The organism is Ruminococcoides bili, assembly GCF_040093295.1.
Lineage (GTDB): Bacteria > Bacillota > Clostridia > Oscillospirales > Acutalibacteraceae > Ruminococcoides > Ruminococcoides intestinale_A.
In genome coordinates, this window is record NZ_JBBNJY010000008.1 from 1 (window position 1) to 91804 (window position 91804).

The window sequence follows — 91804 nt, forward strand, 5'->3', positions numbered from 1 at the left end:
AAGCGACCAAGATCTCTCTTAGTCGCTTTGCATAATTATTTCTTTATAACTTTGTCTAACTTTTTGGGGTCAGTTCATTTAAACTGTCGCTTGTTTTGCTTTTCTTTTTTGACACTCTCCCCCATAAACCGACATATCCAATCAATTTGTTTTTATAGAAAGCATTTTTTAAATCATTTTCCATTCAGGAACGGCAGTTATGTTCGCACTCACTGAATAGGTATTTACTATTTTAATAAGCATTTCCACAGACGGCTGAATATTGTCGTTTTCCCAATTACTGATAGTCTGCTTTGTTACATTAAGCGCCTGTCCGCATTGCAGATTTATATTTCAAACAACAACCAAAAAACAATTAATACAAGAAAGGCTATCGCAAGGTTAAAATGCGATAGCCTTGTTTTATTTATAAGGAGTTATCCAAATATTTGTTGTAATATTTAATTATGATTCAGCAAATTGCTTGATAAATCATTCCGCTAAACCATAATTTACCCCCAACTATTGAAAAATAATCAAAAAACAAAACAAGCGACCGAACACTTAAAATGCTCGGTCGCTTTTGTCAGCAATAATTATTTATGGTTGTTAGAGTGGCATTTACCTGCCATTGCACAGGATGCACATCCGCAGCCACAGCTGCCACAAGAAGATTTGCCCTTTTTCTTTGCTCTGAAATGGCTGATAATAATTGCAGCAACTACAGCAACAACTATAAGCAAAACAACTATTGTACCAATATTATCAAGTAAAAAAGTAAGCATATACATCCTCCTCTATCAAAATCTAAATTATTTTACCTTTACAGAAGTTTTTAATGTATTAGCCTCTTTGTATGGTCTTACGAGCATATAAATCATAAATGCAAGTACCAATACAGCGAAAATAAGACCGATAACATTTACATTACCTGTAAAGAGTCCGCCAAACTGATTAATCATAAGAGCGATTGCATAAGCAAATACACACTGGTAAGCTACTGCAAAACAGGTCCACTTAGCATTATTCATTTCTCTCTTCATAGCACCGATAGCTGCGAAGCAAGGAGCACAAAGGAGGTTGAATACGAGGAATGAGAAACCGCTGATTGCTGTGAAAGCACCGCCGATTTCTGACCATCCGCCCGGATAAAGAATACCCATTGTACCAACGATATTCTCTTTAGCAACAAGGCCTGTAACCGATGCAACGGCTGCCTGCCAATTGCCCCAACCAAGCGGAGTAAAGATCCAAGCAATGCAGTTACCGATAGCGGCAAGAATTGAATTGCTGATCTGATCCTCTGAAAGCATCTGGAACTGACCGTCAACAAATCCGAAGTATGTTGTAAACCAAACAATGATTGTTGAAAGAAGAATGATTGTACCGGCCTTTTTGATAAATGACCAGCCACGCTCCCACATTGAACGGAGAAGGTTGCTTACTGTCGGGAGATGGTAAGCGGGAAGTTCCATAACGAACGGAGCAGGATCGCCTGAGAAGATCTTTGTCTTCTTAAGCATAATACCCGAAACTACGATTGCAGCCATACCGATGAAGTAAGCTGATGTAGCAATCCACGGTGAACCACCGAAAATAGCACCTGCGATCATAGAGATAAATGGCATCTTAGCACCACAAGGAATAAATGTTGTTGTCATAATTGTCATACGACGGTCACGCTCGTTTTCGATTGTACGAGAAGCCATGATACCCGGAACGCCGCAGCCTGTACCGACAAGCATTGGAATAAATGATTTACCTGAAAGGCCGAACTTACGGAATACACGGTCAAGTACGAAAGCGATACGAGCCATATAACCGCAGCTTTCAAGGAAAGCAAGGAGTAAGAAAAGTACAAGCATCTGTGGAACGAAGCCAAGAACCGCACCAACACCGGCTACGATACCGTCAAGAATAAGTCCGTTAAGCCAATCTGCACAGTTGATAGCGTCAAGGCCGTCACCGATAAGAACAGGAATACCCGGAACCCATACACCGTATGTGCTTGCATCAGGAGCGCCATAGCCTTCCTTATAATTTGTATCAAGATAATTGTCAACAGCTTCCTGTAACTGAGCCTTAGTTGTATCAGGAGTTTCTGTTACTTCAAGTGTTTCTTCGTCTTCTACAGAATAAGTAACGCTTGCATCTGCAGGAGTTAAAGTAACGAGCTGTGAAAGAGCAGCTTTAGCAGCATCTTCAGAATAATTTTCATCTTCAAGATCAATTGCAGCTGCAATATCGTCATTACCGTATTCTTCATTGAAAGCTTCAATGATTGCATCTGAATCGCCGTAAGTTTCTTCTGCCTCTTCTGCCTGTGAAGTACCTATACCGAACAAATGCCAACCGTCACCGAACAATCCGTCATTTGCCCAGTCTGTTGCCATTGAACCTACAGTCTGCATTGAAATGAAGTAAACAAGGAACATAATTACGGCAAAAATCGGAAGGCCAAGCCAACGGTTTGTAACAACCTTATCAATCTTATCTGATGTTGAAAGGTTGCCCTTGCTCTTCTTTTTATAGCAAGTCTTAATAATAGTAGCTATGTAAATATATCTTTCGTTTGTAATAATGCTTTCGCTGTCATCGTCAAGCTCTTTTTCGGCATTTTCAATGTCAGTTTCAACATGCTTTTTAATTTCATCGCTAAGGTTAAGCTTTTCCATAACCTTATCATCACGCTCAAATACCTTGATAGCGTACCATCTCTGCTGTTCTTCGGGCATTTCGTGAACTACTGCCTCTTCAATATGAGCAATAGCGTGCTCAACAACACCGTTGAATGTGTGCATTGGAACAGTTTTGGTGTTCTCGGCAGCATCAATTGCAGCCTCTGCCGCTTCCATAATACCTGTGCCCTTCAAAGCAGAAATTTCAACAACCTTACAGCCAAGCTCTTTAGCAAGTGCCGAAGTGTCAATCTTATCTCCGCTCTTCTTTACAACATCCATCATATTAATGGCAACAACAACCGGGATACCGAGCTCTGTAAGCTGTGTTGTAAGGTAAAGGTTACGCTCAAGGTTAGTACCGTCAACAATGTTAAGGATTGCGTCAGGTCTTTGCTCGATAAGGTAGTTACGAGCAACTACTTCTTCAAGTGTGTAAGGAGAAAGTGAGTAAATACCCGGCAAGTCCATAATTACAACATCGTTGTGCTTTTTGAGCTTACCCTCTTTCTTCTCAACGGTAACGCCCGGCCAGTTACCAACAAACTGGTTTGAACCTGTAAGAGCGTTAAAAAGGGTTGTTTTACCGCAGTTAGGATTACCTGCAAGTGCAATTTTAATACCCATTAGTGTCTTCCTCTCATAGATTTAGTTATTTTAGACTAACTTAGAATTTAAAAATATCGGGGATAAACCCCGTATTTAACTTAAACAAGTTCAATCATTTCAGCATCGGCTTTACGCAAAGAAAGTTCATAACCTCTTACTGTAACTTCAATAGGATCACCGAGCGGCGCAACTTTACGGATATAAATTTCAACGCCCTTTGTAATACCCATATCCATAATTCTGCGCTTAATAGCGCCCGCACCGTTAAGTTTTGCAACTTTTACGGTTTCTCCGATTTTTGCTTCTCTCAGAGTTCTCATATTGTACCTCCATTAAATCATAATTTTGCTTGCCATTTCACGGCTGATTGCAACTCGTGCTCCTTTTACATTAACAATAAGGTTACCCGCCATTGAAGAAACAACTGTAACTGTGCCGCCAACAACAAAACCCAAGTTTTCAAGATGTGCACGAACCTCAGAGTTACCTCCGATTTTTTTAATAATGTTTTCAACGCCCGGATCGGCAAATGTTAAAGGCATAAGCTCACCATCCTCGCTATACAACATTAGTGCTAACTAACTTTGACAGTACAAAAAAGTTAGCGCTCGCTAACTGATTATTAGTTTACTACTTTTATATTAAAAAGTCAATAAGTTTAATAAATTTAAAATAATTCAACACTAATTTCGTTAAATTGACAAATTTTATATTACTTAATTCGGTAAATTGATATATTCTTTTTAATACTTTTTCGCATCTGTTTATCGCAAATCTTTTACATCTCAATATTATGCAATTGCAAAGCAAAATATGAATTATTTTTATATAAACAATAAACAAGCGGTGGTTTTTTGCCACCGCTTGCTAAGGTTTTTATTTTTTAAAATTTGTCTTATACGAAATTTTATGTTACAATTTTAGAATATTCATAATAATGTAACTTTCAAATTTTGCATGCAATAAAATTAATTTAAAGCTAAAAGGCGGTGAAGTAATGCACAAAAAGATTAAAATTTCAATTTTGGTTATGCTCTTAATTTTGCTTTGTACTCTTTTTAACGGTTGTATGAACCATATAAAGACCATTTCAGTCAATAACGAGGATTACTTTAATGCATTAAAATGTGATAATGATGAATATAATTTAGTTATATCCGAAAGTTCGGCAGTAGATAATCTCAATAACGGTTATGCTGCTCAAGCTGATGAACTGCTTGCAAAAAGCCTTATGGATAGTGGCGGGCGTTATTATTGGTATCCACATTATATCACAACGATAGTAATAGCAGTTGACACAGGCAAAGTAAAAGAAAACATAAACAGCTTTAATTCTCTTGCAGGTGTTGAAGAAAAAATCTATATAGATTCAGATTATTATAATTACATTACCGCATCAATCGGCTATTCGCTTAAAAAAGAAAATTACCGTCTTGACGATGCCATTAATTACCTGAAAGAAATGGAAAGAAACGGCAGACTCAGCAACAGCAATACTGAACTTCCAATATGGATCTGCACCGATACACAGGCTGTTAAACTAAAACGAGGTAACAAAAATATAAACATTATTATTCCAAATGATGGTACTCTTTCTTTTGTGCAAGGAATACTTTCACCATACCCACTATGTTTTGAAAACAATCTCTGCAATAATATAAATCAAAATGACTTGCGAACATATAACAACGCATCTCCCCTGTATCCTACCCAAGAAAAATATTCTAACGCTGTTATTTATACCGATTACCGGCACTTTAACGAGCAATCAACAAATGTTATTAAAAAGATGAGGAGAACAGTTTTTGAGCAACGCAGATATTCAACAGCAGACGGACAAGAGCATATTTTGTCAGCAGTATTTTTCATTACATTAACAGTGCTGTGGATAGCTGTGCTTGGCTTGAGAGTAATTAACAAAAGGGTTAAATTATCTTTTATTATTATCGGTTCAATGCTTATTCTATGGCTTACAGCGAGGTGCATTAAGTGGCAAATTAATTCTCCGATGATTGAAAGACAGCTTTGGTACAGCTACTATCTTTTTCAATTCGGTATAGCAACAGGTCTGTTATATTTAACAAGCGTAACAGACAAACCAAGCAGCAACAAAATCATACCGCTGCGGATTCTGCCTTTTATAGTGGTTGAACTATTTCTGCTATGTCTGATATACACAAATGACTACCATCAGCTTGCTTTTTCGTTTTATAACGGAATTGAAAACGGTTCCTCTGAATACACCTACGGCATTGTATATTATTTATCTATGCTGTGCATTGGATTACAAACTTTCATTGTATTGTTGTGGCTTATAGTACGCAGTATAAAAAGTCCGAATAAGCTAAATATTTTTTACCCTGTTATTTTTTTCCTTTTAATTTTTTTATATACTGTTGCCTATGTAATGCGTCTGCCGTTTGCCTTTGAGAGTGATATGACGGTAGTTATCACATTTATTATCCTCGCATTTATGGAAGTATGCTTGCGCAGCAGTCTTATTCCCACCAACACAAAATACAAAAATCTTTTTAAAAATTCACCGCTTAAAATGGAAATTCTCAACAATTATTTTGAAAAAGAAATTACCGCAAATTTCGACTACTGCCTTACCGATAAACAAAAAGACAGCATTATTAACGGTAAAAATCCAATAAAACTTGATGAGAACACACTGCTTTTCAGCAAGAAAATTTCCGGCGGATATGTTGTTTGGCAGGACGATATTTCTCAGCTGAACAAAATGTATTCAAATACTAAAACTACCGTAGAAAAGCTAAGGGCAACCAATGCCTTAATCAGAAAAGAAGAAAAAGCAAGGCGAAAATACTTACAAAACGAGGAAAAAATAGACATTTGCAACAGTCTTGAGAGTGAAATTTCCGATAAACTCAAGTTGCTTTCCCGTTTACCTGAAAAGATGAAAAATCAAAACAATAATTCCCTGCTTACTGTCAAAGCCGCATTACTTTTGTGCTACATAAAACGCAGATGTAATATGTTTTTTATTGCTCTTGAGGAAAAATATTTTTCCTCTGATGAGCTAAGTATGTATATAGACGAACTCGGAAGCTTTGCAGAATATTCCAAAGTAAAGCTGCTCTGCACCAATAACGGCAATAAAAAGCTTGACATTGAACACGCAAATCTTATGTATGAGTTTATGTACAACATTCTTGACGAAGCAACACAAACAAAATGCGAATACATATTTGCTCACATAGAAATATCCGATAAGGAAATTTCTATAAAGGTGATTAGCTCAACGAAAATCAACAGTAATATTTTTGACAAAAAATTTATGATTTCACTTGAAAAATCGGGTGGTAAAATCATCGAGCAAAATGATGACGATAACCTTGGCATTTGGCTTTTGCTTAAGGGTGGTGAAAAGCAATGAATTACATTTATTTTTATCCTGAATTTGAGCGAATTTTAGTTTGTATCTTGATAATTGCAGGCATTTGTATGCAATGCTTTGCATTTATATACAAATTTAACAGTGGAACAAAAGGTTTTAAATATGTTTGCGAACTATCATTTGAATTTTCCGTAATACTGCTGCAATTTATTTATGGTTATATATATTCCTGCATTTATTACCAAACTAATATATCAATTTATTATCCCGAACAATATTTAGCTGTTGGGTACATAGCATCCATTTTGTTTTTAATTATGCTTATTGCAACTGCTGTTTATTTAAAGCAAGCACACATAACATTATCAATATGCTTTGCTCTGCCATTGCTGCCATTTGCAAATCATCTTACAAACGGTACATTTACAGTTGTTCTTTTTACTGCACTGATAATGTTTATTATAAGAAGTGTACATTTAATATTAAAAGCAAGTAAATTAAAACGAAACACTATAACTCCGCTTTCTGTAAAGGAATCAATAGACGCACTCAATACAGGAATTTTATTTTGCAGAAATGACGGGCAGATTCTGCTTGCAAATCATTGCATAAGTAATTTGATGACGGAGATTTTTAATAAAGAATTTACAAGCGGAATAAAGTTTATAAACGAAATCCGTAATATTTCCAACATACAAAATCAGCAAACAGTTTGCAAAGTTAAAAATTCTTATTATATGATTAAACAAACCGAAATGTATATAAAGAAAAAACCATACTTTCTGATTACCTCCACAAATGTTACAGAACAGATGAATGCAATGCAGGAGCTATTGAGCCTGAAAGCAAGACTTGTTCAAAAAGGTAATGAACTGAATTTTCAGCTAAATAATCTTGAAACCTCATGCAAAGAGGGTGCTCTGTTACAGATACGCACAAGAGTACACGATTTACTGGGACAAAAGCTTTCTGTACTTTTGCGAAAATTACAGAATAAAGATGATAATATAGACGCTGACGCTATTGAAAAATTCTGTAACAGTATAATGAAAGATATATTATCGGATGAAAAAAATGCATCTGATAAAAGTCTGATTCTCCTGCAAGAAGTAATGTCATCAATAGGAGTTGAGCTTGCAATAATCGGAGAAATGCCGTATGATAATGATATAGCCGCACTTTTTGTAGAAACAATACGAGAATGCAGTACAAATGCGGTCAGACATTCACTTGCCACAAAAGTATGTGCAGAAATCAAGAGCAAGGATGGCATTAATTCTCTTAAAATCACAGATAACGGAACAAATACCTGTACTACAATCCAACTTGGCACAGGACTTTCCGGACTTAAAAATAAAGCAGAAATGCTCGGTGGAACCCTCAGTGTTACACCATATCCGCATTTCTCAGTTGAGTTAACCGTAAAGGAGGGTGAAAACTATGATTAAAGTATTGATTGTTGACGACCACACTTCTGTCAGAGAAGCCTTTAAAGCAATGTTTGAGGAAAAAGATGATTTTTGCGTTGTTGGCGAAAGTGCAAATGCGAACGATTGTGTGCTTTTATGTGAAAGGCTAAGTCCGGATATTGTACTGTTAGATGTATGCACAGAGGGATACTCCTCCGGACTTGTTGCTACAGAAAATATCAAACAGAATTTTAAAGATATTAAGGTAGTGGTTATGAGCGGCTTTGATGAAATATCTTATTCTCCTCGTGCTAAAGAGGCAGGTGCAGACGCATTTGTATATAAAAGCAAAAGTATGACATTTTTTATTGATACAATACGAAAAGTGCTCAATGGAGAAAAATATTTTCCTGAACCCAAAACAATTCCTTTGCCAAAGGGTGAAACTCCTTTTACTGAAAGAGAAATGCAAATTCTCAGATTAATTTGCAAGCATAAATCAAGAGGAGAGATTGCCTCGGAGCTTTATATCTCGGAAAACACAGTAAAATATCACATTGGTAATCTGCTTTCAAAAACCGGATGCTCAAGTGTTGCTCAGCTTGCAATTATTATGATTTCAAGCGGTTACATCAACCCTCTATATTAAAATATAACAAAATATAACTTTACCACCTTTTATTTACAGTAATTTTGCCAAAACTACCCAAATGGGTAGGGCAAAATATTATAAGTTACTGTACAATATAATTGTATCAAGGATATATCTCCTGTACAAATATATTGAAAAGGTGGTTTTTTTTATGAAAGGAAAAGGATTACTTAAAGTCGTTGGTATTTTAATGATTATCGGCGGTGCAATTTCTATTATCATGAGCATTATTGCCATTGCAGGTGTAGGTACTTTAACTTACTTAGCAGACGGCGACCTTTCCTCTGTTCAACTTAATCCGACAATAATTTATACTTCATGTGTTGTTATGATTCTGGGTTCGGTTGCTGAGCTTATTGCAGGTATCATTGGTGTAAAAAATTGTACAAAACCCGAAAAAGCAACCTCGTGCTTAGTGTTCGGTATTATTGTTGCAATATTTAATTTACTCGGCATTATTATTGGTGCGGTTGGCGGTAGTGGCTTTAATTTCGTGTCACTCGTAATAGGCCTTGTATTACCTGTACTCTTTATTGTTGGTGCGGTAATGAATAAGAAGTCTAACTGATAGAAAATTACAAGGCAGATGTGTTTTTACTCATCTGCCTTTATTTGTTTTATAGAATATTATTATTTTGAAAATGAAAAAATCGGTTGTGATTTTATTGTGTATACTCAATATATTTTTATTTAACAGTTGCAAAGATAAAAACAAATCAACTTTTTCACCTCAGCTTGAATATATAAGCATAAGTTGTAACCATTCAAACTATAATTATTGTTATAGCTTTACAGCATACACAAAAGACAGTAAGGCTTACTTTTCAGCAGATTGTACCATTGAGAATTTTGAATTAAGCGGTAAGCATATAGAATTTAAAAATAAAAAAATAGCTTATAATGAGTTTTTAAAAATTCAAAATTTCGCAAAAAAAAATAATCTTTATAATTTATATAGCAATCATAAAAATATAACATACGATGCTTGCGACATAACTACATACTCAATCACGACAAAGTGGGAAAATCAGCAAGAACTTACAGTATCGGATTATAGCTTTGATACTGATATTCAAAACTATTTATATTTATTAGCAAAAAAATATTGCAATTCAAAATAAAGGAGGAAAAAATATGAAAGCAAAACTCTCAAAAAAACTGCTCAGCATTGGGCTTTCGGTACTTATGGCTGTTTCTGTATTGCCATTGTCGCTTATATCAACAAATGCAGTAACCTGTAACATAAAAATCAGCAATATTACCTACCCACGACCTGACGCAAAACCTGATCATAATATTAAATACAGCGGTAATTTAAAGTACGAATTACTTGGTACAGTTTGGAGTTCAGACAACGACAGTATTAGTGCTTCAATTGAACCAAAAGAATTTGAAAATTTCTATAAAACTCTTTTCGGTTCAATGAGTGAACAACTGACTGAAGAAATGAATGACCTTCCAAAGTTTGTTGATACAGAAAGTTATTATTTTTATTCTATGTTTGTTGTAAGAAATCAAACAATACCATATGGAATGCAAGCAGATGTTGAATTTTATGATACAGATAACAATTTGCTTGAAGGATCGGAAGAAAGAATGTTTATGCCTGTATCCACATTGAAAAGTCAGCTTCCGAATGATACTTATATTGATCCCAATTATCTTTCCGATAACGATACTGTTTTATTATGTGCGACAAAAAGAATTATTTGTTCTCCTAAAGACCATATCCACACAAGCGGAGCAAAGGCATATGACATTTTTGAGCATTATGAGTTATGCAAAACCTGCGGTAAAAAAATGCTTGATACGGTTTATACTCATAGCGAATCATCTTATAAAGGAAGAGAGCATTGGTATGTTGACAAGCAGCCTACCAATACAACAGATGGCAGATGGTATAAAAAATGCGGCGGCTGCAATTATGAATTTGATTCACTTACAATTCCAAAAAGAAGCAATCAGATTATTGTTAAAAGCTATGACGAGCTTAAAGCCGCACTTGCAAAAGGCGGAAAGCAATGGATTACTATAAATTTTACCAATAGTTACAATGGCTATGAAGTTATAGAAGACTCAAAACGAAATAATGAGTTATGCTTAGATGATCCAAAAGCTGAAATTACTATTAATATGAATAACTTTAAAATTTCAAGGGAAACCCTTTATGATGATTGTCTTTTTAACATAAAACGTGGTAGTCTTAGAATACTTCAGTTTGATACTTCAAGTTTAAACGATAACAACACTACATTCAGTTTTTTCTCAGGAAACAATAACAGATGTATATTTAATGTTGCAAAGGGTGCAAGCCTAAGATTGAGCAATATATCGGGTGTAGCAAGAAGCACAGAGTTTTACTATGATTTTCCTTGCGTTATTTCAAAAGGAAATCTGCAAATAGACGGTGGCATATATACAACATATACTGAAAAGCCGGCTATAAACATTACGGGAGGCAATGTCACCATTAACGGCGGTAAATTTGAAGCAACATCAAAAGGCCCTGTAATCGGTACTTTAGTTAAAAACGCTTACGAGAATGACTATAAAAATATAACTATTAATAACGGTCATTTTGGCGGACTGTATAATGCGATTGTATTTGATGAATATACAACCGCTACAATTAACCAAGGTAACTTTGAATATGATGACTATTATGAACGTAAACAGGCATTTGGCGTTGTAGCAAACGGCGGTAAACTCACAATCAACGGCGGAAACTACTATGCTACAAAAGCTGCTGTTGAAGCAACAAATATGCAATCATTTAACATTAACGGCGGGTATTTCAAACTATTTGATGAAAATAATTATAATTTTGAAGGTGCTGTGTGCATAAAAACAACATTAGATTCTGATTATCTCCCCGTTATCTCAGGTGGCACATATGTAGGCTCTTACGGAATTACTTTCTTGCAAAAGCCCAAAATAACTGACCAATGGTTAGCAAGAAGGGTTGATTTTTCAAATGTAATATCTTCAAAGTGCAAAGTATATGATGACGAAAAAAAAGTTGACATAAATATTGTATCAAACTCATTAGGTAAAAAATATCTTCAAATAATAGCTCCAAATCCGGTTATTACAACTCAGCCCACAGACGGGTATTCTCCAAACCTTGGTGACGCTGTTACCTTTGATATTAATGCAACAAATGCAGACACATATAAATGGCATATTATTGATGAAAATGGCAAAGAAATTGACTGGCTCTATATATTAACCAACGGATACGGTGAGCTTTCCACATCATTCGGAGGCAAAAAATTATTTATTACCAAAGTCAGCGACTGGCTTAACGGCAAACAGATATACTGCGATGCTATAAGTGGCAATAATACCGTACATTCAAATATAGTAAATATCAAAATCGACAAAAAGCTCAAATATATGAACGATATTTACTTTGACAATTTTGATGATATGTGTAATAACAAAACAATCGGTGATTACAAAAAGCCTAAAACCTCCGAAAATGCCCTATACACGATTGGCGAAGTAGAGTGGGCAAAGTACGGAAAGCGTCTTGATGACAGCTACAAAATTTCTATAGGCGAAAAACTGAGTCTTGCACTTGAGATTATTCCAAAAAGCGGTTATGAACTGAACAACAACATTTACGGAAGAGTAAATGGCATAGACAGCGTAGGCACACTAAAAAGAGCAAACGGAAAAAGGTATATGATATTTGACATCAATGTTAGCGTGCCGGACAAATACAAAACCCAGAACATTGAGGTTAATATTAAAGCTCCAACAGTTGGTGCTGCACCTGCCAAAACGGCAAGTTGCGTTGCCGGCAATGTAAATATCAACAAAATTGAATGGTCACCGACTGACAGTAAATTTATAAGCAATAAATCCTATACAGTAAAAATTGAGGTTACTCCTATTTATGGGTGGGGCGATATTGAAACAGTTACGGCAAAGGTAAACGGCAATAATGCTAAATTCATAAAAGAAGGCGGCGGAAAAAATAAGAAATATTATATTAGCTATACATTTGATAAACCAAGCGATGTTCTCCTTGGTGACATTGACTGTAACGGAACGCTTTCTATTCTTGATGTTACATTAGGTCAAAGACACCTTACCGGTGATGTGGTACTTTCAGAAACTCAGAAACAAGCGGCGGATATAAATTGCGACGGTAAAATTAATGTAAACGATATGACTCAAATTCAGATTGCAATTTCAAATGGTGTTGGATTATAAATACAAGAAAGCAAATCGAAATCTATCACAATAATGATTACGGATATGAACAGATTTCAAATCTCACCGACCTATAACAAATACAAAGAAAAAATATTAATTTGAGTATTTAGTTGAAGTCAGTCGCAAAATCGGTGAATTCAAAACTTCCAATGCAAAGCTGTTTCTCATCAAATTACAGGAAGAAGCTCGAGTACAATAAAAACAGCACTCACATCATTACGGTGTGAGTGCTGTTTCTGTCTGATGTATTTTATGTGATAAAGGTTTTGCTTAGGAAAAATATGTAAGAAAAAACGCAGATTGTAAAATGAAGATGAAAGAATAAAAAAGAATATCCATAGAAACGATTTCGTAGTAGAATTAAGTTACCACAACAAAAATCCGAAAGGAAACCGTCACTATGGATATGCTTAATTTTACACCAAAGCACAAGAAAGGTCAACACTTAACAAGAGAAGAACGCTACTATATATCAATCAGGCTTAATATAGACTACTGGTCGGTTTCCAAAATAGCAAAAGGACTTCATCGCCCATACAATACAATCAATAAAGAAGTAAAGAGCATAACGGTGTATTTGTATAACGGCAAAGTCAAAAGGTATAAACCTGATATTGCTGAACAGAAATACAAAGACAATAGAGTAAACAGTAAAAAGAATTACCATTGCCTTGAATGTGTTGAATTTCTCAATTATGTAGTCGAAATATTTACCAAAAAAGGTTGGTCGTTAGATGCCAGTGTAGGATATGCCAAAGAAAACAATCTGTTTTCTTCTGATAAAATGGTATGTACCAAAACTCTTTACAACTACGTGGATTTAGGATTACTGACAATCAAAAACATAGATTTACCGGAAAAGCTTAAGCAAAACACCAAATCTTCGAACGCACGGAAAAACAGGAAAATACTGGGTAAAAGCATTGAAGAGCGTCCTGAAACAGTAAATTCAAGAGAAGAATTCGGTCACTGGGAAATAGACAGTGTACTTGGCAAAAAGAAAGATACAGAACCGGCTATAATGACAATAGTCGAAAGACAAACACGAATGTCATTGTGGACAAAGGTAAAGGATCTCTCTTCGTTGGCTATTGATGAAGCCTTACAGAATTTAATAAATCAATTTGGGAATAAGAAGTCAGAAGTGTTTAAAAGTATCACAGGCGACAATGGTTCTGAGTTTGCCAATCTATCTAAAATAGAGAATAACGGAACATCTGTGTACTTTACCCATCCATACACATCATGTGAAAAAGGAACTAATGAATGTCATAATAAAATGTTAAGACGATTTATTCCTAAAGGAAAGAGCATGAGTGATTATAAGACGGAAGACATACTGTTCTTTTCAGATGTAATCAATGAACTGCCAAGAAAAATTCTTAACTATCACACATCGGAGGAACTGTTTGAAAAGCAGTTAGATAGAATATACGCTACTTAAATGTTTTTACTGCACTTCGTACTACTGTAACTTATAAACTTCTACTCTAATGATTATGATATTTAAAAAATTTGTTTCAACTTGCTATTGCAATTTGCGTCTAAAATCAATTTGAAAATTTTAGTAAATAGGTATATTATAATATAAATAAAGCGAAAATTATCTAATAGAACAGTTCAACAGGCAGAAAGGATACAAAGAAATGAAGTTGACAGAACAAGAATGCATAGATTTTATAAAATCCACAAATGGAACTAAATTTGAGCCCTCCGAAATAAATGGAATCTATGCCATAATGAAAGAAAAATTCATTTCAGAAGGAAGCCCACTACCTACTAAAGGTACATTAGTAAGAAATCTACGCAGACTGATTGGCGAGAATACAGAAGAAATAGATAAGTACATAGATAAGGATATAGTAAAAGAGGACAAGAATTATGAATATGGTTACAAAATTATAAGCGATAGTAAGATAGGATTCAAGAGAACAAAGCGAGGAAAGAAAATCCTTGGATACTGGTATGAAAAAGAGTTGGGAGAAATAGCTGAAACTGTAGATATTCCAACTTTTGCAAAGTATTTAGCAGATTCTGTTACATATTCAAAAATATTGGGTCCGGCAATCAAACGGGAATATTATGTTGCACTGAGCAAAACTTTTGGACAAGGTGCTGTGAATGAGGCAAGAGATTTTGAAGAAGAACTTTTCGAACTAAATAATTCAGATATTGATGGAAAAATTGACGAAATTGATGTTATGGAAAATGTATCGAAAATACAACAAGCTATTAATAAGCATAAGAAAATTAAATTCAAATTAGCATTCTATGATTATATTAATAAGAAAGTAAAACTTAATTTTGGCAATCAAGAAAGATGTGTATCTCCATTTCGGATTATGATGAATAATGGTAGATATTATTTGATGGCATTTATAGGAAAAAATGTAAAGAAATTTTATTATTTCCGAATTGATTTAATGTCAGAAATTACAGTGATGGATAACGAAGGCAGTGTAAAACCTGTTGTAGAGGAAAGTAATAACCCCCTAAAATTTATTTATTCAAATCCGTATTTTTATTCTGGTAAAAAAGAAACTATCGTGTTAGGATTTAAAGCAGATCAACTTACACAGATTTTTGACTGGTTCGGAGCGACAAAAGATGATGATTTAAATCAAAACGGTTTATATGAAATTCAAGGCGAATACAAGTCAGAAAATGTAAAAATGCTGAAAATAAAATTTCCCAATATAAATGTGAATGCATTTTCATTTTGGGTAATGCAATACATCGAATGTATAGAAATTTTAGAAGGGGCTCAGTTAAAAAAGATAGTAATAGAAAGAATAGAAACAGCATTGAAAAAACTCAAAAAAGATAAATCAGAATAATTATATAAGGCTGTTGTGGTATAGACAAAAGGAATCTATTTTGCACAACAGCTTTTTATTGCAGTGGTCTGTTTAGAAAAACAACTTGGACTTTAAAGGAAAAAGAAGTATTTGTAACTTTTTTTAGTTAACGAGTATCGCTTCTATAATTTAAATCAAAAAATGATTTAAAATTATTATAATTAAGTATAAAAAAGGTAGAGGTGGTACCAATGTTAAAAAAAGAAATTAAAAAAGTAATCTTGCAATATTTAAAAGAAAAGAATATTCCTTTCAGATATCTGAATGAAGAAAACAGACCTATAAAAATAGAATCGTTAGACACATTGTATCTATTCACAGAAATTCCAGAAATATTTAGTGGATGTGTTGAAACTTGTGTTCGCTTTAAAGATGAATATTTGTACTGCCAGTCTTACTATGGCCAGCCAGTTGTACATAATAAAGAGGAAGCAATACGAGCAGCGAGGATTATTAATTACCTTAATATGCATCTATCGTATGATTGCAATTCACTTTATGAGCATACATTCATCATGGATGAAACAGCTGGTGATGTTTTTAATGGCTGTATGATGCGTTATGAGATTTTCTCTCAGCATTTTCAGGAATCTATGAACCACATTCTTAATTATAGTGTGCAGCAAATTCTTGATGTATATAAACCCATTTTTTATTATGTCCACAGAGCCTGGGATTACCATCGAGCAACTAAGGTTGCCATAGATCAAGAACTAATGGGAAAGAAAGGATAAGAAATAATGAAAAGAGAACAATATGAACAAACGAAAGATTACACAAACGCATTGGAGCTTTTAAGCAATTTTGTGGAGGAAATTTTAGCTGGAGATGTCGAAGGTCTGAGGACGTATTGTTTTGATGAACTTTCAAAGTTTATTGGAGATATTGATCCTGATATGACACTAATAATGAAGGCAATCTATATCATTTTGTGGGGTGATATTTATGACTTGAGCTTTGAAAATATGGGGCCTTGGAACATGGAAGGAACTTATGCTTTTCGCGGGGATACAATGAATTCGTTCGGCTCCTTGATTGGTAAAAAAAGCAAAGAAAATGATTTCGCATACCGAGCAAAACTATTTGGCGCAGACAAAGATCTTGAACTGTGGTCAAAAATAAAGGAATTTGAGAAAACTTACCATTGGGTAGGAAATTTTATTATAATCCCTAACCGAAGTACAATAAAATACGGAATAAACGGTGCAAGAGCATGTTACTATAACAGCAACGATTGCGAGGGAATGAGAGATTACTTTGATTGGTTCTTGTTAGCCATCAAGAAATATCAAGATAAAATAAAAGCTGATGATAATCATTTTACAAAATTTGAGATGCAATTAAACCGTAATCAAGAATATGACCCAGCTTTTTTAGAGATCAATAAATGGGAAAAACGATTTTTCTTGGAGGATTATTTTGAAAATGGACAGCCCAAATTGCTTTTTTGTACGCCTTTAAAAAGGAGATTGTTAATAACAGCAGAGAGTCAAGATCGTAAAGGCGAAAGCTATTATCAAGATCAGGAATATTTAAACATTCTGAGGGATTATCTGCTAAAAGCCACAAATGTGATTAAATATCGCTCGAATAAGATTGTTGATTTTCTAAAAAAAGAATTACAGAAAAACAAGGCAATATAATTTAAAATGCTGACAATATTAGTCCATAGGCATATGTTTATAATTTTTGAAACAAAAATATCACTATGTTGATTTATATGCAAAGAAGATTAGAAATTTTATAATAGAATGTGTAAATAGATTGCTAAAAACAAACTGAGCAACTACAGTTGAAAGAAATTGAGATGTATGAGTATGAATTTTAAACTATGCGAGTGAAATTAATATTTTGGAGGTAATTTTATGGCTACATATGTTATTTCAGACATTCACGGGCAATATAATATGTTCTTGGACTTGCTTGATAAGATCAAATTAAAGGATACTGATACGCTTTATATTTTAGGGGATATACTTGACAGAGGACCTCATCCCATTAAGGCACTTATGAAAATCATGGAAATGCCAAATACTATATGCCTGGCAGGTAACCATGAATATATGGCTTTACAGTGCTTGCCTTTTCTTATGAAAGAAATTACTGAGATGTCAATAGATCAGTTAAATGAAAAAATGCTAAACAATTTGGTGATATGGCAATGCAACGGAAGCAAGACAACACTCGATGAATTTCGTGCTCTGGATCTTGATATGAAATATGAGGTTATAGATTTCTTAAACGATTTGCAACTATATAAAAAATTGACCGTAAACGGTAAAAATTATCTGTTGGTTCACGGTGGTCTTGGCAATTTTAGTCTGGAAAAAACTTTAGAAGATTATGAAATAGAGGAACTTGTTTGGAGCAGAGCAAAATATGATGTTCAGTATTATGACGATGTGAATCTTGTAACAGGACACACTCCAACGCAGAAAATTAAAGGGAATCCAAGACCTGGATATGTTTACAGAAAAAATAATCATATTGCGATTGATTGTGGATGCAACTTAAAAAACGGTCGATTAGCAGCTGTTTGTTTGGACACCGAAGAAGAATTCTATGTTGAAGGCGAAAATAATAATGGTATATGTGTTTCAGCAAATTCATAACCGTATAGCTTTTAAATAAAAACATAGTGATTTTAAATGACACCCTAGAAAAATAAAGGAACTTAGAAACGAAAATGAATTATTATATTAGCGATTTACACTTATTTCAAGAAACTTCAATTAGATTTGATGAACGACCGTTTAAAAATCTGGAAGAGATGCATGAAATAATCAAAAAAAAATGGAATTGCAAGGTAAATAATGGAGACAAAGTATTCATTCTTGGAGATATAAGTTGTCGAGGGAAAAATGAAAATCTTATTTCGTACATATCCACATTAAAAGGGCAGAAAATACTTATTAAAGGAAACCATGATGATGTATCAGATTATAGATATCATCAGCTATTTGCAGACATGTGTGATTATAAGGAAATCCATGATTCTGTGAAAGGTAAAAACTACAATCTTGTATTATGCCATTACCCTATTTTCAGTTGGAAAAAGATGGGGAAAGGATCTATTCTTCTATACGGACATACGCACAATAGTGCTGAGGATAAATATTATCAGAAGTGTCTGTATGAAATGATTTATAATGATTGCAGACATGTTTATAAAACAGAGGTTAAGGCTATTAATGTTGGATGCATGAAACCGTGGATGAAGTATGAACCGCGTTCATTAGAGGAGATATTGCAATGGAGAAAATAAAAAACAATATTATTCAATAAAAAAAGTCTAAAATTCAAGTTCCAAAGTTGTGACTAAAAGGTTTTTATGCTATAATAAAATCATCTTTTAAACCCATTAACGATAGCTTGAATTGGTGAATTATAATTCTCTCATTGAATTATAACAAGCAAAAATCCATTTTGCACCCCCTTGCTTAAAAGCTATCGTTATACGGTTGATTTTGAAAGTAGTCTGCACCCCCTTAACTGACTACTGTTTGACTACTTTTGAAAAATTCAATATGCCGTATTTTGCCTTGATTTGCGTGTTTCGATGAAATATTAAAAGTGATACTCATTCTTGTTATACTCAAATTACCCTTGCTAATCACGGCATATTACGGCAAATTGGGAGGAATTTTGTTATGATTAAGATAATGTTTGTGTGCCATGGGATGACTCACGAACGCTTTGCAAACCGCAATATTCCTTTGTAAATCTCGGCAAATCACGGTCAGTTGAAAAGTACAAGACTACCAAAAGACTACTTTTCAACGGTTTTAAAATCAGCTTTTATGCCTTATCGTTAATAGGGTTAGAACGAACATTATTATTGCCGAGTTATCGTTAAAAGGGTTGTAACAGAAAGCAATTCCCTATACCTATATATAACAGCAGTTTTTGCTGGGTGTGATTTGCTTTGAATGAGTCTTATCTGAGTAAGTAAATATCATTTCTACACCGCAGTTCATAAGCTTAAATAATGCAGACTACTAAAAGACTACTTCTCCCCTATCCTAAAATTTCAAGACATTCACTTATTTTGATTGTTAATATATTTTTTAACATCCTGTACAATTTACAGGGTGTTTTTTCTATATGTAAAAAGCCGTAACATATTTTGAAAATATTGAATTCATCAAGTAAATGGTTTATACTTTAATTATGTGATATTTGCATAAAATTAGGGATAGTATGAAGACATCCGATATGATTAAAGAATTATATAATAAAAAGAATATAAGCGTTTCGGAACTTGCCAGACGGATAGGTCAGACTCCACAGAACTTTGGTAAGAAACTGAAACGAGATACTGTGACTCTTGAAGAGTTGAAACAGATAGCCGATGTGATGGAGGTTACTTGTGAACAGTCATTTGTTTTCCCGATGGAGAACAGATAAGAACGAGTAACTAATAAAATGAAACGATAAATTGATAGTCTGATAGTTGTAAAAGGTATTGCGAATCAAAAACCATACATTTCATATCTTATATGTCGATTAACTTATTAAGTATAGTTAACGGCAAAAGATAATCTGTTCTATTATTAAGATAGCAACTTGATCGGGATTACAATATTTATGTTATGTGACAATTTATAGCTTAATATGGCATCATATTTATTATAAAATGTATTTAAATAAGCATATTAATCCAAAAAAAGGGGGAAAAATGCAAATGGCCAATAATACTAATGCGAGTCCAGAAGTTTTTGGGTTTGATTTTCAAGTCAATGCAACTATTTTTTTACTATTAGACAATATAAAAGAATTAAAAGCAATTCGAATGGAGGGAGCCTCTGAAGATATCGAGTTAACCATGAATAATGGTAGTCAAATCATGGCTCAAGCAAAAGGAATAGTAAAAGGAAGCTACGATTTTTCAAACGTAAGAAGAAATCTAAAAAAGGCAATTGAAACCCTTTCTTCTGCTGACAATAAATCGGTAGAACAATTAATTCTTATCACTAATTCCAAAAATCCGCTAAATGAGGATACATCAAAGAGTTTTTTCTATGGTCCACCGGTAACAGTTGGTTATAATAATCTTTCAGATGAAGCAAAGAAAGTTATTGATAATATTGTTGATAAGATTAATGGTCATTTTGATACGAACAAATTTCGAATTTGTTATTTCATGTTTGAAACTGATAATTCGAGAACTAGGTATGCGGTAATAGAGGAAAAAGTCAAAGATTTTATTAATCAACTTAATCTGGGTCAGGTTTTAAGTAGCATAGAGTTAATGCGGGTTTGGCAAAACGATCTTTTTCATAATGGTTCTAAAACTGACACAACTATAAAATTGAGTAAAGAAGAAATTGTATGGCCGGTGATTGTACTAACTCTAGGTAAACAGTTGCCATCAGAATATATAGAAGATTATGACCAAGGATTTATAGATGAGGTTACATCACAATATTCGTATATTATAAATACTATTTCTGAACAATATAGTCTCATAACTAAAATCATATTTGATTACAATTCATCGAATTGTGATTTGTCGATGAAAGAACGTATACGAAAGTTCGTTGCAAATAAATGGACAGACTACATTTCTGTTTTTTCGTTCGAATCATTGAATAAAGAAGTTCAAGAAGCGGTTATAAAAGTAATTTTAGCCAAAGTGATTCAACAAAGATACTTAATTGATAACGTTAGTAGAGGTGTGTCATTATGAAAATTAAATCTATATACATTTCTCAAGGTATGTTTTGTACAGAACGTTTTTTTGAGTCTGGTTTTAATCTTATTTTCAGCGAAAAGAATAGTACTGGAAAAACAACACTTATGCGTTGCATTCTATATGGACTTGGCTATGCAGTTCCAGGGACAAGAAAGTTTAGAATTGAATCATGTAGCATAAGTGTTGTTATTGAAAAAGATGACGGAACATTATTAACACTTAACAGGGACACATCTGAATCTATAGAATTAATTGAGAAGGAAGTGCAACTTTCGTATGCACTCCCAGTACAGAGTAAGGATTTACATGAAAAAATCTTTGGAACTGACAATGAAGACATACTCAATAACCTTCTTGGTGCTATGTATGTTGACCAAGAAAAAGGATGGACACTTCTAAATCGTGGAAAGGTTATAGCAGGGGTTCGTTTTAATATAGATGAATTAATAAGGGGATTGTCTGGAAGAAGCTGTGCAGACCTCATAATTCGAAAAAGAAAAATTGAGGAAAACCTAAAGAAATATAAACAAATTTTGAATATTGCAGAGTATAGGGAAACCATTACATCAACAAGTGTATCTTTAACACAAGATAGTTATAATCGTGAGCGGCTATTAAAATTGGATCAACTCAAAGTTGAGAGGGATTCGATAAAAAAGGAGATTAAACGTCTTGATGAAAATATAAAAAATAATAAAAAAGCAATCGAATTAATTGATGAGATGAAGTTAGTAATTAAATTAAATAATGGCGAAGAGATATGTGTTACACGAGATATGGTTGTGGGTGCTTCTGATGGTATAGATCTTCTTCGTGCGAAGAAAAAGATGCTTATTCCAAGATTAGAAAAGAATCTTAAAGAAATAGAAGGACTGGAACTTGAAATAAAGGAAGAAGAACAACAATTATCTCTTTTTCCATCAGAATCGTTAGCAGATGTATTTGATAAAAAGATGACAGATATTAATATTAGTCCGGTTGATGTTAAGAAAGTAATTAATGATTTGGAAAAAGAGAAAAAATCATTGGAAGACCAGATTTCTCAATTTACTAATGATAGAAACAATGTAACTCAGTCTATGATTAAAACTGTTCAGAAATATATGGGGGAACTTGGAGATTCCGAAGCAGAAAAGATGACATGGAAATATCTGTTTACTAATAATCTTAAAGAATTATCCGGAGCACTGTTGCATAAAACAGTTTTTTCATTTCGCTTGGCATATATAATCGAAATTGAAAAAGTACTGGGTATCAAATTACCAATTTTAATGGATTCACCCAAAGGAAAGGAAGTTGATGACATCAATATTGGCAAAATGATGGAGATACTTCAGCGTGATTTCCCAAATAATCAGATTATTATTGCCTCTATTTACCATTATGTACCAAACGAACATGTGATTACATTAGAAGGACAATTATTGAATCAAACAGTCACATTGTAAAATGGTTAAAATTTATTTTGAATAATACTATATGAAGCATAGAAATGGGCCATTCATTTTAAAGAGATTGCATCAAATATTGGTTAGTGAATAAAAATAAGATTGAAGTAATCGATGATAGAAAACTGAATTTGCTTATACGAAAAAAGTAGTGCAAGACAAACCTTTCACAGGCTCGATATCCCCAGTATTTTAGAAAAAGTGCGTTCCACCATTCCCTTGTACAATAGGGGTTGAGTATGTTTTTCGTTGAACAACCGTGCCATGTGGAGAGCGTAGTCTTGTTGACTAAAGTACATAAGTAAAAGTGTAAAAAAGGCTTGAAATAAGGGCCTTTTGAGATTTTTAGAATTAAAAAATAGACTGCGAAATTTGCCTGAAAAAGTGTATAAACCCTTGGTGTTTTTATAGTCGGATAGACAGGAATATTGAGATTGGGTCGATTATACAAAAGTGTTTACTTGTGATTTGTGAAAAATAAACGCAGTAATGTGGAGAAAACGGAAGATGGTTCTAAAAGAAAGCAAACCAAGTACGGCTCTAAAAAGCATAATTAACACAGTTAGTTGAAGAAAATTAGATGAATTTTTGTGTTCTATGTTACTTGATAATATAGAAGAAAAGAGTGATATATGGTAGTACCAAAATAGTAACGGAGGTATTATCTATATGCTTTATTTAAAAACATCAGGTAAAAACGGAATAATCAGTCTTCATCCTTTAAATCCAGATGAAATGTATTATAAATGTGAAGTATGCAGAAATTTTTATGGCATTGATAATTTATCAGACTTTTCATTTGGAGATGATGTGTTTTTGAAGAGCTACATATGTCCACAATGCGAAGCAGAGATCGAAGAGGATTATGAACTTGAACAAGAGGAAGAATTTCAATCCAGAATTGAAAAGGCTCTTAAAATGAATAATCTAATAAAATAGCCTATTTTCGCAAGAGGACTAAGTAGATGATTAGGAACAAGAAAAAATGCTATAACCATTGAAAAATAGTGCTATAACAGATTATGCATGAAATAGCCTAATAATTTCATGTGGAGATGGTAGTCTTGATGTCGAAGGTGAACCCTAACAAGTAAATATAGTGTAGAAAACAAAGGACTTTCTCAAAGACTATCGTTAAAAGATATATGAAGTCTTGCGGAAAGTCCTTTTTTGATGCTTGAAAATAACCGAATGGGAATCGGTCCTCTCAGCAAGATTGACACTATGGAATGGATAACAGAGGTTTGAACCCTAGAGGGGTTCAATAGGTGCTCGGTCTCATATTTGCTTACAGAATATGAACATTCACGGAATTGCAAAACGATAGGACATCTTGATAAAACTCAAATTTCGTGGTACAATGATTAAGCTGAGTTTGATTTAAATGAAACTGCTGAAACATAGATTAAGGAGTGAATAAATGCAAATTAGTTATAAACCTTTATGGCATACTCTTTTGGAAAAAGGAATGTCTAAAGAGGATCTTAGAACAATGGCAAAGCTATCAACGAATGCCATTGCGAATATGGGAAAGAATAAGAATGTAAGTATGTCAACCTTACTTAAAATATGTGAAACCCTTCAGTGTGATTTGAATGCTGTGGTGGAATTAAAAGGACTGGATTCAGTAAAGGAAAGTGAGGAAACGGAGACTCAACTTGAACATAAAACATACTCACCAAGGCTTGTGTCATTGTTTTCTGGCTGTGGTGGAATGGACAAAGGATTTGAAAATGCAGGCTATTCTAGAGTATGGGCAAATGACTTTGATAAAGATGCCCAAGCGGTATTTAGACTCAATCTAGGTGAAATTGATGGAAGAGATATAACTACAGTACCTGTAGATGATATTCCAGATTGTGATATTCTAACTGCTGGATTTCCATGTCAGCCATTTTCAAACGCTGGTAATCGTATGGGCGTTTATGACGAGAGAGGTGAATTGTATCTCGAGTGTTTGAGAATTATAGAACATAAGCAACCACGAGCAGTATTGTTTGAAAATGTTAAAGGTTTGATGTCTTCCAAACATCAGAGCGGAAAAAAATTAATTGATGTAATTAAGGAGGACTTAGAAAGACTGGGTTATTTCGTAAATTACAAGGTTGTAAATGCATCAGATTATGGAGTTCCACAAAATAGAGAACGTATGATACTAGTAGCTTTGAGAAAGGATCTCGGAAAGACATTTGAATTTCCACCTATTCAGAGTGATAAAAGCAAGCTTACGTTACGACATATTTTGGATATTCCTGCAGATGTACCGAATCAGACTTTTTGGCCATATTCTCCTCAAGCACAAAATATGGTTGATCAGATTCCAGAAGGAGGTTCGTGGAAGAACATTCCATATGAGAATCTTTCTCCTAGATTCAAAAGAATTAGAGATGATATGAAAAGATATCATGCGCCAAATTTTTATAGACGCTTTAGCAGAGATGAAATAAACGGAACGATTACAGCATCTGCTCAGCCGGAAAACTGTGGAATAACACATCCAACAGAGAATCGACGTTATACGATTCGAGAAATTGCACGAATTCAAACGTTCCCGGATGACTTTAAATTTATTGATGATACAACTAAAAACATAGTAGCAATGTATAAAGTAATAGGAAATGCTGTACCTTGTCATCTTGCAGAGGTGCTTGCAAATGCTATTTACAAGCAAGCTTTTGAGGAGGAAAAATAAATGAAATGTTACATAAAAAAAGACCAAGTTAGTGAATCAATAGAATATTTTAAAAATGCAGGATTTGATACCGATGATATGCTGTTCTTGTTTTTAATGGCTAAGCATATGGGAGTGAGTGCTTCTTACCCTGTAACATTTTTAAACAGTGCTTTAACTGTTGAGCAAAAGATGGAAGAGTTAAATTCTTTATGGCTGCTTGGTGGTTTATTTGATTCTGGAGAAATGTGTAGCTCAAAAGGAGTTATGTTTCCAACTGCCTTTAGAAAGTTGGCCTTTTATCAACCAGGAACTGAATTTAATAAAATTCCCGGAAGAATGAAAGATACTGTTGAGAAGAAGAATATCAATGTCCCTATTTTTAATGATGTGGATTCAAAGCTTACTCTTAGAAGCAATTATAAGGATTTGATTGATGAAAAATATTTAAAGGGTCAAAGAATATCATTATCTAAATTAGCAGCTTGGACTTTTCGTTTTAGCTCATTTGAGTTCGATTCAATGCCAAATGAGAAGCAGTTTTCAAGAGTATTGGATAAAGCAATCAAGAAGTATTTTAAAATAACAAAAAATGATTTCCTTTGGTTGTTTGAGGATGATATCTCAAATTGTCGCTTAATTCCAGATACAGACAGTATTAAGGGGCAGGAAGTGAGAAATCAGTTCGATTTTGACGCAACAAAGATGCCTGAAGTTAATGCGATTTCAGTACCTGAAGATGCCCAAGTTAGTGTCTATGATAAGGATACGGTGGCACATTACTTGGCATTAAATGGTGATAATCCTAGCGATAGCGATATTTTTGATATTTTGATGAATAAGGAACAAATTGTGCTAACAGGAGTGCCAGGTGTCGGAAAATCAAGATATACAAAAACTCTTACAGAAAGTGGGAAATTTGCTGATAGCTTAACGATACAGTTTCATGCAAATTATTCATATGAAGATTTTATTGGTGCTGAAGTTCTTAGATCAGAAGATGGAGGTACATATGTCACTACCAAACAGGGAGTATTCTTAAAATACATTGAGAAGGTTAAGAGTGATCCAGATAAATCAAATAAATATTTGCTGGTGATTGACGAATTGAACCGTGGAAATATTGCAGAAATATTTGGAGAATCAATTCTTGCTTTGGACAGAAATTATGAAGCGAGTTTGTCAAAAGAATATGAAGATGTAGGAACTCTCTCAATTCCACACAATTTGTATATTGTGGCAACGATGAATACAAGTGATAGAAATATTGCTTTCTTAGATTTAGCGATAAGAAGAAGATTTGCATTCGTACCTCTTTTGCCAAATTATGACTTCTTATCTGAGGAAGTTATATTCCAAGACTTTGATTTGGGAAATATTTTAAAACAGATTAATCAGAGAATTATTGACACTTTAAAAGACCCAGAGCTTATTTTAGGCCAGTCCTATTTTATCCCGAAGACTAATGAGTCAGGTAAATATATTTGGGAAGCAAATGACTTTAAAAACCAATTTAATTTTGTCTTGTTACCAACATTAAGAGAATACAGCTTTAATAATGCGAGTGCCATTGGATCAATTGTCGGAGAAAACCTGTCCGATGGAATACAAGATTTAGATGATTTCATGGCTTCCTTCTCTGCTGAATTTGGAGAATGAGGAGATGTGCTATGGAAATAATGGAGTCTGCTGAACAAAACATTATTACTGTCCAGCCAGAAGAAATGGCTTTTTTTGAAGAGTTCACTAAAAAGTATGCGATTAGCTGGACCCGAGAAGAAAAACTGAACAATATTCTTCCTTTAAGTAAGTCGTATGTTGGTTATATAACAACTCCAACAAGAGTTATATCTTTGAATCCTAAGTATCACGAAATTGGATTCGAACACATTATACGAATTTATCTTTATGTGTATGGGTACAGACCAACTGATAGCACAGCGATTTTGGATGTTTCTGAGTCTGAAACAAGTGCAGATGTTGCATCAATGTTCATTAAGAACCTCAAAAGAAATATTCAAGAAGGAATTATACGTTCTTATCAAAAGACAGATATTAAAAGCGAATTGTTACAAGGTAAAGTTAATTATACTCGAACTTATACGAATGTACTTACTGGTAAAGGAAAGCCAGTTATGAGTAGAGTATCAAAATTGTCGATTAAGAATAATATTAATTCGCTGATACTATCTGCATTAGAAAAATTAAAACATACGGACGAGTATTTCTCAGATGCAGCACAGTTGGAAATGTATTTTTATGGGGCTGACAAAAATGTTCAAAATGGCAGTGCTTTACTTCAAGAAATAACTTTTAATTCCAACACTGCTAGATATAGGAGAACTTTAACGTATGCAGCAATGATTATCGATCAATTAACATACAGTGATAAGGGATCCTCCGTTGGAACGGACAGTTTTTTGATTAATTTTGATAGGCTGTTTGAAGATTTTGTAGTTAAAGTTCTCAAAGAAATTCCAGAAAAACGTGAATTTACTACGTGGTCAGCTAAGAAAAGATTTGCAGATGTAATAGGTAGTACTGGAGTATATTCTGGAAGAGAATATCAACCGGACATCATATATAGGTATAAAGAGGAAGATGAAGTATTTGACTATATGCCATCGGCTTATGCTGTACTGGATGTGAAAAATAAAGCATATGGACAATTTAAAAATGCAGATATATACCAAATTATGATGTATGCAAAATTACTTCACAGTGAAAAAGCATTGTTGTTATACCCATCGTTTACCAATAGAAGAACAGAAATACTCTCATTAAATTCCGAAATTTTTAATCCCTCATTAATATATGCTTGCTTCGTCAATATAGGGGATGAGAGTGGTGATAAATTTTTGCAATCGATTCATGAGTTTGCAAATAATGTTGTATATACAATACAGGATATATAGCATTTGTAGAAAAGGAGCTAAACTGAGGCATGTTCACTGAGATATGCAGGGATATATTCCTTTGAATTTTCAACAATTAACACTTGGCTATATAAGGAGGGAGGTCGCAAAAATGAAAAGATTATGTTTGGAAACAATAATTACCCTAATATATCAAAGCCGCACACGTAGTGCTGATACTATTAAGTCTGTGTGTAGTGGTATTTTTGCAACCTACGATTTGGATATAACATCCTATAACAAAGAATTATCGAGTCATCTGAAAAGTAAACATGACCCTGTTCCTGTCGAATTGATATTCGCAGCTAGAATTGCAAATATTGATTGTGTTGCAAAAGGCATTGAAGATAATTTAATTCCTTCGATTTAAAACAATTATCCTACTTTAAATTTTAGGTTTGGAGGATATACAGATACGCTTAATTTTGGCAGAGATGCTCTTTAATTGCTATCTGAGCAGGAAGAAGATTGATATTGATAAGCTGAAATTGTAGGAGGTGCTATGTATGGCGGTAAGCCGCTCATTTACGGATTATGTTAGAAAGAAATATGACAATGAGTTCTGGGCGGCAGCCGAGCAGTTCATTGAGGATAACCAGGACTATATAAAAAAACTGGCTACTAGAGTGCATTCTGTCGGAGAAACTGAGATTGCAGATGTTCATGTGGAGCATGTCTGGGTGGAAGATCTTCCGGGAATGAAGATTAGTTTCGATGTTGCTCTGTCAGTGAATATTGAAATAAAAGATGGCAACCATCACTATGATGTATCAGAAGAGAGAACTTTCTGGTTGATGGTGTCCTGTCGGGGTGATCTGGATATGAAACTGGAGGACTTTGAAATTACATCGGTATCTAGCTACAATGGTAAGAATCGAGTGAAAGATCCGATGGATGATTCCCTTGTGCCAATTATTCCTTATTCTGAACTTGAAAGGGTTGCAGAGAATTTTTTAAAGAAAAATTTCCCAGAAGCACTGAGAGTTCCCCCAAGGGGTCAATCTCCCGTGTGGGTAGATCCGACAAGATTGGTAGAAGCACTGGACTTGACGATTCAAAGCCACCGTATTAAAGATGATTCATCGGTTTTCGGTCAGATTTATTTTGAGGAAGCCGATGCTGACATTTATGATGATGATGCAGAGAAAGATGTTCTTACTCATATTAAAGGAAAAACCATTCTTGTAGATCCTTTGGTGTACCTACTTCGAAATATCGGATCAGTGAATACAACCATAATTCATGAGTGCGTTCACTGGGATAAGCATAGGAAAGCTTTTGTATTAGAACGGCTTTATAATGAAGCAGCATCATGCATCAGCTGCGAAGTTGTAGGCGGTGCAGCATCCGAAATATCAAAAAAATCTACGGAATTCATGGAGAAACAGGCTAATCAGCTTGCACCAAGAATTCAGATGCCACAGACTCCGTTTAGAGCCAAGGCGAACGAGTACATAGCTACATTTTTGCGTGAGACCGATGCTCAATACGAAATGGATGTTATGGAGATGGTCATCGACCAACTTGCAGTCGATTTTGGAGTATCCAGGCAGGCGGCTAAGATTCGATTAGTAGAACTTGGATTTGATGGTGCAATCGGAACTTTTAACTATGTTGATGGTCAGTATGTCCGACCACATGGTTTCCGAAAGGGCTCAATTGAAGCATATCAGACATTTACGATAAGTGCTCAAGATGCAGCTATTCAGCGCTTCTCAAATCCGGAACTCCGTGAAAAGACTGCTAATGGTGATTATCTGTTTATAGAAAATCATTATGTCTACAATTCTCCGCTATATGTTTGCACTGATATGGACGGTCGGCTTATACTGACTGATTATGCCAGAGCACATATGAACGAATGTTGTCTTGTCTTTGATCTAAGCATCACGAGTAAGGTAGAGTCCGCATACCATACCATCTGCTTCTTGAACAGAGAGCAGAGCGATATTACCTTTGATGTAAAATATCACAATGGGTATCAGAATGCTCCACCGGAACGACAGATTGCAATGCGAAAGAAGCAACAGGAGGAGTGGCTGAATATTCGAAAGCAGATGACGGACGATCCAGAGCAGTGCATGGAGTTGTTGTTAGACTGGAGAAATATGAAATACACGGATCTCGGTGACTTGATTGATAGAGATCCGAAAACAATCAGCCGTATCGTTAAAGGGAAAACAGCTCCGAATCTGAACACTGCTGTGTTGATTTGTTTCGGGCTTAACTTGCCACCAATGATAAGCGAGAAGCTGTTGGATGTTTTGGGATGTAAGCTGAAACCGTTTGATCCAGAACATCAGTGGATTAGTGAAGCCTTACATGTGAAGTACCCGGAACCACTGTGGGTTGTTAAAGAATATCTTGAGCAATATGATGTAGCAATTTAAAAATTTATTTTATAAAAAACGGACATGCCATGTCCGTTGCTAGAGTGACCTGGAAGAAGAAAACTTCCGGGTCTTTTACTATGCGGCAAAAAAGAAAGTGCTATTGCAAATATATGCAATAGCAAAAATATATTTGCACATATTGACAAATAATGCAAATGGTGTATAATAATATCATAAAAATGCAAAGGAGACACTGATATGTCAGAAGAACGGAAATTAGCTGATGTTAAAATTAGTGATATCAAAGATGTAGACATAATGCGTGGTTTCATAGCAACTGCGGGTATGGGACTCTGCAATAAAGATGAAACCTTGGATAAAAAGCAGGTGGTAGAAGATAAACTAGATGATTTAAATAGCCGTCTTGCAGAACTTGAGGATGCACTGCAAAGGTGGGAACGCACGAAACAAAGTTCATCATCAAAGGAAAGCTATGATCTTATCGAAGAATATGGAACGGAGGAAAGCATACGTAATCGTTTGGATGTACTGAATAAGGAACGTACTCAGTGGGCAGGTTTTCTTACTCAGTTGGAGTTATACTTAAGTGAATGTAAAAATTTTAATAAAACGCTTTGTTTTTCAAATATTCGGGAATTATTACGTCAAAATCCAGATGTTAAAATAGGTCAGATTGAAAAGGAAGCAGGAATCAGATTAGGATATATGTCTCGTCTGGAGAAGGATGGAAATACATCCGAGCCGAGTATGGAATTTGTTGTAACGGCAGCAAAGCTTCTTAAGGTTAGTGTTGATACTTTGATATCTGTTGATCTTACTGGACTTACACCGACAGAGCAGTATATTACAAGTTTCTTCGATAAATTAAAGGAAGATACATTAAAGGATAGGCTCGATTGGAATCGAGAGACAGCGTTTAATCTGAATCGAATGGAGCCGGATAGGAATGGTTTCGTATACCATCCTCTGTTTGCAGAAGAAACATTTTATGAGGAGACAGACTGTGAATATCCGCAGGAAGTAACTAAAATCGTATTCAATTCAAAGACCTTTGGTCCCAAGACATATATTGCCGGAGATTGTTTTAATCTTAGATTAAAACATGGAACAACGCTTTATCTTATGGATATTGAGAAGAGCATTCATAAAGTTGGAGATCCTTCTGCAGCTGCTAAAGAAGCTTGGATGTATGTACCGTCCAAGGGAAGTCAATTATTGGTAGCCTCACAGGATGATACACCAGTAGCTCCGTTTCTTGAGTTACTATTCTCAACTGTAAAGGAGCGTATGGAACATCCGAAGGTAAACAATGACGTGATGTATGCAATTGATGCATTCATGAAGGATGATATATCTGATGACATGGATGAAATGCCATTCTAAGAAGGAGGTCGAGTTGAGTGATAAAGACACCTATTAGAAATCTTCACAGCGACAAAGATATACCGCCTCGTTTCTGCAATGTTATTGTAAATGGGGAAGATGTAACGCTTGAGGTAAAGATAAATAAAAATAAGTTTGAAACGATTTCTTGGGAAGACATGCAATACCAAGTAAATCAAGCAATAATGAAAGCAGCAAAAGAATAAATTAGAAACTACCGCAAACTGCCCCGTAACGAATCGAGGAGCTAACCGCCGGAGTTATCTGCAAAAGCCTTTATAGGCAAAGTAGGTAACTCCGGCTTTTTTGTGTTTTACGGCAGTTTTCAGCGGACATGGCGTGTCCATCACGAGAAAAATTTCCAGTGTACACTATAAATAAAAACACCTGACATTGAGATGGGTACACAGAAATGCGTATCCATCTAAGTGCCAGAGGCACTTAAAAAATAAATATCACAAGGCCTGATTAGCTATAAGGGCATTGGGATACAGATATCGGCATCGATCACATGACAACCTGTGAAAGGTGCGATAGAAGTACCCTTATTTCCTTATGCTCTTTTTCAGGCAATTCATGGGTCGGTACTTCTATAGGCACCGACCCTATTTGTTTCCTATGCCCTTCTGCAAGAACCAGGCAGAAAGGCAGGAGACTATGAAGATTAAGATTCGTTACGAGAACGAGTATCAGACCCTTGAGGTTGAGAACATGGAATTGGAGAAATGGTTAAACATCTCCGTTTCTGAAGAAGAGAGTCAGGAAGACTACGAAAAGAGAATCCAAGATGTAATCGAAGAGAGATTCAACAGACCCGATTACAACAGCTGGCACAAGCATGACCGTCATACTGGCAACGCTTATATGAAGAGCAAGGACGGGACAGTTGAGGTCAACACAGAAGAGGCAATCATGTTTAGAGCAGCTGATAAGTCAGCTTTCAGCAGTTCCATTGATGGAGTACATAACCAGTTTGAATACGAAGAGTGCTGTGAAACATTGAGAAGTCTTCTTAAACCTGCAGTAGCAGATATGGTCATTGCTATTGCACTTGATGGTTACACCGTTGGTGAGTATGCAGCAGAAATCGGTGAGGATGCCAACACTGTCAGTCATCGTTACAGACGTGCAATCAACAAATTGAAAAAAGTTTTTTCAAAAACGTCCTTTTAACCCTTCTCCCAAGGCTACCAGGTAGGAGGGTGACACCTCCGAGAAATTTATTTAAGGAGGTAATTTGTATGGAATTACAAGTATTTAACAGCACAGAGTTTGGCTCTGTAAGAACAGCAACTGTAAACGGCGAGATTATGTTTTTTGCAAAGGATATAGCAACAATTCTTGGATACAGTAATCCGAGAGATGCTATTAACAAGCACGTTGATGATGAAGATAAGGGAGTAGCAAAATGCGACACCCTTGGTGGTATTCAAGATTTAACAATTATCAATGAGTCAGGTCTTTACAGTCTTATCCTTTCAAGCAAGATGCCTAATGCGAAGAAGTTCAAACATTGGGTAACGGCAGAGGTTCTTCCGGCTATCCGTAAACATGGAATGTATGCCATCGATGAGATTTTGGAAAATCCTGATCTTGCGATTGCAGCACTTACACAGCTTAAGGAAGAGCGTGAGAGAAGAAAACAGCTTGAATGCCAGACACTAATTCAGCGTCAGCAGATTGCAGAGATACAGCCAAAGGCAAGCTACTATGACCTTATTTTACAGAACAAAAACACAGTACCAATTACACAGATTGCAAAGGACTACGGTATGAGCGGTCGCAAGTTCAATGAACTTCTTCATGAACTTGGGGTTCAGTACAAGTTCAGAAAGACATGGCTTTTATATCAGCAGTATGCAGAATGCGGATACACACAATCACGTACCTATGCAATTGATGAGAGCAGAAGTGTGATGCATACCTATTGGACACAGAAGGGCAGACTTTTCCTTTATGACCTTCTAAAGAACGAAGGTATCTTACCAGTCATTGAACAGGAGGATTAAAAGATATGGGCATTGATAAGTTTAATCACGAAGGGTATGCAGACCCGACTACATATGAGGCTCTTACCAATATCCATCGTGAAGAAGTGGTAGCTGATAAAAAGGCTGCATATCTTCCGTTGGTATATGTTTGCAGTCCGTATGCAGGTGATATCGAGAATAATGTAAAGAATGCAAAAGCGTACAGCAGATTTGCCGTTGATAAGAATGCTATCCCGATAACACCTCATCTTCTCTATCCACAGTTTATGAATGATTGCAATGAAACGGAACGTGAGATGGCTATGCACTTCAATTATGTACTTCTTGGTAAATGCACGGAACTTTGGGTATTTGGTGGAGTGGTAAGTCGTGGTATGAATCGTGAAATCGGTGTTGCAAAGAAAAGAAGAATGAAGATCAGATGGTTTGACCATGCGATGAAGGAGGTAAATGAATATGCTTAATTTCACTATATACACAGCAGATTGTGTCGGTAATAGCGGGAACTGTTTGTATCCCAACAAGATAATTGTTACCGACAAGGAATCCTTTATCAAAGCAACGAAGATGGATCATGTAACTGCAAAGTATAAAAGGAATTATCGCAGTAAGGATAATTTCGAGTTTTCCGACTGTATTCCGCTTGACTGTGATAATGACCATTCGGACAACCCGAATGAATGGGTAACTCCTCTTGATATAGCACTTGAAATACCGGGTGTTGCTTTTGCTGTATCGTATAGCAGACACCACAACCTTCCAAAGGGAAATAAGTCTGCTAGACCAAGATTTCATATCTTCTTCCCTATTGAGATTGTATCGGATGAGCAGGAGTATGCAGATATGAAACGCAGGATTGCCGTTGCTTTTCCTTATTACGATACCAACGCACTTGATTCGGCTCGTTTCCTTTATGGAAATGACTCTGATGAAGTGGAGTTCTATGAAGGGAATAAAACCATTCTTGATTATCTGGAAGAGGATGACTTTGCTGACTTCGATGCAAGTCTTGAGCAAGTACTAGAAGGTCAGCGTAACAGTACCATGAGCCACATTGCCGGAAAGATTATCAAGAGATATGGAAATACAGAAGAAACTTATCAGATTTTCCTTAAGAAGGCAGAACTCTGTAATCCACCACTCCCTGAAAGCGAACTTAAGGTGATATGGCGAAGTGCATCAAGGTTCGGTAACAAGGTGTCAAACCAAGAAGGATACATTCCACCCGAGGAATATAACTCTGACTGCAAACTAAAACCTGAAGATTTCTCAGATGTAGGACAAGCTACTGTTCTTGCACGGGAGTATAAAAATATTCTCTCCTATTCCCCATCTACCGACTATATGGTCTACAACGGAAGTTTTTGGGAGGAATCGAAACCAAAGGCTCAAGGCGTTTCTCAAGATTTGACCGAAAGACAGCTTGCTGAGTCTGAAACCGAAATAAAAAAAGCCATGGATAAGCTCGTCAAAAATGGTGGTATGGAGATAATTGTATCTGTTGGTGCAAAGAAAGCTTTGCAGATGTTTAACAAGGAGCAGACACACACATATGAGATGTATGACAATGCCCTGAATTACAAGAAATATGCTGTCAAACGCAGAGATACAAAGTGTATTTCCGCAACGCTCAAGGAGGCTCGACCTATGCTTGAAGTTGAACAAAGATATCTGGATGCAGACGAATTTTTGCTGAATACACCAAGCTGTACATATGACCTCAGACACGGACTTGACCTTGCAATCGAACATAATCCCGAACATCTAATTACGAAACAGACAACCGTTAATCCGTCAGATGACGGTATGGATATATGGAAATCCGCACTTGATACTTTCTTTTTGGGTGACGATACCCTTATTGACTATGTTCAGAGAATGGTTGGTCTTTCTGCAATCGGCAAGGTATATGTTGAGGCTCTCATCATTGCATATGGTGAAGGCAAAAACGGTAAAAGTACATTTTGGAATGTCATAGCAAGGGTTCTGGGTACATATTCAGGCAACATCTCTGCGGATATGCTTACAGTCGGGTGCAGAAGAAATGTTAAACCTGAGCTTGCAGAGGCAAAAGGCAAACGAATGTTAATTGCATCTGAACTTGAGGAAGGTATGAGGCTTAACACGGCAAATGTTAAACAGCTCTGCTCCACCGATGAAATCTATGCAGAAAAGAAATACAAAGACCCTTTCTCATATACTCCTACTCATACTCTTGTGCTGTATACCAACCACCTGCCGAAAGTCGGTGCTATCGACAAAGGTACATGGAGAAGACTTATTGTAATTCCGTTTGATGCAACAATTGAGGGTAATGCTGATATTAAGAACTATGCGGACTATCTTTTTGAGCATGCCGGCGGTGCAATTCTCAGTTGGGTTATTGAGGGATCAAAAAAGGTGATTAAAGATAATTACAAAATCACTCCTCCGCAAAAGGTCTGTGATGCAATTGAGCATTACAGGGACAGCAACGATTGGCTCTCATATTTTTTGAGCGAACGCTGTGAAATTGACTCATCATACATTGCAAAGTCGGGAGAGGTATATAACGAATACAGAATTTTCTGTACTCAAATGGGTGAATATATCCGCAGTACAACGGATTTCTATACTGCTCTTGAAACCGTGGGTTTTGAAAAATTTCGTGACAGGAACGGCAGATACATCAAAGGCTTAAAACTCAAGACAGACTTTATGGAAGAGGACTAATGACAGTAGGTGTGACAGTTTATGACGGCTATTTACTATCCTTTTCTTATAGAATAAAAAAATAAGCTTTATATATAAGTATAGGAAATGACAGTCGTACCCTGTCACACCTTGAATTGAGGTGTAAAAATGCGTGAAAGTGAAATTGAAAGAATATTAGTAAAAAAAGTGAAGATAGATGGAGGTATCTGTCTGAAATGGGTATGTCCCTCATTTAACGGTATGCCTGACAGATTGATATTTTTACCAAACGGTCATTTTGGCATGGTGGAACTGAAAGCTAACGGCCAAAAGCCGAGAGCACTCCAGCTTGCACGGTATAAGATGCTGAAACGATTGGGATTCAAGGTTTATGTGATTGACGATGTAGAGCAGATTGGAGGAATGATTGATGAAATACAAGCCACATAGCTATCAGGAATATGCAATCAGATATATTGAAACTCATCCGATTTCAGCACTGCTGATTGATATGGGACTTGGCAAGACCTCAATTACATTGACTGCAATTCGCAATCTCCTTTTTGACAGCTTTGAGGTGTGCAAGGTGCTTGTAATCGCACCGCTCAGGGTTGCAAAAAACACATGGACTGATGAGATAAAAAAGTGGGAGCATTTAAGCACTCTCACTTATTCACTGATAATCGGCAATGAAAATGAACGACTTTCAGCACTCAATGAACAAACTGACATCTACATAATCAACCGAGAAAATGTTGACTGGCTTGTGAATAAAAGCGGATATAAATTTGACTTTGATATGGTTGTTATTGACGAGCTCAGTTCGTTTAAAAATCATCAGTCAAAGCGTTTCAAAAGTCTTATGAAGGTGCGACCGCTTGTAAAGAGAATTGTCGGCCTGACAGGTACTCCCTCATCAAACGGACTTATGGATTTGTTCGCTGAATTTAAAATTCTTGATATGGGCAAACGGCTCGGTTATTTTATCGGGCAGTACAGGAACACATATTTCAAACCCGACAAGATGAATGGTCCGATTGTGTATTCATATAAGCCTCTGCCAAATGCCGAGAATGCCATCTACGAAAAAATATCTGACATCACGGTTTCTATGAAAGCAAATGAATATCTGAAAATGCCTGAGCTTTTAACAAGCAACTATGTTGTTGAACTCTCCAACAGTGAGAAAAAGCAGTACGATAAAATGAAGAAAAGCTTGGTTCTTGAAATCACTGACGGAGAAATTACCGCATCTAATGCCGCCTCCCTTTCAAACAAGCTATGCCAGCTTTCAAACGGTGCAATTTACGATGACGAGCAGAATATAGTTGAAATTCACGACCGAAAGCTTGAAACACTTGAGGACATCATAGAGAGTATGAACGGAAAGCCTCTGCTTATTGCATATTGGTACAGACACGATTTGGAACGGATAAAGAGCAGGTTTTCTGTTCGTGAAATCAAAACAAGTGAGGATATTTCCGATTGGAACGATGGCAAAATTCCCGTTGCACTCATTCACCCTGCAAGTGCCGGACACGGACTTAATCTTCAAAACGGGGGTTCAACTCTTGTGTGGTTTGGCCTTACATGGTCACTTGAGCTGTATCAGCAAACCAACGCAAGACTGTATCGACAGGGACAGAAAAACGCTGTTGTTATTCAGCACATAATCACAAAAGGCACGATTGATGAACAAATTTTGAAAGCCTTGCAGAAAAAGAATAAAACGCAGGCGGATTTGATTGATGCCGTAAGGGCAAATTTGGAGGTGTAAAATGACAGCCAAGGAATATTTAAGTCAGGCATACAGACTTGACAAAAGGATAGATTCAAAAATTGAACAGCTTAAATCACTTAATCTTCTTGCAACAAAATGCACATCTACATTATCGGATATGCCAAAAAGCCAAAGTATCAGTAACTCTCGACTTGAGGATACTGTTGTAAAAATTGTTGATTTGCAGGAAGAAATAAACATGGACATCGACAGCCTTGTTGATTTAAAGCGAGATATTGTGAAAACAATAAAATCCGTACAGAATCCTGAATATCAGATAATTCTTGAATTGAGATATTTGTGCTTTAAAACCTGGGAAGAAATAGCGGTACAGATGAATTGCAGTATTGACAATGTGTTCAAGATAAGAAAGAACGCATTAAAAAGTGTTGTAATCCCCGAAAGTTGACAGTAAATTCCATAGAATTACAGTATGCTCATCTGCTATAATATAAACAGTGAAATAGACTTTGAAAGCCTTGCAGAGAAATTTGCAGGGCTTTTATTATGCCAAAAAGGAGGAGTTTATGCCACATAAACCAAAGCAGGGGTGTGCATATCCAAACTGTCCAAAACTTACAAACGGGCGGTATTGTGAGGAGCATCAAAGGCTGATTGCAAAGCAGTACAACCGATTCACACGAGCGGTTGATGTCAACAAGAAGTACGGCAGAGCGTGGAAAAAAATTCGTGACCGCTATGTGCAGGCACACCCGTTGTGTGAGCAATGCCTTAAACAGGGCAGAACAACACCTGTCGAGGAGGTTCACCACATTATCCCACTTTCAAGAGGCGGTACACATAGTACAGATAATCTAATGAGCCTTTGTCAGTCCTGCCACAATAAAATCCACCACGACCTTGGAGACAGATGAAAAAGGACTACCCGCGTGAAGGTAGTCCTAAAATATGGCGGAGCGGACAGGATTCGAACCTATCGCAGCACGCTTGTAACACTTTCGTTTATCCCAGCGAATTTCGCAGACATACTTGATCACTCCGCGTGTACCGCACCAAACCGTGTTGTTTCTGTTTTCCATAATCTTTTCACCACTTCCAAAATAAGCAAGAACAGATATAGCTGTTTGAACAAATGTTAAAAGGAGTGTTATTTCATCAATTGGAAATCCGAACATAAGAAATAAAGCAAAAGTGTATACCAACTTTTTTATTTATTCTACCATTTGAGTTTTTATTTGTCAATTTTCAGCAAATGGAGGGGGTATCAAAATCTCTGAGAGGCGTATGACGGACAACGGCGGAGGGTGTCACGCACAAAAACGGCAGTTCAAACGGGGTATTAAAAATTGTGAAAGAAGGTGATTTTATATGGCAAAGGACGGTACAAACAGAGGTGGCAGACGAGTTCGAGCCGGTGACAAGCCAATGCCCATTGCGGAAAAATTGCAAAAAGGTCAGGCTGTTCGGCTAATGGAAAACGATATACCCGTGCTTACGAGTGCGGAACTGGAGGCGGTTGACCTGCCCGAAGGTGCGGTTGTTGAAGGCACGGATATGCCAAAACCGGCAGACTATCTTTCGGCAAAACAGAAGAACGGAGTGCCTCTCGGAGCAGATGAGATATACAAGGAAACTTGGTTGTGGCTTAAAGAGCGTGGTTGTGAACGGCTTGTCAATCCGAGATTGATTGAAGCGTATGCTCAGGCATTTGCAAGATACATTCAGTGTGAGGAGGCAACGAGCACCTACGGCTTGCTTGGAAAGCACCCGACCACGGGCGGAGTAATCTCGTCGCCGTTCGTACAGATGAGCCAGCAGTACCAAAAGAGTGCAAACCTTATTTGGTACGAAATTTATGATATTGTAAAGCAAAACTGCACAGTACCGTTTGAGGATAATCCGAACGATACTATGGAACTTTTGCTCAGGAAAAAGATGAAATGATGAACGAACAGAACGAATTGACACAATTTTTAAAAACACTTAAAAGATATAAACACAGGCTGAAAAGGCAGGAGCTTTTAACCTTGAGAGGACAGGCACTTCACGGTAACATAGCAGGAGCAAAGAAAGGCTTTTGTGTTTTGATGGAGGAAAGGAAAATGCAATATGAATAGAGTATCGGAGATGAACCTTGTTGACATAGACAAGCTGATTCCATATGTGAATAACGCAAGGACACATTCAAAGGAGCAAATCAACAAGCTGAGAGCATCAATCAGAGAATTTGGCTTTATCAACCCCGTAATAATTGACAGAGATTATAATGTCATTGCCGGTCACGGCAGAATTATGGCATCAAAAGAAGAGGAAATTGATAAAGTGCCTTGTGTATTTGTAGACTACCTTACCGATGCACAAAAGAAAGCCTACATACTTGCCGATAACAGAATGGCCCTTGATGCCGACTGGGACGAGGAACTTTTGAAGGTAGAAATTGAATCACTGCAAGGTGCTGATTTTGACTTGAGTCTGACCGGATTTGACGAAACCGAGCTTGCGGGATTTTTTGATACTGCCGATGACGCAAAAGAAGATGATTTTGATGTTGAAGAAGAACTCAAAAATCCTACAATCACAAAAAACGGTGACCTCTGGTTACTTGGAAATCACAGACTACTTTGCGGTGACAGTACTAAAGAAGAGTCCTACACGATTCTAATGAATGACAAGAAAGCAAATCTCGTTGTTACAGACCCGCCGTACAATGTAAACTACGAAGGCAGTGCGGGGAAAATTAAGAATGATAATCTTGAAAGTGATAAGTTCTATCAGTTTCTTTTCGATGCATTCTCTTGTATAAAAAATGCTATGGCTGATGATGCAAGTATCTATGTTTTCCACGCAGATACAGAAGGTTTAAATTTCAGAAAGGCATTTGCTGACGCAGACTTTTATCTTTCAGGTACTTGTATTTGGAAAAAGCAGAGTCTTGTTCTCGGAAGAAGTCCGTATCAGTGGCAGCATGAACCCTGTCTGTTTGGTTGGAAGAAAAACGGAAAGCACCGGTGGTATTCAGACAGAAAACAGACCACAATATGGGAGTTTGATAAGCCGAAGAAAAACGGTGACCATCCGACAATGAAACCTGTCCCCCTCATCGCATATCCAATTAAAAATTCAAGTATGAGCAATTGTATCGTACTTGACCCATTCGGTGGAAGTGGCAGTACCCTTATCGCCTGTGAACAGACAAATCGTATTTGCCATACCATTGAACTTGATGAGAAATATTGCGATGTAATTGTAAAGCGTTACATTGAACAGGTTGGTACTTCTGAAAATGTATTTGTTGTCCGTAACGGCAAAAAGGTTTCATACTCTGAACTCGTTAAGAAAGCAAAGGTTGAAAATGAATAGAAAGCTGACCCTCGGCAGTCTGTTTGACGGCAGTGGCGGGTTTCCGCTCGGAGGCTTGATTTGCGGTGTTACTCCTTTGTGGGCATCGGAAATTGAGCCTTTTCCTGTTCGTGTAACAACCAAGCGAATACCTGAAATGAAACATTTTGGTGATGTATCAAAATTAAGCGGAGCAACTCTCTCCCCTGTTGACATCATCACCTTCGGAAGTCCCTGTCAGGATATGAGCATTGCGGGTAAACGAGAAGGATTATGCGGTACAAGAAGCAACCTTTTTTACGAGGCTATACGAATAATCAAGGAAATGAGGTGTAAAACAAATGGAAAATATCCCAGATTCATTGTGTGGGAAAATGTCCCTGGAGCATTCTCGTCAAACAAAGGTGAGGACTTTAAGACAGTCCTCGAAGAAATCTGCAAAATCAAAGATGAAAGACTATCTGTTTCTAAACCTAAAAGTGGAAAATGGACTAACTCAGGGGAAATCATGGGAGATGCGTTTTCCGTTTGTTGGAGAGTCCTTGATGCTCAATACTGGGGAGTGCCCCAACGAAGAAAGAGAATCTACCTTGTCGCAGATTTTGCAGGCGAATGTGCCGACAAAATACTATTTGAGTCAGAAAGCTTGTCTGGGAATCTTACGCAGAGCGTCAGCCAGAGGAAAACAGCTACCACAGATGTTAAGAATTGCATTGGAGCAACAGGCTTTGACGGATACAATGCAAAACTGACGGGCAATGTATCTTCTACAATCGGTGCAAACTGCGGAATGTCTACAGGCAGAAACGGAGTAGTTTTGAATAACCAAGGCGGTAACAGAATGGATATTACCGAAGATGTGACTTGCACACTTCGTGCTGAGGCACATCACCCGCCTTGCGTTATTGATTCAGCCGGTTTCTGCACAGAACATTCAGCTAAAAGTCGAAGTATAGGCTATGAAAAGGAAATCTCCCCTACACTTCGTGCCGGCACAGTACCCGGAGCAGTGATGTTTGAAAATCATAGTCAAGACACACGATATACAGGGCCAATTGAAAAAGCACCCACCGTTCTTTCTACATATGGCACAGGCGGAAACAACCAACCTTTCGTAATTGAAAGTTCAAAATGTTTTGATGTCAGATTCACTTCTGAAGGGACAAAAAATGCAAGACATAATTGCTATCCTACAACAACAGCTAGAACGATTGATACAGGCGGAAACTCGCCCGATTCAAATCAAGGCGGAGTCGCAGTAGTAAGTATTCAAGGTTCAATGATTGGCAGAAAAGACGAAAATGGACCACAGGGAAACGGTGTAAACGAAGATGTCAGTTTTACGCTCAATGCCACGGACAGACATGCTGTATCTTACGGTATCGACAGGTCAGCTTTCAATCAAGGTGTAAACGCAAAGTATAATTTCGTGGTTGAATCCGAACTACAGCCCACAATGGTTGCAAGAGGTCCGGGTGCTGTTGCACACTCAGTGTATTCAACCAGTAAAAACTCATATCACACAATTGCAGAGAAAAACATAGCGAATACTCTTGTTGCATCAGATTTCAAAGATCCGCCGACTGTAAGTGAAGAACCCCTTTACATAGTACGAAGATTAACGCCGACAGAATGTGCAAGACTTCAAGGCTTTCCAGATTGGTGGTGCAGTGGTCTTGAAACTGAAAAAACTACCGATGAGGAAATTGATTTCTGGAGAAACGTTTTTAACACATACGCTGAAATCAACGGCAAAAAGCCTAAAACTGACAAGCAGATAATCAAGTGGCTTAAAAATCCTCATACTGATTCTGCTGAATACAAAATGTGGGGCAACGGTGTAGCTCTCCCCTGTGTTGTTTTTGTACTTTCACGCATTGTCAGTTCTACACAAGAAGATGAAAAAATCTCCTAATTGTTCTCGATTTTCGTATCTTGATTTTTCTCCATTTCAGAGTGATATATATATTACTAAATCGAGGAGGTAATATTTATGAAATTTCCAAACAAAGGAACGGTTGAAAAATTAAGGAAAGTATATCCTGTCGGCACAAGAGTTGAGCTTGTAAGCATGGATGACTTTCAAGCACCACCCCTAGGTACAAAAGGTATTGTAAAAGGTGTTGATGATACAGGCAGTCTGCTTGTTAACTGGGATAACGGAAGCGGTCTTAGTGTAATTTATGGAATTGACAAAGTACGCAAACTGCACACGACAAAAACTATCTGTGATAATGAAAAATAAATACATATCTCACTGATGATAAGATTGTCAGTGAGATTTTTTATACTCGTCATTTCTATATATAGAATATTCATCTCACAAATACACAATATATTGAGTGTATCTTTGTGTAGTAATCGTATTGCTATTACTCCGTAATGACGGTAATATACAGTCAACAAAAGGCAAAGAAAAGCCTAAAGCAACGGAGGACATTATGAATACAAAGACAGCAAGACAGATTGAGGAAATGAAAAAGCAGACAATCGGTGTTGAGATTGAAATGAACAGCATTTCAAGGAGCAAGGCTGCAAAGCTTGCCTCACAATTTTTCGGAACAGGTCGATACAAAAACACAGCCGACAGAAACAGCTACTGCACTTGGTCAGCATATGACGAGCAAGGCAGAGAGTGGAAATTCCAAAAAGATGTCAGCATTGCAGGAATTGACAGTGAGAAATGCGAAATGGTCACACCAATTTTAAACTATTCAGACATTGAAACCTTGCAGGAGCTTGTAAGGATATTAAGAAAAGCGGGTGCAAAGAGCGACTCAACAAGAGGTTGCGGAGTACACATTCACATCGGTGCAAAAGGCCACACGGCAAAGACAATCAGAAACCTTGCAAACATTATGGCAAGCCACGAACAGCTTTTGATTGACGCCTTAAACCTTGACGAGGTGAGAATAAGAAGATACTGCAAAACGGTAGATCCACGCTTTTTGGAACAGGTCAACAGAACTAGGCCTGAAACGATGTCACAACTTGCCGATGTATGGTACAAGAGCCATGATGAAAACTACGGCAGAAGTCACCATTACAATGGAAGTAGATACCATATGCTCAACCTCCACGCAACCTTTACAAAGGGAACGGTTGAATTCAGACTTTTCCAATTTGACAAGCCCGCAAACGGCAAGCAGAATGGACTTCACGCCGGACAGCTTAAAAGCTACATTCAGCTTTGCTTGGCACTCAGCCAAATGGCAAAGGAAGTTAAGTCGGCAAGTGCAAAACCTCAGCAAACAGAAAATCCAAAATACGCAATGAGAACTTGGCTTTTGCGACTTGGCTTTATCGGTGACGAGTTCAAGACAGCGAGAGATGTGTTCACAAACAGACTTTCGGGCGACACGGCTTTTAGGAACGGCAGAGTTGCTTGAAGTGATTAGGTTAAATGCCCCACTGACCGCTTTGGCGGTCTTAAGGTGGTAGAAGAACATATCTTCGGAAAGGATTGATTTTATGAAAAGGTTATACATAGCCTACGGAAGTAACCTAAATGTAAGGCAGATGAAAACGAGATGTCCGAACGCAAAAATTCTAGGTACGGCAAAGCTGAAAGGCTGGGAGTTGCTTTTCAAAGGGAGCAAGTCGGGTTCGTACCTTACCATTGAGAAAAAAGAAAATGCCATTGTGCCTGTGGTAATTTGGGAGGTCGATAAGACCGATGAAAAAGCACTTGACCGTTATGAGGGATATCCGACCTTCTACTACAAGAAGGATATCAAGGTGCAATACAAGGGCATCAGAACAGGCAATCGCAGAACGGTTACCGCCTTCGCCTACATTATGCACGAGGAAAGGCAAATCGGTGTACCAAGCCTTTTCTACCTCAACACCTGCCTTGACGGTTACGATACCTTTTATTTTGACAAGCAGATACTTCTCAATGCCTATCACAAGTCAAAGGAGCTGTACGAAAATGACCGATAACCTTGTTCAGTTACGCACCTGTCCCCGTTGTGGCGGGGTTTATTCCGGACACGGTGCAGTTTCAAGGGCAGACAATTTAACCGTTATCTGTCCCGACTGTGGCACACGAGAGGCCCTCGAAAGCATTGGTGTTGATGAAAAGGAGCAGGAGAAAATTCTTGATACTATTCACAGGTGTGAGAGGTGAATTGATCTGAGTTTTCTTTTTGTTGTGTATTGACTTTAAAAATATAACTGATAGAATTATTCATATGAGGATGAAAGATAAATCGTATTTTATTTAGGTTCGTTATTATACAATTTAGTCGATAGAGGTAAAATATGGGACAGTTTGATTTCACTTATGAATTGCCAAATAATTTTAATAGTAGTTTGATTCAGTTTTTACAACAAAACAGAAGTACTGATGTGGCACAAGCGTTTCAACGATGTAAATATGAATATCAGGATTTAGGCTTAGCATATTATGCAGGGCTAAGAGGAGATACTTGGGACAAAAAAGCGGTTGACTTTACTTTTGAGGGTTCAGAAAAAGATATTAGTTTACTTAAATCAAGAAACGAATTTTTAAAAAAGATTATTAATAAAGCACTTAAGCCAAGTGTGTCAGGATATCTTGTTAAAGAGGTATACTATATTATTTCCGATGATGATTTTAAAATAAATCTCCCCGAAGAACAGGGTGAAACATTCGAAATACTATCCAGAGATATTTATGATGCACTTAGTAAGGATGAACCAACCTTGGTTCTTGATAGACTACATACATATTCAACGAGATTTTTAAGGAATATTTGTAATAGACATAATATCCCTGTTGCTGACGAGAAGGGAAATAATTACCCTCTTCATAATTTAGCTGGGGCACTTTCAAAGTATTATGAAGAGAATAATGTGTTTCAATCTGATTTTGTTGTTCAAACATTAAAAATGAGCATATCTACATTTGAAAAATATAATAAAATTAGAAATTCTCAAAGTTACGCACATGATAACAATGTATTGAATAAATCTGAAGCCACATATGTTGTTACTATAATTACGGCTACTCTCACTCTAATACATAAAATAGAAAATCAATAAGCAATCTCTTGTTGACTTATCAAACAAAAAAATAATAATTATCAAGCATCGGTTAGAAATAATCGGTGCTTTTCTTATGCCCTATCGGAGGTGAGATTTTGAGAAAACTTAAAAATTACAAGCCGACAAAATTTAAAGCAAAGGACAGCTATTACGATAAGGAATACGCTGACTTTGCCGTTGCCTTTATCGAAAGTCTGTGCCACACCAAAGGCACTTGGGCGGGTAAACGGTTTGAGCTTATGGACTGGCAGGAGCAGATTATTCGTGACCTTTTCGGCATTTTAAAGCCTAACGGATATAGGCAGTTCAACACTGCATATATTGAGATTCCGAAAAAGAACGGCAAGTCTGAATTAGCTGCGGCTGTTGCACTTCTGCTCACCTGCGGTGACGGTGAACAGCGAGCCGAGGTTTACGGTGCGGCTGCTGACAGACAACAGGCGTCAATCGTTTTTGATGTTGCCGCCGATATGGTGCGAATGTGTCCGGCTCTGAACAAAAGAGTAAAGATACTTGCATCACAGAAAAGGCTGATTTACGAACCTACAAACAGCTTTTATCAGGTGCTATCCGCCGAGGCATACAGCAAGCACGGCTTTAATGTTCACGGTGTTGTGTTTGATGAGCTGCACAGTCAGCCGAACAGAAAACTCTATGATGTCCTTACAAAGGGTAGCGGTGATGCACGAATGCAGCCGCTCTTTTTTCTGATCACAACAGCCGGCACAGATACACATTCAATCTGCTATGAGGTTCATCAAAAGGCACAGGATATTATTGACGGGCGAAAAATCGACCCTACATTCTATCCTGTCATTTTCGGTGCTGATGATAACGAGGACTGGACAAGTCCGAAGGTCTGGAAAAAATGCAATCCATCTCTGGGTGAAACTATCGGAATGGATAAAGTTAAAACCGCTTGCGAATCAGCAAAGCAAAATCCGAGTGAAGAGAACTCGTTTCGACAGCTAAGACTTAATCAGTGGGTTAAGCAGGCTGTTCGTTGGATGCCGATGGACAAATGGGATAAATGTTCCTTTGCAGTCGATGAAAATGACCTCTGCGGACGGGTTTGTTACGGTGGACTTGACCTTTCAAGCACAACGGATATTACCGCATTTGTGCTTGTATTTTCTCCGCTTGATGAAGAGGATAAGTATGTTATTCTTCCGTATTTTTGGATACCCGAGGATACGCTTGATTTGCGTGTAAAGCGTGACCATGTTCCGTATGATGTGTGGGAGCGACAGGGATATTTGCAGACCACGGAGGGTAATGTTATTCACTACGGCTACATAGAAAAATTCATTGAAAAGCTCGGTGAGAGATTTAACATTCGAGAGATTGCATTTGACCGTTGGGGTGCGGTTCAGATGGTACAGAACCTTGAAGGTATGGGGTTTACCGTTGTTCCCTTCGGTCAGGGATTTAAGGATATGTCACCACCCACAAAGGAGCTTATGAAGCTGACGCTTGAACAGAGAATTGCACACGGTGGACACCCTGTACTCCGCTGGAATATGGATAACATATTTGTCAGAACTGACCCTGCCGGCAACATAAAGGCAGACAAAGAAAAATCCACGGAGAAAATTGACGGTGCGATTGCTACAATTATGGCACTTGACAGAGCAATTCGCTGTGGAAACAATAACTGTGCATCGGTTTATGATAATAGAGGATTGTTGTTTATATGACATCAGTCAATTTTTATGCAGATATATATGAGCATAAAAAGTAAATATATTTTTCAAAGCATCTCAAAAGAGGTGTTTTTCTTTTGCCCATTTTACGAAAGGAGTGGTGGTTTTATGGGTATTTTAAGCGGTTTGTTTCGTTCAAGAGATAAGCCAAAAAACAGCACGGTGGGCAGCAGCTACCGATTTTTCTACGGTCAGAGCAGTGCAGGCAAATGTGTGTCAGAAAGAAGTGCAATGCAGATGACTGCGGTATACGCCTGCGTAAGAATTTTGTCCGAGGCGGTTGCAGGACTTCCTCTCCACCTTTACAGATACAATTCTGGCGGGAGCAAAGAAAAGGCACTTGAACATCCGTTGTATTTTCTTTTGCACGATGAGCCTAATCCCGAAATGACTTCATTTGCTTTTAGAGAAACCTTGATGACTCATCTGCTTTTGTGGGGCAATGCCTATGCACAAATCATAAGAAATGGCAAGGGCGATGTTGTTGCCCTCTATCCTCTTATGCCGAACAGAATGGCAGTTGACAGAGATAAAAACGGTAATCTTTACTATCAGTACAACACAAGCTCCGATGACGCAAGAACAATGAAAGGTGCAACGGTAAGGCTTTCACCGTATGAGGTTTTGCATATTGCCGGACTTGGATTTGACGGACTTGTCGGATACTCGCCTATTGCAATGGCAAAGAACGCAATCGGTCTTGCCATTGCCGCCGAGGAATACGGTAGTAAGTTCTATGCAAACGGTGCGTCACCCAGCGGTGTGCTTGAACATCCGGGTACGCTTAAAGACCCGTCAAAGGTTCGTGATTCGTGGAATGCCGCCTTTGCAGGAAGTGGCAACAGTCATAGAGTTGCCGTGCTTGAGGAGGGACTAAAGTACACACCGATTTCAATTTCACCGAACGAGGCGCAGTTCCTCGAAACCAGAAAATTTCAGATAGATGAGATAGCTCGAATTTTCAGAGTGCCTCCGCATATGGTGGGTGACCTTGAAAAATCGAGCTTTTCTAATATTGAACAGCAGTCACTTGAATTTGTGAAGTACACACTTGAGCCGTGGATAGTGCGTTGGGAGCAGTCGATTTCCCGCTCCTTGCTTTCAAGAAACGAAAAAAGTTCGTACTTTGTGAAGTTTAATGTGGATGGACTTCTGCGTGGTGACTATGCAAGCAGAATGAGTGGCTATGCTACGGCAAGGCAGAACGGATGGATGTCGGCAAACGATATACGAGAACTTGAAAATCTCGACCGTATTCCAACGGAAAAAGGTGGCGATTTATATCTTGTAAACGGAAATATGCTCCCTCTTAACAACGCAGGAGCATTTGCAAATATCAATAACAAGGAGGAAGAAAATGAAGAAATTCTGGAAATGGACGAACCTGACGGAAAGTAATCCGACAGAGAGAATTTTGACTCTTAACGGAACAATAGCGGAAGAAAGCTGGTTTGATGATGATATCACTCCTCAGCTTTTTAAAAGCGAGTTAAACAGCTGCTCGGGTAATATTACAGTTTGGATTAACTCTCCGGGCGGTGATTGTGTGGCTGCGGCTCAGATTTACAATATGCTGATGGATTACAAAGGCAATGTAACCGTTAAGATTGACGGTATTGCCGCAAGTGCTGCATCTGTAATTGCTATGGCTGGAAATAATGTGATGATGTCCCCTGTTTCAATGCTTATGATTCATAATCCGGCTACGGTTGCAATGGGTGACCACAACGAAATGCAGAAGGCTATTGAAATGCTTGAGGAGGTCAAGGAGAGCATTATAAATGCTTATGAAATCAAAACAGGAATGAGCAGAGCAAAGCTTGCCCGTCTTATGGAGGAAGAAACATGGATGAATGCAAAGAAAGCCGTTGAACTCGGATTTGCAGACAGCATTATAGAACCCGACAAGAAAATTAATGAAGATGAAAAGGAGAAAAACAAAGCATCGGATTCTATCCTGTTTTCACGCAGAGCAGTGAGTGTGGCTCTTCAAAATAAACTTAAATCACACTATTTAGCAAATGCCGGTGCTAACACAGGAACAGACATCACAGACCTTGAAAAAAGACTTAATTTATTAAAACCTTAAGGAGGAATTTTACTATGGCTAAAATTAACGAACTTCGTGAGAAACGAGCAAAAATTTGGGAACAGGCAAAAGCATTTCTTGATTCCCACAGAAACGAAACCGGTATTCTTTCGGCGGAAGATACCGCAGCTTATGAAAAGATGGAAAAGGATATTGTTGACCTCGGTCACGAGATTGAGCGTCAGCAAAGAGCAGACGACCTTGAAAGAGAGTTAAATCTCCCGACAAGCACACCGCTTGTTTCAAAACCCGATAACGTCAATCGTGAGAGTAAAACAGGCACAGCTTCTGAAAAGTACAACAAAGCATTCTGGAATCAGATGAGAAACCGCTCAACGCAGGAGGTCAGAAACATTCTCAGTGAGGGTGTTGACAGCGAGGGCGGTTTTCTTGTACCGGAAACCTTTGAAAACACACTTGTTCAGGCACTTGATGAAGAGCTTGTAATTCGTCAGCTTGCACATACATTTACAACAGCGTCAAACGCACACAAAATCCCTGTTGTTGCCACAAGAGGTAAGGCAATGTGGACTGAGGAGAACGCTGCAATCACCGACAGCGATACATCATTCGGTCAGAAAACAATCGGTGCGCATAAGCTGTGTGCTTTAATCAAGGTATCTGAAGAGCTTTTAAACGACTCTGCGTTCGACCTTGAAAGCTACTTTAATCAGGAGTTTGCAAGACGAATCGGTGAAGCTGAAGAGGAAGCCTTTGTTATCGGTGACGGCAGCTCAAAGCCTTATGGTATTTTCAATGATACTGAGGGTGGCGAAGTCGGTGTAACGGCCGGCTCAACTGTTAATGTTACGGCTGATGAGATTATCGACCTCTATTACAGCCTTAAAGCACCGTACCGTAAGAATGGTGTATGGCTTTTAAATGACAGCACTGTAAATATTATCAGAAAGCTCAAGGACAGCAACGGTCAGTATTTATGGCAACCATCTATTAAGGATGGTGAAACCGACACACTTCTCGGTAAGCCTGTTTACACATCTTCATCAATCGCAAATGCTGCATCGGGTACAAAGCCGATTGCATTCGGTGACCTTTCCTACTACTGGATTGGTGACAGACAGGGTGTTACCTTTAGACGACTCAATGAGTTATATGCAGCAAACGGACAGGTAGGTTTCCTTACGACAAAAAGAGTTGATGCAAGACTTATTGTTCCGGAGGCAGTTAAGATTCTCAAAATGAAGGGTACAGTTTCTACAGGCGGTTAAGGAGTGCTTTTATGACTGACAGGCTTTTAGAAAAAGTAAAGCAGAATCTCATACTTGAACATTCTGAGGACGATGCACTTCTTGAGCAGTACATCACTGCATCGGTTTCCTATGCCGAAAGCTATCAACACATTGATGAGGGTTACTACTCCACACACGCAATGCCTGCAACTACCGAGCAGGCAGTTATTATGCTTGCGAGCCATTTCTACGAAAGCAGAGATGGCTCAACGGGGGGATTCTTTGCTGACAGCACAAATGCATCGGCGCAGGTGTGGAACACGGTCAATTTGCTTTTAAGGCTTGACAGGAACTGGAAGGTGTAGATATGAGTTGTGGAAAGATGAACACACCTGTTGAAATTATGAAAAAGGTGATTGAAACCGATGATGAGGGCTTTAAAAATGAAAGGCTGAAAACGGTTGCAAGAGTGAGAGCATATCGTGAGGCCAGACACGGCAGTGAACGGTGGGCAAATATGGCGACATTTTCCGTTGCGACTGACCTGTTTCGCCTAAGGTGTATTCCGCACATTGAGGTTACAACCGATATGCTCATCCTTCGTGACGGAAAGCGGTTTGAAATCACCTCTGTTGAGAATGTAAAAGGCAGAGGAATGTATCTTGAAATTCTCGCAAAGGAGGTTGAAGCAAGTGGCTAGATGCACAATGAAAATGCCGGAGGAGTTTTTACTCAAGATTTCAAGACTAGGTGACAAAACAGATGAAGTGTGTGAAAGGGTACTCAATGCCGGTGCTGAGGTTGTTCTTAAAAAGGTGAGGACAAATCTCAGAAATGTCATCGGTAAGGACACAAAAACGCAGTCACGCTCCACGGGTGAGCTTGAACACTCGCTCGGCGTGTCCCCTGTTTTGTCGGACAAGAACGGCAATTTGAATATCAAGATAGGCTTTTCAGAGCCGAGAACAAATGGTGAGCGCAATGCAAAAATTGCGAGCATAATTGAATACGGCAAAAGCGGTCAGCCACCAAAGCCGTTTATGAAACCCGCAAAATCAGCGTCACGCAAGGAGTGTATGACAGTTATGATTAACACGCTTGATGAGGAGGTAAGAAGCATATGAGTTTGCTTGCTGAAATCAAGAGTATTGCAGAGGGATTGAACATCAAGGTTGAAACAGGTGTTTTTTCAGGCAAAGCACCTGACGAATACATTGTTCTCACACCGCTTTCGGATGGTTTTGATATGCACTGCGACAATATGCCGACCTTTGACAGACAGGAAGTGAGAATTTCTATATTTTCAAAGGGTAATTACTCTGCACTTAAATACAAGCTTGTGACCGCTCTTTTTCAGAGTGATATTTCAATTACCGACAGACTGTATATCGGTTATGAGAGCGACACGGGCTATCATCACTATGCTATTGACGCATTAAAAACTTATGAACTGGAGGAGATAGATTATGGCAACAATTGGACTTGATAAGCTGTATTACGCAAAAATCACGGAGGACTCTGACGGAAACGAAACCTACGATACACCTGTTCCGCTTGCAAAGGCGATGAGTGCGGAACTTTCGGTAGAGCTTGCCGAGGCAACACTTTATGCCGATGACGGTGCGTCAGAGGTTGTAAAGGAATTTCAGAGCGGTACGCTCACACTCGGTATTGACAACATCGGAACAGCCGTTGCAGAGGATTTGACCGGTGCGACAATCGACAAAAACAAGGTGTTGGTTTCCGCATCTGAGGACGGAGCACCGCCCGTTGCAATCGGTTTTCGTGCAAAGAAAGCGAACGGCAAGTATCGTTACTTCTGGCTTTACAGAGTGAAGTTTGGCATTCCCGCAACCAACCTTACCACAAAGGGAGAAAGCATCGAGTTTTCCACTCCGTCAATCGAGGGTACGGTTATTCGCAGAAACAAGGCTGACAAGCTCGGCAAGCACCCATGGAAAGCTGAAATTTCAGAGGACGATACAGGGGTTGCAAGCGATACAATCAGCGGTTGGTACACTCAAGTGTATGAGCCGACCTATGCTGAATAAATACGGAGGTGCGTTATGACTGACAGAGGAAGTATTATTAAAATTGGTGAAAACGATTATGAGCTTATTCTCACAACAAGGGCAACAAAGGAAATTGCCAAAAGATACGGCGGACTTGAAAACCTCGGTGACAGGCTTATGAAAAGTGAAAATTTTGAAATGGCACTTGATGAAATCATCTGGCTTATCACCTTGCTTGCAAATCAAAGCGTTATGATTTACAATCTGAAAAATCCGAACAGCAAAAGGCCTTTGCTTTTTGAGGACGAGGTTGAGCTTTTAACCTCACCGTTTGACCTTGCAGAATACAAGAATGCAATTATGGACTCAATGCACAAGGGTACAAAGAGAAATATTGAAAGCGAGTCTGACTCAAAAAACGCGAAAGTCGGGTAACAGATGATGAACTGTTTACCCGACTTCTTTATTACGGACTTGCACATTTAAATCTTTCGCAAGATGAGGTGTGGCTGATGCCCTTTGGACTCTTGCTCGACTTATGGGAATGTCATAGACAATACAACGGCATTACAAAGCCGAAAAGAGATTTGACGATTGATGATGTTATACCGTTAGGGGTTTGAATATATTTCCATTGAAAATCAAATAATCAATATGCTATAATGTGTACCAAGAGTTAACTCAAAACTAAATATAAGAGGTGAATTATATGTTTATTGATACTCGTTCAAAAAATAGTATGACACAATCAATTTGCAATTTATTTAATATTTCCGAAGAAGATTTGATGAATAAATTAGACAGAATAGGAGATGTAACGGCAATTGACGACAACTATATAGAAAGATTAGATGATTTCATAGGGCAAAATGTTAAAAATTATCCTAATGAAATATTACTGTTTCATTTTTCAAGACGTCTTCATGGAACAGAAGATGAAACTGAAGGTCGAAATCTCTTAAATTTACTCACAACTGAAAATCCATTTAGTAACTTTATGAAAAGAGCTAATATAGAATTTTCACAAGGTAAAGAGCATATCGAAACTTTCTACAAAGGAAAAGAAGTTGATTGGGATAGGTGTTGGCATGGCAATTCAAGTTATATGAAAGTTAGACTTGGATACATTAAAGGAAGAGAAGATTTCTGTTTCAACGGTTTTGCATTTAAAGACTTATTGTATAAAAACGAATACGCAAGAATGCTTTACTCTATGCCTGAATTTTTAAACCAATTAATACAGTGCATAGAATGCAATTCTCTTGGCAAAGATTACACAGAACATAGTGATTATTATTGCTATGAATATAGATTGCCTATGGAAATTGTTGTATTCGATACAAACGATAAATACTCCCTACATCAAAAGCAAAAATACTTGATTAGGTGTATTCTTCAGCGATTAGCCGAATACAACTCATTAGACACTAAATATATGTTTGATAACGATAATCCTATCGTTAGATTACCTGACAATTATATAATCCCATCAAAGTATTGTATTGGAAAAGAGAAAATAACCTACGATATGATAAGAAATTAACTGATATTTATTTGACTATAAAAACAAAAGGAGTGACCTTATGGTTGCTCCTTTTCATATATAGCACGAGCCGAAAGGCTCTTTTTTTATATCCAAAACGAGGAGGTGACAGAATGGCAGATAATTTTGGACTGAAAATCGGTGTTGAAGGTGAAAAGGAATTTAAGAAAGCGCTTGCTGAAATCAATCAGAGCTTTAAGGTGCTTGGCTCTGAGATGAAGCTTGTGTCCTCGCAGTTTGATAAGAATGACAATTCCGTTCAGGCTTTGTCTGCAAGAAATATGGTTCTTAATAAGGAGATTGACGCACAAAAACAGAAGATTGAAACCTTGCGACAGGCACTCGCAAATGCATCAGAGTCCTTTGGTGAAACCGACAGAAGAACACAAAGCTGGCAAATTCAGCTCAACAACGCACAGGCATCACTCAACGGTATGGAGCGTGAACTGAACAGTAATAATTCTGCACTTGAACAGGCAAAAGCGGATATTGAGAGTACGGAAAAATCTCTTGAAAAGGTTGACGGTCAGCTTGATGATACTGCCGAGAGTGCTGACAATATGGGCGATGAAATCAAGGACGCAGGCGACAAAGCGGATAAGTCAAAGGAGAGATTTTCACAGCTTGGTTCGGTACTCAAGGGTGTGGGCGTTGCGATGGGTGCGGTGGTCACTGCGGCGGCCGCAACAGCCGTAAAGCTAGGCAAGGAAGTAGTTAATGCCTATGCCGACTATGAACAGCTTGTTGGCGGTGTTGATACGCTTTTCAAGGGTTCATCGCAGAAGCTGCAAAGCTACGCATCTAATGCCTATAAAACGGCAGGCCTTTCTGCAAATGACTATATGGAAACTGTTACAGGCTTTTCAGCAAGCCTCATTCAGTCGCTTGGCGGTGATACGGACAAGTCGGTAAAGTATGCCGATATGGCAATCACGGATATGGCGGATAACGCAAACAAGATGGGTACGGATATGTCGCTCATTTAGAATGCATATCAGGGATTTGCAAAGCAAAATTACACAATGCTCGATAACCTTAAACTCGGCTACGGCGGTACTAAAGAGGAAATGCAAAGACTTCTCTCTGACGTAGAGAAAATATCGGGTGTGAAGTATGACATTTCGTCATATGCCGATGTGGTTGATGCAATCCATGTTATGCAGGAGAGTATGGATATTGCCGGCACTACTGCAAAAGAGGCGGATGGTACAATTTCGGGTTCGGTTAATGCGTTGAAATCCTCAGTTACGAATCTTGTGGTAGGATTTGGTGACGCAAACGCTGACCTTGATGTGTTGTGTGAAAATGTTGTAACGGCATTTCAGACCGTGCTTGAAAACATCTCGCCTATTGTGGAAAATCTCATCTCCGCCTTGCCGACAGTAATTACTACACTGCTTGAATCGGCAGGTGAAATGCTCCCCACGGTTCTGGAAACTCTTGCAGAATTGTTTGCACAGGTGCTTGAGGGATTGCTTCAGCTTTTGCCACAGCTGATTCCCGTTGCGGTGTCAGCCTTATTAACAATTACAAATGCAATTGTTGAAAATCTGCCCTTGCTGATTGAGTCGGCAACCTTGCTCGTAGCAACTCTCGTACAAGGCCTTGCAGATGCACTGCCTACACTAATTCCTACTGCGGTCAATGCGGTTATGACGATTGTACAGGGACTTCTGGACAGCTTGCCGTCAATTCTTGACGCAGGACTTGAACTTGTGTCAGCACTTGCACAGGGTATTCTTGATGCACTTCCCGACCTCATATCTAAACTGCCTCAGATTATTATGGGCATAGTTACATTTCTTTTAAATTCAATACCGCAAATCATACAGACGGGCATTAAGCTACTGACCTCTCTTGTGAGTGCTTTGCCCGATATTATCACATCAATAGTCAAGGCAATTCCGCAGATTATCAACGGAATTATAAATGCGGTAATAAATTCAATTCCGCAGATTATTCAGGCAGGCATTGACTTGCTCATTTCACTTGTCAAGGCTCTGCCCACCATTATCGTCACAATCGTGAATGCAATCCCCGACATCATTTCGGGCATTGTTAATGCTCTTATTGACAATATTCCGGCAATAATTCAGGCGGGTATTGATTTGTTGATTTCGCTTGTTAAGAATCTGCCGACTATCATTAAGGAAATTGTAAAGGCAGTACCTAAGATTATTGAAGGCATTGTAAAGGCTTTTGGTTCACTTATGTACAAGATTGTTGAAATTGGCGGTAACATTGTAAAAGGCTTGTGGGACGGTATCTGCGGTCTTGCATCGTGGCTCTGGGATTCAGTCAGCGGTTGGATTTCGGGTATCTGGGACGGCATCTGCGATTTTTTCGGTATTCACTCACCGTCAAAGGAAATGGCATGGGTTGGCGAAATGCTCGTCAAGGGTCTTGCCGGCTCTATTGACAAGAATGGTGATATGGCTGTTCGTGCCGCCGAGGGTGTGAGCAGTGATGTTTCAAGTGTTATGAACTCACTTACTGATGATATGAAAACTGCTTTGCCGACTGATTTCAGCATTGACGGAAATGTAAAAAACTCCGTCAACACACAAGGCTTAAACAGCGGTGTCGGCGGTCTTTCGCTTGTGCTGAATATTGCAAATTTCAACAACTACTCAAATGACGATATTTCTCAGCTTACAAACGAGATTATGGAAACTGCAGGTCAGTTTGCCAAAAGGAAAGGAATGGTATTTGCGTGAACTATTTTGAATACAACGGCATCAGGTCATCTGATATGGGGCTTCATATACAGAGAAAGAATGTGTACTCCTCGCTTGACATTGAAGATGAGCTCAACAAAATCGGTGTGTTTACCGTAAGTTTTAACTGCAAGCCGTTTAGATATGACATTGACGGTGAGTTACCGCACAGCATTGATGTGGTGCTGAATTTTCCGTATATGATTTTTTGCAGAATGGACGGTTCAAAGCCGGAAAACGACTGGAGCAACCGTTGGAATCAGACGGCAGACCTTGTTGTGCCGAGTGGTAAGAATATGTTTGTACTGAATACAAATTCGTGGACAGACGGCGACTGGGACTACTATTCAGATGCCGACAAGAGCAGAATATATCTTAAGGTAAACGAAAACTGGAAAAAGGAGAATGCAAGGTTTGCCCTATATACATTTATCAGTGACGAAACTGCATGGTATTCTCTCGAGAAGGTCAGCGAGGATATTTACAGAGTGACCTTGCCGTCAAGGGGTGAAACCGTACTTGTGAATCCTTACAGCTTTGAGAGCAGACCGCTTATTCATCTTAACGGCAACGGTACGGGTACGCTTACCATTGATAACGAAAACGGCAGACACGAATGGACATTCAGCAATATTGACGAGTTCATTGAGATTGACAGCGAAAAAATGTGCTTTTACAAAGACAACACGCTGAAAAATGATACGGTTACAGGCACGGGTTTTCCTTTGCTTGTAAAGGGCGAAAACAGGTTTATTCTCGGCGGTGGCATAACAGACGGTTCAGTATTTCCAAGGTGGTGTTCGTTATGATGCCGATTTTATACAGAGCAGATGAAACCGAGTTTGACACCTACGGAATCGGTGTGCTGTCGGACTGCACCTTTTGCGAAGTTACAGAGGAGCGAAACGGTGCGTTTGAATGTGTGATGAAATATCCTCTGCACGGTGCATTGTTTGATGAGATTAAAAACGACAGGGTTATACTCGTTAAGCCGAATGACAAATCAAGGTCACAGCCGTTTCGCATATACAGAATAACCACGCCGATGAACGGCATCATCACAGTGTATGCACAGCATATTTCATATGATTTGTCGGGCATTGGCGTGTTGTGCTTTGAGAGCAAATCGGTTTCACCACAGCTTGCACTCGAGAGGATTTTTTCAAGCACCTCATCACATCACAGCTTTAATTGCAAAACTGACCTTTCTGCACCAAGGGCATTTTCAGTCGACAGGCCGATGAGCGTTCGTGCTGTTCTGGGCGGTACGGAAGGTTCAGTCCTTGATGTGTGGGGCGGTGAATACGAATGGGATATGTTTGATGTCATTCTCCACTCAAGGCGTGGTAAGGATAACGGTGTGGTAATTGAATACGGCAAGAACCTCACCTCACTTGAGCAGGACAATGATTTTTCATCGGTATATACACACCTTTTGCCCTATGCGGTTGTAAAGAACGGTGATACCGAAAATGTGGTTACTCTTTCGGAAGCCGTACTTCCTGTTGTCGAAAAATATGCGAGAGAGAAAACCTTAATCAAGGATTTTTCGTCATTCTTTAAGAACGGAGAAACCGTTACCGAGGACACACTTCGAACAAAGGCTAAGTCATACATCAAACAGAATCCGTTCGGTGACGAAACTCCCACGGTGAAGGTGTCGTTTGAACCGCTATGGCAACAGCCCGAATATTCGCAGTTCCTCGAAAAGGTGAACCTCTGCGACACAGTGACCGTCAGACACGCAGATATGAATATTGAGGTAAAGACGAAGGTTATTGAAACCGTATATGACGCACTGGCCGAGAAATATTCATCAATCACACTCGGAACGGCAAAATCAAACTTTGTGAATACGGTTGCAGAAATCAAAAGTACAACCGATAAAATCAAAAAGGAAACCGACAGCTTTCCGTTACTTATGAATACTGCTATTAAAAATGCCACTTCGCTGATTTCAGGTCAGCAAGGTGGCTTTGTTGTTATGCACACGGATTCTGTTACAGGCAAGCCGTATGAACTTTTGATTCTTGACAACGAAAATCTGTATGATGCAAGGAATGTGTGGCGGTGGAATGTCGGTGGCTTAGGTTTTTCAAAGAGTGGATACAACGGCCCGTATGAAACTGCGATTACGGCTGACGGAAAAATCGTGGCAAACTTTATCACAAGCGGAACGCTTATGGCAAATATCATCAAGGCGGGAGTAATCAGTTCGGCTGATAATTCTTCATGGTGGGATTTGGAAAGCGGTGAGGTTCACCTCAGTGCCTACACAAAAACGGAGGATACTGAAAAGCTAAGTGAGAATATTTCCGCAATTACCGAAAGAACATCAACACTTGAGCAGACCGCAGAGGACATTTCCTTTAAAATCAACGAGCAGTCCACGGGCGGAAAGAACTATCTTTTAAACTCATCGGCTCTCAACGGACTTTCGGATGATTGGGAGTATTCGGGATTGGTCACTGTACTTTCCGATACAGATGTAATCAGTCATACCTCTTCGGGTTCTGCTTTTGTACTCGGTGCGGAAAGCACCTTGTCACAAAGTGTGTATAACTCGGTTGCCGACAGAGCATTTGTGCTGTCACTCAGAGCAAAGAAAAGCTATTCACAGCTTAGTGCATATATGTATGTTCAGTACAACGGAGTTAAAAGAGAATATCTTTTTAATACAAAGGACAGCTTTGATTGGACAGATTTTTCCGTTGTACTCCCCGATGTTTCGGACGGTGAAATCACGGTATTCATTTACAGCCGTGACACCTCTCTTACGGTAAGTGACCTTATGCTTACTGACGGAAGTATTATCCAGCACTGGTCGCCCGCACCGAACGAGATATACACAAACGAGGTAAAGATTGACCGCAGAGGCATTGAGGTTTCAAACAGCAAGTCCTCGCAGAAAACAGTAATTACAAACACTGAATTTTCCGGCTACTACAACGGTGAAAAGATATTCACCCTAAACAAGGACGAAACTCAGACGAAGAAAACCACAGTTGACGGTGAGCTGACAATCGGCAGAACAAAGCTGATTCCGATGTCAAACAGTTCACAGGGACTCAACATTGTAATTCTTGATTAGGAGGCAATATGACAAAGACAACGGTTGTCAATAGAATTGACACGATTTACATAGATACGGAAAATCCGACCGTATCAGTAAACACAACGGTAAATGACGCAGGTCTTAAACACAACATTACGATTACCATACGAGGTATTCCGATAACTGGCATATCGGGACTTGCGTGGAACAAGGGGACAGCAAACAGGATTATTACCATTCCTACGGACAGCAGAACGGGTATTCTCAAGGCAATGTATGAGGACAAAAGCATTACGGCAAAGCTAACGGTCACCACATACAAGGGTTCAACCTATGTAGGCATTTCTGAAAGGAATTGTCAGATTACCACCACATCGCACAGCTCAAGGCCTGTAATTAACGGGTTTATCTATCTTGACACCAATTTAAAGACCACTGCCGTTACGGGCAACTCAAAGCTTTTTATTCAGAACTACTCAATTCTCAAGGTTACACCGCTCACTGCAAAACCGAGAAATGAATCGAAGATTACAGGCTACACGGTAAGCTGTAACGGTGTGAGCAAATCAAGTACAACTGCAAAGGAATTGAATCTTGGTACAATCACCAAAAGCGGTGATGTGGTGGTTATGGTCACGGTTACAGATTCACGAGGATACACAACGAGCATTAAAAAGAAAATTACCGTTATTCCGTACAGCAGTCCGAATCTCAGTACGATTACACTAAGACGAACAAATGAGATTGAGTCGGAAATTCAGCTTATTTCAACGGCTCATACTCACCAATTACAATTGACGGGGTAAATCACAATCAGCTTTTATCCTTTCGCTACCAATACAAGAGGACAAGTGATGCAAACTACGGAAATTTTGTTGACATTTTAAGCAACCTTAAAATGAACGGCACAAGCTATTCGTATTCAAATCTTCAGCTTATGAATCTTGATGTGAATATGTCATATGACTTTCATATTGAAATCCGTGATGCTATGGAAAAGTCGGTTATTACAGACCTGTACTATTTAATTCCGCAGGGCACACCGCTTGTTTCTTTACGCAAACAAAAGGTAGGCATTAACAATCCAAACCCACAATCCGCACTTGATGTGACGGGTGAAATACATATGAACGGCTTTCCTGTTATGGGCATTATACAGACCTCTGTTGAGGACGATGTTAGCCTTAACAGTCTTACAACGCAGGGTATTTATTTCAGACGAAGAGTACCGCAGGAGAATATGAACTATCCGGCACTTGTATTCGGTATGCTTGAAGTATTTTCTTGCAGTACTAATCTTGTGACACAGAGATATACGGCAAGGGACAGTCCGTTTGATGTGTATATCCGTTCAAAGGTGAATTCAAGCTGGAGCAAGTGGGTTAAAAAATAGACACAGGAGGTATTTATGAAACTGATTTGGAACAGCATTCAGACTGCATTCATCGCACTTGGAGGAACACTCGGGTGGTTTCTCGGAGGTGCAGACGGCTTTCTGTATGCACTCATTGCATTTGTAGTTATCGACTACATTACAGGAATGATGTGTGCCGTTGCCGACAAAAAGCTTTCGAGCAAGGTCGGTTTCAAGGGCATTTGCAGAAAGGTGATTATCTTTCTGCTTGTGGGAGTGGCGAATCTCCTTGATGTGTACATTATCGGCACGGGCAGTGTGCTGAGAACGGCGGTGATTTTCTTTTATCTCTCAAATGAGGGATTGTCACTGCTTGAAAACGGAGCGCATCTGGGACTTCCCATTCCCGAAAAGATTAAAAATGTGCTTGCACAATTACACCACAGAAGTGAAAAGGAGGACGACTAAATGTCATACACAAACAGCAAATTAGTTAGCTACACAAAAATTTCACCAAACAGAAACATCAATCGCAATCACAAGATTGATACAGTTTCAATTCACTGCGTAGTCGGGCAGCGCTCTGTTGAAACTCTCGGCTCAATCTTTGCATCAAGGGACAAGGAGGCAAGCTCAAACTACGGTATCGGCTATGACGGCAGAATCGGAATGTATGTTGAGGAAAAGGACCGCAGCTGGTGCACCTCATCTGCGTCAAATGACAACAGGGCGATTACCATTGAGGTTGCGTCAGATACCTACCACCCATACAGAGTAAATGATGCTGCGTACAAGTCTTTGATTAAACTGCTTGTTGACATCTGCAAGAGAAACGGCATCAAAAGGCTTGTGTGGTCAACAAACAAGTCAGAGAGAATGAATCACCTTAACGGCTGCAATATGACGGTTCACAGGGATTATGCGAACAAGTCCTGCCCCGGTGATTATCTCTACAATCTTCACGGACAGATTGCAAAGGAGGTGAACGCTCAGCTTGGCTTAGGCAGTTCAAAACCTGCGACTTCAAAGAAAACTCTCTATCGTGTACGCAAAAGTTGGAAGGACGCAAAGTCGCAAAAGGGTGCTTTCTATGACCTTTCAAATGCCAAGAAATGTGCCGACAAAAACAGCGGTTACTCTGTTTTTAATGAAAGCGGAAAAGTTGTGTACACACTAAAGTCATCGGGCAAAAAGTCAGTTGATGCCATTGCAAGAGAAGTAATTCAGGGCAAATGGGGCAACGGTGCCGACCGCAAAAACCGCCTCACCAAAGCCGGCTATGACTACAACGCCATTCAGAAAAGAGTAAACGAGATTTTATCTTAACAGACAATAGAACAGTATTCTAACAAAGCCAAATCCCCATCGAGGAAGTTTTATTCCTTGATGGGGATTTTTTGCTTACGAATAAATAATAAAAATAAAAATTTTTCAAAAAGCGTCCTTTTAAGCACTCTCCCGTGGCTAACAGACAGAGGGCAACAATGCTCTCGGAAACGGAGGTACAATATATGAAACACAATCTTCAAATCAGTGTTTCGGACAAACCACAAAGAAACAGTATGGTATCCTGCAAAAACATCACCTTGCGAGAACGATTTTTGCGAATGCTGTTCGGCAGAAAACAGAAAATCACAATCCTTGTTCCAAGTGATTCTATTGAGGAACTCGCCATTACCAAGGTTAAAAAAGGAGGCAGTTATGAACAAAATAACAGCATTACTTGATGCGATTACCGAGGTAATCAAAAACATTGGCACACTTACAGAAAGTCTGCAGACTGTTTCAAATCTCTTGAATGAGATAAAGATTACTGAAATTTCGAAGAAGTCAACCGTACATACTTCTGAAAGCACAGGAAATTCAAAGGTGTATTCACTTGAAGATGTAAGGGGTGTTCTTGCTAAAAAAAGTCAAAGCGGACTCACTTCTGAGGTTAGAGAAATCATTGTAAAGTATGGTGGAAACAAACTGTCAGAAATTGACCCCTGTCATTACGAAGAAATCATCAAAGATGCGGAGGCACTTAAGAATGAGTAATCACGCTTTCCTCTCCCCTTCAAGTTCTCACAGATGGCTCAATTGTACACCAAGTGCCGTGCTTGAATCAAAGTTTGAGAACAAATCAACCAAAGCATCTGAAGAAGGCACAGTCGCCCATGCGTGGTGTGAGCATAAACTGAAAAACATATTATGCAGAAAAAGTGACGAGCCTGTCTCCCCTTACACAAACGATGAAATGCAGGAATACACCGACTTATATGTTGATTTTGTACTTGAACAATTCAATCTTGCAAAACAGAAATGTAAAGATCCTTTGATTCTTATTGAACAAAAGGTTGATTTTTCAGAATATGTACCAAATGGTTTTGGAACAGCCGACTGCATTATTGTTTCTGAAAGCAAAATACATATCATTGATTTCAAATATGGAATGGGAGTATTGGTTGATGCCTTTGATAACCCGCAGATGAAATGTTATGCTCTCGGTGCTTTAAAAATCTTTGACCGCCTATATGACATTAAAGATGTGTCAATGTCAATTTTTCAGCCACGCAGAGATAATGTCAGCACTTGGACTGTTTCTGCTGATGAGCTCAAAGGCTGGGCAGAAAATGTACTAAAGCCAAAAGCAGAATTAGCTGTTAAAGGTGAAGGTGATTACTGTGTCGGTGATTGGTGTACATTCTGCAAAGCATCAGTAAGATGCAGAGCAAGAGCCGAAAACAATCTGAAACTTGCACAGGAAGAATTCAGACTTTCCCCACTTCTTACTGATTCTGAAATTGAAAAGATTTTATCTGTTATCCCCAATCTCACGAAGTGGGCAAATGAAATAATGGCATATGCTACCGAATCAGCTGTCAATCACGGCAAGCATTGGAACGGTTTTAAAATTGTTGAAGGACGGTCTGTACGAAAGTATAAAGATGAAACCGCAGTGGCTAAAGCATTGGAAGATGCCGGCTACAAAGACATTTATCGCAAGAGTCTTATCACACTTACAGAAATGCAAAAGCTTTTAGGTAAGCAAAATTTCAACGAAATACTTGGAAATCTCATCATTAAACCAAAAGGCAAGCCTGCTCTTGTTCCCGAAACGGACAAAAGAGATGCTATGACAATCACAGATGTTAAAAACGAATTTAAAACGGAGGACTAATTATTATGGCTAATTCAAACAAAACAAAAGTTATCACAGGCAAAAACACAAGACTTTCATATTTTCACGGTTGGGAACCTGTTTCAATCAACGGCAGTCCTGAAAGATACAGCGTATCCGTACTTATTCCAAAAGATGATACTGAAACCGTTAATGCGATTAACAACGCTGTAAATACTGCAATTGAAGAAGGTATCGGTAAATTTGGTGGTAAAAAGCCAAACAAAGCATCACTTAAACTTCCTCTTCGTGACGGTGATACCGAGCGTAATGATGAGGCTTATGCAGGTCACTGGTTTATCAATGCAAACAGCAGAACCGCTCCACAGATTGTTGATAAGGCTGTAAAACCTATTCTTGACAGAGATGAGGTGTACAGCGGTTGTTATGCAAGAGTGTCTCTGAATTTTTACGCATTCAATTCAAATGGCAACAAAGGTATTGCCTGTGGTCTTGGCAACATTCAGAAAATAAAGGACGGCGAACCGCTTGGTGGCAGAAGTTCGGCTGCTGATGATTTCAGAACAGAAACAGATGATGATTTCTTATCCTAACATAATATGAGGTAAACGATATGAACGAATTTTATGAACTTGCAAAATTGTTTGATGTAGTTGTTATCTTCTGTTTCTTCTTAGGAATAGGTATGTACGGCATCATAAGCACCGTAACGGATTTAATTTTCCTTATTCACAAGACTTTTAGAAAGCACAGAATAGCGAGAAGGGCTAAGAAAAACAACTTAGATAATTAACAATTTTGGACGGTGGAGAGATACTCTCTGCCGTCCGTTTTTTATATATAAGGAAGTGAAAACATGAAATCAATCAGTATTGACATAGAAACATATTCAAGTGCTAATCTTCAGAAATCCGGTGTTTACCGTTATGCGGAAAGTGATGATTTTGAAATTCTGCTGTTTGGCTATTCTGTTGACGGCAGTGATGTCAAAGTCATTGACTTGTGTATGGGAGAAAAGATACCCGAGGATATTCTTGATGCACTGACCGATACTTCGGTTATCAAATGGGCATTCAACGCACAATTTGAGAGGGTATGCTTATCAAGGTATCTTAAAGATTTAGGTATAGATTTTGACGGCAAATATCTTAACCCGTCATCTTGGCATTGTACTCTTGTCTGGTCGGCAACACTTGGTCTTCCCCTTTCTCTTGAGGGTGTGGGTGCTGTATTAGGCCTTGAAAATCAAAAGCTGTCAGAGGGTAAAAATCTCATACGATATTTTTGTATTCCCTGTTCCCCTACAAAAATCAATAATGGCAGAACAAGAAATATGCCATATCACAATATAGAAAAGTGGAATAATTTCAAAGCATACAATATTCGTGATGTTGAAACTGAGATGAGTATTCAAAAGAAATTATCAAGATTTCCTGTAAGTGATTCAATATGGAACGAATACCACCTTGACCAAAATATAAATGACCGTGGCATTGGTGTAGATATGTTTTTAGTTGAAAACGCAATAGTTATTGATGAAATGGTTAAAAAGTCGCTTGTCAATGATATACAATCCCTTACCAATCTTGATAATCCAAATTCCGTTCAGCAAATGAAAAACTGGCTCTCCGAAAGCGGATTTGAAACCGAAAGTCTTAACAAAACATCAGTTTCAGAAATGCTGAAAACTGCACCGTATCATGTACACAAAGTGTTATCCCTCAGACAGCAACTAACAAAAAGCAGTGTTAAGAAATACACAGCAATGAAAAATGCCGTTTGTAAAGACAGCCGTGCAAGGGGAATGTTTCAGTTTTACGGTGCAAACAGAACAGGTCGATTTTCAGGCAGACTTGTGCAATTACAGAATTTACCGCAAAACCATATGAGTGATTTGGCAGATGCACGAAGTCTTGTAAAATGCGGAAATTATGATGCACTCAGTATTCTTTATAATGATATTCCGGACACACTTTCACAACTTATCCGCACCGCTTTTATTCCACAGCACAGTTGCAAATTCATAGTAGCCGATTTTTCTGCTATTGAGGCAAGGATTCTTGCGTGGCTTGCAGGTGAGAAATGGAGAAACAAAGTTTTTAGTGAGGGCAAAGATATTTATTGCAGTAGTGCATCACAGATGTTTGGTGTTCCTGTTGAAAAGCATGGAATAAACGGGCATCTGCGACAAAAAGGCAAAATCGCCGAGCTTGCACTCGGATACGGCGGTTCTGTCGGGGCATTGAAAGCTATGGGTGCTATTCAGATGGGACTTTCAGAGGATGAACTTCAACCTCTAGTGTGTGCGTGGAGAAACTCTAATCCGTCAATTACTAAACTCTGGTGGGACATTGATAAATGTGTTAAAGAAACTGTTACCAAAAGGATACCGACTGAAACCAACGGCATATCTTTTACCTACGAAAGCGGATTTCTGTTCATCACTCTCCCCTCCGGCAGAAGACTTGCATATGTTAAGCCGAGAATCGGAATAAATAAATTTGGCGGTGAATCAGTTACCTATGAGGGCATTGGCAGTACGAAGAAATGGGAACGGCTTGAAAGCTACGGCCCTAAGTTCTGTGAAAATATCATTCAAGCCATTGCAAGAGATATATTATTATACGCAATGCAAACACTAAAAAATTACCGCATAATCGCTCATGTTCATGACGAGGTTATTATTGAATGCCAAAAAGATGTTTCCGTAAACACTATCTGCGAACAAATGAGCAGAACTCCGCCTTGGGCAAAAGGTCTTTTACTCCGTGCGGACGGTTATGAATGTCAATTTTATATGAAAGATTAAAAAGCGTCCTTTTTCACCTTCTGCTATGGCTATATGGTAGGAGGTGCTTTTTATGACAGACAATGAGAAAAAGCAAATTGAAAGCTACCGAAAGAACGGTTACGGATACAAACAGATTTCAAATCTCACAAACCTATCCGTTAATACAATAAAATCATACTGTAAAAGGAACAAACTGATGAGTGCCGATTTGCAAAGCAATGATAACCACACTCTTTGTTGTGAACAATGTGGAAAACCGGTTGAGCAAAACGAGCACCGCAAACGCAAGAGATTTTGTTCAGACGCTTGCAGAAACAAGTGGTGGAACAATCATCTTGATTTAGTCAAAAGGAAAGCCATTTATGAGCTGACTTGTCATTATTGCAGAAAAACTTTTACAGTTTACGGCAATGCAAAAAGAAAATTTTGCAATCATAGTTGTTATGTCAAATACAGATACGGAGGAAAACAAAATGGATAAGCCTACATACGCAGAGCGTTACACCCTAACTGTCAAAGAAGCCGGATTATATTTTAACATTGGCATTAAAAAAATGAGAAAACTTGCCGAGGATAATCTCGGAATTTTTTCAGTTTTGAGCGGTAATCGCTATTTGATTATACGAACAAAATTTGAGGAATATCTGTGCAATAATTCTACGATATAGTTTCCTTTTATCTGCTGAAAGTAGTTGCTATTCTGAGAGTTTTACGGCAATATATGAGTACCAAACGAGGAGGTAAAAAATATGAATAAACCATCACTGCATGACAAAGATTTTTTGACGGTAATTGAAACAGCCGAATTATTTGGACTCAGCAGAAGAAAAATGTTCCGTCTTACAAGCCAACGCGGTCTTCCCTTTATGGCTAAATACGGAACACGAAAGTTAATCATCAAAGATGAATTTGTAAAATATCTTAATAAATCAGGAATGAAGGGAGAACTCAAAAATGGCGAGCCGAGGACAAAGACGAGATTCAAAGCATAGACTTTTGCACAACGGAGAATCAATAAGGGCAAATGGAAAATATCAATTCAAGTATTTAGTTGACGGCAAGCCAAAATTTGTATACAGTTGGCGACTTGTTCCGACAGATCCACAACCAATAGGCAAACAGCCTTGCCTGTCACTGAGAGAATTAGAAAAGCTGGTCGGTAAAGACATTGACTCAAGACTTGACATAACCGGCAGAAATATCACCGTCAACGAGTTAATCTCCCGTTATCTCAAAACAAGGACAGGTGTAAGACACAACACACTTTCAAATTACAACTTTGTGCAAAACATTATGAGCAAAGAGGAATTTGGAAGTCGCAAAATCGGTGAAATCAAAACTTCTGATGCAAAGCTGTTTCTCATTAAATTACAGGAAGATGGAAGAGGCTCGAGTACAATAAAAACGGTGCGAGGTGTTTTAAGACCGGCATTTCAAATGGCAGTTGATGATGATATTCTAATGAAGAACCCTTTCGGTTTCCAATTACTCGGCATTATCATAAACACTGAACACACCCGACAGGCTCTGACAAAAGAGCAAATGAACAAGTTTTTGAAATTTGTTCGTTACGATAATGTTTACTACAAATACTATGATGTCTTCTACATTCTCTTTCACACTGGTTTGAGAATTTCAGAATTTTGTGGGTTGACGATAAATGACCTTGATATGAACAACAGAATCATCAATATTGACCACCAGTTGCAGAGAACCTCAAAAATGGAGTATGTGATTGAATCAACAAAAACAAATGCCGGCACAAGAAAACTACCTATGACGGAAGATGTTTATCAGGCCTTCAAAAGAATACTTGAAAACAGACCCACAAATCTTCCTGAAATTATGGTTGCAGGACATTGCGGTTTTCTGTTCAGAGATTCGAAAGGAATGCCAGAAGTAGCAATGCATTGGGAGCATAGGTTTAATCACTCGGTCAAGAGATACAATGATATTTTCAGAGAGCAACTGCCTAATATCACCCCTCACATTTGCAGACATACCTATTGTTCAAATATGGCAAAGGCAAGAATGAATCCGAAAACATTGCAATACCTTATGGGACATTCCGATATAGGTGTCACGATGAACACCTATACCCATCTTGGTTTGGATGATGCCAAGGATGAAATGATAAGGCTCGAAGAACTGGAACAAGCAAGAAAAGAAGTTGAAAAAACTCTCGGCACACAACCACTAAAACAGAATATGTTTAAGACGGTGTAAATTGTGCTGATTCATTGATATGATAATTATTTTGTACTATCATATTGTTGTATAAAGCTATATTTTCCGACATAGCAAAGCCTCCTATGAAAGTTTTTAACAACTACCATAGGAGGCTTATTTGTGGAGTAATTTTAAAGACTATTAGGTGTAGTTTTACTTCTTATTGTTTTTTCTACGCTTAAATACAAGGAATGTAAAAATTACAATTGCTGTAATTACCGCAACGCCTGCCACTATTCCAATTATAATCCATAATCTATAATTGCCTATAGCAAGGTGATGCACTTCTTTGATCACAGTATTATTACCTGCTCTGTCAAACAATGAAAGACCTACCGTATGACTGCCTTCATTTAAAATCAACTTGATCTGATTTTTCGATTTTGAATAGTGCAGACCCGGAACATCATTATTTTTGACATCACTTACTTTGTATGTTTTGCCATCTACATACGCTACTGTCTTTTCTTCATCAAGCACTTCACTTATATCATTAAATGAAATAGTTTGATTTCCTGAACCACTAAACCATCCCCAATCTGAGAAGTTTTCCGGAACAGTACAGGTTGGTTTAGTATTATCAATATACATCTCACCAAGATCTAAAATATTCTCGCCATTAACAACTCTCAAGTATAAACTTGTATCCGCATCAGCGGTATAGTTGTTGGCAAAATAACTACCTGGTAATGTATATCGGTAAACACTCGTGCCATACATTTCTTTATCAAAAAGACTCTTTGAATCAGATGTTATATTTGTATCCGTTGATTCATTAGTGTCCTTATCGACCAAACACACGCTGTTTTTTTGAGAATTGCTTGAAAAAACAACTATGCTCAAATCAGAAAAACTACTTGGTTGTTTACTTATAGGACCGTTTTCATCTTCAAAAGAATACCAACCCGTTTTATTTTTGCTATCGCTGTTTTCAATATAAGCAAGAACATCTGTATTTACCATTCGTGTATATGTATTTTCATTAAGTACACTTGGGTTTCCTGCTTTATCATAAGCAATCATTTTTACTGAATAGACTCCGTCTTTGTCAAAGTCCTGCAACTTGTAAATCATATGCGTAGCATCGGAATTATCGACAAATTCTCGAATAGTGTCTTTTGATTCCTCATATTTTATAGTGCCGATTTCTTTTTTATTAGTATAGCTAGGTACATATTTTTTCAAACTATACTCAATTCTGTCGATATTGGTATCCATAAATACAATATTTGGATTTTCATCTTTTCTGCGATTAAAATCATAAATATCACTAAACTTAGTACTACCAGATTCTACCATATCATTATTTCTTTCATACACAATAGGTGCAGTAAAATCAACTTCAAATATCGCCGTATGTGATGAAGAATTCGCATCAAAAATGCCCTTATTATTAGCGCGATCGACAGGATTCATATCAATTTTATATACACCATCTTCTGTAAAAGGAATAGTTATGGAATGATTATCACCTAATTTATTCCAAGAGGCCATTAACGGATATTCAGACCAACCACTATCTTCATGACTGCTTCCAGGTTCCTTATAGTAAACTTTAAGCTGCATATCTTCTTCAACAAAATTAGTTTCTACTACATTGATTGTTGCTGTTGCCTTATCTTTTTCCTTTATGTTAAAAAATACATTTTTATCATCAAAGGATCCGAAATCAGCAAAGTTGTCACTAATTGAAGGGTTTGTTCTGTCAATTACAAATTCAGGTTCACTAAAGGAATCACCCCTATTACCTGCCATATCAGCATATCTAATTGAAAATTCATACCTATTATCTTCAGAAAGTGTAAATGTACCAATGTGTGTTTGATTATCTGAAGTTACTGAGGGCAAATTATCTTGTCCCCAATCTATAGTTTGAACATTGCCGTTTACATTAACTTCCACATCTTTAGGATTAAAATTTCGTTCAGTAATTGTAACAGTTACAGTCTGTGCTGTATTATAGTAATTTCCATTAGAAGAATTCACATTACTTTTCACTGCAGTAATTTTGGGAACGGTAGTGTCTATACTGTATTTAACCCTTTTTACCTCTGAATTACCAGCATTGTCAGTTAATTTAACTGTTACTTCATTACCGTTTGTATTACTCTCAACTACTAAATTAAAATCAATAGATGTCAAAAGATTATGATCTGTCTTGATTGATTTATTGTTAATTACAATATCAGAAGAATTGCTAATATATTTACCGTCAGAATCAACTGAAATAATGCCGTTCTTATTATCATTAGAAACAGACCATTCAATTTTTGAAATACCTGAGTGAGTATCACTAACACTAACAACCAATGGAATACTGGTTTTATAAAGAGGCGCACCATTTGCATCTTCTTTATCAGTATCATTAGTTGCCTTAATATCAATAGAAGATACTGATTTATGTAATGAATCGTCCTCAATCACGCTACCATCTGCACTAATCAGACCTGTTGTATGTTCAACATTATCTGTAACTTTGGCGGCTACAGTACCTTTAAAATTATTTGGAATAAGGATTTCAGCATATGTTCCTGTTGAATCGGTTTTTAGTGATGTTCCATCTGTAATTTCTGTTTTACTTGTGCCGTTTTTATCATTACTATTAAGATAAATTTCAACATTTTTAATTCCGGATGAAACTCCAGGGTCATTAACATATACTTTCAATGGTGTGGCTTTTTTAAAGAAATATCCATAATAATGTTTATAAAAGGGTTTATTATCATCCTGATTTCCAAATTTAAACATAGTAATCTCAGGATTATTTTTATCAATGTTGAATTCTAATACATCCAAATTTGAATTTTGAGCATTGTCGGTAGTATCAGCTGTAATTTTGTACAATCCCTCTTTATTTATATCATAGATATATTTTGCTTCTTGTTTATTAAATGACTCCTTGCCGAAATCAATATTATTAAATTGTGTTTCCGTATAATTAGAAAACGCTTCTGAATTGTTGAGGACATCTGTTTTGACACTCTCAAGACCTGAATTGTACTTATTCTCAGAAGCTATATCACTTGCTGTCACCTGATATTTTATATCGTTACCATACCATACTTTGCCGTTAATTATGTATTTCTCATAGTCTGTTAAAACATCAACCTTAATTTCAGGCGGGTTATTTTCAAGCATTAAATTAATTCCGCTTTCGTTGTTAAGTTCGCCCTCCTGTTTTAACGTTTTTATACTTTCAGTAGAAAAATAATAAATATTCGTATTACCAATTTGGTCAGTTACTGTAAAATATGGGGTGTCTGAATAATTAGGGGTTATAACAAATGTATATGTATTGCCAACTACTGATTTAGGTTTATAGATATCGCCCCAATTAAGAGTAACATCCTTAACTTTTGAAGAAAAAGAATTTTCGCTTTTACCATCATCATTAACTTTTATTGATATATTAATCTCTTTATTGCCAAATATACCAAATGACAAATAATTAAGAACAGACGGTTCCACTGTATATTTCGATTCACTTATTGATGGTGCTTCATTATCAACATAGAATACACCGTTATTAGAATTAAAATTAGTATTATCTTCGTCTAAGATTGCATCGTTACCTGCAATATCCTTTGCTTCAACACATATACGATAGGTACCGCTTTCTAAATCGCCAACATATAGGTCTTCTTCCGCCGATAATATCGGTTCATTTTGATGCGTAAGATTCTTAGGTGGTATATTTTTCACTTCGCTTTCCGTACCATCTTCACTAATCTTTTTGATACAAATATAGTAAGAAGCTAAACCGAACTTATTATCATTTTCTTGGTCTGAAATGGTAAAATGAAGGTTATTTTTGCCTATTCTGTCATCTTGCAAGCCAAAATAAAGACCTTTTTCACTCTGATTATTTTCGTCATTTTGACTAAGGTCAGTTTTATAATTTCCTGTAGCTGTTATTGAATACGAAGGAGCATCATTTTCTAATACAAGTGTAGCACCACTACTATCATCTGCATTAATTTCATCTAAAAATTCATCTGGTAGATTTTCACTATAATCATTTATAGTTTTAAAGTTATATTTTCTTTCATTTCCCAAGAAATCTTTTATTGTAATGTATGGTGTTCCCTTTCCGGAACTATCGAGACAAAATGTGTATGTATTTTCATCTACTGTTGCATCATAAGATTTATTATTCCAATAGAGCTTAACTTCATTTGGGTCAACACCGCAACCTTTATCATTAACATTAATTGAAATTTCCACACGAGGTACACCAAAGATTCCAAAAGTAACATAGTTAAGTAAGCCATTCTTAACTTCGTACTTCATTTCAACAATATTAGGTGCAGTAGTATCAACATAGTAGACTTTACTAAAAGTTTTTTTATTTCCGCTAAGGTCAGTAACAGTTACATTAATCTCATACTTACCATCTTTAGTAAACACCAATTCTTCGGTTGTTTCCTCCGTTGACGGAAGAATATGATTACCATCTTTTTTAACAATATTTTCTTTATCTGCTTTGGTATCAATTTTGGCATCATCATTTTCTTTTACAGTAATAATATAGCTTGCAATGCCTATATCATCACTTAATTTAAATTTGACGTGCAACTTAGAAAAATAATATTCATCCTTTTCAGTTATAACCGGCGTTTCAGTTCTATTTTGTTCTATTTTTACATCTCCGCTGCCAAAAGAATCATAGAAAAAGGTTTTGATTTTTCCATTCTCCTCAAGAATAAGGGTATCACTTTGATGGTTTACTTCATCAAAAGCTGTCACTGATATTGATTGTATAGCAAAATCGGTTAATTCAGTTAATTGTTTTTCATTTTTTAACCGACCATATAATTCATTAAATGAAATATAATACCAATTTTCTTCTTTTTTTATACCAACCGGTGGAGCAAGTTTATTGTTTTCAACATTTAATTTATATTGATTATTATTTATCTTAATACTAAGTTCTACATTTTTAAGATTCATTTCAATAATATTGAGTTTTAAATACGATTTATCACCAATATAAGTATATTCACTCTTTTCCTCTTCACCGTCATCATTAGTTTTTACATAAAACTCCCTGCTTTCAAGCTTTGTTTCTGTTTCATCAGAAATATTTACAACCTGAAAACCATTTATTTTTGGAATATCAGCATCGTCAATCTTTTCAGATGATACAGTTGTTTTATTTCCTAAATTGTCGCTTAACTCAATTTTAATACTGTGACTCTGCATTTTTAAATCTAAAGGAATTTTAAAATTAACTTTTTTATCCCCATCAAGCTCAATCTTCTCTACATAAACACCCTCGCTGTTATTATCTATAAAATAATGAATATCTCGAACACCTGAAAGATCAGTTATATCTTCGTCGGCAACAAGACAATAATCATTACCTATTTTTGTTTCTTTAATTTTAAAAGCTGAAGGGCCCTCAGTATCATACATAAAATGCACAGCTTCAACACTGTCATTGACAGGATTTGATTCACCAGGATATTTTGCCCAAAACTTTATATAATAAGAGCCTTGAGGCAAATTTTCCGATTCATCCCCATCCCACACAAACGCATCAGAATCTGTATAATTACCCCAATCGTCAAGCTTATCCGTACTTGTCTTATAATATATTTCAGTACTGACAGGAGCAGTAATCTTAAGTTTATTTATATCATTAGTCCATTTATTTTCGTCATCCACCGTAACATTAAGTTCAGGTACAGAGAAATCATTAATTTCATCATCATCTAAAACTGATGATGATTCATTTCTTTCTGCTGCCAAAACCGTGCCTATGTTCATCAACATTGAACATATAACAATTACAATTGACAAAAATAATGCCGTAGATTTCTTTAATACACTCATTTTCTTTTACCTCTCTTTACTATAAAAGCATAATTATTGCCGTTGAAAACTGAATGAAGATAACTCAATAGTAATGCTAACGCAAGCATCATTATCGAAAATACATTATGCTGTCCTAATATTGCACTAAACAATAAGAATAAAACTATACTTAGTAGCCATACAATGTCACAAATAGTTGCATTCTTATTTTTCATAAAGCAAAAGATTCCGGGATATTTATGTATTTTATATTTTTCATTTTTTCTATATTTCCCTATTAAAAAAGTAAAAATTAATCCTATAATTAAACCACCCCAAAAAATTGTACTTATAATCAGTGGCTTTAAAGATTCTTTAATATTGTCTGCTAAAATAAGCATAACAGATACTGAAGACAACGCAAAACAAGCAATACTTATTGCTAAAAATATTTTATATACTTTTGTAGTCAATAAAAATCTCCTCCAAACCAATATGTATTCCTATTTATTATCCAAAGTTTTAGATAGGGCATTAAACGAAGTTCCCTTATTATATGAAACATTTACTATTCCTTTGCCTCCGGGGCGTCTGTATTTTCTAAGACTTAAAAAAACTCCGTAAAAAGTCGCACCTACCTGAACTGACAAAACTATCACAGCAAGAGTAATAAAGATGGGAGAATTATATCTAATATCCATTGAAACAATGATATCTTCTAATTTACCAATTGCAAACAAAAATATAATAGCAAGAGTCATTATCGAACCTGCAATCGCAAAAGTAATATAAGCAGGTTTTCTTATGTATTTTCTAATCTTACTAAATTCTTCGTTTTTCCATCCCACTTTGATTCTATTAATTAGATTCATTACTCAACACTCCATTCACATTTCCAAAAGCACTTATATTATTAAGTGTTTGTTTAATTGTATTTTTTAATTCAGATAGTTTCATATCAGTTTCATATTCTGTCAATAATGTGTAATTTGAATCCGATTTAAGTTCTTGCTCGGCAATACTGTTTATTTGTTCATCATGATTTAAATCCTGTGCTAATCTACTGACCAGTCTGTTTAAGTTTTTATTATCAGTATTATCGACAAGCATATTATAACATTCCAACAAGTTTTGCCTTTTCTGCGCATTATAAATTTGAACAGCTATTTTATATCCGTCGCTACTACAATTTGGAAGCCCTGTAACTGTATTTTCAATACAAGAGCTCAACTCCTTTTGGTCAACTGACAATAACATCTGATCTACAGAATCATTTATAAATTTGGTATTATTCATTTGTGTAAGTAAATTAACCAAAACAACAGTTTCCGAATAATTTAGCGTATCGCCTTCCTTACTCAAAAATTCAAATACTTTGTTATAAATATTTTGTTTTTCCGATTCAATTGAAGATTTCATCTGTTCAGCGGCAGCATTTTCAAGCCACTCAATCTTGGTTGGGTTGTAATTTTCAATAATATTATCCATTTTACGCTCTGCAAAATAACTGCCTGTCATCTTTAAAAATCCACAAACAAGCAGAATAACGCAAAACAAACCTGCCATAACACCAACTACACCAAATGAATTTCTAACCTTTATATTTTCTGATTTCATTATAGATGGAGCAGATTCTTTTGCGTTTATAATATCATCATGCAGAGTTTTATAATCATGGTAATACAATGGGCTCTCAAGAAAACCTTTTTCTCTTCTGCGGGTACATTTCTTAATTATATTTTCTAATTTTTCGTGATAATGAGCAGATGTTAATGATAAATCTCTATCACAATAAGCATCATCATTCATAATATTATGTCGGTAATAATCGTAAGAACCTCCTAAACTTTTATCTTTAGCAAATTCCGTATTACCTGTATATAACTCAAATACATTCAAGCATTCCCAAAAAGTAGCTCCAAAAGAAAAAATATCACTTTCTATACTCATTCTGCCCTTTTCAAAATTATCATCATTAAAAGGAAACACAGAACCGTTTGATGCGTTCACATAACATTCAGGAGCAGCATATCCCAATGTACCATACTGATACATACGGGTTATACTTTGCTCTTTATTATAATCAGCTTCACCAAGATTACTTTTGACCGACTTTGTTTCTATATCAATATGTTCAGAACGACCAAAATCAATTAAAACAAGTTCCTTGCCATAACGCGTAACCATAATATTATCCGGTTTAATATCAAGGTGTAAAATATGCTTTTGATCCGTAATATATTCCAAGATATCACAAAGATTTAACATAAAGTCAAACATATCACTTTGATAACGAATCAATTCTTCGTAATCGTTGCTGTAACTTTTGAGCATTCTAAGCTTCTTGTCATTTGAAAACTGATGAAAAGAATTTTTCTTTTTTAAATTATTACCAACATCAACTGTTTCAGTAAGTTTCCAATAATAATCTCGACAGTATTCTTCCAGCGACCAACCGTCAACATACTCTTCAACAACACAAAAAAACTTTTCACGGTTAATAGAAATAGACTTCCTGCCTTCTTCGACATGTGTATCCGTTAGTGAAAAATCGCCTAAGTCTTCTATGACATCGAAAATTCTAACAACCGAACGGCAATCCTGGAGTTCATCAAAAATTTTTAAATCATGTGTTCTAAATCGGTCATACACATTAACAACCCTACTTACACCACCCTCAGCTCCAATCAGGAGGGATTTATACTTAAATTTAAGCACACAAGACAACACTATATCTCCGGAATGTGAAATTTTAAGTCCTTTGTAAACAATACTTTCAGTACCTGTAGCAATATAACCATCAGATGACAGCCCGTATGATGTATCTATTATGTAATTAAATTCAGAACCTTTAATAATACCTTTAGTCATCATTTTCTTCCTCATTAAATTCCATTATTACTTTGTTAAATATAGTATCAGGGTCATTTGAATTTAATTTTTTAAGAAAGACATTATTTGATGTTGAATTCGTTTGGTTACAGGCAAACTGAGCATCTGTAAGATCAACCATTTTACTCCTCCGTTCCGGAATTAGGATTTCTATTAAATTCTCCCAATTCATCATCGACCTGACTATATGAATCTCTAATATCTTTTACGGCACTTTCATTTATTGCTTTAAGAACATCTTCAACACTGCCGATTTTTTCTAAAATATGAGCTATTTCAGTACTATAAGCATCTGCTCCTACACCTTTCCAAGAAGCAAGTAATTCCTTATTTATCCTGTTAAACTCGTTTTTTATAGTGGCAAATTCTGTAATAACCTCAGCACTTTGCTTTTCAAAGTTTGCAATTTTCGTAGTATCTGCTGAAACAAATTTACCGCTTGAATTATTGTCAGACATAATAATCTCCTTACTCAGTTTTTATAAACTTTGCTTTTTTTAATAAATCAGCTTCGACATTATAGAAATAGCCGTCACCAATTTCACATTTTGCATATTCTTCTTTTAGATTCTTTTGATCCATATCACCAAATACAGTTTTAGATCCACGCTCGCTTGCAAATTCTGCGATATTGTCAAGCAGGAAAACTGTTTTTAAGGTACTGTTAAACAATGCATTTACCTCTGCATCTGTTATTTTCTTTACATCTGTAAAAATAAAAATATAATCATTTTCATCTGCAACGTCTATTAATTCCTGCAAAAAATAATGTATAAAATCAGAATTCATCTTTGTATTAAGATAAATTGATTTACTTTGTATTACAAACACAGTTGGTGTTCCGTCTGCTTTATCTGCACCTCTAGGTAAATCCTCTACCGTAAAATCAATATCATCAATTCCATAAATCTGATAAAGTAAATCATTATCATAATCGTTGTACAGACTCATATATTTTTCATGCAATATTTTATAAAACTGTTGCATAGGCGAAAGCTTTCTCTTTTTCATTCTGCCATTAACAAAGTTTATAGGAATTTGCTCATACTCAGAAATATAATCACAGTCAAATGTTTCAGAAAACTCATCATAAAAAACTTTTAATTGCTTTCTGCCGTCATCAAAAAAGACAAACCTTGAATTTTTCTTATTGTTTTTCAGATTTCGCAACAACAATCTAAGAAGATTTGTTTTACCAAATTCTTTTTTACCATAAATTGCAACCACTCTTGAATCTGAAAAATCAACATTTATTGGTTTAAACTCTACATAGTCCAACCCAACTTCAACATTATTAGATGACAAAACCCTATCTGTAGCATCCAGAGGTTGTCTTAAATTAACAAAATCCTCAAAAAGAAGTTCCTGTGGAAATGTTTTGTATTTTTGAACCTGTTTTCTATATTCAAATGAAGATTCATCATAAGCAAATTTTTCTTTTAACTTTCTCATAAAAACCGAATCTTCATCATTTATGTCAGAACACTTTAATATCTGAACTTCATAAGGTGCATTTAGATTAAAAGTACCTATAATATCATCAGGTCTTTCAGTTACATTCGCATATCCTCTTCCTTGTATGTTACCAAGGCTTTCAACTTTAGAACCAAATATTTCTGAACATTTATCAGGAGCAAAATTTAATGCTATTTTCTGTTCAAATGAAAGCAAATAGTTTGAAATTCCTTTCGTATCTGAAGCAGTAAAAACTACTGAAATACCACGAGATCTACCATCACGACAAATTCTGCCAAATTTCTCGTGATATGCAGAGTATCTGTTTTCACCTATAAAAGCATTTAAATTATCAATAATAAATGTTGTATGTGGTAAATTATTTTTTCTTCCGACACTAAAATTATAGCTGCCAAGATCTTTAATGTTTTGCTTTAAAATTGATTCTAAAATAACAAAAACACGCTTTACATATTCTTCACTGGTATTATCAAAATAAGCTGAAACCAATGGCATATCTTTGTAATCTCTTAATGCTCCTCCAAAATCAAGAATAAATATTTGCTCATTATATATATTACTTCTTTTATGAAGACAGTTGATTAACAACTTTAAAAAATTGGTTTTACCTGACATAGCCGAACCAAAAACTGCAATATTTGAATTAACGAGATCAACTTTAAAATTCGATTGCTTTTGCTTATTTGGTATATCATATCTGCCCAAAGAGCACATTTCAAATCCATTATTCAAAGTCTATCACACCTCATTCCATTCATTAAATTCATCGTTGTCATCCGAAAGTAAAACAGGTAATGGTTCAAGAAATATTTTTTCCGGTACATCGTATTTATTCGTACCATTCGATGTCTTTTGACTTGTTATTTCAATGATTTTCTCAACAACATACTCTAATTGCGTAATACCAAAGCTAAGTTTTTTATTTTTTGCTTTAAGCACATCATTATGTTTTGTTGAATCATAAAAGTCACTAATAAATTCACCTGTATTTGTTACATAAGTCATCTTTGTAGCCGGTTTTATGTCTGTATTTTTATTTGCACCCGTATAAGCAGACTGGAAATACTCATATCTGCTACCGGTTCCAACTAAAATATATGCCCTACCATGCCCAGGCATAGTTGCAGCCGCTGCATCTGTAGTACCCAACATTTCTTTTGATGCCTGCTTAGTTGCTACTTTTAGACATATCTTTGATTTTGTGTTTACACGAATATCATCATTTATAGCACCCTCAATGTTCTGTGACACCAATATAATATGTAATCCAAGTGTTCTGCCAATTCGTGCAATAGTAGTAATTTCGGCAATAAAATCTATATCATTAGATTCACTTGAAAATCTTTTCAATTCGGTAAATTCATCGACAACCAGTATAAGATGTGAAAGTGGTTTTAGTTTGCTTATGTCACCGTCAATATATCTGATTTGCTTTTCTTTTTTACCATCACGAATTTCTTGTATCAATTCTTCATACTTTGATCTTTCGTTTGGATTGGATTTCAATTCATGAATTTTCTTTATTTTTCTATAAGTACGGATATATGCGTCCGCATTATCAACATCAAGATCTGAAAGTATTATTTGACGATTTTTCACTTCGGCATTAAGCGATTCCAAAAATCGTTTAAGCATATACACTGCAGAAATTCCTTGGCTTTCGCCTGCAGTATTCGTAACCGTGCCCACACAATGAGGTAATTTACCCAAGCGTTCAGAAAATCCTCCACCCTTCATATCAACAAGCATTAGATTGAGATCGGATGGAGAATACTTTACACAAAGTCCGATAAGATATGTAATTATTGTTTCAGATTTACCGGAACCTGTCGTACCGGCGACAAGCATATGTGGACCATCAGCATTTTCATGAAGATCCAGATAAGTTATCCCATGTTCATTTTTACCGACAGCAACCTTCATATTACGAGTAACATCATTATTTTGAACATCAGACCAGTTTTTACATATTATATTTGTTAATTCATCTGTCTGTATTTGCTCATTATTTAATTTATAAATATCTTCAAATAATTCAAAAAGAGTTACTAATGAAGGAACTTTACCGTTTTCAGCTATTCTAGTATAGTAAATAGAACTTAATCGTCTGAAAGCAATGTCAAATTCTGAATTTGGATGTTCCTTTGTTCCGTTATTAAATATGTAATCATTTGTAAAATTTGTATATTCAATTATGTCATCCGTTGTGGTTGATGAATCTTTACCACGAGCTAATTTACTAAGAGTTTCGTGGCTTAAAAGATTATACCTGTTGCTTATACGATGAATAGTTTCATCAAGTTCAACAATACTGCCGCAATATTTGGGCAACATACCTTTTTCTTTTTGAATAAACACAAATGTTAAGCCTAAAGAATTTTCATAGTTTTCTCCTTCTTTAGGTGCTTCAGGAATATATTTTGAAAAAGCTTTTTCCTTAATATCATAATCATCTAACACAAAACAAATAATCTGTGTTACTTTTTCAGACAAAGAATTACTGTCCGGCTCATCTGAACTATTGGATTTTACTCGTTCCGAAATTATACTTTGTAACTGGCTATACACTTCGCCTGCACTTTTTTCATCGAACACAAATTGAGATAAACCATCAAATAATTCATTAGCGTGCGGAAGAAACATATAGTCGTTTATTATGTCACTCTGTTTCTCGATATCTTTTTCTTTATTAAAAAAGAATACCAACTGAACATCCTCGGGAGAATGGTAAAAAGAAAGTTCAAAAGCTAAATGTCTGATGAAATTCAACGACACATCATCATTTTTAGAAATTACGCCCAATGTACCGATATTTTTGAGATCGACAAGTAAAGGTGGTTTTTCTGCTTTTGCCGATGAATCTCTTAAAAATTTAAATCCTGTAATTTCTTTTTCTCCATTTTCTCCTATAGTTTCCTGTGTGGTTGAAAATATATAAGGTAACTCTGTAAGGAGAAATTGATTTTTCATTTCTTCTGTTGTTTGTTGATATCCTTTTTTATTTTTATGTTTCGGCGGTATTTCAATTGTAATATAGGGACACTCATCTTCTCCTTTCTTGGGCGGATGGAGCTTATAACGCACATCATAAAATATGTCATCTTTTTGCTCTGCTTTAATTTGAAATGATGGCTTTATTTCATCCGATTCACCAAGCGTTACTCTCATAAAGTCATTGTCATTTTGTGAACGTGCAAAAATTGCAGTGGAAATCTCGCCTGTTTGATTAAATAATGTACACATTCTGGGATAAGCTTTATTTAGATAAACAATTTCATCCTTTTGCCATTTTACAATTTTCTTTTTAATTATAGTTTCATTAATATAATTTTCATATTTTTCTTTCCATTCACTAACAGACTGTTTATAATCTTTTGATTGTTTTCTTCGATTATAAAGAGAAGTCACCGCTGACATAAACGGCATTGCAATAGTCATTGCCAACATAGAATCATTAAGCCCTGAATTGCTTGAAAACTGACTGATAAAAAAGCGTATGCCAACCATTCCTAAACCGGTAATTAATGGCGGAGCAATAGTATCTAATAAACTACCCTTAGCCTTTGTAGGCATGTCACCTGCTGGAAGAATATCTATTACTGTAGGTTCAATTACATTAAGCCTTCTGGTACTTATGTTATATTCCAAAGTATTATTATCACGGAGTATATATGTTTTTTCTCTGTCGCCCTTATCAAACAGCTGTGGTACATTTGTAACCATATCATTATCAGTAATAAAAAACTCACTTGATGTAACAATTCCAAGGCTACTCAATGACAAATCGTAATTGTTTTTGACCTTCTTTTGTTGATCAAGTACATCCATTGATTGTTCTGTAATATCGACTTTAGAGTATTCACCCATGATAGTGTAAAGAATCAACAACTCACAATGAGTTTTGATATATTGTTCAAATGCCTGAAAACAATCCTGTATGCTAAGAGTTGTATCGGCGCCTATACTTTCATCCGGATTAAAGTTTTTAAGTCCGTAATATACGCCTTGAATAAATTCTTTTAAAGTAATATCTTTTACTACAAGAAAAGACAATGTTCGCACTCTATTTTTTATATTAAATTTTACAGAAACTAAAATTTCATTGTTTTTCATATCATTTACCCTATGCCCTGTGAATAGAATTTTTATATTCAAAATTTATTTTAGGCGGATTAACTACTACACCATGCGAAAGTTCTATTTTTGGCTCACTAATACTAAAACTTATTGTAGGTGAGTCAATACTTTTAACCTTAACTTGATTTAATTTTTCAGAAGTGGTACATTTTCCAACAATTTTCGCTGTTTTTGGTATAACTACACTACTTAATATAACTTTTGACATTTCAGGCTTTTCAAATTCATTAACATTATTCTCAATATAAGTAGTTTTTGGCTTAGTTATATTAACCGGTTTTAATTTATAATTTTCAACTTTAGATGTAGGTATAATTACCTCCGACGAATTTATCTCAATATTAATAGGTTTTCTATTTAAAGATACTTTGGGAAAGTTTATCTCGCTTTTTGGTAAATCAGTCATCTTATAAGTTTTAATACTTTTTTTAGTAAGATAAGATTTACTAACATGGATATATGGTAATACTTGTAATTTCATTGGAACAAAATCAGTGTTAATTTCATCCGGTACATTTGTAAAAACCAAAGGTAATTTCTTAGTTATATTATTTTGAATTTTTACTGATGGTATCTGTGCCGTTGCTATGAAAACACCATTTGTCTTAATTAACTCTAATTTACCAATCTGAACATTTTTCAAAGATGGAGTAGCTACATAAGATTCTTTTAAATTCAACTGTACATCTGAAAATTCACAGTTTATGTTCTTTGGATTAATGCTAACTACTTTATTGGGCTTTGAAACATAAAATCTATTGATTTTTTTATTAGTAAATTTTAATCCGACATTTGGTATATCAGGTAATGTAACACTATGCTTGTTTACAAAATCAACTTTTTTATATTTGGAAAGTGTTTTATTCACACAATTAGTTGCATTTAAAATATTACTGCTAAACTCAGAAATATCAGCTTCAAATACTCCAAACCTCTTGTTATAATTTTGAGGAATCAAAAAGTTTTTCATATATCTTTTTTTGATTTTGAAACGTGGTACTTTCACTTTTCTCTGCCTTTCAAGACGGTTGACAAAAGCTTCACGTTCTTGATATTCAGCATACAACTGTTCGTAATTTTTTCTTTCTACTGAAGTTAATTTCTGAATTTCGTCCTGCGATAAAATTTTAAATGCCACCAAAATCACATCCCTTACATAACAAATGCGGCTCTATTTGTAATTTAACAAACAGAGCCACATATAAGCCGAATACTCAGCCCTGTCCGCCGCCTCTAATACTTTCAGCAATCTGTGCGTCAACTTTTTCAAAATTGTCACGATTTCCTTCGAGAAGACTTGACATTCCTTTAATCATTGCCGGAAGACCTGCTTCCAAACTTGTTACAAATTCTTTATAACTTTTATCAAAAAGCTCAATCAAAGCATCTTTGGAATCGCCTTCCATTTCGGCGATAGCTGCCTTAAAAGCTGTTTCAAATTCAGTTCCTGCGTTAGCATATTTAGTAGCCAAATTATCAATATTTGTTACCGATGAGGCTACATTCTGATTAACAATTCTACAATCTGCCATAATATAATACCTCCGTTAAATATAATTACTTAACCCTGTGCACTGCCAGAGTTCTGGTTACCCTGACCAAGCTGATCATCAACACCCTGATCATCACCGGGAATTTGCATTTTTATTGTGTTACAAATTTCTTTGAGTGAGTCAAGCATTTTTGTAAGATTATCAGTAACATTTGGAAGAATACTTGTATCGTAAAAAGCCTTAAAACCATTAGCTGCTGCACCCGAAAAACTGCTTGGAATAAGTCCGTCAATTTCAGATTGAAGCTCACTGTTAATTCCTGTTACCTGACTCTGATAATCGTCCACTGCTTTAATAGCAGCATCCATCATTGCCTTTGTGATGTTAACCGTACCGGTTGAACCCATATTTGCCATAAATATTTACCTCCTAAAATAAATGACTTAAATTTTCAAAACCTGTAAATACATCCTTGTAATAACCATTACCAATAACTGTATCGAGTGTATCGGATATATGGTTAACTACAAGTGACATATTTTCTATTGGTTTTAATAAAACATTTTTAGCCTCAAGCTGAGCCTCATGCCCTGCTTCGGTATCCATTGCTCCTGCAAGTTCCTCATACATAGTACTGAGTTTTTCTTTTAATTTATTGGTGCGTTCTTTTAATGCACGCATATCTTGTGCAGCAGTATTGAATTTTTCTTCATCAACCACAAGGTCTTTGGATAAATATGTAGCCACTATGCTTCACCTCCACTTTGCGCAGTTTTTATCTGCTCTAAGATTGGTTTACGCATTTCATCGGACAATAAGTCTGCAAGCTTTTCAGCTTCTTCAAATTCTCCGAGATCTATATGACATTGTATGCGGAATGTAAGTACTAAGAGGTCCGTAGGATCTTTAATCATTTCGTTTCTTAAGTATGTAAGAAAATCTCTGTATTCTTCATCAGCCTTAGGATAGCCTTCATCCTTTAACGCTTTAATAAGGCTGTATTTACCGATATATTTACTCTGAGGATCAGAACTGTTAGCGAGTTTTGATGCATACACTTTAATGTGTTCATTATCTTTAACAATTGTATAAGCTGCCACATATAAACGATAAATATGTTCTGTTTTTTCCTGAGAATAAACAGGATTCACATCGACATCTAACTTGCTATAATCAGATTCATGATTTTGAGCTATCGGTGTCATATTTTTTTCAAGATCCGGTGAGTTACGCCTTGCCTTTGCCGCCATTTCTCTGCCATATCTTTCAATTTTCTGTTCACCATACTTGCGTCTTACAGTTTCAACAGCAATATCAATTTCTCGTTGACCCGGTTTTACTACAGGTTTTGTTTCTAACTCAGTCAACTGTTTTACTGAAAACCCTTCATTAAATGAATTGATTGGATTTTCAGCCGCATTGATACACTTCAATGCCATATTTGAATTTTCGAGTTGAATATATATTTCAGCTGCATTGATATAACTGTCAACAATACTATTGACTTCCGGCTCAACCACACATAATCCTTCAAAAATTTTATCTATTGCCAAATAAAGATGTTCCTTATCACCGTCAAGTTCATAACGAGCGTTTTCATAAGCAACCCAATCAAAAAACAGTTCTTTTACAGGTTTTGCAAAACGTTCGGCACGGTCAAGTTCTTTTTCTGCTTCCTCAAGCCTTTCCTCTTGCAAAAGAATATTAAAAGCAATTCTGTATCCCAAATACTCTGTCGGAGCAAGCAACTTCATTTGATTAGCTACTTCTATACCGTTTGATGTTTGACCGCTCATACTGTAACTTAAAGCCTTACGTTGAAGTACATCCATATCTATGCCGACAACTTTTTCAGATTTTATTAAGTTTATTATTGCATCATTGTACCTGTGAAGATCGAAACAAAGCATACCCATTATTTTGTATAGCTGTCCCACCACATTAGGTGAACAACCAATTTCATCAGCCTTTGCGAACATTTCTAATGCTTTAACCGGTTGATTAGATGTGGCATATGCGTAACCAAGGTTAAAATACCGATCACCATTATCAGCATCATTTTCAACTGCAATTTTGTAATGCTCTATTGCGTTATCATAATCCTGTTTAGACATATACGCATTACCTGCACATTGATGAGCATCAGAATTATTTTCATCAACTTTGAGTGCCTCGTCTGCAAGTTTTAATGACTCATTATATCTGCCTTGTACAAAGGCAAGACGAGAATCTGCTATCAATACATCAATAGAAATTTCCATCTTATCACTCCTTCACTAAAATTAAAATGATATAAATAATTTAAAACGCAATATTTTGAAATCAATAATTTTAAATGTCGGCATACCACCTGTAAATACGGCGGTTGCTGTTACACCTGTTTGGAAAATGTTATACGCTTTGCTTTCGTGTAATTTGGCATTCAATGTGGCAATATCACCGTTTCCAAAAGCTTTATCAACAAGCGCTATTGTATCAAATCCGCCCATAGCAGTACTCATTACCTTTGTTACTGATGCTGTTCCTTTGATAAATTTACCAAAGCCGGACATACATTTAATTCCTTTACCGGCAACTGCACCTAACTGTCCAAGTCCAGCAAAAGCCGCTCCGCCGATTGCACCGCTTATTGCGCCTGAGAGTGCTCCATCTTCGAAACCTTCTAGGAACGAACCTCCGTTGGCAATACTTTCCAAAATTTCATTTTTAAAAATTCAAATGCAAATTTAAAATAAGTTTTGGATATACAGGTATTTTCAGCATACCAACATACAATAGTTAGTTAAATCCCATTACAATCCATTCATCTACAATATCCCAGAAATTTTTATTATATATAGGTTTTTTCCTTGAAAACCACACAATTGAATTTTCATCACCATAATTTTGCATATCGAGTAAAACATATCCGCCCATTCCGGTTTCAAAGAAAATATAGGTCGATTTCATACTAAACAGAATATCTAATTTTAAATCCTCAATGATTCCCCAATCATAATCATTCATACAGGTAACTTTTTGAACGGGTAATATGCCCATATTTTGGCTGGCATAATAATAAAATCCATTATGAACGAAACTGTAAAAAGACTTCAACGACTCTGGAATACTATTCCAAATAAAAAGTTCTTTTTCATAATCATGAATAGGTAAAAGTCCTTCATAATAATCAATACTGCCATCCATCATTATTAATTCATAAATAACAGATATGCCATATGATGTTTTAATCAGACTGACATCTATTAGGTGTTCGGATAAGTAATTAATAGTGTTTCTTAATTCTTTTTCACAATGTTTTTTCCAAATACTAATTGTATTTTTGACGCGTTTGTTTTGTGTTTCTTCCTTAAAAACATTTTTCCACTCGTTGGTAATAAAAGAATCCACATCATTAATAGATACCAGTTCTACATTATCCCTATATTTATTTAAAAAATCCAATTTATCCATCAAAACGCTCACTCCTTACTTTCCTGCAAGTTCATCTATCATTCCCTGTAATATAGGTTCTAAAATAGACTCTTTCACCATCATTTTAGTTCTATATTCTTGTGAAATTGGAATATTTTCCTTTTTATATAGTGTCCATTCACTATATGACTTTGCACCTTTTGAAGCGTTTGCCGATTTGCTCAAACCAGTAAAATTATCTTCATAATTCAACACTTTAAGCTTATTTTCTGTAGAAAGCTTATCAAAGTTCTCAATTTTGGTTATTTTATCCATAGATACTATATGATCAGCCTCTAAAGATCCCTCTATTTTCTTTCCATGTATAGCAGGATCATCCGCTCCAATTATGTTATTTTCATTAACTTTCTGCCTTACTTTGCGCGACGGTGTCTGTGATCTAAGTTCATCGTATTCTTCATCAGAAATTCTTCTCTCACCATAACGAGGCTTTGTTGGGGAGTATTCCGCATTATGTACAAGTAAACTACTGTCACCTACAAAATAAGTATGGTAATCTTCTACTTTAAAATTATAAACCTTAACTGTTTCGTCATGCAAGTATTCACGGATTATTTGAGCAACTAAATGTATTTTTCTGTTATTGTCTACAAGTTAAGAACATATTCAAAAAGCCACTGTATTAATAAGGCGTTTTCAATTTTTTTATAAAACAGATTTTCGCTTTAAATCAATAACATCAACATCACTATTTTCTAGAAGGTCTTCAAATTTTTCGCTACCATATTTCTTGATAAATTCAGCTTCATCTTTAGAAACAAAGAGACACATATAAATACAGCATACATCATTTACAAAAGCAAAGTTTTCCGGTAGTACAAACACATTTGTAAAATACAAAGCTGTTTTATTGTATTTCTCTGCAAAACTAGCATTAATATTTTCTACGCCCTCAATAAGAATACCTTTTCCAAAATTCATTCTATTTGATAAGATATAGAAAACTGCATTTGCTAACACTTCAGCACATTCATCGTAACTTTCGTCCACAGCCAAAGCAATCTCACACTGATTGTTTATCATATCAGAATACTTTGATACTCCTAACGTGATAAATACCATACTATTTTCAATCACTTTAGGAAAACCTAGTATCTGAATTTCTTGCTCCCCATTACTATAAACATCTGCACCAATATAGTCACCTAAAAAATGTTCGTAATGGTCTAGTAATAACTCTCCTACATTCATTTTGCAAAATCTCCTTTAACACCTTCAAACATATGTCCTTGATTGCAATTGGGACATTGTGCTCTAACATCTTGATTGTAAATATCAAGAACTTGTTTTCTCGTTGGAGCAGTTGGCCACTTCTTCATTTCTTGTACACGCTCATTCCAAGTTGTCGGATAATGATCTCCATCATACCCAACACGTGTTCTGCCATTTTGGGTAATAGTTTCTGGAATTTTTTTACCACAAGTCGGACATATCATATTACCATCAGCATCTCTAGGGGCTTCCGCTTTCATTTTTTCGTGCGTTGACTTTCTATATTTACCTCTTGCATACAAGTCGCCTGCATTATGAACCAAAATGCAATACTCACTGACAAAATATGTATGATAATCATCGACCTGAAAGTTATAAACCTTAACCGATTCATCACCTAAGTTTTCTCGGTAAAGCTGTTCAACAAGGACAACATTTCCATTTTTATCAATAAGTTCTGCACCTATCCACAAGGCTTCGGCGCTGACAAAACCTTTATCTTTCACATA

92 protein-coding genes are annotated in these 91804 nt (G+C 36.8%); 69 read left to right on the forward strand and 23 right to left on the reverse strand.

The window, feature by feature from the left end; genetic code table 11:
* Positions 1–168 precede the first annotated feature (168 nt).
* The 5 genes from AAAY30_RS04080 to AAAY30_RS04100 all read right to left on the reverse strand — a co-directional run bounded on the left by AAAY30_RS04080 (position 169) and on the right by AAAY30_RS04100 (position 3808).
* On the reverse strand, positions 169–330 hold the full coding sequence (locus AAAY30_RS04080) for a helix-turn-helix domain-containing protein (RefSeq protein WP_368043141.1): 162 nt from the start codon (positions 328–330) through the stop codon (positions 169–171).
* A gap of 245 nt (positions 331–575) precedes the next feature.
* The gene (locus AAAY30_RS04085) at positions 576–764 is read right to left on the reverse strand and encodes a FeoB-associated Cys-rich membrane protein (RefSeq protein ID WP_022234511.1); all 189 of its coding nucleotides are present in this window, start codon (positions 762–764) and stop codon (positions 576–578) included.
* A 27-nt stretch (positions 765–791) separates the two neighbouring features.
* On the reverse strand, positions 792–3284 hold the full coding sequence (gene feoB, locus AAAY30_RS04090; RefSeq protein ID WP_302484395.1) for a ferrous iron transporter B: 2493 nt from the start codon (positions 3282–3284) through the stop codon (positions 792–794).
* An 80-nt stretch (positions 3285–3364) separates the two neighbouring features.
* Positions 3365–3586, reverse strand: a complete 222-nt coding sequence (locus AAAY30_RS04095) for a FeoA family protein (protein ID WP_022234513.1) — start codon at positions 3584–3586, stop codon at positions 3365–3367.
* Positions 3587–3598: 12 nt separating this feature from the next.
* Positions 3599–3808: a FeoA family protein gene (locus AAAY30_RS04100; protein WP_022234514.1), complete on the reverse strand. Its 210-nt coding sequence runs from the start codon at positions 3806–3808 to the stop codon at positions 3599–3601.
* 455 nt (positions 3809–4263) lie between these two features.
* Between AAAY30_RS04100 and AAAY30_RS04105 the strand changes: the two genes are divergently transcribed.
* From AAAY30_RS04105 to AAAY30_RS04445, 69 genes are all read left to right on the forward strand, one after another.
* The gene (locus tag AAAY30_RS04105; RefSeq protein WP_499215855.1) at positions 4264–6666 is read left to right on the forward strand and encodes a hypothetical protein; all 2403 of its coding nucleotides are present in this window, start codon (positions 4264–4266) and stop codon (positions 6664–6666) included.
* A 347-nt stretch (positions 6667–7013) separates the two neighbouring features.
* Entirely contained in the window at positions 7014–8075 is a 1062-nt protein-coding gene (locus tag AAAY30_RS04110; RefSeq protein WP_499222347.1) for a sensor histidine kinase, read from the forward strand.
* Positions 8068–8685 carry a response regulator transcription factor gene (locus AAAY30_RS04115; protein WP_022234517.1) on the forward strand — a complete coding sequence of 206 codons (618 nt, stop codon included), beginning with the start codon at positions 8068–8070 and terminating at the stop codon, positions 8683–8685. The genes AAAY30_RS04110 and AAAY30_RS04115 overlap by 8 nt, the downstream gene beginning before the upstream one ends.
* A 154-nt stretch (positions 8686–8839) precedes the next feature.
* Positions 8840–9256, forward strand: coding sequence for a hypothetical protein (locus tag AAAY30_RS04120; RefSeq protein WP_337613961.1), 417 nt, complete (start codon positions 8840–8842; stop codon positions 9254–9256).
* A 67-nt stretch (positions 9257–9323) separates the two neighbouring features.
* Positions 9324–9809, forward strand: coding sequence for a hypothetical protein (locus AAAY30_RS04125; protein WP_499215857.1), 486 nt, complete (start codon positions 9324–9326; stop codon positions 9807–9809).
* A 13-nt stretch (positions 9810–9822) separates the two neighbouring features.
* Complete coding sequence (locus tag AAAY30_RS04130; RefSeq protein ID WP_499215858.1) at positions 9823–12909, forward strand: dockerin type I domain-containing protein; 3087 nt, start codon at positions 9823–9825, stop codon at positions 12907–12909.
* Between the two features lie 403 nt (positions 12910–13312).
* Entirely contained in the window at positions 13313–14356 is a 1044-nt protein-coding gene (locus AAAY30_RS04135; RefSeq protein ID WP_499215859.1) for an IS30 family transposase, read from the forward strand.
* Positions 14357–14558: 202 nt separating this feature from the next.
* The gene (locus AAAY30_RS04140; protein WP_337781646.1) at positions 14559–15749 is read left to right on the forward strand and encodes a WYL domain-containing protein; all 1191 of its coding nucleotides are present in this window, start codon (positions 14559–14561) and stop codon (positions 15747–15749) included.
* A gap of 212 nt (positions 15750–15961) precedes the next feature.
* A complete protein-coding gene (locus tag AAAY30_RS04145) occupies positions 15962–16504 on the forward strand; it encodes a hypothetical protein (RefSeq protein WP_337781645.1) in 543 nt (180 codons plus the stop codon).
* A 6-nt stretch (positions 16505–16510) separates the two neighbouring features.
* Positions 16511–17413: a hypothetical protein gene (locus AAAY30_RS04150; RefSeq protein ID WP_337781644.1), complete on the forward strand. Its 903-nt coding sequence runs from the start codon at positions 16511–16513 to the stop codon at positions 17411–17413.
* A 222-nt stretch (positions 17414–17635) separates the two neighbouring features.
* Positions 17636–18382, forward strand: a complete 747-nt coding sequence (locus tag AAAY30_RS04155) for a metallophosphoesterase (RefSeq protein ID WP_186934496.1) — start codon at positions 17636–17638, stop codon at positions 18380–18382.
* 74 nt (positions 18383–18456) lie between these two features.
* The gene (locus tag AAAY30_RS04160; protein ID WP_337781643.1) at positions 18457–19035 is read left to right on the forward strand and encodes a metallophosphoesterase; all 579 of its coding nucleotides are present in this window, start codon (positions 18457–18459) and stop codon (positions 19033–19035) included.
* Between the two features lie 950 nt (positions 19036–19985).
* Positions 19986–20177, forward strand: coding sequence for a helix-turn-helix domain-containing protein (locus tag AAAY30_RS04165; RefSeq protein ID WP_443960746.1), 192 nt, complete (start codon positions 19986–19988; stop codon positions 20175–20177).
* 277 nt (positions 20178–20454) lie between these two features.
* Positions 20455–21459 (forward strand): hypothetical protein, encoded by a 1005-nt coding sequence (locus tag AAAY30_RS04170; protein WP_022234841.1) that lies wholly within the window; start codon positions 20455–20457, stop codon positions 21457–21459.
* Positions 21456–22913 (forward strand): hypothetical protein, encoded by a 1458-nt coding sequence (locus AAAY30_RS04175; RefSeq protein ID WP_022234840.1) that lies wholly within the window; start codon positions 21456–21458, stop codon positions 22911–22913. The genes AAAY30_RS04170 and AAAY30_RS04175 overlap by 4 nt, the downstream gene beginning before the upstream one ends.
* A gap of 669 nt (positions 22914–23582) precedes the next feature.
* Positions 23583–23852, forward strand: a complete 270-nt coding sequence (locus tag AAAY30_RS04180) for a hypothetical protein (RefSeq protein ID WP_022234839.1) — start codon at positions 23583–23585, stop codon at positions 23850–23852.
* A gap of 481 nt (positions 23853–24333) precedes the next feature.
* Positions 24334–25605, forward strand: a complete 1272-nt coding sequence (locus tag AAAY30_RS04185) for a DNA cytosine methyltransferase (RefSeq protein WP_022234838.1) — start codon at positions 24334–24336, stop codon at positions 25603–25605.
* Positions 25606–27243, forward strand: coding sequence for an McrB family protein (locus tag AAAY30_RS04190; protein WP_022234837.1), 1638 nt, complete (start codon positions 25606–25608; stop codon positions 27241–27243).
* An 11-nt stretch (positions 27244–27254) separates the two neighbouring features.
* On the forward strand, positions 27255–28499 hold the full coding sequence (locus AAAY30_RS04195; RefSeq protein WP_022234836.1) for a 5-methylcytosine restriction system specificity protein McrC: 1245 nt from the start codon (positions 27255–27257) through the stop codon (positions 28497–28499).
* A gap of 112 nt (positions 28500–28611) precedes the next feature.
* Positions 28612–28869, forward strand: coding sequence for a hypothetical protein (locus AAAY30_RS04200; protein WP_022234835.1), 258 nt, complete (start codon positions 28612–28614; stop codon positions 28867–28869).
* A 136-nt stretch (positions 28870–29005) separates the two neighbouring features.
* Positions 29006–30889 (forward strand): XRE family transcriptional regulator, encoded by a 1884-nt coding sequence (locus AAAY30_RS04205; protein ID WP_287097131.1) that lies wholly within the window; start codon positions 29006–29008, stop codon positions 30887–30889.
* 201 nt (positions 30890–31090) lie between these two features.
* Positions 31091–32236 carry a helix-turn-helix domain-containing protein gene (locus AAAY30_RS04210; protein ID WP_022234833.1) on the forward strand — a complete coding sequence of 382 codons (1146 nt, stop codon included), beginning with the start codon at positions 31091–31093 and terminating at the stop codon, positions 32234–32236.
* 17 nt (positions 32237–32253) lie between these two features.
* Entirely contained in the window at positions 32254–32442 is a 189-nt protein-coding gene (locus tag AAAY30_RS04215; protein WP_022234832.1) for a hypothetical protein, read from the forward strand.
* 451 nt (positions 32443–32893) lie between these two features.
* Entirely contained in the window at positions 32894–33409 is a 516-nt protein-coding gene (locus AAAY30_RS04220; protein ID WP_293641531.1) for a hypothetical protein, read from the forward strand.
* A gap of 68 nt (positions 33410–33477) precedes the next feature.
* Positions 33478–34245, forward strand: a complete 768-nt coding sequence (locus AAAY30_RS04225) for a phage antirepressor (RefSeq protein WP_293641533.1) — start codon at positions 33478–33480, stop codon at positions 34243–34245.
* Between the two features lie 5 nt (positions 34246–34250).
* A complete protein-coding gene (locus AAAY30_RS04230) occupies positions 34251–34691 on the forward strand; it encodes a DUF7768 domain-containing protein (protein WP_293641535.1) in 441 nt (146 codons plus the stop codon).
* Positions 34684–36939, forward strand: coding sequence for a phage/plasmid primase, P4 family (locus tag AAAY30_RS04235; protein WP_293641537.1), 2256 nt, complete (start codon positions 34684–34686; stop codon positions 36937–36939). Before AAAY30_RS04230 ends, AAAY30_RS04235 begins: the two co-directional genes overlap by 8 nt.
* Before the next feature lie 129 nt (positions 36940–37068).
* Complete coding sequence (locus AAAY30_RS04240) at positions 37069–37350, forward strand: VRR-NUC domain-containing protein (RefSeq protein WP_293641540.1); 282 nt, start codon at positions 37069–37071, stop codon at positions 37348–37350.
* Entirely contained in the window at positions 37331–38677 is a 1347-nt protein-coding gene (locus tag AAAY30_RS04245; RefSeq protein WP_295027087.1) for a DEAD/DEAH box helicase, read from the forward strand. The genes AAAY30_RS04240 and AAAY30_RS04245 overlap by 20 nt, the downstream gene beginning before the upstream one ends.
* Before the next feature lies 1 nt (position 38678).
* Entirely contained in the window at positions 38679–39089 is a 411-nt protein-coding gene (locus AAAY30_RS04250) for a DUF1492 domain-containing protein (RefSeq protein WP_295027089.1), read from the forward strand.
* 118 nt (positions 39090–39207) lie between these two features.
* The gene (locus AAAY30_RS04255) at positions 39208–39555 is read left to right on the forward strand and encodes an HNH endonuclease (RefSeq protein WP_295027091.1); all 348 of its coding nucleotides are present in this window, start codon (positions 39208–39210) and stop codon (positions 39553–39555) included.
* Positions 39556–40009: 454 nt separating this feature from the next.
* On the forward strand, positions 40010–40585 hold the full coding sequence (locus AAAY30_RS04260) for a P27 family phage terminase small subunit (RefSeq protein ID WP_499215860.1): 576 nt from the start codon (positions 40010–40012) through the stop codon (positions 40583–40585).
* Complete coding sequence (locus AAAY30_RS04265; protein ID WP_296152185.1) at positions 40582–40758, forward strand: hypothetical protein; 177 nt, start codon at positions 40582–40584, stop codon at positions 40756–40758. The genes AAAY30_RS04260 and AAAY30_RS04265 overlap by 4 nt, the downstream gene beginning before the upstream one ends.
* Positions 40751–42001, forward strand: a complete 1251-nt coding sequence (locus AAAY30_RS04270; RefSeq protein ID WP_293641558.1) for a site-specific DNA-methyltransferase — start codon at positions 40751–40753, stop codon at positions 41999–42001. The genes AAAY30_RS04265 and AAAY30_RS04270 overlap by 8 nt, the downstream gene beginning before the upstream one ends.
* Positions 41994–43895 (forward strand): DNA cytosine methyltransferase, encoded by a 1902-nt coding sequence (locus AAAY30_RS04275; protein ID WP_293641560.1) that lies wholly within the window; start codon positions 41994–41996, stop codon positions 43893–43895. Before AAAY30_RS04270 ends, AAAY30_RS04275 begins: the two co-directional genes overlap by 8 nt.
* A 78-nt stretch (positions 43896–43973) precedes the next feature.
* Positions 43974–44225, forward strand: coding sequence for a DUF4314 domain-containing protein (locus AAAY30_RS04280; RefSeq protein ID WP_022234819.1), 252 nt, complete (start codon positions 43974–43976; stop codon positions 44223–44225).
* Positions 44226–44421: 196 nt separating this feature from the next.
* Positions 44422–45369, forward strand: a complete 948-nt coding sequence (locus AAAY30_RS04285) for an amidoligase family protein (RefSeq protein WP_293641564.1) — start codon at positions 44422–44424, stop codon at positions 45367–45369.
* 82 nt (positions 45370–45451) lie between these two features.
* The gene (locus AAAY30_RS04290; protein ID WP_022233880.1) at positions 45452–45922 is read left to right on the forward strand and encodes a gamma-glutamylcyclotransferase family protein; all 471 of its coding nucleotides are present in this window, start codon (positions 45452–45454) and stop codon (positions 45920–45922) included.
* Complete coding sequence (locus tag AAAY30_RS04295; RefSeq protein ID WP_022233881.1) at positions 45912–46109, forward strand: hypothetical protein; 198 nt, start codon at positions 45912–45914, stop codon at positions 46107–46109. Before AAAY30_RS04290 ends, AAAY30_RS04295 begins: the two co-directional genes overlap by 11 nt.
* Before the next feature lie 134 nt (positions 46110–46243).
* On the forward strand, positions 46244–47005 hold the full coding sequence (locus AAAY30_RS04300) for an abortive infection family protein (RefSeq protein ID WP_293641574.1): 762 nt from the start codon (positions 46244–46246) through the stop codon (positions 47003–47005).
* Positions 47006–47103: 98 nt separating this feature from the next.
* A complete protein-coding gene (locus AAAY30_RS04305; RefSeq protein ID WP_022234050.1) occupies positions 47104–48705 on the forward strand; it encodes a terminase large subunit in 1602 nt (533 codons plus the stop codon).
* Positions 48706–48819: 114 nt separating this feature from the next.
* Positions 48820–50109, forward strand: a complete 1290-nt coding sequence (locus AAAY30_RS04310) for a phage portal protein (RefSeq protein WP_022234051.1) — start codon at positions 48820–48822, stop codon at positions 50107–50109.
* Positions 50069–50800 (forward strand): head maturation protease, ClpP-related, encoded by a 732-nt coding sequence (locus AAAY30_RS04315; RefSeq protein WP_117704972.1) that lies wholly within the window; start codon positions 50069–50071, stop codon positions 50798–50800. Before AAAY30_RS04310 ends, AAAY30_RS04315 begins: the two co-directional genes overlap by 41 nt.
* 14 nt (positions 50801–50814) lie before the next feature.
* A complete protein-coding gene (locus tag AAAY30_RS04320; RefSeq protein ID WP_022234053.1) occupies positions 50815–52029 on the forward strand; it encodes a phage major capsid protein in 1215 nt (404 codons plus the stop codon).
* Positions 52030–52040: 11 nt separating this feature from the next.
* Positions 52041–52355: a head-tail connector protein gene (locus AAAY30_RS04325; RefSeq protein ID WP_022234054.1), complete on the forward strand. Its 315-nt coding sequence runs from the start codon at positions 52041–52043 to the stop codon at positions 52353–52355.
* A 2-nt stretch (positions 52356–52357) separates the two neighbouring features.
* Complete coding sequence (locus AAAY30_RS04330) at positions 52358–52690, forward strand: head-tail adaptor protein (protein ID WP_293641587.1); 333 nt, start codon at positions 52358–52360, stop codon at positions 52688–52690.
* On the forward strand, positions 52683–53114 hold the full coding sequence (locus AAAY30_RS04335; RefSeq protein ID WP_293641589.1) for an HK97-gp10 family putative phage morphogenesis protein: 432 nt from the start codon (positions 52683–52685) through the stop codon (positions 53112–53114). The genes AAAY30_RS04330 and AAAY30_RS04335 overlap by 8 nt, the downstream gene beginning before the upstream one ends.
* Complete coding sequence (locus AAAY30_RS04340; protein ID WP_293641599.1) at positions 53111–53476, forward strand: hypothetical protein; 366 nt, start codon at positions 53111–53113, stop codon at positions 53474–53476. Before AAAY30_RS04335 ends, AAAY30_RS04340 begins: the two co-directional genes overlap by 4 nt.
* Positions 53457–54041, forward strand: coding sequence for a major tail protein (locus AAAY30_RS04345; protein ID WP_293641601.1), 585 nt, complete (start codon positions 53457–53459; stop codon positions 54039–54041). The genes AAAY30_RS04340 and AAAY30_RS04345 overlap by 20 nt, the downstream gene beginning before the upstream one ends.
* 15 nt (positions 54042–54056) lie before the next feature.
* Entirely contained in the window at positions 54057–54437 is a 381-nt protein-coding gene (locus AAAY30_RS04350) for a hypothetical protein (protein WP_293641603.1), read from the forward strand.
* Positions 54438–54711: 274 nt separating this feature from the next.
* Positions 54712–55545: a hypothetical protein gene (locus AAAY30_RS04355; RefSeq protein WP_293641605.1), complete on the forward strand. Its 834-nt coding sequence runs from the start codon at positions 54712–54714 to the stop codon at positions 55543–55545.
* Positions 55546–55658: 113 nt separating this feature from the next.
* Positions 55659–56531 (forward strand): hypothetical protein, encoded by an 873-nt coding sequence (locus tag AAAY30_RS04360; protein WP_499215861.1) that lies wholly within the window; start codon positions 55659–55661, stop codon positions 56529–56531.
* A gap of 36 nt (positions 56532–56567) precedes the next feature.
* Positions 56568–58262, forward strand: a complete 1695-nt coding sequence (locus AAAY30_RS04365) for a phage tail protein (RefSeq protein ID WP_499215862.1) — start codon at positions 56568–56570, stop codon at positions 58260–58262.
* Entirely contained in the window at positions 58259–59071 is an 813-nt protein-coding gene (locus AAAY30_RS04370; protein ID WP_499215863.1) for a hypothetical protein, read from the forward strand. The genes AAAY30_RS04365 and AAAY30_RS04370 overlap by 4 nt, the downstream gene beginning before the upstream one ends.
* A complete protein-coding gene (locus AAAY30_RS04375; protein ID WP_499215864.1) occupies positions 59068–61353 on the forward strand; it encodes a phage tail spike protein in 2286 nt (761 codons plus the stop codon). Before AAAY30_RS04370 ends, AAAY30_RS04375 begins: the two co-directional genes overlap by 4 nt.
* Positions 61354–61361: 8 nt before the next feature.
* Positions 61362–62123 carry a DUF859 family phage minor structural protein gene (locus tag AAAY30_RS04380; protein ID WP_499215865.1) on the forward strand — a complete coding sequence of 254 codons (762 nt, stop codon included), beginning with the start codon at positions 61362–61364 and terminating at the stop codon, positions 62121–62123.
* A 92-nt stretch (positions 62124–62215) separates the two neighbouring features.
* A complete protein-coding gene (locus AAAY30_RS04385; RefSeq protein ID WP_499215866.1) occupies positions 62216–62710 on the forward strand; it encodes a pyocin knob domain-containing protein in 495 nt (164 codons plus the stop codon).
* 15 nt (positions 62711–62725) lie between these two features.
* The gene (locus AAAY30_RS04390; protein ID WP_499215867.1) at positions 62726–63139 is read left to right on the forward strand and encodes a phage holin family protein; all 414 of its coding nucleotides are present in this window, start codon (positions 62726–62728) and stop codon (positions 63137–63139) included.
* Positions 63140–63997: an N-acetylmuramoyl-L-alanine amidase gene (locus tag AAAY30_RS04395; protein WP_499215868.1), complete on the forward strand. Its 858-nt coding sequence runs from the start codon at positions 63140–63142 to the stop codon at positions 63995–63997. It begins immediately after the preceding gene.
* 185 nt (positions 63998–64182) lie between these two features.
* A complete protein-coding gene (locus AAAY30_RS04400; RefSeq protein ID WP_117704984.1) occupies positions 64183–64398 on the forward strand; it encodes a hypothetical protein in 216 nt (71 codons plus the stop codon).
* A complete protein-coding gene (locus tag AAAY30_RS04405) occupies positions 64373–64711 on the forward strand; it encodes an rRNA biogenesis protein rrp5 (protein ID WP_117704985.1) in 339 nt (112 codons plus the stop codon). The genes AAAY30_RS04400 and AAAY30_RS04405 overlap by 26 nt, the downstream gene beginning before the upstream one ends.
* The gene (locus tag AAAY30_RS04410; RefSeq protein WP_293641625.1) at positions 64704–65834 is read left to right on the forward strand and encodes a DUF2800 domain-containing protein; all 1131 of its coding nucleotides are present in this window, start codon (positions 64704–64706) and stop codon (positions 65832–65834) included. The genes AAAY30_RS04405 and AAAY30_RS04410 overlap by 8 nt, the downstream gene beginning before the upstream one ends.
* Before the next feature lie 5 nt (positions 65835–65839).
* On the forward strand, positions 65840–66388 hold the full coding sequence (locus tag AAAY30_RS04415; RefSeq protein ID WP_117704987.1) for a DUF2815 family protein: 549 nt from the start codon (positions 65840–65842) through the stop codon (positions 66386–66388).
* Between the two features lie 20 nt (positions 66389–66408).
* Positions 66409–66588 (forward strand): hypothetical protein, encoded by a 180-nt coding sequence (locus AAAY30_RS04420; protein ID WP_022233895.1) that lies wholly within the window; start codon positions 66409–66411, stop codon positions 66586–66588.
* Between the two features lie 63 nt (positions 66589–66651).
* On the forward strand, positions 66652–68604 hold the full coding sequence (locus tag AAAY30_RS04425; RefSeq protein WP_337781636.1) for a DNA polymerase: 1953 nt from the start codon (positions 66652–66654) through the stop codon (positions 68602–68604).
* Positions 68605–68656: 52 nt separating this feature from the next.
* Positions 68657–69067: a DNA gyrase inhibitor YacG gene (locus tag AAAY30_RS04430; protein WP_117846745.1), complete on the forward strand. Its 411-nt coding sequence runs from the start codon at positions 68657–68659 to the stop codon at positions 69065–69067.
* A complete protein-coding gene (locus AAAY30_RS04435) occupies positions 69060–69254 on the forward strand; it encodes an excisionase (protein WP_022233898.1) in 195 nt (64 codons plus the stop codon). The genes AAAY30_RS04430 and AAAY30_RS04435 overlap by 8 nt, the downstream gene beginning before the upstream one ends.
* An 81-nt stretch (positions 69255–69335) precedes the next feature.
* Positions 69336–69578 carry a helix-turn-helix domain-containing protein gene (locus tag AAAY30_RS04440; protein WP_337781635.1) on the forward strand — a complete coding sequence of 81 codons (243 nt, stop codon included), beginning with the start codon at positions 69336–69338 and terminating at the stop codon, positions 69576–69578.
* Positions 69541–70812, forward strand: a complete 1272-nt coding sequence (locus AAAY30_RS04445) for a tyrosine-type recombinase/integrase (RefSeq protein ID WP_337781634.1) — start codon at positions 69541–69543, stop codon at positions 70810–70812. The genes AAAY30_RS04440 and AAAY30_RS04445 overlap by 38 nt, the downstream gene beginning before the upstream one ends.
* A gap of 156 nt (positions 70813–70968) precedes the next feature.
* Here AAAY30_RS04445 and AAAY30_RS04450 read toward each other — a convergent pair whose 3' ends face one another.
* The 18 genes from AAAY30_RS04450 to AAAY30_RS04535 form a co-directional block, all read right to left on the reverse strand.
* Positions 70969–76650: a hypothetical protein gene (locus tag AAAY30_RS04450; protein WP_303106610.1), complete on the reverse strand. Its 5682-nt coding sequence runs from the start codon at positions 76648–76650 to the stop codon at positions 70969–70971.
* Complete coding sequence (locus AAAY30_RS04455) at positions 76647–77084, reverse strand: hypothetical protein (protein WP_117704992.1); 438 nt, start codon at positions 77082–77084, stop codon at positions 76647–76649. Before AAAY30_RS04455 ends, AAAY30_RS04450 begins: the two co-directional genes overlap by 4 nt.
* Positions 77085–77114: 30 nt before the next feature.
* Positions 77115–77483: a hypothetical protein gene (locus AAAY30_RS04460; RefSeq protein ID WP_294439204.1), complete on the reverse strand. Its 369-nt coding sequence runs from the start codon at positions 77481–77483 to the stop codon at positions 77115–77117.
* On the reverse strand, positions 77470–79485 hold the full coding sequence (locus AAAY30_RS04465) for a protein kinase domain-containing protein (RefSeq protein WP_293641653.1): 2016 nt from the start codon (positions 79483–79485) through the stop codon (positions 77470–77472). The genes AAAY30_RS04460 and AAAY30_RS04465 overlap by 14 nt, the downstream gene beginning before the upstream one ends.
* Positions 79475–79624, reverse strand: coding sequence for a hypothetical protein (locus AAAY30_RS04470; RefSeq protein WP_181987125.1), 150 nt, complete (start codon positions 79622–79624; stop codon positions 79475–79477). The genes AAAY30_RS04465 and AAAY30_RS04470 overlap by 11 nt, the downstream gene beginning before the upstream one ends.
* Position 79625: 1 nt before the next feature.
* Positions 79626–79961: a WXG100 family type VII secretion target gene (locus AAAY30_RS04475; RefSeq protein WP_293641658.1), complete on the reverse strand. Its 336-nt coding sequence runs from the start codon at positions 79959–79961 to the stop codon at positions 79626–79628.
* Positions 79962–79971: 10 nt separating this feature from the next.
* Complete coding sequence (locus AAAY30_RS04480) at positions 79972–81711, reverse strand: FtsK/SpoIIIE domain-containing protein (protein ID WP_294439202.1); 1740 nt, start codon at positions 81709–81711, stop codon at positions 79972–79974.
* 6 nt (positions 81712–81717) lie between these two features.
* Positions 81718–85092, reverse strand: a complete 3375-nt coding sequence (locus AAAY30_RS04485) for an FtsK/SpoIIIE domain-containing protein (protein WP_337781633.1) — start codon at positions 85090–85092, stop codon at positions 81718–81720.
* A gap of 10 nt (positions 85093–85102) precedes the next feature.
* Positions 85103–86254 carry a hypothetical protein gene (locus AAAY30_RS04490; RefSeq protein ID WP_294439197.1) on the reverse strand — a complete coding sequence of 384 codons (1152 nt, stop codon included), beginning with the start codon at positions 86252–86254 and terminating at the stop codon, positions 85103–85105.
* Positions 86255–86330: 76 nt separating this feature from the next.
* On the reverse strand, positions 86331–86648 hold the full coding sequence (locus AAAY30_RS04495; protein ID WP_117704998.1) for a hypothetical protein: 318 nt from the start codon (positions 86646–86648) through the stop codon (positions 86331–86333).
* A gap of 29 nt (positions 86649–86677) precedes the next feature.
* Positions 86678–87025: a WXG100 family type VII secretion target gene (locus tag AAAY30_RS04500; RefSeq protein WP_117704999.1), complete on the reverse strand. Its 348-nt coding sequence runs from the start codon at positions 87023–87025 to the stop codon at positions 86678–86680.
* Between the two features lie 13 nt (positions 87026–87038).
* Positions 87039–87356 carry a Rho GTPase-activating protein gene (locus AAAY30_RS04505; RefSeq protein ID WP_242990377.1) on the reverse strand — a complete coding sequence of 106 codons (318 nt, stop codon included), beginning with the start codon at positions 87354–87356 and terminating at the stop codon, positions 87039–87041.
* Positions 87356–88870 (reverse strand): tetratricopeptide repeat protein, encoded by a 1515-nt coding sequence (locus AAAY30_RS04510; RefSeq protein WP_293641668.1) that lies wholly within the window; start codon positions 88868–88870, stop codon positions 87356–87358. The genes AAAY30_RS04505 and AAAY30_RS04510 overlap by 1 nt, the downstream gene beginning before the upstream one ends.
* A gap of 21 nt (positions 88871–88891) precedes the next feature.
* Positions 88892–89305, reverse strand: a complete 414-nt coding sequence (locus AAAY30_RS04515; protein WP_295025843.1) for a hypothetical protein — start codon at positions 89303–89305, stop codon at positions 88892–88894.
* An 82-nt stretch (positions 89306–89387) separates the two neighbouring features.
* Positions 89388–90062, reverse strand: coding sequence for an SMI1/KNR4 family protein (locus AAAY30_RS04520; RefSeq protein ID WP_295025844.1), 675 nt, complete (start codon positions 90060–90062; stop codon positions 89388–89390).
* 15 nt (positions 90063–90077) lie between these two features.
* Complete coding sequence (locus tag AAAY30_RS04525; RefSeq protein ID WP_337781584.1) at positions 90078–90623, reverse strand: hypothetical protein; 546 nt, start codon at positions 90621–90623, stop codon at positions 90078–90080.
* Positions 90624–90728: 105 nt separating this feature from the next.
* On the reverse strand, positions 90729–91274 hold the full coding sequence (locus AAAY30_RS04530; RefSeq protein WP_117972075.1) for a suppressor of fused domain protein: 546 nt from the start codon (positions 91272–91274) through the stop codon (positions 90729–90731).
* On the reverse strand, positions 91271–91804 hold a 534-nt coding region (locus AAAY30_RS04535; protein WP_499215869.1), incomplete at its 5' end, for a polymorphic toxin-type HINT domain-containing protein. The genes AAAY30_RS04535 and AAAY30_RS04530, both read right to left, overlap by 4 nt.

What these genes read in the sequence shown, in the direction of transcription:
- AAAY30_RS04225 (WP_293641533.1), top strand. Translation starts at nt 33,478, where the DNA reads ATGGAATTACAAGTATTTAACAGCACAGAGTTTGGCTCTGTAAGAACA.
- AAAY30_RS04290 (WP_022233880.1), top strand. Translation starts at nt 45,452, where the DNA reads ATGAAAAGGTTATACATAGCCTACGGAAGTAACCTAAATGTAAGGCAG.
- AAAY30_RS04330 (WP_293641587.1), top strand. Translation starts at nt 52,358, where the DNA reads ATGAGTTGTGGAAAGATGAACACACCTGTTGAAATTATGAAAAAGGTG.
- AAAY30_RS04155 (WP_186934496.1), top strand. Translation starts at nt 17,636, where the DNA reads ATGGCTACATATGTTATTTCAGACATTCACGGGCAATATAATATGTTC.
- AAAY30_RS04210 (WP_022234833.1), top strand. Translation starts at nt 31,091, where the DNA reads ATGTCAGAAGAACGGAAATTAGCTGATGTTAAAATTAGTGATATCAAA.
- AAAY30_RS04190 (WP_022234837.1), top strand. Translation starts at nt 25,606, where the DNA reads ATGAAATGTTACATAAAAAAAGACCAAGTTAGTGAATCAATAGAATAT.
- AAAY30_RS04135 (WP_499215859.1), top strand. Translation starts at nt 13,313, where the DNA reads ATGGATATGCTTAATTTTACACCAAAGCACAAGAAAGGTCAACACTTA.
- AAAY30_RS04120 (WP_337613961.1), top strand. Translation starts at nt 8,840, where the DNA reads ATGAAAGGAAAAGGATTACTTAAAGTCGTTGGTATTTTAATGATTATC.
- AAAY30_RS04450 (WP_303106610.1), bottom strand. Translation starts at nt 76,650, where the DNA reads ATGAGTGTATTAAAGAAATCTACGGCATTATTTTTGTCAATTGTAATT.
- AAAY30_RS04315 (WP_117704972.1), top strand. Translation starts at nt 50,069, where the DNA reads ATGAAGAAATTCTGGAAATGGACGAACCTGACGGAAAGTAATCCGACA.
- AAAY30_RS04375 (WP_499215864.1), top strand. Translation starts at nt 59,068, where the DNA reads ATGATGCCGATTTTATACAGAGCAGATGAAACCGAGTTTGACACCTAC.
- AAAY30_RS04520 (WP_295025844.1), bottom strand. Translation starts at nt 90,062, where the DNA reads ATGGATAAATTGGATTTTTTAAATAAATATAGGGATAATGTAGAACTG.
- AAAY30_RS04175 (WP_022234840.1), top strand. Translation starts at nt 21,456, where the DNA reads ATGAAAATTAAATCTATATACATTTCTCAAGGTATGTTTTGTACAGAA.
- AAAY30_RS04355 (WP_293641605.1), top strand. Translation starts at nt 54,712, where the DNA reads ATGTTTATTGATACTCGTTCAAAAAATAGTATGACACAATCAATTTGC.
- AAAY30_RS04185 (WP_022234838.1), top strand. Translation starts at nt 24,334, where the DNA reads ATGCAAATTAGTTATAAACCTTTATGGCATACTCTTTTGGAAAAAGGA.
- AAAY30_RS04470 (WP_181987125.1), bottom strand. Translation starts at nt 79,624, where the DNA reads ATGGTTGATCTTACAGATGCTCAGTTTGCCTGTAACCAAACGAATTCA.
- AAAY30_RS04380 (WP_499215865.1), top strand. Translation starts at nt 61,362, where the DNA reads ATGACAAAGACAACGGTTGTCAATAGAATTGACACGATTTACATAGAT.
- AAAY30_RS04350 (WP_293641603.1), top strand. Translation starts at nt 54,057, where the DNA reads ATGACTGACAGAGGAAGTATTATTAAAATTGGTGAAAACGATTATGAG.
- AAAY30_RS04365 (WP_499215862.1), top strand. Translation starts at nt 56,568, where the DNA reads ATGCTCGATAACCTTAAACTCGGCTACGGCGGTACTAAAGAGGAAATG.
- AAAY30_RS04360 (WP_499215861.1), top strand. Translation starts at nt 55,659, where the DNA reads ATGGCAGATAATTTTGGACTGAAAATCGGTGTTGAAGGTGAAAAGGAA.
- AAAY30_RS04500 (WP_117704999.1), bottom strand. Translation starts at nt 87,025, where the DNA reads ATGGCAAATATGGGTTCAACCGGTACGGTTAACATCACAAAGGCAATG.
- AAAY30_RS04140 (WP_337781646.1), top strand. Translation starts at nt 14,559, where the DNA reads ATGAAGTTGACAGAACAAGAATGCATAGATTTTATAAAATCCACAAAT.
- AAAY30_RS04530 (WP_117972075.1), bottom strand. Translation starts at nt 91,274, where the DNA reads ATGAATGTAGGAGAGTTATTACTAGACCATTACGAACATTTTTTAGGT.
- AAAY30_RS04265 (WP_296152185.1), top strand. Translation starts at nt 40,582, where the DNA reads ATGATGAACGAACAGAACGAATTGACACAATTTTTAAAAACACTTAAA.
- AAAY30_RS04170 (WP_022234841.1), top strand. Translation starts at nt 20,455, where the DNA reads ATGGCCAATAATACTAATGCGAGTCCAGAAGTTTTTGGGTTTGATTTT.
- AAAY30_RS04465 (WP_293641653.1), bottom strand. Translation starts at nt 79,485, where the DNA reads ATGATGACTAAAGGTATTATTAAAGGTTCTGAATTTAATTACATAATA.
- AAAY30_RS04085 (WP_022234511.1), bottom strand. Translation starts at nt 764, where the DNA reads ATGCTTACTTTTTTACTTGATAATATTGGTACAATAGTTGTTTTGCTT.
- AAAY30_RS04460 (WP_294439204.1), bottom strand. Translation starts at nt 77,483, where the DNA reads ATGAATCTAATTAATAGAATCAAAGTGGGATGGAAAAACGAAGAATTT.
- AAAY30_RS04145 (WP_337781645.1), top strand. Translation starts at nt 15,962, where the DNA reads ATGTTAAAAAAAGAAATTAAAAAAGTAATCTTGCAATATTTAAAAGAA.
- AAAY30_RS04200 (WP_022234835.1), top strand. Translation starts at nt 28,612, where the DNA reads ATGAAAAGATTATGTTTGGAAACAATAATTACCCTAATATATCAAAGC.
- AAAY30_RS04195 (WP_022234836.1), top strand. Translation starts at nt 27,255, where the DNA reads ATGGAAATAATGGAGTCTGCTGAACAAAACATTATTACTGTCCAGCCA.
- AAAY30_RS04420 (WP_022233895.1), top strand. Translation starts at nt 66,409, where the DNA reads ATGAACGAATTTTATGAACTTGCAAAATTGTTTGATGTAGTTGTTATC.
- AAAY30_RS04475 (WP_293641658.1), bottom strand. Translation starts at nt 79,961, where the DNA reads ATGTCTGACAATAATTCAAGCGGTAAATTTGTTTCAGCAGATACTACG.
- AAAY30_RS04310 (WP_022234051.1), top strand. Translation starts at nt 48,820, where the DNA reads ATGGGTATTTTAAGCGGTTTGTTTCGTTCAAGAGATAAGCCAAAAAAC.
- AAAY30_RS04220 (WP_293641531.1), top strand. Translation starts at nt 32,894, where the DNA reads ATGAAGATTAAGATTCGTTACGAGAACGAGTATCAGACCCTTGAGGTT.
- AAAY30_RS04485 (WP_337781633.1), bottom strand. Translation starts at nt 85,092, where the DNA reads ATGAAAAACAATGAAATTTTAGTTTCTGTAAAATTTAATATAAAAAAT.
- AAAY30_RS04115 (WP_022234517.1), top strand. Translation starts at nt 8,068, where the DNA reads ATGATTAAAGTATTGATTGTTGACGACCACACTTCTGTCAGAGAAGCC.
- AAAY30_RS04205 (WP_287097131.1), top strand. Translation starts at nt 29,006, where the DNA reads ATGGCGGTAAGCCGCTCATTTACGGATTATGTTAGAAAGAAATATGAC.
- AAAY30_RS04405 (WP_117704985.1), top strand. Translation starts at nt 64,373, where the DNA reads ATGAACAAAATAACAGCATTACTTGATGCGATTACCGAGGTAATCAAA.
- AAAY30_RS04180 (WP_022234839.1), top strand. Translation starts at nt 23,583, where the DNA reads ATGCTTTATTTAAAAACATCAGGTAAAAACGGAATAATCAGTCTTCAT.
- AAAY30_RS04300 (WP_293641574.1), top strand. Translation starts at nt 46,244, where the DNA reads ATGGGACAGTTTGATTTCACTTATGAATTGCCAAATAATTTTAATAGT.
- AAAY30_RS04445 (WP_337781634.1), top strand. Translation starts at nt 69,541, where the DNA reads ATGGCGAGCCGAGGACAAAGACGAGATTCAAAGCATAGACTTTTGCAC.
- AAAY30_RS04415 (WP_117704987.1), top strand. Translation starts at nt 65,840, where the DNA reads ATGGCTAATTCAAACAAAACAAAAGTTATCACAGGCAAAAACACAAGA.
- AAAY30_RS04160 (WP_337781643.1), top strand. Translation starts at nt 18,457, where the DNA reads ATGAATTATTATATTAGCGATTTACACTTATTTCAAGAAACTTCAATT.
- AAAY30_RS04340 (WP_293641599.1), top strand. Translation starts at nt 53,111, where the DNA reads ATGAGTTTGCTTGCTGAAATCAAGAGTATTGCAGAGGGATTGAACATC.
- AAAY30_RS04095 (WP_022234513.1), bottom strand. Translation starts at nt 3,586, where the DNA reads ATGAGAACTCTGAGAGAAGCAAAAATCGGAGAAACCGTAAAAGTTGCA.
- AAAY30_RS04105 (WP_499215855.1), top strand. Translation starts at nt 4,264, where the DNA reads ATGCACAAAAAGATTAAAATTTCAATTTTGGTTATGCTCTTAATTTTG.
- AAAY30_RS04295 (WP_022233881.1), top strand. Translation starts at nt 45,912, where the DNA reads ATGACCGATAACCTTGTTCAGTTACGCACCTGTCCCCGTTGTGGCGGG.
- AAAY30_RS04320 (WP_022234053.1), top strand. Translation starts at nt 50,815, where the DNA reads ATGGCTAAAATTAACGAACTTCGTGAGAAACGAGCAAAAATTTGGGAA.
- feoB (WP_302484395.1), bottom strand. Translation starts at nt 3,284, where the DNA reads ATGGGTATTAAAATTGCACTTGCAGGTAATCCTAACTGCGGTAAAACA.
- AAAY30_RS04430 (WP_117846745.1), top strand. Translation starts at nt 68,657, where the DNA reads ATGACAGACAATGAGAAAAAGCAAATTGAAAGCTACCGAAAGAACGGT.
- AAAY30_RS04130 (WP_499215858.1), top strand. Translation starts at nt 9,823, where the DNA reads ATGAAAGCAAAACTCTCAAAAAAACTGCTCAGCATTGGGCTTTCGGTA.
- AAAY30_RS04260 (WP_499215860.1), top strand. Translation starts at nt 40,010, where the DNA reads ATGGCAAAGGACGGTACAAACAGAGGTGGCAGACGAGTTCGAGCCGGT.
- AAAY30_RS04425 (WP_337781636.1), top strand. Translation starts at nt 66,652, where the DNA reads ATGAAATCAATCAGTATTGACATAGAAACATATTCAAGTGCTAATCTT.
- AAAY30_RS04255 (WP_295027091.1), top strand. Translation starts at nt 39,208, where the DNA reads ATGCCACATAAACCAAAGCAGGGGTGTGCATATCCAAACTGTCCAAAA.
- AAAY30_RS04100 (WP_022234514.1), bottom strand. Translation starts at nt 3,808, where the DNA reads ATGCCTTTAACATTTGCCGATCCGGGCGTTGAAAACATTATTAAAAAA.
- AAAY30_RS04150 (WP_337781644.1), top strand. Translation starts at nt 16,511, where the DNA reads ATGAAAAGAGAACAATATGAACAAACGAAAGATTACACAAACGCATTG.
- AAAY30_RS04440 (WP_337781635.1), top strand. Translation starts at nt 69,336, where the DNA reads ATGAATAAACCATCACTGCATGACAAAGATTTTTTGACGGTAATTGAA.
- AAAY30_RS04165 (WP_443960746.1), top strand. Translation starts at nt 19,986, where the DNA reads ATGATTAAAGAATTATATAATAAAAAGAATATAAGCGTTTCGGAACTT.
- AAAY30_RS04345 (WP_293641601.1), top strand. Translation starts at nt 53,457, where the DNA reads ATGGCAACAATTGGACTTGATAAGCTGTATTACGCAAAAATCACGGAG.
- AAAY30_RS04280 (WP_022234819.1), top strand. Translation starts at nt 43,974, where the DNA reads ATGAAATTTCCAAACAAAGGAACGGTTGAAAAATTAAGGAAAGTATAT.
- AAAY30_RS04385 (WP_499215866.1), top strand. Translation starts at nt 62,216, where the DNA reads ATGAACGGCACAAGCTATTCGTATTCAAATCTTCAGCTTATGAATCTT.
- AAAY30_RS04395 (WP_499215868.1), top strand. Translation starts at nt 63,140, where the DNA reads ATGTCATACACAAACAGCAAATTAGTTAGCTACACAAAAATTTCACCA.
- AAAY30_RS04245 (WP_295027087.1), top strand. Translation starts at nt 37,331, where the DNA reads ATGAAATACAAGCCACATAGCTATCAGGAATATGCAATCAGATATATT.
- AAAY30_RS04270 (WP_293641558.1), top strand. Translation starts at nt 40,751, where the DNA reads ATGAATAGAGTATCGGAGATGAACCTTGTTGACATAGACAAGCTGATT.
- AAAY30_RS04510 (WP_293641668.1), bottom strand. Translation starts at nt 88,870, where the DNA reads ATGGAAATTTCTATTGATGTATTGATAGCAGATTCTCGTCTTGCCTTT.
- AAAY30_RS04285 (WP_293641564.1), top strand. Translation starts at nt 44,422, where the DNA reads ATGAATACAAAGACAGCAAGACAGATTGAGGAAATGAAAAAGCAGACA.
- AAAY30_RS04400 (WP_117704984.1), top strand. Translation starts at nt 64,183, where the DNA reads ATGAAACACAATCTTCAAATCAGTGTTTCGGACAAACCACAAAGAAAC.
- AAAY30_RS04390 (WP_499215867.1), top strand. Translation starts at nt 62,726, where the DNA reads ATGAAACTGATTTGGAACAGCATTCAGACTGCATTCATCGCACTTGGA.
- AAAY30_RS04435 (WP_022233898.1), top strand. Translation starts at nt 69,060, where the DNA reads ATGGATAAGCCTACATACGCAGAGCGTTACACCCTAACTGTCAAAGAA.
- AAAY30_RS04250 (WP_295027089.1), top strand. Translation starts at nt 38,679, where the DNA reads ATGACAGCCAAGGAATATTTAAGTCAGGCATACAGACTTGACAAAAGG.
- AAAY30_RS04495 (WP_117704998.1), bottom strand. Translation starts at nt 86,648, where the DNA reads ATGGCAGATTGTAGAATTGTTAATCAGAATGTAGCCTCATCGGTAACA.
- AAAY30_RS04410 (WP_293641625.1), top strand. Translation starts at nt 64,704, where the DNA reads ATGAGTAATCACGCTTTCCTCTCCCCTTCAAGTTCTCACAGATGGCTC.
- AAAY30_RS04325 (WP_022234054.1), top strand. Translation starts at nt 52,041, where the DNA reads ATGACTGACAGGCTTTTAGAAAAAGTAAAGCAGAATCTCATACTTGAA.
- AAAY30_RS04275 (WP_293641560.1), top strand. Translation starts at nt 41,994, where the DNA reads ATGAATAGAAAGCTGACCCTCGGCAGTCTGTTTGACGGCAGTGGCGGG.
- AAAY30_RS04235 (WP_293641537.1), top strand. Translation starts at nt 34,684, where the DNA reads ATGCTTAATTTCACTATATACACAGCAGATTGTGTCGGTAATAGCGGG.
- AAAY30_RS04230 (WP_293641535.1), top strand. Translation starts at nt 34,251, where the DNA reads ATGGGCATTGATAAGTTTAATCACGAAGGGTATGCAGACCCGACTACA.
- AAAY30_RS04240 (WP_293641540.1), top strand. Translation starts at nt 37,069, where the DNA reads ATGCGTGAAAGTGAAATTGAAAGAATATTAGTAAAAAAAGTGAAGATA.